This window comes from Bacillus sp. COPE52, assembly GCF_003355115.1.
GTDB classification, from domain to species: Bacteria; Bacillota; Bacilli; order Bacillales; family Bacillaceae_G; genus Bacillus_A; species Bacillus_A toyonensis.
Genome location: NZ_CP031292.1, coordinates 2,848,873 through 2,964,215, shown reverse-complemented (window position 1 = coordinate 2,964,215; position 115,343 = coordinate 2,848,873). Strand labels below are relative to the sequence as shown.

The window sequence follows — 115,343 nt, the reverse complement described above, 5'->3', positions numbered from 1 at the left end:
TAGAAGTAAGCTTATTGTTGGCGCATGCAGAAGATCAATTAATGAGTGCAGAAGGATTTAAAATCATTGCAGAAGAGCTTATAAGTGTTTATGAAACATTTTTAGTGAAACAAAACTAGTAGAAATAAACGATAACAATACTATTTTTGAAAAGGAAAGGTAAATATGCTCAATACTACATTTAAAAAAGACTTTTTATGGGGCGCTTCGACAAGCGCCTATCAAGTAGAAGGTGCCTATAATGAAGATGGAAAAGGCCTTTCTGTTCAAGATGTGAAAGTTATTCCTGAAGGTACATCAGATTTTAAAGTTTGTAGTGATCATTATCATCATTTTAAAGAAGATGTAAAGCTTTTTGCAGAATTAGGATTAAACGTTTATCGTTTTTCTATAGCTTGGACTCGTATTCTTCCAAATGGTACGGGAGAAGTGAACGAAAAAGGTATTACATTCTATAGCAATCTTATTGATGAATTGCTGAAGCATGATATCGTACCGTTAATAACGATGTATCATTTTGATTTACCGTATGAATTAGAGAAAAAGGGTGGCTGGAGTAATCGTGATACCATCGATGCTTTTGCTCAGTATTGTGAAATCCTTTTTGAACGTTTTGGAGATCGAGTAAAGAATTGGTTAACGATTAATGAACAGAACATGATGATCCTACATGGACAGGCGATTGGGACATCAATATTATCTCAAAAAGAGCTATATCAGCAAAATCATCATATGTTGTTAGCGGAGGCAAAGGTAACAAACTTATGTCATAAGATGATACCTGATGCGAAAATTGGTCCAGCACCAAATATTAGTTATGTGTATCCGAAAACATGTAAGCCGAATGATATAATTGCAGCTCAAAATTGTAACGCAATTCGTAATTGGTTATATCTAGATATGGCTGTATATGGACGATATAATAATATAGCGTGGAATTTCATGAAAAGCAAAAATATCGAACCAGTCATTCTAGAGGGAGATATGGAGATTCTAGCTAGTTCAAAACCAGATTATATAGCTTTTAACTATTATTCTTCTATTACTGTTAGTGAGTATGATGAAAACTTTGTAATCGATGATGCTGGTGATCAACAAATTGAAGTAGGTGAAGAAGGATTCTTTATGGGTGACGATAATGAATTTCTAGAATTAACCGATTTCGGTTGGGAGATTGATCCAATCGGCTTCCGAGTTACATTAAGAGAAGTGAATGATCGTTATCACTTACCAATTATCATTACAGAGAATGGGATAGGTGCTTACGACAAAGTAGATGAAGATGGATCCGTACAAGATCATTACCGAATTGATTATTTGAAAAAACATATTGAACAGATGGAATTGGCAATTGCGGATGGAGTAGATGTAATTGGTTATTGTCCTTGGGCTGCAATCGATTTAATTTCTACGCATCAAGGTTTCAGAAAAAGATATGGTTTTATTTATATAAATCGTGATGAAGACGATTTAAAAGATTTAAAAAGAATAAAGAAACAGAGCTTCTATTGGTATAAAGAAGTTATTTCATCAAATGGTAAAGAACGATAACATATAGTTTCGAAATTCACATCATAGAGTGCGTATTTCAAGAAAACATTATTTCTTTTGAAGTGCGCACTTTTTGTATGAAAAATAACTGTACTTCTCATTAAATGGAAAATGAAGCGGTTTGAACCGAAATGAATACCATTAAAATGTATGAAAGAAATATATGTATTTCCTACACTGTGTATATACAAAAACTTTTTGGATATAGATATAATTTATTTACAGAACATTTAAAAAGTTATTTGAGGAGGTAGCAAAATGGCAATTCAAACAATTGGCATTGTCGGTGCAGGATCTATGGGTTCTGGCATTGCAAATTTAGCTGCATTACATGGATTTACAGTTATTTTACATGATATTGAAGAGCGTTATTTAGATAATGCAATGCAACGTATGAATGGTTTTATGACTAAAAGTGTTACGAGAGGAAAGATGACGGAAGAAGATAAAGAAAAGGCGCTTGGCCGAATTCGGCTCACTACAACTATAGAAGATATGAAGGATGCAGATGTAGTTATTGAAGCCGTGTTAGAAAAATTAGATTTGAAGAGGGAAGTGTTTGCAGCTCTTGATCGAATCGTTCCTGAAGGGGTTATACTTGCAACAAATACTTCATCTATGTCGATAACAGAGATTGCTTCAGCAACGAATCGTCCAGAACGTGTGGCAGGTATGCATTTCTTTAACCCTGCACAACTTATGAAACTTGTAGAAGTTGTTCGCGGCTATAAAACGAGTGATGAAACAGTCGAAGAATTGAAAGCGTTATCTAAAAAACTTTCGAAAGAACCAGTTGAGGTAAAGAAAGATTCACCTGGATTTATTGTAAATCGAATTATGATTCCGCAATTTATTGAAGCAATTAAATTGCTTGAAGATGGGGTTGCATCTGCAGAAGATATTGATAAGGCTGTTACACTCGGCCTCAATTATCCGATGGGGCCATTTACACTACAAGATTTTGCAGGTGTAGATATTGGGTATCACGTGATGGAGTACTTCAAAGAAGAACTAAATAATGATCAATACGCTCCGCCGCTTCTTTTAAAACAGCTAGTTAGAGCAGGTAGACACGGCAAAAAATCAGGTGCAGGTTTTTATGATTATGAATAAAGAATGGGGGATTAAGTTATGAATTATGAGTTTTTAATTTGTGAAATTGAAAATAAAGTTTCGATCGTTACGATTAATCGACCACCTGTAAATCCACTAAATACACAAGTATTTCATGAACTTTCCAGTCTATTTGACGAATTAGAGGCGAATGAAGAAGTGCGAGTAATTGTTCTTACAGGAAGCGGAAGGAAAGCTTTTGTCGCTGGCGCTGATATTAATGAAATGGCAGCACTTGATCTTGTCGGTGTAAACAAAATGAATAAAACTTCACGAACAGTATTTAGCAAAATTGAAAATATGTCAAAACCAGTTATTGCTGCGATAAATGGATTAGCTCTTGGTGGTGGTTTTGAACTTGCACTCGCATGTGATTTACGCATTTGTACGGATCAAGCAAAATTTGCCTTTCCAGAAGTAGGGCTCGGAATTATTCCTGGAGGCGGGGGTACACAGCGTCTTCAAAAAATTGTCGGCCAAGGTATAGCGAAAGAATTACTTTACTTCGGAGATATGTTTGATGCAGAGCGTGCTTTCGATTTACATATTGTTAACAAAGTAGTACCTGCGGAAGAGTTGTTTGAGTTTGCAAAGGAATGGGCATATAAATTGGCAAAAAAACCACCAGTAGCACTTCAAATGTTAAAAACGGCAGTAAATGTAGGAAGTAATGCTGATCTTGAAACAGGCTTAATCATTGAAAGTACTTGTTTTGGAAATGCTTTCGCAACAGAGGATCGTAAAGAAGGATTACAAGCATTCGTTGAAAAAAGAAAACCAGTTTATTTAGGGAAATAATGAGGTGAAAAGGATATGAAAGAAATTGTTTTATTAGAGGGAGCGAGGACTCCGTTCACTGAAATTTCGGGATCATTCCGAGGCGTAAATGCAACAGAATTAGGGGCAATTGCCGCTAAGGAAGCCATACGAAAAGCTTCTATATCTGTTGAAGATATTGATCAAGTTGTATTTGGTAACGTTCAGCAATCTAGTAAAGACGCACATTTATTGGCGAGGCATGTTGGTTTAAAAGCCGGAGCGCCTATTCATGTCCCAGCTTTGACGATCAATCGACTTTGCGGAACGGGTGTTGAATCTATTTTAACGGCTGCTCGTTATATATTAAGCGGAGAAGCAGAAGTTGTACTTGCCGGTGGAACGGAGAATATGAGCCAAGTGCCACACGTAATACCCGGAATGAGATGGGGAAGCCCACTCGGTGGTCCAGCTATAGAAGATTGGTTATGGGATGGTCTTTATGATACGTACGGAAAATGTACGATGGGAGAAACAGCAGAAAACTTGGCTGCAAAATATAACTTAACGAGAGAAGAAGTAGATCAGCATGCACTTTCTAGTCATGAGCGCGCTCTTTTGGCAAGAGAGAAAGGGTATTTAAAAGAAGAAATTGTTCCTGTAACGGTGAAAGGAAGAAAAGGAGAACAGGTAATTGAAGAAGATGAGCATATCCGTCATACGAGTTTAGAAAAATTAGCAAAGTTAAAGCCACGCTTTGTGGAGAATGGTGTAGTGACTCCTGGAAGTGCAAGCGGCATGGTGGACGGTGCAGCAGCAGTTGTTTTAGCATCTAGTGACTTTGCAAAGGATAGAGGATTACAACCGATTGCTAAGCTCGTTTCTTGGGCTGTTGTTGGAGTGGAACCGAAGTATATGGGAATCGGACCGGTTCCTGCAATTCAAAGTGCATTAGAAAAAGCGAATTTAACTTTAAAAGACTTAGATTTGATTGAAATTAATGAAGCATTCTCTGCGCAGTACTTAGCTTGTCAAAAAGAATTAGGATTCGACCTTGATAAGGCAAATGTAAATGGTGGGGCAATTGCGATAGGCCATCCACTTGCTGCGAGTGGAACGAGAATTTCTCTATCCTTAATTTATGAATTAAGAAGAAGAAATAAAAAATATGGAGTATCGGCTGTTTGTATTGGCGGAGGTCAAGGAATTGCAGCGATTTGGGAAGCGTTGTACTAGAGAAAAAACCAGGAAGAGTCCTTCCTGTTTTTAACTACATCGTTTCTCATGTTATCAGTATGTGATGAGAGATTCGGGCTAGTTGGTAAGAAGATAGAAAGTGAGTGAGACAATGAAAAAGGATAAAAACTTATTATCGGTGTATGAGCTGTTAGAAACGGTTACTGCAACTTACGGTGAAAAAGAAGCAATATATGACGTAACGAGGCGAATTACATACAAACAATTGAAACAGGAAGTAGATTGTTTAGCTACGGCATTTAAGAGACTAGGAGTAGGTAAAGCAGACCGTATCGCCGTATCGCTACCAAATTGGTCCGAAACAGTAGTTATCTATTTTGCAGCTGCGAAATTAGGAGCGATAATCGTTCCATTTAATCCCAAATATAAATCATATGAAATTGAATATATATTGGAAAGTTCAGCTCCAAAGCTATTAATAGCTTCAGGGGAATTTGAAAAGAATTTTGGATTTGAAAAAGTTTTTAATAAGGCACGAAAGGTTATTACAGTACGGTTTTCGCAAGAAAATTACTGTTCATATGAGCAGTTAATGCGTACGGAAACAATGAATATTGAACCAGTTCATATAAATGTGAACGATGATTTGTTTTGTATTTTATATACGTCAGGGACGACGGGAACTCCAAAAGGTGTAATGGTTACACATCGTGCCGTTGTACAATCTGCACGAACGATAGGAACAGAGCTGTATTGTACACAAAAGGATGTATTCATTATTTCAGCACCACTATTTCATATTTTCGGTATGGCAATTAATATGCTTTGCGCAGTAGCGATGGGAGGAAGGATCATATTACAAGAAAAATTCCACCCGCGAGAAACTTTACAATTAATTGAACAAGAAAAGGTAACTATCCAAAAAGGTGTACCAACTATGTTTATAAAGGAACTAGAGTTAGAGGACTTTGATAAATATGATTTATCTTCATTACGTGCCGGGTTAGTTGGTGCAGCACCTATATCAGTAAAAACAGTGACGGAGATTCGAGAACGGATGGGCATTAACCTTTGCCAATCATTTGGGATAACTGAGACGGTTTCGATTACGATGACCTCGTATGATGATACAAAGCAGAATATAACAGAAACGCTTGGAAAGGCCATTCCAGGAGTAACATTGAAAATTGTAGATGAAAATAGAGTGGATCTTCCTCCTGGAGAAGTGGGAGAGATAGCAGTTAAAGGGTTTGGTGTAATGAAAGGATACTACAATATGCCCGAACAAACAAAACAAGTTTTAGATAATGAAGGTTGGTACTATTCAGGAGATTTAGGTACCCTCGATCCTCAAGGATATTTAAGGTTCGTAGGACGAAAGAAAGAGATGATTATAAGAGGAGGCTTAAACGTTTATCCTCAAGAAATTGAAGCAGTCATTATGAAACATCCAAAAGTAATAGAAGCAGCAGTTGTAGGTCTTCCAGATAAAGTACTGGGAGAAGTCGCATGTGCGGTCATACGGTTAAAAAATGGAGAAGTAAGCTCCGAAGAAGAAATAAAACTTTATCTTAAAGAGAAAATGGCAATTTATAAACTACCAGAGAAAGTGATCTTTACAGAGGAATTTCCTGTCACAGCAAGTGGGAAAATTCAAAAATTGAAATTGAAAGAACAAGTATCTTCAAATAGTAGTCCAACAGTTTAATAGATAGGAGGCGAAGGCATAATGGAAGAGTATGCTTTTCAAGTAAGGTGGGGAGATACTGATGCTGCGGGCATTGTGTACTATCCTAACTTTTATAAATGGATGGACGAAGCAACTCATGAATATTTTAAAAAAATTGGCTTTCCTTCAGTTGAACTTTACGAAGAACAACAAATTGGTTTGCCATTACTAGAAGCAAAATGTCAATTTAAGTCACCTCTTCGTTTTGAAGATCAAGTAGTTGTGAAAAGTACTGTAAAAGAATTGCATAATAAAGTTTTTACAATCCAGCATGTTTTTGTAAAAAGGGAACAGGTTGTGGCAGAAGGTTATGAAACTCGTGCATGGACTTCTTTTAAAGAAAAAGTGAAAGCGCAACCGATACCTGGATATATTCGGCAGAAGATGATGCCAGAGATAAAAACTGTAGAAAGTTAAGAAGTACGAGTAAGGATACCGTAACGAGTAATTGTTAATAAGGGGGAGATAGTGATGGGAAAAGAAAAAAAGTATGATGCCATAGTAGTTGGGGCGGGACCAGTCGGGCTTGTAGCAGGACTTTCATTACAAAAGAAGGGCATATCAACATTAGTAATAGAGGGAGATTCATTCGGAAGACCACGTCCGGGAAGTAGAGCAATTTATTTGCATAGTGCTTCGTTAAAATTACTGGAGGAGACTGCAGAAGGTCTTGGTTTTACACTTGCTCATAACGGAATTATTTGGCCAGCAAAACGAACGTTTTATAAAGGAAAAGAAGTATATGTACGAGATTATGGTAAGGATGAAAACCTTAAATCAAACCGCTTGCCTCATTTCACAGCTCTTCATCAAGATGAGATCGAAAAGCATATGTATGAGGCATGTATAAAAGCCGGCGTGGAATTCCTTTGGGATGCCCCGGTTAAGAAGTTGCACATTACAGACTCTGAAGTAGAAGTAACAATCACAAATGACGAAATCTTAAAGGCGCAGTATGTAATTGGATGTGATGGAGCACGTTCAATTGTAAGAGAGCAAGCGGGATTAACGTTTGAAGGTCCACGTACAGCAGATACTTTTATAGTCGTAGATGTAAAAGAAGATGAAACAAATCCACTTCCTTTAGAAAGAATATTCTATTATCAACATCCAGCTATGGAGGGAAGAAATGTAATGTTTGTTCCGTTTAAAGGTGGATGGCGTGTGGATTTACAATTGCTTGAGTCAGATAACCCAGATGATTATACAAATATTGAAAGTGTTAAGAAATGGTTGCCGAAAGTAATGGATGCGAAATATGCGGAGAGGATTACATGGGTGTCTTCTTATCGTTTCCATCAAGTAGTGGCAAATTCATTTACTGATGCAAAACGTCGTATCCTTCTCGCTGGAGAAGCTGCGCATTTATTTGCCCCATTTGGTGCACGTGGATTAAATTCTGGAATTCCAGATGCTGTTCTTGCTACGAGAGGTATCGAGAAAGCACTACAATCTAACTCTGAAGAAGAGCGGATAAACGCGATTGAAGCAGCTGCAAACGAACGCCGAATTGCAGCTAAATGGAACCGAGATGCTTCAACTACTGCACTTCATCACCTTCAGGGGAACTCTCCTGAAATGAACATGAAACGTGATATTGCAGCATCAATGGTATCTATTGTTCCAAGGCTTGGAAGGTGGCTCGATGAGGGACCGTACGGACCGAAATTTGGACCTCCTGAACTGACAACGAAATATTAAAAGTTAGATCGGTAATATGAAAGGAGCGATAAGAAATGGCTTTGTCTCAATTCATGAATGAAGAAAAGTATGGTTCACATGCACGTTCTACAAATGGAATGATTGAACGGTTAATGACGATGAACTGGTATTGCAACATTGGACAGCAAAATGTAGAGGCTGAGAAGAAAATTGATCAATTTATGAGTTCTCTAAACATTAGTGAATATGAAATCAAATGGATTTCAGGAAAACAATTAATTGAAACAATTGAGCGGATTTCATTTGAAGATAACGATTTATGGGGGGCACTAGCGGCAGTGCCTGATCAATTGAAAGAAAAAATTGAGCGCGCTGGTAACGAAAAACTTCTTGTAGATGTAGTAGATGAAGTACCAGAAGCAATCTTTCATGGTGTTTATAAAGAAGCGTTCGAAATTTTTGGAGAGGAAAAAACAGTGAAATTTCTCGTCGGGCATGCGATGTACGTAAGTGTTCTTGCATGTGCTGCTGAATTAGCTGAAGAAAAGAATGTGTGTCTCCCAATTATAGAGTTAATAGAAATGGGACATGTGCCACTTGGACCAGAAGGAAATACTTTTTATCTTTTATAACAAAGAGTAGGGCCGGAAAGTCATACATTATTATCATTTTCGATTATTTGAGAAGGTAGAATTTCACTTGTTTTATAGGAAAGGATGAGTAATATGAAACTTGTTACTTTTACACATAATGGAGATACAAGAATTGCTGCTTTAGAAAATGGGAAATTGATTGATTTGCATGCTGCTTTTAAAGCGAAATTAATAAGTGAAGGAAATCTTCGGGCTGCTCAAATTGCAGAGGCGTATATACCAAAGGATATGAATGGATTTTTACAAGGCGGAACAGAAAGTATGAATCTAGCAAAAGATGCGATCGCTTATGCACTTATGAAAAAACATGAAGATAAGTTGGTATTTGAGGAAGGCGAAGTAAAAATAGAAGCTCCAGTACCTGCGCCAGGAAAAATTATATGTGTAGGTCACAATTATCGTGAACATATTTTGGAAATGAAACGCGAATTACCTGCATTTCCGGTCATCTTTGCGAAGTTTGCGAATACGGTAGTCGGTCCAAAAGATGATATTCCGTATTATCCCATTTCAGAACAACTAGATTACGAAGCTGAATTTGCTTTCGTAATCGGAAAGCGTGCCCGGAATATTTCAGAAGAAGACGCCCTTCATTATGTAGCAGGTTACACAATTGTGAATGATATTACTTACCGTGATATTCAGCGTCGTACAATTCAATGGCTTCAAGGAAAAACAGTTGAAGGTAGCGCTCCAATGGGTCCTTGGTTACTTACTTCAGATGAATTAACGAATCCATCTGGACTGAACATTGTCTTAACAGTGAATGGAGAAAAACGTCAACAGTCTAATACTGCTAATCTAGTATTTTCGGTACAATATCTCGTTTCATTCTTATCCGGTTTAATGACATTAGAGCCAGGGGATGTCATATTAACTGGGACACCGGGTGGGGTAGGTGTTGCCCGTAATCCGCAAGTATTTCTTAAAGATGGAGACATCGTTCGAATTGAAATTGATCGAGTAGGCGTACTTGAAAATAGAGTAAGACAAACAGTAGAGGTGCCAGTACTATGACGAAAAACGTGCAAATCTATGCGGTCGAATCTATTTACGACTCAATCAATAAGATAAAAACGATTGTTAAGTCGTTACCAGAGGAAATAATTCGTTGGAAACCTTCAAAAGATGAATGGTCAGTAATGCAAATTATTACACATGTAGCAGAAGCAATTCCGTATTGGGCAAAGGAAATAAGCAATATTAAATTAAGTAATGAAAACTTATGGGGCCGCGGCTTAACAGATGAAGTGCGCCTGCAAGCAGTTTCAGAAGAGAATATAAATAGGAAAACAGTAGAAGAAGTCATAGAGCAGCTTTCTTCTATACCAATCACGATTGAAAATGTACTTCATACATTAACTGACGAAGAGTTACATATACAAGCTCCAAGTCGCAATCCTCGTTTCGAAAACAAACCGATTAACTTTATTGTGAATCACCTCATCGTAGAACATACAGAAAAGCATTGTAAACAAATCGAGCGGAATGTATCGAAGTATAACCAGGATAAAGGAGGAAAATAAAATGGCAGAAAAAAATACTTTTTATGAAAGTGATCTTGTACAAGATTTCAATCGTGATATCGAACAATACCATCTAGGCCCGCTATGGAACGCTATTCCAGATTTAATGAAGCATACACCAGAACCTCATGCACAAGCATACCTTTGGAAAGCGGAATTACTCCATAAAAAGTTAACAGAAGCGACGCAAATATTTACACCAGATCGTGGCGGAGAACGCCGGGCCATCTATTTACAAAATCCAGGACTTAATTATAGAAAACCTTGGGGATGGGCATCGACTACCCAAACGTTATATGCTGCGGTTCAATTAATACAACCTGGAGAAACTGCTCCGTCACATCGGCACGTTCAAAATGCGTTACGTTTCGTCATGGAAGGAGAAGGGGCTTACTCAATTGTGCAAGGAGAGCGTATTTTCATGGAACGAGGAGACTTCTTAACAACTCCAAATGGACTGTGGCATGGACATGGCCACACTGGTGACAAACCGATGATTTGGATGGATTGCCTTGATATTCCGACTATTTATTATCTCGGTGGTACGTTCTTTGAGCCGTATCCAGAGAAAATTGAACAGCCAAATGTGCCAGATAATTATACTGCTCAGCGTTATGAGGGTGGAATGGTTCGACCGGTTTCGGACCGATATACAAAGAAAGCTCCTCTTAGTTCCTACAAATGGGCAGGAACGGAAGCAGCGCTTAATGGATTAAGTCGTTTTGAGCCAGATGCTTACGATGGTTATGCTGTTGAATATATAAATCCATCAAACGGTGAGACAGCATGTCCAACGATTGCAGCTTGGATGCAAAAATTGCCGAAGGGATTCAGAGGAAAAGCACATCGCCATACACATGCATCAATCTACCATGTGCATGAAGGGGCAGGATATACAATTATTAATGGTGTTCGCTTCGATTGGTCTAAAGGAGACTTCTTTGTTGTACCAAACTGGGCATGGCACGAACACGTTGCGTTTGAAACTAGTTATGTATTTTCCACAAATGACCTCCCGATTTTAGAAAAATTCGGGTTAGAGCGGAAACAGGAATATGAGAGAAATAATGGATTTCAAACAATTACAGGAGAGTTTGAACCAGCTTTACCTTAAGTTTGTATATAAAAAGGCGCCCTTTAGTAAGGAAAAGTATCATACTAGAGGGCGCTTATTAGTTGTTTGGATTAATAAGCCTTCAACACATGAAGCAAATAATCCTTTCGATTCAGCGGATTAAAGTCAACGCGTTTTCGAGTAGGGAAGGGAGCCGTAAGCATTGTGAAACCAGCTGGCTTCGTTGTAAAGATTCCTTCTCCTTCTGTAAATGAATGGAGCATTCGTTTAAAATTTTCTGTTTTCGCAATAGGTAACGATCCAGTTAAGTGATAAGAATCATTATGCAATATAGGCTCTGCAAAAGTCGCTGGAATGGCAGCGAGCTTATACATCGCGGTACTAATTGCGTGCTCCGGTACAGTTAATTCAAATTCGTTTAATGGCTCAAATACACATGTTTCAGCTTGCTGTAAAGCATCCATTAAAACGAGCGGTGTTAAGTTTCTAAAGTCACTCGCTGTTGTAACAGGGCTTGCATAACCAGTATGTGTTAACGTGACGATAATGTCCGTAACTTCCCATCCGTATAAACCTTGTTTTAACGTTTGAAATACCGTATCTTCAATCGCTTTATGAAATGCTAAAGGTAGTGATCCAAGTTCAACACCTAAGTCGTACGTTATGCCAGAGTTATGCTTCCCACGTTCAACTTTGAAACCGATTGTTGCGTAAAATGGATTCTCTTTTTCACCCATTACTTCAACAGAATTGCCTACGCCAATTGGTTTCTCGATACATACAACTCGCGTATTTGAAAAAGTAACCTGCAAATTATATTTCTCATAAAGTGTTGTTTCAATTACTTCTTTTTGTACCTCACCGAAAAGGCGAATGTATAGTTCATTATGAACATCATCTTTCCACACTTTAATAAGTGGATCTTCTTCACATAGTTCCATAAGTGCAGCGTATAAATCATGAATTCGTTCTTTTGGTACTGCGTCAATGGAAGCTTCCATTTGTGGTTCGGCAAAGTGAATATCTTTTATATAATCCGTACGTTCACCGATAATATCACCAATTTTTATATCATTCAGTCCCCACACTTTGCAAAATTCTCCGCTAGGAACGATAGTAGATTGAACAGCATTTCCGCTATGAAACATACACATTTTTTTAATCTTTTCTTTATGTGGTAGAGACTCATCGCGCTGTATATCAACATATTTTCTAACGTGTAAGCTACCTGAAAAAACTCTTATATACGCAACCTTTTCTCCAGAAGGTTCACGTTCAATTTTAAAAACAACACCGGATAATGGTTCCTCTTGTGCGGATGTAAGAGCTGGCATTAGGGCAGGAAGTTTTTCAAGTATTTCAGTTACTCCTATACCTGTCATTGCTGAGCCGAAAAAGATTGGATACACATTTGCTTGCTGTATTTGCTGTTCTAGTTTTTCTCTTAATAGTGCGTCCGGTATTATTTCGTTATTTACATATGATTCAAGTAATGATTCATTAAATGGTGCTAACAGTTCCATACAATCGTCATATGATTTGTATTCAATGATCCGGGCTTCTTTCGTTCCTTCGTTTAGAACAGAATAGAAGGGGAATGCTTCATTTGAAAGAACCTCTTTTATTTGTTTCATAACTTTTTCAGTGTTTGCTCCACTACGATCAATTTTATTAACGAATAAAATTGTCGGTATGTTTAGTTTCTGTAATGTTCGCATTAAAATTTTTGTTTGTGCCTGCACACCTTCAACGGCAGAGATAACTAAAATCGCACCGTCTAGAACGCGGAATGATCGCTCCACTTCAGCGATAAAATCAGCGTGTCCAGGTGTATCAATGACATTTACTTTTACATCATCAATAAAGAAAGAAACGACAGATGCTTTAATCGTAATTCCGCGTTGTCTTTCTAATTCCATTGAGTCAGTTTGTGTATTACCACTATCTACTCGGCCAATTTCTTTAATCACATTCGTTTCATAAAGAATACGCTCAGTCAAACTCGTCTTGCCAGCGTCTACGTGCGCAACAATCCCTATATTTATTGTTGTCATTTATGAATATCCTCATTTCATTTTCCATTTTCATTTCCTCATTTCTATTTGTGTATTGCCGCATTACAATCACTCTCCAGTCATTTAAATTATTACTATTATAGTGCAATTAACATTATTTGTAACGCTACAAAGCGCCTTAATTTGGAAAAAATAAAATGAAAACAAAATGCTTGCATTCTAAATCGATATAGATTATATTAATTGACATATCAACTATTGATACATCAAATGTTTTTATTTTGATTGTAAAGGAGGGTTAATTTGACAAGTTCATGCTCAAAAGAAGCGATTATTTTATATAAATTACACTTTCTAAATAAAGAAGTAAGTTCGAAATTTGAAGGGTGTACGGGTATGAGCCAGTCTCGATTAGAGCTTATACTTCAATTATTTGAAGTAGGTGAAATTAGTCAAAAAGCACTTCAGCAAGAAGTGAATATTGATAATGCTGCGATAACAAGGCATTTAAAGCAGCTTGAGGCCAATGAAATGATTGTAAGACGTAAAAATCCAGATGATAACAGAATTACGTTAGTTTCTCTTACTGAAGAGGGGCGAAATAAAATTCAGGCGTTTCAAGAAGAAAAAGAACGTTTTGCAGCATCTGCATTTAAAGGATTAAGTGAGGAAGAACGCGATAATCTTTTAAATATGTTAAATCACATTCAAGAAAATATAAAAGAATTATAAAAAAGGGAGAATACAACTATGACTAACTCAGTAAAAACAAATGATTTTAACGAAATTTTAACAGGACGTCGTTCAATTCGTAAGTACGACCCTTCAGTGAAAATTAGCAAAGAAGAAATGACAGAAATTCTTACAGAAGCAACACTTGCACCATCTTCAGTAAACATGCAACCATGGAGATTCGTAGTGATTGAAAGTGACGAAGCGAAAGCAACACTTGCGCCACTTGCGAAATTCAATCAATCTCAAGTAGAAACATCTTCAGCAATGATTGCTTTATTTGGTGATTTAAACAATTTTGATAACGCAGAGGAAATTTACGGTACAGCAGTAGAGCGTGGCTTAATGCCAGCAGAAGTAAAAGAAGACCAAATGAAAAAACTTTCAGCTTACTTCTCAATGGTTACACCAGAAGTAATGAAAGATACGGTATTAATTGACGGTGGTCTTGTAGCAATGCAATTTATGCTAGCAGCTCGTGCGCACGGTTATGACACTTGTCCAATTGGTGGATTTGAAAAAGACCAAATCGCAGAAGCATTTGGACTAGATAAAGAACGCTACGTACCAGTTATGTTAATTTCAATCGGGAAAGCTGCAGACAGTGGTTACCAATCAGTACGTCTTCCAATTGAAAAAGTTGCAGAGTGGAAATAATTTTATAAAAGAACTTCAATAAGTGAAAGATGAGAGGGGAAGCACCATGATTATTATTCACGCAATATTTCAAGTAGACCCAGCAAAACAACAAGCATTTTTAGAAGAAATTCAGCCACTCATTCATGGTTCAAGAGAAGAAAGTGGAAATGTATCTTATGACTTATATAAAGATACAGAAAAAGAAAGTGTTTATACGATGGTAGAAGTATGGAAAGATGAAGCAGCAGTTGCGAGCCATAATACGAGTGAACACTTCACATCTTTCGTTAGTAAAGCAGCACAATTTTTAACTGCTCCTCTTGATATAAAAGCTTATAATGGAGAGTTAGTAAAATAATAAGGTAGAAAAAGATGACTTTAGCATATGGCTGAAGTCATCTTTTTTGTATAAGTAGAATCCATTTTGGACTCAGTTATGTTGATTGATAAGTGTTGCTCGTATCCTCAGTAACTGTGGTGAATTGTATGTTAAATTCGAACATTTGGTTTATTGGGATATTTTTCCGTGTTATAATTTTCTTGTAAATAAAAGGTAGAGGGGAGTAAGTAATGGGAGAATTTCAAAGTAATTTGCATACGGCAACGCAACTTGCAACGAAAATGAGAACTGCTTCAAATAGAATGCAAAGTGCTACTAGTCGCTCTATAAATAAGGCAACGCGTACTACACTATCTGTGAACTTCAAAGCACAAGAAGCAAATCAACAAAATTTGCAGATCACGAAACAATTTTGTGCTGCTTTTCAACAAACAATTGATAATATCCATTCCGTAGCAAATGAATTTGAGAAAATGGATACAGGACTTCAAAAGACTTTTCAATAATGTAACAGCCTACGTAAAGGGGAAAAGGTAGGGAGAAAAGATGAGTCAAGAAATTGAAACGAGAATGAGTCAATGTAATCAAAAATTACGAATTATGTTTGAAGAACAAAATGAAAACCGAATTGCGCTGCAAAATCAAGAACGAGCTGAGGCTAGTTTTCATGAATGGAAAAATAGAAGCAATCGTTTATTTAACCGAATACTAGAAACTTGGCACGGCGACAAAGAAGTGTTTCACCTTTTTACGAATATGCGGCAAGAAATCGGACAGTATGAAAGAAAACTTACATTCGAATTAGAAAATGAAAAAGAGACGTTGCTTAAAGAAAAACGGCATCTCAGTGAGAAAGAAAACGACCTTTCCTATGAACAGCAGCAACTACAAAGGGAGGCCAATACATGAGTTTAAACATGTATTTGGGAGAAGTACAAAGTCAAACTCAAAGTATGAACGCTATATGTAATGCTACGATTGAAAGTATGGAACAAGCCATTCAATCTATTGATGCATTTGCGGTAGATACAGTACTACAAGGACAAACATACAGTAGTGCAAAAGCCTACCTTGTCCAAACATTTCGGCCATTAGCGCAAGGAATCATATGCTTATGTGAAGAATTAATTCGCCAAAACGAAGCATTTCCAAACGAGTTCCAAGCGAAAGTTGCTTCGACAGATGTGATTGAACAAGAAATAAGAGAACAAATACGGGGAATTAATCAATCGATTACAAGTATAGAAGCAATAGAAGTACTTACACCAATGCCCGGAGTAAGTGCGATTGTAACGGTATTAGGTGCAATGAGAAAAAAACTGGAAGAAAAACTAGAGCGTTTACAAGAATTCGAACATTCATCCAGCAACAACTACAGCACTGCTCTCCAATTAGCGGCTAGCATCACAGCCGGACTCGCTGAAGTGCAAAGTGGGAAAGGATTTAGTCCTGTGAGTGGGACGTTTAGTACACAAGGGTTGAATATGGATTGGGTGAGTTCTATTCAGGGGATTATAGAAGAACAAGCTCGACAAACCGAGATGAAACAAATTACTTTGCAAAAACAACAATTTAACTTACAAGAGCAGGAAGACAATAGATCATGGCATGAAAAAACAGCCATTTATGCGCAATCATTTTTGCATGGAGTTATCGAATTTTTTCAAGGTGCTGGTGATGCAGCACTAGAAAACTTTTTTGGACTACAACCACATGAGAATGATAAATTAGAAAGTAAGACAACTTACCAAGTTGGAAGGTTGGCTGGAAATGTTATATCAATAGTCGGATCCATTGTAGAAATGTTTGAAGGTATCTCGCTCATAGGCGGATCTAATTTCTTAACTATTGTGGCAGAAGTAGGAACTGGCGGGTTAGCGTCACCAATTGTTATTCCATTAGATATAGCTGCAACAACTGCTGGGGCTAGTCTTTTTGCGCATGGTGGATTTGTTTGGAATAAATCGATTCAAAATGCTAAGGATACTATTCAAAAAATCCAGTCTTCTGGTGGAGGTAAGGGTGCGAGTAATCGAATACCTTCTTATGGAAAAGATTCTGTACCTAAAGGTCCATACCGTGAAGTAAATGGTTATCCAATAAAAGTGAAAGCAGGAGCTCAAGAAAAGCATATTCCCGATACACCGAACTATAAACAAGAATTAGCAAATGGAAAAAATAAGAGCATTTTCTATGGCGATAATAAAATAGCGCAAGAATTGCTTGATAAGTTTGCAGGAAAAGGAACCACTGTTACCAAAAATAAAGAAAGAGTGGACTTTGGTAAACCAATAGGTAAATACTATGACACTGTGACCGGACAATATATAGAGACTAGTAGAGGAATGATACATTATGGAAAAGATGGTGCCCATATAGTACCAGCAAAACCATCAGAATAAAATTAAGAAAGAGGATGTCTATGGAAGCAGATTCTTTATTTAAAACATTAACAGAGCATGAAGGTGTAGAAATCATATTAGAGTGGAACAGTGGGTTGAGAATTATAGGCAAAACAGACACATTTTATGAGACAGACAATGGATTAGATGATGATGACCCCGCATACGCAGAATATTATGCAACAGCATTTCAAGTAAATCATATTTTATCTCAACCTTCTACTAACGAAGGTATTGTATATAATTGGTTGATACAAGAAAAAAGTTCATTGGTTGAAATTTCTCTCTATGATGATCCGCCAAGTGCAGTGTTTTTAACTGACGGAAAAAGAGTATGGGAAAGTGGAATATCTAAATAATAGGTGGTATATAAACTGAGACCTTGATTGGCATATATGCTTTTCAAGGTTTTTCTATGTTTTTAACACCTGTAAAGGGTGTTCATCAGTGGCACGAAATTGGTTGCAAGAATAAGAGGTAGATGAGATTCCTAGTGAATTTATCGCAATTAATAAGAATTAATTGAACCTATTCTACTAGATTATGACGACAGGAAAAGAATTTGTAGAAGAAAAAGTTTTCTTTAGGATAGATATTTGAATGGACCATGTTATCTGTCTTAAAATAAACAAATAAATGGCGAGTTACTTATGGAAAATAATCAACAAGAGAGACTTCACATTTGAGGTCTCTTTTGTTGATTTCAATTGAAAATTATTATTTAAGCGAATTCTTTTTTGTACCTCGTATTTCACATACGCATAGGCTTCAATTGCAGTTATATAGTATGCTTTTCAATGCCAAAAAACTGGGGATAAAGAACAATGGGGAATTTTTTCGGTATTCTTGGTACGGGTCTGCCTACAGACTATGTAAAATTTATTGAAACTTATGGTACAGGTGGTATTGACAATTTCTTGTGGATATTAACTCCTTTTGTAAACGATGAAAATGTAAATTATCTTGGTAGGCAGAAGGAAATAATGGATTCATATATACAATCTAAGAAAAGTTTTCCACAATATTATAAACATGATGTTTACCCTTCAAGTGGGGGGATACTTCCATGGGCATACACTGATAATGGTGACGAATTGTACTGGTTAACAGATGGAAAACCCGATGAGTGGAAAATTGTGGTATATAAATCGGGATCACCAAAGAATTATACTTACTCACTTACGATGATAGAATTTTTATATCAAATAATAACGAAGAAATTAATATGCAATGCATTTCCTGATGATTTTCCAAGTGATGAAACTACATTTGTTTCAGTAAATGTTGAGTAGTTATTTAACCTTGATTGGCTATGTGCCTTTCAAGGTTTTTTAGTAAACTAAAAGGTTTTATTCTTTGAGAAATTTCATGTGTGAATCAAAAAAATATGATAGTAAATTAATATTCAAATATAGCGACAAACCTTACAGGAAAATAGTTATCTGTTAAAAGAAACCACAATTCATAAGTGCTGATTTCTTTTTATGGATTTGAATAACAAATATTATATCTCTCCTTGGATCAAGGCAAATAGCTACTTCATTAATGGATGATAAGGCACTAAATAAAATAGGCCAGTGCAAAAGTATCAAGTGGAGTAAGTACATTTGCTAATGCAGTAAAACTAGCAAATGAATTTAAGCCTACGCTTGAAATGTTACAATTATTTAAGAGAAATGCTTCCTATGCATTCTCTAGTGTTGGTGGAACTATCGTAACCAAAATACCTCAAGGCGAATTGATAGAAGCTTATTATAAGTTTGCGAAGTCTAAAGATGGTGGTACGGATACGGGTAATAGAGAGGCTGAAGTTCCACCTGTTTTTAGACAAACTGATTTTGCTAGTTCTTATGAAGTAAGGTATAATCAGACACCTTCACCAGTTAATTCGAAGGTTGAATTTGAAGGAATCAGAGGAGAATCTTTAAGTACACTTAAACCACCACCAGGCCTCAAATTGAAACGTATATTAGATGAGGCTGGCATTAAAGGTATTCAATATAAAAATGGAGTGCCTGATTTTTCGCCAGTATCAAAGGCTCAAATTGAAATTGACTATATACTTGGAGGAAAAGGTAATTATGGTACATAAGCTAGGACATACAATTTTGCTCAAGCAGATCAAAAGTTAGCAGATAAGCTAAATGACTCAGTTGAACTAGCTCGCCAATTTGGAATGGAACCTGGTGGGATTACCGCGAAAGACATAGACAAATATCGAACAAAAAATCAATTAACATGGCATGAAGTAAATGATGTGAAAATAATGCAACTTGTACCGACAGAGATAAATAAAAGATTTGGGCATCTTGGTGGAGTAGGTGAGATAAACGCAGGTGCGTTTGAGCCGGGAGAATTTGCTAATAAATAAAAAGGAGAAGTAAGATGAAAATAAATGATGCGATTTTTGGTGAGCTTGAATATGATTTTGTGTGGTCTAAGGATACTAGCATTAACTTTTTTGGACATGAAGTCGAGATAGCGCTAATAGTAAAAGGTGATGAGGATGGTAAGTTTGATGAAGAACAATATGTAGCATATACTTCACTTATGCAAAATTGGGAACAATTACAACAAAGCTTTTTGCAATCAGTATTAGACTATTACAAACAAGAGCGTCAGGAACTAGGTTATGATATTGAAGTAAATGAAAGTTATCCATTAGTTGAAACAACTAATGAAATATTAGAAATGATAAGTTTAGATGGGATTGTTGTTCCCTATGCAGGTATTTTTGACGGTCGGGATATTGGAATTACATTTAATTGTACATGGGATACAGAAAATGGGCTAGGGATTCGTTTGTTAAATGAAAAAGTAACTGAAGTAGGTTATCAAGACGTTGCGATTTAAAATAGGCTGTTAAAAAGTTAAGACTCATGATGGTAATACCATCATGGAGTACTATGTGCAATGATAGAATTGAAAAAGAAGTACGAGCTTAGGCAAGATGACATTTTATCAGGCGATGAATATAAACACATGGAATGTATATGGAACTAACGAAATCGTACAAACTCGTAAGTTTTAACATAGTAGTTGTCACTGTCACGATATATAAAAATTGTCAAATTTTCAAGTTTTAGGAGCAAACTCTGTATTAAAAATAGCCCCGGTTATGTTAGAAATTTTTGATGCTCCTTATGGAACAGACCTATGTTGGTTGTATAAAGAAGGTGTTCATGTAGGTTTATGATTTGATAAGTGAAGATGAGAAAGATATTGGTCAAATTGTGGAAGAGATGTTGCTGAATCCAGAAAATGTTCAAAGAATTGTTATTCAAGTTATGCCTGATGGAACGATTGTGAAGAAAATTCTTGAAGTATAAAAGGTGGAAAAGAAATTATGCTAAGGGATAAAATCAAAAATGATATATATTTTAACAAATTTATCAATTATGAGGAAAAGAGAATAGAAAAGTTTTTATTATTGGTTGAAAAGGTTATTGAGGAAAGAGGCAAAGATGATAAAGGTGTAAAGAATGGATATATAGCGTTACAAGGGTATCATTTTAATAAATTAAGGGCAATGTACTCTGCGGGTTGTTCTATTCAAACTATTCGTGATTTTTTACCTGAAGTAATAAATATAATGGAAAAAGTGTGGAATAAAGAAAGTGGATATATACGTATGTTATGGATGATATCTATAGCAGTAATGCTAAATGTTGAAGATAAAGAATTTAATAGACTAATAGCAATGGTAAGGAAAGAAGGATTAAATGATTATTTGATTAATTATTTTATTGCTTTTAGAAATAGTGAGCCATCAGATTTTTATGAGCAAAGTGAGTTTTATGTAAAATATCCATATTTCAAATTAAAAGAAGTAATTGAGAGTAATAAAATTTCACAAGAGAATTCTATAAAAAATTTAGAGAAATATATAAAGGAGTATTGGTATAAGGGACATTTAGAGGAAGCATGGTACGATGCACATGAAAATAAACATGACATTTATAGTGGTTACTGGAGTTTTGAAAGTGGAGCAATCGCTAAAATTTTAAAATTAGATGACTCAACCTTGAAAGATAGTTCATATTACCCTTATGATATGGTGCATTGCCAAGAAAAATAAATGTTGGAATCCACAGTGATAAATTTTTACACTGTGGATTTTTTAGTTTGTATTAAAGTAGGTATAAGGGTAATGTTGGTAATGGATCCAGTGAGCTAGAAGTAAGATTGATACAGAACTAATTAGGAAATATGTACGAGAGGTTGAAACGCAGACGAATTATGAATTATCACTGGATTTTTTTATCTAAATATCCATAATATCTAATTGATTGTTAGTAACTTCATCAACGTATTATTCGTTTATATACATATAGCAGAGTTTAGCTGAATCTTCAATAGGCCATATCGCAAAAGGAGCAAAAGCATCAAGTGGAGTAAGTACATTTGCTAATGCAGTAAAACTAGCAAAAGAATTGAAGCCAACGCTTGAAATGTTACAATCATTTAAGAGAGAGGCTTCCTATGCATTCTCTAGTGTTGGTGGAACTATTGTAACCAAAATACCCCAAGGCGAATTAATAGAAGCTTATTATAAGTTTGCGAAGTCTAAAGATGGTAAGACTTCAGAACCATACGATATAGTACCGTATAGGCCAAGCAATTCACCATTAGAAAATCATCATGGAGTTATGGATGTATGGGCTAAACATAATGTCCCTGATTATGTTAGTAGAGGGGCGAATACTCCAACTTTAGCTTTAACTAAAGAGCAACACAATGCTACTAAAGCTGTTTATAGACAATCACTCTTTGAAAAAACAGGGAAAAAGGTTGGAGGTAAAGTAGATTGGAAATCTGTTTCACCAAAAGAAATACAAGAATTGACGGAAAAAATGTTTGATGCTGCGAATGTACCACGTTTAGCTAGACAAGAGTATTATAGGGCCTTTAATCAATATAATTTTAGGGAGTAATTTAGATGGAAAATATTAATCAGTTGATTAAAAAAGTAAAATCATTACCTAATTGTCGAGTTCAGGAGCCTACAGAATTACCGATAATTGATAAGAATAAGCATATGCTACCAGGTGATTTAAAAGAATTTTATAGTCTTTGTGGTGGTCTAACTTTATTTGAAAATGAGGAATATCCTATTCATATTGTTACCCCAGAGGAGTTTATTTTGGCTAATCCCGTAATTGTAGGAGAGTTATGTGAAGAAGATATTTCATCAAATTGGTATATTATATGCAATGATGGTAAGGGTGAATATTTAACAATAGATCTTAGTGAAGAGAGATTAGGTAGATGTTATGATAGTTTCTTTGATCGACATGGAATAGTTGGGGAGACGCAAGTTATCGCAACTTCATTCACTGAATTACTTGAAAAACTTATTAAGAACAATGGACAATATTGGTATTGGCTAAAGAGTGAATTTGAATCACTTGGAGATGCTTATGATGATGAAGAGTGAAAAAGAGAGTCTTTAAGTGGAATAAAAAAGTGAAAGGGTGTTTGAAAGTCAGTACTCTATGATGGTTGAACCATTATAGAGTACTATGTACAATGATAGAAAAGAAAAAGAAGTACGAGCTTAGGCAAGATGATATTTTACTGGGGGATGAATATAAACAGATGGAATGTATATTAAACTAATGAACTCGTACAAATTCGTAAGTTTTAACGTAGTAGTTGGCACGACATAGAAAAGGTAGTTGGAATGGAGAAAATCCAATTGAAGGTCGAGAATATTATGTCGAGTTAGAAATAGGAAATACAGTAGTGTGGGGAGAAGAGTTTTAATATTAGAAATATTATTGTTGTTTATAACGAAAGTCTATATAAGGCAAGTTGAGGAATGTAGATTGAGTGAGCAAATTCAATAGAAGTGGAGAACATTTATTTGAAAACAATAATCAAAAATATAGGTAATAAAAATATAAAAGCTAAAGTAGAAGAACCTTTAATTTTTCATGTAGAAACACTATTTAATTTATTATCTAAAGTAGAAGATAAATTAATAGATGGATTTTCAATACAAATTGGATGGTCTGTTTATAGTTTATATAAGTATGAAGAGTATTATCAAATTATTACCCGGGATTATACTAAAAATCCTTTTAAAGATAAGACGGAAGACTTAACGATTGCATTATGGGTACAACTTGAGCAATCATATTGCTTACGCCGATTAAATATGGAGGGGGAATTAATAAAATTTAATGATAAGATTGTGATAGCGAAAGACGTGTTGCAACAAGAAGAGTTTTATTTACAAAGATCTAGTGGTTGTGATGAAGATGATTCGGGTTGGTATATAGGTCCTATCAATGAAGAAGTATCAGGAGAATTAGAGACCATATACGCCTACGAATTATTAAAAATGAAACCTGCAATTATTCAAGTACTAGCTTTACCTTATAATTATTTAGTAGTTTTTGAGAAAGACGAAATTAAATCGATTTTAAATGAAAGTGATATTTGGAGTGAAATAGAAAGATAGTGAATGTATATAAGGTGTTAAATACCCAATATGAAAATTACGTGAGTTAAGCACCTCATTGTCAATATACGACAATAGGTGCTTTTTTGCGTGCAATGAAGAAAAAATAAAAGATTCATTTTCACTCTATTTCATATTTGAATTACATGTTATAATTCGGAAAAAATATTCTTAATTTTTAGATAATTAAAAGGTGGTAGATACTATATGAGTACATTAAAGAAGATTACTAATAATATTTCGAAAGTTATTATAGGAAAAGATGAATCGATTGAACTGGTAGCTATAGCTCTTATAGCAAGAGGGCACATTTTATTAGAGGATGTACCTGGGACGGGGAAAACAACATTAGCGAAAAGTTTGGCTAAAAGTGTGGACGCTAAGTTCCAAAGAATTCAATTCACAGCGGATACTTTACCTGGAGATGTTATTGGTCTTGAATATTTTGATGTGAAGGAATCGGAATTTAAAACGAGGTTAGGTCCTATTTTTGCAAATATCGTATTAGTGGATGAAATTAATCGGGCTGTACCGAGAACACAATCTTCGTTACTTGAAGTTATGGAAGAGCGTACTGTTACAATTGCGAAGCAGACACATTCATTACCAGAACCTTTTTTAGTAATTGCAACGCAAAATCCTCTTGAATCGGCTGGTACATTTCCTTTACCTGATGCTCAGCTAGATCGTTTTTTACTTACGATTCGTCAAGGTTATCCTACGAGAGAAGCAGAAAAGGAAATGATGAATCGGTTTCAAATGAATGATCCGTTAGAAACGTTACATTCTATTATTTCAAGTGAAGAAATTATTACGATGCAAAAGCGTGCAAGAGAAGTGTTAGTAGGGAATGATGTGCAAGATTATCTCCTTGAAATTATTGAAGCAACTCGTAACCATGAGTTAATTGAAATTGGTGTAAGCCCTCGGGGAACGTTGGCATTTATGAGGGCGATTCAAGCACGGGCAATATTAAATGAAAGAGATTACTGTACGCCAGATGATATTAAGACGCTCGCTGCATCAGTTTGTGCTCATCGTTTAACGTTAACGATTGAGGGAGAGATGAAAACTACGAAAGAACAAATTATGAAAGAAATTCTTCATACGATTAGTGTGCCAGTGGAGAATGTACGATGAATCAACAGCTTGTGTATACACCTTTAGCGGAGCCTTTCGTAATGGGGGTTATGTCAGTTGTAGCCGTTATTTTAAGTGTATTTTCAAGTAATCTACTGTTTTTATCTCTCGTATTTTTATATGTAATTTTAATAGGTGCTATGCATGTATATATACGTAAAGTATCTCGTGTTGAATGGGAATACAGTCAAGGGAATTCGAACGTTTTTATAGGTGAAACGAATATGTGCAAAATGAAAATTTCAAACAAGTCGATATTTCCTATTCTTAATATCGTATTTCGATTTAAATGTGAAAATAAGCTAACTTGGAATCATGATGAAATAAACAAAAATCATAGTATAGGTTCAAATTATTATATGAATTTTAATTTAAAAGGAAAGGAGTCAGTTTCATTTGATTTGCAAGCTGTAGCGTTAAAAAGAGGCATCGCGAAATGGGAAGAAGTTGAAATTGTTATTACTGATCTCTTTGGATTTATAACGAACCATATAACATATAAACAAGTTGATACGCCGTCGTATTTAGTCTTACCAGCTGTTCCGAAAATACAAGTTCCTGAATTACAAGAATGGTCACGAGGATTTCGAAAAGCGATGTCTTCACCCTTATATGATGAAACGAAAGTAATGGGAGTAAAGTTTTATGAAAATGAAGATTTTCGTTCCATCCACTGGAGTGCAACCGCGAAAACAGGGACGATAACAGCCAAAAAATACGAACGAACACAGTCAGATAAATATGCAATTTATCTCAACTTACAAAATAAAAGTGGCGTTTCTTTGCGAAATGATACAGAGGAACTAATTGAATTAACGGCGGGCATATGTAAACAGCTTCTCATACAAAACTGTTCATTTGAAGTATGGATTAATAGTGTAAAAGATAATGGTTTGCTACATATAAAAAATGGGGATAATCGGAAACATTTGCAAAATATATTAAAGGTACTTGCCTCAATATCGGACCAAGATACGCCTGTATCGTCTTCTTATTTTTACACTGCTGGCTTTCGTCTTAAGGAATTGGATGCGGTTCCTTTAATTCTTGGTACTTCACCAAAGAAATATAGTAGAACGAATAAATGGATTGTAATTAAAGAATAAGAAAGGGCTTATGTCATGTTGAATAAAAAGCAGCATACGAAAGTGAAGTTTTGGAGTGTAAAAGTAATAATTATACTTTTCTTTTCGATTAGTGCGATAGCGTTATCGCAAGGTGTTGTGCATGTACAAGGCATAGTGAAAGAGCGTTTTTTTAGTGAGAAAAAATCTGAAAAAAATTATAAAGAAACAATAAACTATGAAAATATTGAAGAGTATGGGACACCTATTGAAGATAAAAAAGTAGGAGATAAAGGGATAAGAACAACAACGGGTAAAAAAATGAAAGAGTTCGAAAGGAAAAGTTCATGGGGAGCCATATTCTCAGTACTTTCAAATTCATGGATTACTGTAGCTTTTTATGTAGTTATTGCAGTAATAATTATATATTTTCTTTATAAATCAGTTAGGAAAAAGTTAACGAAATCAGAAATAGAACAAGAGAAACAAACGGTAACAAAAGAAAATACTGTAAGAACCGAAAAGAACGAGAAAGTGAGGCATCAGTTAGAACAGCCGTTACCGACAGATAAGATAAGAAAAACGTTAGTTGAATGGGAAAGAACATTACCATTTCATGAACAGAGAAGGTCCTATGAAACGATGCAACAATGGTTAAAAAGAATTTGTAGAACAAGGGATATTATCTCGTTATATGAGTCTGTTCGTTATGGTGAAAAGACTTATACGGATTTAGATGTGGAAGAAATAATGAAGTGGGTAGAGGGAGATGGGAAGGTGGATACATAAATATCCACCTTTTCTTTTTTATATGGAAATTTGATTAATATGAATTATTTTCTTATATGAAACCGTATTCAAATAGGTAAACAAAATTAACTTTATTTACTTATACTTCATTACATGTTAACCTATATTTAATTTTTATAAATTATAATTAATTTTTAAGTTTTTTAAGGGTGTGAAAATGTAATGAAATCGGTATTAAAAAGCATACTTATTTCCTTTGTTTTTTCTGCAGTAGGTATGTGTTGGTTACTGTACGTATTATTCAAAGGGGACGGAGACTGGTTATTGTCTTGGATAGGTGTATTAATGGCATATTTATCTTTATATACTTTAATAGATTTATATTGTAAAAATACATACGATAAAAAAATAAATAAATGGCTTATAAAAACAGCGGTGACTAGTTTTAGTTTTTCTGTATTAGGAATCTCGTTTTGTATCATACACGAGCTATTAACACCGTGGAGTCTCAGTTTAATGGTGTGGTATTGGTTGGTAATGTTAGTGTTATTTTTAACGACCATAATATCATTAGTTAGTCTCGTATTTGTTAATCGTAAAAATCATAATTTCACCGGTAGATATAGAATGCTCATACTTCTAAATGTATTTCTTACATTGGGACCAGTATTATGGCCGCTATTACTTTCTATTATTGGAAATGGTATGAATGCTAGTGCGGGCTGGTAAAAAGGAATATAAATTAGTTGTGTAAAGAATAGGATGAAAAGTTGATATAGAATTTTAAATGTTTAAGAGAACATGTTTACATAAAAAATGAAAACATGTTCTCTTTTTATTTGCATGCATAACTCTTCCTCAGTTTACCGTATTTAAATTTAAACGTAAGTATTTCGTAAGGAATGGATAAGAAAAAAGAGAGATTTATCATATAGGATGAAAGTATAGCTTGAATCAATCCGATATTAATGGAGGAGAGAAAGCCTTATGAAAAAATGTAATTCAATTAAGTTAGCAAGTTTTGCAGTTTTATTAGCGGGTACTGCTCTATTCACACCTGGTTTTACTGTGACTGCAGAGTCAACTCAAAATATTTCTAGTTCGTCACAAGTACATGATCAAAAGAATCGTAATGGCTGGAAACAAGTAATGCAGGAAACAGTACAGCTTGGTGCTGTAGGAATATTAGCTAAGGCGTCTAACAACGGAAAAACGAGTAGTTATACTGCTGGCGTAGCAGATCTAAGTACAAAGAAACCGGTGAAATCAGATTATCGCTTTCGGATTGGTAGTGTGACGAAAACTTTTACTGCCACGACTGTTCTGCAATTAGTTGGAGAAAATCGCGTACAACTTGACGATTCAATTGAAAAGTGGCTACCGGGCCTCATTCAAGGAAATGGGTATGATGGTAATCAAATTACGATACGCCAACTTTTGAATCATACAAGTGGTATAGCTGAATATTTGAAGTCAAAAGATGCTGACATAATGAATTCGAAAAAAACGTATACAGCAGAAGAAATAGTGAAAATAGGACTTGCGCTGCCTCCGGATTTTTCGCCAGGTAAAGGCTGGTCGTATTCAAACACAGGATACGTAATACTAGGAATGCTTATTGAAAAAATAACTGGTAATAGTTATGCGGAAGAAATCGAAAAGCGAATTATTGAACCTTTGGACTTGTCAAATACGTTTTTACCAGGTAATTCACCTGTCATCCCAGGAAAGAATCATGCTCGTGGGTATGTGAAAACCGAAGGAACGAGCGAGTTGAAAGACATTACGTATTATAATCCGAGTTTAGCTAATTCAGCTGGAGATATGATTTCTAATGCGGATGATTTAAATAAATTCTTTTCATCTTTACTCAGTGGTAAGTTATTGAAGGAACGAGAGCTAAAAGAAATGCTTACTACAGTTCCTGTAGAAGGAAAAGCGGTTGGTGATGGGTATGGTCTTGGAATCTATGAGACTAAACTTCCAAACAGTGTTTCAGTTTGGGGTCACGGAGGAGGAATTCCCGGATTTACAACTTTTGCTGGCGGAGTAATTGGTGGTAAACATACATTGGCTGTCAGTATTAACTCTTTAGATGAGGTCGATATTGTTTCGCAGTTTAATAAAATGATGCAAATTGAATTTAATAAATAAATGAAAAGAAAATGAATGGAATTTTGTTATAGTTGTATATAAAAGAGGTACTTTGTAAAATGCGCAACTATGGACAGTAGTAGCATTTATGATAGGGCATCAAGTGTATTTCAAAGTGAAAATCAATCGTATAGCTTACGATAAAAATAAAAAGGATGTCAGTTACATGACATTCTTTTTATTTTGGATAAAAGAGATATGTGTATGATTCTGAAAATTGTTATTTTTGGAATCATTCCATATAATGAAGGGTATAGGGGCATCAATAGGGGAGTTATGCATAGAAAATACTTTAGTTAGTTAAATATTTCTCGTTTTAATCAAAATAATTATGAGTTGATTTGGAGTTGAATACAATGGAACAAAATCATTTTAAATGGACTAACAAGCAATTACGAGAACATGTTGAAGTATTAGATAGTAAAAGAAGTCCACACATTTTATTAAGGAATGCAACATATTTAAATTCGTATATGCGTGAGTGGATGAAAGCGAATATTTGGATCTATGATGACCGCATTGTATATGTAGGAGAAAAATTGCCAGAGCAACTAAGTGAATGTGAAGTGATTGATTGCGATGGAAAGCATATAGTTCCTAGTTACATCGAACCGCATGTGCATCCATATCAATTGTATAATCCAGAGACGTTAGCGAATCATGCGATGCAATTTGGGACGACAACTTTTATTAATGATAATTTAACTTTATTTTTCACATTACAACGTGAAGAAGCATTTCGTTTATTAGATGAATTTAAAAAGGTTCCGGCAAGTATGTATTGGTGGTGTCGTTTTGATGGGCAAACTGAGCTGCAAAATGGGGAATCTTTATTTAATAGTGAAGAAATAATAGAGTGGCTAAAGCATGACGCAGTTCTTCAAGGTGGCGAGTTAACAGCATGGCCGAAACTATTACATGGCGATGATGAAATGTTAAATTGGGTGCAGGAAACGAAGCGGTTACAGAAAAAAGTAGAAGGACATTTTCCGGGGGCATCTGAAACGACTTTAGCGAAGTTAAAACTGTTAGGTACAGATTGTGATCATGAAGCGATGACAGGACAGGAAGCTTTCACGCGCCTTTTGCAAGGCTACACTGTTTCTCTTAGAAATTCTTCGATTCGTCCAGATTTAAAAGTTTTATTGAAAGAATTACTAGAATTAGGTGTTAAGCAATTTGATAGATTCATTTTTACAACAGATGGTTCACATCCGTCATTTTATGAAAACGGAATGACGAATAGATTGATAGAAATAGCGATTGAGCAAGGAATTCCGGCAATAGATGCTTACCATATGGCAAGTTATAACATTGCTCGTTATTATAATATGGAGCATTTACATGGCTCCATTGCGACAGGGAGAATCGCCAATATTAATATTTTGGAAAGTAAAGAAAATCCGGTGCCAATTAGTGTAATTGCAAAGGGAAAATGGGTGAAGCGTGACGGAGTAAACAAAAATAAATCATTACATATAAACTGGAGTGAATTTAAAGTAACCCCATTATCATTAGACTGGTCTATAGAAAAAGAACATATGATTTTTTCTAATAAAACGGGTATACACTTGTTAAACAATGTTATAACAAAACCATATGTTAGCGAAATCGACTTAGACTGTGATGAACTTTCCATGGAACATGATGAATGTTTCCTAATGATGATTGCCCGCGATGGTACTTGGCGAGTGAATACAGTTGTGAAAGGTTTTGTAAATGAATTAGGAGGTCTTGCAAGTTCTTATTCTGGTACAGGTGACATTATTCTTATCGGAAAAAGGAAAGAAGATATGCTTACAGCTTTTCATAGAGTAAAAGAGCTCGGTGGTGGAATGGTCATAGCAGAAAACAATGAAGTGTTACACGAAATTGCATTACCGTTGCTCGGGATTATGTCCGATTTAAAAATGAGTGAATTAATACAGGAAGAGAAAAAGATGGTGAAATTACTACAAGAGCGTGGCTACGTGTATGATGATCCAGCATTTACCATTTTGTTCTTTTCTGCGACGCACTTGCCGTTTATACGAGTAACACCTATAGGATTATATGATGTGAAAAGTAGTAAGGTAGTTGCCCAGCCCGTGAATTTGATAAAGCAATATTAAAAGGAAAGATCCTATAAAAATTTTATTTTATAGGATCTTTCTTATTATTAGCATAAGAATATTGTAAGCCTCAAATAATATAGTATCTAAATCATTTGAGGTGATATGTAAATATGAAAAAAATATTTTACATTTTAAGCATATTTATTCTGTGTATATCGATACAACACGTTGTACATTCCCAATCAGATACACCAAGGTTATCTTCGGATTGTCTCGAAGAAAGGAAAATTCGAGATGAAAAGTATGTGAAGAATATAATACAGGACATTAAATCCACATTTAATTTAAATATTGATGAACATAGTTTTTGGGAAGTAAGTAAAAGAGATTTGGAGGCTGCCCATTTGATGTATGGTGGAAAGGAAAATGATTCTTATTATAATTCGCTAACTAAAATTTATGATAGTGGTGGATTTAGCGAGCAGCCGAGCTTATTTGTAAGGGCGCAAGAGGCATTTTTACTTTATAAAGAAAACGATAATATCAATGTAATGAAACGCCTAAAACTAGACGTTGAAAAAGGGGAATGGCTCGTTATAAAAACGAAAAAGAAGAAAGGGAAAAAAGTGAAATTCAAACCGTTACAATGTGAAAAAGATTATATGAAAAAGAGAAATGAATAACAAAATACGTATTAATGCTGCTTTTATTCAACGATATCTTGCTGTTGATTTGAAATCGGAAAAGGTAAACAAACATATTAGCTTTATGGAATATGTTTGTTTACCTTTTTTGAGAGATTTAAAAATTTGCGATATTGTTAGTTGAAAATTATGTACTTGCTAATGAACTTATAACATTTAATGAACTTGTTCTTCATAAAAATTAGATTTTGTGTCAAATGATTTATACATTGTCGAACCACCTATGTATATTTTATTCTACAGTATTTATAAAAGAATGTTGGCTATTCATAAGAAATATGATTGGCACAGTTTTTGCATGTATTACATGTAAGGAAGGGAGATTGTATGTAAGGAATCTGTACTCGTAATAGTATAAAACAAGCTACTATTGCATTATTGATCATAGTTGTATTTATAGCGGAACTGTAAATACATACAAATAAGTGGTTTTTTTGATTTTAAAATTCAGAATTTTCTTTTAAATTATTAGGGGGCAATGGTATGGTTAAATATTCGAAAATTTCTAAGTGGATTCTTGGTGTTGGACTAGTGACAATAACATGTAATGGTTTGCAAATTCAAGCAGAGACAAAAGAGAAAAATGTGAAGAACGTATTACAAATGGAGCCGGTAGGAATACAGAAATCTGTTGATGAATTGGCGCATCCTTCAAAAGTACAAGAAAATGCATCTTTTACAAAACGGTTAAAATTAGCGGATTTATCGCAGCGTCCACTAGCACCAACCGATAATATTAAACCGTTAGCTGAAGAAAAAAAGTATTCGATGGCTGAGTTAAATCAATTAAATAACAAACAATTAACTGATCTTCTTGTGACAATTAAATGGTATCAAATTCCAGAATTATTTCAGTTTAATAGTGATAGTCTTAAATTCTATCAAGATGATAGTCGAATGCAAGCGATTATTAATAAACTAGCAGAACAAGGACAAGCTTATACGAAAGATGATTCAAAAGGGATTGAAACATTAGTAGAAGCTCTACGTGCAGCATTTTATTTAGGTTTTTACCATGATGAATTAAGCAAACTAAATGAGCGTAGCTACCATGATAAATGTTTACCGGCTTTAAAAACAATTGCAAAAAATCCAAATTTCAAACTTGGTACATCGGAACAAAATAAAGTTATTTCATCATATGGAAAATTAATTGGAAATGCATCGGCTGATGTTGAAACGGTTTTATATGCAGGTGAAATTTTTAAACAATATAACGATAATCTTGCAACTTTCATTGAAGACCGAACAAAAGGAGACGCAATATATGAGTTGATGAAGGGAATTGATTTTGATATTCAGACGGATATGTACACGACTGGAAAAGAGCCGAAAGATACGATGTGGTATCGAAATATCGATAACTTTATTAATGAAGTAAGTCGTTTCGCACTAATTGGTACTGTAACAGATAAAAATGGATGGTTAATTAATAACGGAATTTACTATGCTGGCCGATTGGGCAAGCTTCATAGTACGCCGACAAAAGGACAGCAAGTTGTTACAGACGCAATGCGAATTTATCCATATTTAGGAGAGCAATACTTTGTTGCGGCAGAACAAATTACTACAAATTACGGAGGAGTAGATGCGAACGGAAAAACAATAAATTTAGATCAAATTCGAGACGATGGTAAAAAGAAATATTTACCGAAAACATATACGTTTGATGATGGAGCAATTGTCTTTAAAGCTGGGGATAAGGTTAGTGAAGAGAAAATTAAGCGACTATACTGGGCAGCGAAAGAAGTACGTTCTCAATTTTATCGTACAGTTGGTAGCGATAAACCACTTGAAAATGGACATGCGGATGATGTGCTAACGATGGTTATTTATAATAGTCCAGATGAGTATCAATTTAATCGTCAACTGTACGGATATGAAACGAATAATGGTGGAATGTACATTGAAGGAACGGGAACTTTCTTTACATATGAACGTACACCAGAGCAAAGTATTTATAGTTTGGAAGAATTGTTCCGCCATGAATTTACACACTACTTACAAGGAAGGTACGAGGTTCAGGGATTATGGGGCCAAGGGGAAATGTATCAAAATGAACGTTTAACATGGTTTGAAGAAGGAAATGCAGAGTTCTTTGCAGGTTCAACGCGATTAAATAGTGTAGTACCGCGAAAAAGTATAATTGGTGGGTTATCTAATGATCCTGCAAAACGTTATACAGCATCACAAACATTAAATGCAAAATATGGAACGTGGGATTTTTATAACTATTCGTTTGCATTGCAATCATATATGTATAATAAACGTCCTGAAATGTTCGATAAAGTGCATGATTTAATTCGTGCAAATGATGTTTCAAGTTACGACGCATACCGTTCTGCATTAAGCAAAGATAATAACTTAAATGAAGAATATCAATCTTATATGCAAATGCTTATAGATAATCGCGATAAGTATACAATCCCACAAGTATCAGATGAGTACTTAGCGCAGCATGATCCAAAATCGCTTTCGGACATTACTTCAGATATTACGAATGAAGCGAAATTAAAAGATGTGAAAGTAACAAAGAATAAATCACAATTCTTTAATACATTTACACTACAGGGGACATATACTGGAAGTTCAGCAAAAGGAGAGATTGAGGATTGGAAAGTAATGAATGAAGCAACAAATGATATGTTGAAACGTATTTCAGGAAAAGAGTGGACTGGATATAAAACATTGACTGCTTATTTTATAAATTACCGTGTTAATCATGCTGGACAATTTGAATATGATGTTGTGTTTAGCGGAGTAAATACGGAAGAAGGTACGGCTGTAGAAAAAGAGCCGAATAATTCATTTGAAACAGCTAATCCACTATCTTTAAATACGTTATTAAGAGGAAACTTAAGTGATCAAGATCAGGGGGATAAATTTGTTATCGATGTAAAGGATCAAAAAGATTTACAGATTTCTGTTACGAACGAACAAAACATTGGACTAAACTGGGTATTATATTCTGAATCAGATCTAAACAATTACGTAACTTACGCAACAAAACGTGATGGAAACAAATTGCTTGGAAATTATAATGCGAAGCCAGGAAAATATTATTTAAGTGTATATAAATATGGCGGGGGAACAGGGAATTATACAGTGGAAGTAAAATAGTTTACTATAGCTAGTTTAAGAGACTGCTAGTTGTATTTTTTAGCGAAGTAAAGCATGTAATATTAAATATTAAACTACTTTACATATACCCCGTTTTAATTTGAGAACGGGGGTATATGTATTTTAGATTTTTTTAATTTTCATAACTTCACTTGGTTTTGAAAAGAAAACAATGCATATAAATTTGAATTTCTGCTCGTAAACCATGTATGAATTCATCTTCTTAATGCTCTTTCATTTTAGCCTCAATGCTTGCTTTCAAATTAGTTGATACCTTATCGAAATATCCCATAACCAACTTTTTAATATCATCAGATATACCTTTCAAATCATTAGCTAAGTTTTCAGCAAGATATTCTTTTTCTATCGGCTGTAACTTCGTATAAAATTCACCAGCCTGCGTAAAGTCATCCTGTTTCGTTATAGGAGCTCTTTCAAGTTTACCTTCAACATACCTTCCATCACCGCTTGTTATTTGATTAGCAGGTGTCCAATTTTGCTGTTGGTTAATCGCTAATTTTCGAAATTCGGGTCCAATTCTTCTTCTTTGAGAATCGCTATAAATGTTAGCACGCCCTTGCAACATTTTATCATCAGATAGTTCTGCACCATCTAGTAAATTAGAAGGGGAGAAGGCGACTTTTTCTACTTGTTCCATATAATTTTCAGGGTTTTTATTTAATACCATTTTACCGACTGGTATAAGAGGGTACATCTTTTCATCCCATACTTTTGTATCATCTAGCGGATCATAAGAAAGATGTACTTCATCTTTTGGATCCATGAGCTGGACATATAAACCATACTCCACTGATTTACCAGCCTCAATTGCATCATATAAATCTTTCCCACTATAATCTGGATTTTCAGCAGCTAGTTTAGTAGCTTCCTTACTAGTAATGAATTGTACACCTTCAAAAGGATACCAATGATACTTTACGTACTTTCGATTGCCTTCAGCATTTCTCCAAACGTATGTATTTACACTATGTCCTGGGATGTGACGAAGACTTTTTACCGTACCGACATTAGAGTATAAACGGACAACAAAATGAATGGATTCGGGTGCTTTAGCGACAAAATTCCAAAATCTATCCGGATCTATTAAGTTATTTTTAGGTGAAGGCAACAACGCTTTAATCGTTTCAGGGAAATGCATCGGATCACGAACGGAAAAGACAGGAATGTGATTACATAAAAGATCGAAAACGCCTTCTTTTGTATAAAATTTTGTGGAAAAGCCGCGTACATTTCTAGAAGTATCTGGTGTTCCTTTCGTACTAACAGCTAACGAAAACCGTACCATAACAGGAACTTTCTCATTAGAATGTTGTAAAAAACTTAGCTTTGTATGTTCAAACATCGGATAGATCGTTTGAAAATAACCGAATGCCCCAAAACCTTTTACATGAACAGGTCTTTCTACAATTTTTTCATGTATAAATTCTTGTAACGTTTCATGCAGTACACTATCTTGCTTGAGAACAGGTCCACGTGAACCGACTGTTTGAGAGTGAAGTGTAGCTTGTTCATTAAGTTCTCGATTTTGATTAAGGTCTTCTCCTAATAAGGGTTGCCTCTTTTTATTATATTTTTCATTCATCGATATAGCCTCCAAATTTTTTCTTCGATTGTTACTAAATATGATTCTATAGCCTTGATTATGTATTACATACAAAGTTCAAAGTAGTAACATACCGCTAGATGAAAAAAACGCATATAGAGTGGACCTGTTGAAATAGAAGAAATTATGGAAAAATGAATATCGGAAAGAGAAAACACACTATTAAAATTTTAATCTTAAAAATTAATTGATAAATAACTTTATAGATAATGGTCATTAAAAAAATGGTAAAAATAACTAGGAGGAAATGAACATGTCGGATTGGTTTCAATTAGATAAAGAATATATGATGCCTACGTATTGCCGTACGGAGGTTGCAATAGAAAGAGGAGAAGGTTGTCAACTGTATGATGTGAATGGAAAAGAGTATTTAGATATGTTTTCTGGCGTAGGAGTAAACGTATTAGGATACAATCATCCTAAAATTGTGCAAACGACAATGGAGCAAGTTACGAAATCGTTGCATCTTCCATTTCACTTTTTAAACCCAGTTGCGATTGAATATGCAAAGAAATTAGTTGAGTACTCTTTAAAAAACGGCAAAGTATTTTTTACAAACTCTGGTACGGAAGCGACAGAAACAACGTTGAAATTAATTGATAAATATAGATTTATTACGAATGAAGAGCGAGAAGGTGTCGTTGTGCTCAAAGGTAGTTTCCACGGGCGAACGTTAGGGGCACTTCATTTTACGAGACAAGAAAATGTATATCAAAGTTTCCCTAAAACATCTATTCCTGTATACGAAGTAGAGCGTGAGAATATAGAGCAATTAGAAGAAACAATTTTAAATAAAAAGCCTATTGCAATTATGTTAGAGCCTGTATTAGGAAGTGGCGGGATATATCCTTTATCAAGTGAATATTTATATGGTATTCAACATCTTTGTGATAAGTATAATGTGCTGCTTATCGTTGATGAAGTACAAAGTGGTATGGGTAGAACGGGGAAATTGTTCGCTTATCAAAATTCTAATATTACACCGGATATTATTCAAATTGGTAAAGGCGCAGGAGGAGGGATACCGCTAGGGGGAATTATTGTAGGTGAAAAGCTATGCGATGTATTTTCACCAGGAGATCATGGCACAACATTTGCTCATTCATCAATGGGAACAGCTTTAGGTTTAACGGTATTAAATACATTACTTGATGATGGGTTAATGCAAGAAGCTTATGAAACGTCACTATATTTGAATGATAAACTGCAAGACATTCAGAAAGAAAATTCTTATTATATTCAGGAAGTGCGTCATGCGGGGATGATGTTTGGGATAAGTGTGAATGACACGAATGAAAATGTGAAGAAATTACAGATTGAGTTAATGAATAAAGGAATGTTAGTCGATGTAACACAAGGGAATATTATTCGATTACTTCCGCCGTATATTATTACGAAAGAGGAAATTGACGCATTCACTTATGAGTTTATTTCCTGTGTTCATAGCATAGCAGCTACAGCAAGTATTTAAAAAAATATAAAAAAATATAAAAAGCTGAAGAAGGCGCTATTTTAGCGCCTTCTTCAGCTTTTTAAAATAGTAAATTACTTAACATAGAGAGCATCTCATTGGACAAATAATTAATTATGTGAAACAATAATAACAGATAAGGAGACATTAATTTTCCTTAAGTGCTTCGAATTAATTTTATTCAATAAGAGAAGGTGTGCTTAAAGAAGTTAAATTAAACAAGGAGCTGTTTTATTATATGCAACAAAATACTGATTTAAATTTTGAACCTCAAGACGTTAATATTGTCAATCCTAAACAAGCCAGGAAAGCAGTGGTTGCTACTGGTATAGGGAATGCAATGGAGTGGTTTGACTTCGGATTATACGCGTATTTAGCGGTAATTTTAAGTCAATTATTCTTCTCAGGTGTTAATAATAGTGGTTTGCAGCTTGTACTTACATTTGGTACATTTGCAGCGGCCTTTCTCGTTCGACCAATCGGAGGTGTATTCTTTGGTAGAATAGGAGATAAGTATGGCCGAAAAATCGTATTAAGTACTACTATTATTTTAATGGCACTTTCTACATTATTCATCGCATTACTACCAACCTATGAACAAATTGGTGTATGGGCACCAATACTACTTTTAGTTGCCCGAATGATTCAAGGCTTCTCTACAGGCGGCGAATATTCAGGAGCAATGGTTTATATCGCAGAATCTTCTCCAGATAAAAAGCGTGGTATACTCGGTAGTGGTCTTGAAATTGGAACACTCTCAGGTTACATTGCTGCTTCGGTAATTGTTACCATTTTAACGTTATTGTTAACAGATGAGCAAATGCTCAGCTGGGGCTGGCGTATTCCTTTCTTAATAGCTGCACCAATAGGCTTGGTCGGTTTATATTTACGCCGTCATTTAGATGAATCTCCCATCTTTGAAGAGATGGAAAAAGCACAAGAAGAATCTGAAGACAATGAACAATTTTCATTTATGGATATTATTAAATATCACAAAAAAGACTTCTTATTAAGCACAGTAATTGTCGCCTTCTTTAATATTACGAATTATATGATTCTTTCGTATATTCCTTCTTATTTAACTCAAGTACTTAAAGTCAAAGAAACAACTGGCTTATTAATTATTTCGATTACGATGGCAATTATGATTCCATTGGCACTTTATTTCGGTAAATTAAGTGATAAAATTGGTAATAAACGCGTCGTGCAAATTGGTTTACTTGGTTTAAGCGTATTTGCAATTCCAGCATTTTTACTAATAGGTAACGGACATATTGCAGCTATATTTGCAGGTATTTTCGTATTAGGTTTCTTCCTAAGTGTGTATGAAGGAACACTACCTTCGTTATTACCATCACTCTTTTTCACCGATGTACGTTATCGAGCACTCTCGATCTCCTTTAATATTTCTGTATCTATATTCGGTGGAACAACACCGCTCGTATGTTCATACTTAGTTCATGCAACCGGTAATCCGCTCGCACCAGCATTTTATTTAGCAGGTGTAAGTATAATTGGATTAGTCGTATTTAGTGTACTATTCGTTACAACATCAGGACGTGCGCTAAAAGGTTCATATCCTACAGTAGAATCGAAAAAAGAAGCACGCCAAATCGCTAAAGAGGATCCGGAAGAAACACTTTGGTGGCATGAAGAATCTTTAGAAATTGAAGCAGGAAAAAAAGCATAATTTGTGAAAAGCAACGTGGACTTTTACAAAAAGACTCCTAGTTTAATAGGAGTCTTTTTGTATACATCATTTTTTCTTTTTCTTCAAACTCTTCTCATACGCATAAAGCTTATGAACCTCTTCTTTAAATTCATTCAGAAGTACAATGTTTTCACCATTTGAATAACGTACTGCATTATACGCATCTATAATAATATGCCTCTGAATATGTATACCTTCATCATCATGAATTCTTTCTAACCATACTTCAACTGTTTCTCCTCGTTCCCGGTTTAAAGGAGGGGATAATTTACTTTCCAGCTTGAAAATTTCTTTTCGAATTTCATTATGTGGTGGTTTGTATCGCTTCATTCGTTTTTGGCCTATTCCTTCTTTATCAGTAATAATTGTAGATTCAAAGACAGGTATATTTGGTAAACTTAAATGTTTTCGATGTTTTATTATTTTCCAAACGATGTAAATGGCGATGGCGGTACAGACTATTATGGTAATGCTATTTATAAGAGTTGGATCAAAAGGAAGGGGCTCCAAGTCATCTTTAATAGTAGGATCTTTTAGATTCCCTTTATTCGACCAAAAATCATCTGTTTCTTTTAATGCAGCTGCCGAAAATAACGGATTGATAGCGTATCCGAATCCTAACGCAACAACTTGAACGATATAAGAAAAAACAAGACGAATATAAGGGAATACCGGAATAAGTAAAGCACTAATTGTTCCAATAGCAATAATAGAAGTAAAACGTAATAGCTGTTGATTACGATTTGAACCTGTTTGCCAAAATGTAATCATAATGTGTAAAACTAATAATAATAATTTCCATAACGGTGGAAAAGGGGCATGAAATATAGCTGTAAAGACAAACCATAAAATACCGCCTAACGACTTTTGCACCGGATACCCAGGTCCGATTGCATGTACGATAAAGAAGAAAAGTGGTAACATAATTGTGCCAAAAAGAGAAAAAGGTAGAGTGAAAGAGCAACCGATGATTTGAATAATTAATAGTATTACAAACCCTGTCGTTCGTTTCTTCATGAATTTATGAATAAGAAGTACTCCAATATAGCCTGTTGCTAAAAATAGAGCAATAGCAACAAATTCATCTCTTTCTGTTAATAACGAAAGGAGGAGAAGCAGAATAAAGTCATTAACGTGATAGAGCCAAGTTTTCAACTGTGTCCACCATCCCTTCATTATTTATGAGAAATGTAGGTTGCGTTAGAAGAGGGAGCTCATTCTTCTGTATACCGATGTAAATCATCGTAGACGAGCGTTCTCTTTTTCTCGTTACATAGTGAAGAAATCCTTGTTTCGGAAGAAGTGTACTATCATCTGAAATACGTGCCAATTCCTCTAATGCCTTCCCATAATGCATTTGTCCTTCGTTTAATGGTAAGTGCAGAGGGCCACCTTCTGCTAATACACTAATAAACAATTCAAACGGAATTTGCTGATTCGTTGCGTACTGGCAAATATATGTTGCATATGAAATAAGTTCTTCTACATCATCTCTCCAACCAAACCCGCGATTAGCAGCTAAAGAAAGACAAATCGTCCAGCTATAATTTTTTACTGGTTCATATTGTTTTGCTTGTAATTCCTGCATTTTAGCAGATGCTTTCCAATGAATAGAGCGGAATGATTCACGTTCATATCGTTTCACACCGATAATAGATGTTTCATCATTGTAAAAAGAAAAATTCGTTCGATATGAACCATTTAATAGTTGCTGAAGTTCTTGCAAACCTGCTACTTCTTTAGGAGAAGGATACACAATAATTTCGGTCTTTAATTTATCAAAAATAGGTAAATGTACATTCAATTGATGAAATGGATCTTTTAATACACATTCGAACTGTTCAATTTGAAACACACCACGCTTCGTCGCAGTTAATGTTAAATCCCATTTTTGCGCTGAATGTGCAGGTTGTGAAAATGGAAAGGAGAATAATGTCTTTGAAATTTGTTCAATTCCTTGATCTTTATGCGGTATAAGAGATGAATGTAAATGAAAATAACAAACCCCATTCACGAGTGGTATGCTTGCTCCATTTTTTAAATGAATAAAAAATTGTCCAGTTTCATCAGGAAATAGCCGAGTCGTCTGTTTCTCATTTATAACTTGAAACTTTTTCTCTATGAAAGCGACGTATTTATAAATGAAAATCGCAAATAAATAATAGAAGAAAAAGAGAAACATAAACATTCGTTGCGGGAAAAAGAATGTGAAAAGTAACGCGACTGGCACAGTTAATTGAATAATATGAAGCTGGAAAAATAAAGGTACAGTTACAACGCGTTGACCATTCATGCTTGTTCAATCTCCACAGGTACATCAACTTCTTTTAAAATCCTTTGCATAATTTCATTTTTTGTCGTGCGTAATGCACCTTCCATTGATAAGACGATACGGTGATTCCAAACAGAAGGAACTAAAAATTGAATATCTTCAGGCGTACAATATTCTCTGCCACGTAAAAAGGCTAATGCTTGAACTGCACGCACTAAAGCTAAAGTGGCACGTGGGCTTACACCGTTAGCGATGTAATCATGATTTCTTGTAGCGTGAGCAAGTTTAATTATGTAATGTTCTAACGGTTCTGATACGAAAATTTCTTTTACTTGTTTCTGCGCTTCTAAAATGTCTTCTAAAGAGATAACAGATGTAACACTTTCTAATGGTGTATCGTTACGAAAACGTCGCATCATTTGTAACTCATCTTCTGGGGCCGGATAACCAATTGCAATTGTCATTAAAAAGCGATCGAGCTGTGCATCAGGAAGAGGGAAAGTTCCTTGTGATTCAATTGGATTTTGCGTCGCAATAACAAAGAACGGTTTCGGAAGAGGAGTAGACTGTTTTTCAAGCGTTACTTGTCGTTCTTCCATTGATTCTAACAAACTAGACTGTGTTCTCGGCATTGCACGGTTAATTTCATCTGCTAGTAAAATGTTCGTCATAACTGGTCCGAGTCTTAATTCGAATTCGCTTGTTTTTGGATTGAAATATTCAATACCTGTTACATCACTCGGAAGTACATCAGGGGTAAATTGAACACGAGAGAAATTACCACCAATACTTTTTGAAAGTGTTTTCGCCAGCAACGTTTTCCCGGTACCAGGCACGTCTTCAAGTAGTACATGTCCATCAGCAAGTAGAGAAACGAGTAGTAGATCAATAACATTTTCCTTACCAACAAACACACACCCTATATTTTCTTTTAATGTATGAATCATATGTATCATTCCTTTCATTATAAAAGAGTTAATGTTTCTATATTTTAACAAATTATTCTGAAAATAGGTATGATTTTTCAATTTAAAGAAATGGATATTTAATTATTAAATTATACTTGTATATTTTGGAATATGATTATACAATATCGTTATACGATATATCGTCAGTCGATATATCATAAGACGATGTATCGGAGGTAGGTATAATGAATGCAAAAGCACAAAAATATATTCCGTTAACAGAGGCGACGTATTACATACTTTTGTCATTAGTGAAACCAATGCACGGATATGGAATTATGCAAATGGTGGAAGAGATGACAAAAGGGGGAGTAAGGCTCGGTCCTGGTACTTTATATGGGAATACGACGAAGTTACTAAAAGAGAAGTTAATTGTTGAAGTGGCCTCTACAGATAGAAAGAAGTGCTATGAGTTAACGTCGTTTGGGAGAGAAGTGTTAGAGCTAGAATATAACAGGTTACAGAGATCTGTAAGAAATGGAAACAGTATATTAGGGGAGTGAATGGAAGATGGGGACAAAGAGGATATTCAAACCTTTCGCGGTATGGAGTTTAGAAAAAGAAGAAGACTTTTTAAGAAAAATGCATCAAAAAGGTTGGGCTTTACAAAAGTATAATGTAATGTATACGTTTAAGAAAACTGAGCCGAAAGATGTAGTATATAAAGCGGATTTTAGATTGGATTATAAAGATTCAAAAGAAAAACAACAAGAATATATTGATATATATGAAATGTGTGGATGGAAACATGTAACGAGTTTTGCAAAATGGAATTATTTTTGTAAAGAAGTAGAAGAAGAAAATGAGTTGCCTGATATATATTCAGAAAAGGATACGAGGATACAAAAACTAAATGAGTTATTACTATTCTTTGTAATTGTGTTTGTAACGATAATGCCAACGTTTTACTTATGTTTTCTTGGACCATCAGAATCTAGAATTCCTTATATATTTAAAGGTATGGTAGGGTTTATAGGTTGTATGTATTTATATATATTTATTAATATAACTTGGAAGATTAAACAGTTGAAAAAGGAAATATTGTAACAAAGAGTGGAATTATTAAAGAAGGGGGATATGGGAATTATCTTCTTTAATTCTTATATATTTTTATTTTTGTTCGCTATTTTTTACACAATAAAAATATGTGTATTCAAGGTATAGAACGAACAATTGTAGATGGAGTATCCCGTAGCAATACCTAAAAAATCATAAATAAGGAACTACTGATTAACAATATTTTATCCCGCATTAACGGGCAGTAAGAACCCCACCTCAAAATTCAGCGAAAGCAAAAAAGTTAGGTGGGGGATCAACTACCCGTAAAAGCCCGATTGGTGAAGGCTAATAATCAGTGGGAGATGAACAAAACCTCCACTGATTAAAGTTTCACTTTATGAGAAAGACTGATTTTGAGCAGGTTTAATAAATTGTTCAGGGTTTTCAACAAGTCCGCATACAGCGCATTGGACTCGGTATGTAGGTCCTTGATAAGCCATATGAAAAGCATTCATCGTTTCATTAGTATACTCTTCTTCTACTTGACCAGTTTGAGGATTTAACTTTACTGGTTTTACTTGTTGCTCAAGAATGTTAAAGCGAGTACGATTTGTTTTACAGCTTGGACAAAGCATTGGTTCCATATGTATACACCTCCATTTGTAGCATTTCTTAAACAATATAATTTTATGCAAGTAAAAAACTTTCTCAATATAAATAGGTGTTTAAAGTATTTAAAATTCAGAAAAAATAAAATATAATAAAAGTACGAACTGGTTATGTCCAAACCAAATCTCCTGTTTTATGCCAATAAGCTGGGAGGCCGAGAAATCGGCCTCATTTTTTTATGTTCATTTGTAGGAAGAACAAGGTTTTTTTTAGTTTTTGTCGAATTTTTAGGGATGAATACAAAAGGGGGATGTAACATGAATTTAAAAATGAAATACATCATTTTATATGTAGAAAAGTTTGAAGAATGTTTAAGATTCTATAAAGATACTTTACAGTTACCTATAAAAGCTGAGCATGGTACATATATTGAATTTAATACTGGATCTACAATATTAGCGATGAATACACGAGAAGACGTGAAAGAATTAACAGGACTACCGCTTACAGAAGGTGAATTACAATCTTCTCACTTCGAATTAGGATTCTTAGTTGAGAATGTACAAGAAACAATTGAGCAATTCAGAGAGCAAGGCATTAAAGTTTTAGTAGAACCAATTGTGAAACCGTGGGGACAAACAATTGCCTACATTGCTGATCCAGATGGAAATTATATTGAAATTTGCAGTTCATTAGAATAGAGGGAGAAAAAGAGATGGGATTTCCGAAACTAGAAACAGAACGTTTACTTTTAAGAGAACTTACACTATTAGATGCAGAAATGATGTTCCAATATTTTTCGAAAGAATCTGTTATACGTTATTTCGGAATGGATTCTTTCGAAAATATTGAGCAAGCGAAAACAACGATTCAAACGTTTAAAAATCGTTATGAAGAAGGCAATGTGTTTCGCTGGGGAATAGAGAAAAAGGGGACGGACCAATTAATCGGAACGTGCGGATTTCATTTAATTAACAATCATCATAAACGAGCTGAAATTGGTTATGAATTAGATGATATATATTGGGGAAAGGGATATGCATCCGAAGCATTACAAGCCATCTTAACTTACGGATTTGAAACGTTACAGCTCATAAGAATCGCTGCTGTCGTATATGTGGAAAATGAAGCTTCTCAAAAATTGCTAAAAAAAGCAGGGTTTCAAGAAGAGGGATTACTTCGAAAACATATGATTCAAAATGGAGTTGCTCATGATACCATTTTATTTTCTTTATTAAAAGAAGAGTGGAAGAAGCAATGAGTACGAGTGAAATTATAAGTATAATGAAGAAACATAGAGAAAACCGATTCATTATCGGAATAGATGGTTTAAGTCGTTCAGGAAAAACAACATTCGCAACAAAATTAAAAGAAAATATGAAACAAGAAGGCATTCCGTTTCATATTTTCCATATTGATGATCATATAGTGGAGCGTAATAAACGCTATCATACAGGATATGAAGAATGGTATGAGTACTATTATTTACAGTGGGATATTGCATACTTGCGGCAGAAATTTTTTCAAAAGCTACAACATGAAACGAAATTGAAATTGCCTTTCTATTATGATGATACAGATTCATGTGAAATGAAAAAAGTCCAGATCCCTATTGTAGGTGTAATTGTAATTGAAGGAGTTTTTCTACAGCGAAAAGAATGGAGAGATTTCTTTCATTATATGGTGTATTTGGACTGTCCAAGGGAAACAAGGTTTCAGCGTGAAAGCGAAGAGACACAAAAGAAACTTTCAAAGTTTCAAAACAGGTATTGGAAAGCAGAGGAGTATTATTTAGAAATGGAATTGCCGAAGGATAGGGCGGATTTAGTCATACAATGATTCGAAAATAGAAGGGTGAATACAATGAATATTTTGTGGGATTTTGATGGGACGTTATTTGATACGTATCCTGCATATACGAAGATGCTTTCTGAAATATTAGGTGATACAGTAGATGAACAAGAAATATACAAAAACTTGAAAATATCATATTCTCACGCAATTCATTATTATAATATTTCATGTGAGCAGGAAGAAAAGATTAAAATTTTGAAGAAGAAATTTACTCCAAAAGATATGAAGCCTTTTGCTGGTGTCGAAAAGGTTTTGAAATTTGCAGATAAAAATGTAATCATGACCCATAAACATAAAGCAGGGGTTATGGAAATTTTAAAATATTACGGATGGGACAAATATTTCGTCGATATGGTTACAATTGACGATGGTTTCCCTCGAAAACCGAATTCTTTAGCGTATGATCATTTACATAGGAAGTACAATATTGATTTAGCTATTGGAGATAGAGAGTTAGATTTATTACCTGCAAAGGAATTAGGTATTTCAACATGCATGTTTCAAGGGATTTGTGATGTATCGGATTATTCTTTGGCACATTATTCGGAATTTTTTAAGATAGTGGTTGATAGAGAGGTTTCTTTATAAATGGTTTGAAAATAACCTCTACTTTTCATACAAAAAGTAGAGGTTATTTTCTATGTTTTGTATGTAGTAGGTTAATTATTTCAGAAGCTTTTTCAAGAGCTTTATTAGTTTCTTTAAAAAGATTGGCTGTATAGGTTATTCATGGTACACCTGCATATACATTAGTAGAAGAAAATTTACTTTCGTTAGTTTCAAATTAAAATAAGATTTTTAATAATGGAGAGGGGGTAAGATATGGACTTTCAAAAAATGTTTAAAAAATATCGAGACGACCATCAACATCCAATGAATAAATTTTTTCACTTTATTGGTATTCCTACGATTATCACTTCTATATTCATTTTATTCGTGAATTGGAAATTAGGGCTATCACTATTTATATTAGGATGGATTTTTCAATTTGTAGGTCATGCAATTGAAGGTAAGAAGCCGACTTTCTTATCAAATCCAGCATATCTGGTAGTAGGTCCAATATACTTTTTTAAAAAAGTATTAAAAAGAAATTAACTCAATAAAAGCACTATAGGCGGTAAAATAAAACCAAATTATGGTTATTCGTGCTAGTATGAAATCATAGCTATACAGAAGGGGTGGGTTATGATGAAAATCGAAATAGTCCCCAAAAAGAAGTACAGTATAATAAGCTATATATCTTTACTTATCGGAATTTTATGTCTTTTATTCGTTTTTATAACTCCAACGAGGATAGCGAATGCGGGTAATATAGTGGGAGATTATATTACTATTGCTCTTACAGGCGTAGGTATCATACTTTCCATAATTATAATGACGAAAAAAACAGAGAAGAAGGGGATAGGTATTCTTTCATTCATACTGTCCTCATCATTTTTTATATTTTGGATCATCACGATTATCTTATTGTTTACTGGTCAAATTAATTTCGCACCGTAATGTGCAATAAAAAGAGTCCTTCATACGAGAAGGACTCTTTTTATTCGGTATCTTCAGGTTGATATTCTAAAATATCTCCTGGTTGGCATTCTAATGCTTTACAAATTGCTTCTAAAGTTGAAAATCGAATCGCTTTTGCTTTTCCGTTTTTCAAAATAGAAAGGTTAGCCATTGTAATTCCAACCTTCTCCGAAAGCTCTGTTACACTCATTTTTCTTTTCGCTAACATTACATCAATATTAATTATTATTGCCATATTATTCACCTCAGACCGTTAAATCATTTTCTGATTTTATATTAATAGCATCTTTTAATAGTCTTTGGAGAACGGCAGCAAAGACAGCGATAACCAATGAAGCAAAAATCATAATCATTCCAATAATAATAATGCCCGGGGCGTCATCTCTCTCTGCCACGAGATAGAAAAGCGGCATGCCTAATACATATAATACACTAATTGTTAATGCACTTTTCTTAATATTTTTCAATGATTTTACAGACAATTTTGAGAATGCGTTGTTTTTGTCAATATAGTTTAACAGCTTAAACGTTTGGTACAGTGCGAAATAGTAAGGTATTGCTGTTGCGTATAAGTTGATAAATACAAGATATTTAATATATGCAATATCAGGATATAATTCTGCAGCGAAATTCCCTATTTTAGGAACTAAAAAAATGCACATAGCAAGAACAGGAATTCCCATAAGAATAACAGCCGTCTTTAAAAAGAGTGTTGATCCTTGTTTCATAAAAAGCACCTCATTTAATTATTATCTATATAATTTAACATGTAATTTATTGTTTAACAATAAATTTTTATTTCATTTAATCGTGTTTTTATTGATAAACAAATTTTTATATGATGAAGAGAATAATGACACTTTAATAGTAGAGAATATAGGGCTGTGACATATAACATTATTTAATTAATGAACGAAAGTGACGGTAATTGTTGTTAGCTTTATGACAATAGGGAACTAATAAAAAAGAACATATATAAGTTTTGTATAAACGTAATGGGAAATTGGATCTTGTATATAAATGAATGTAAAGTTTATGGAGGAACAAAAATGATGAAATTGAGTAAAAAAGTGAAGGGGATATTATTAGTATCAACTGTAACATTAAGTGTATTAAGTACTGAAAGCATGATGAATGATCAGGCGGCCGAAGCTAAGGTGGAACAAGTAGAGCATCAACCAAAAAATATAATTATGATGGTTATGGATGGAACGAGCTCTTCAGCAACAACGTTAGCTCGCTTGTATAAAGGGGCACCGCTTGCATTAGATGAAATCATAACAGGAGGTGTTCGCACATATTCAGCAGAATCCGCTATTACAGACTCAGCCCCAGCAGCTACAGCTTTAGCAACAGGGAATAAATCAAATTCAGGATATGTAGGTGTATTGCCATCTATTGTGAATTCACCAAGCTTAAAACCAATTAAAGAAGAGGAGAAGTTGCGGCCAGTTGCGAACGTTCTAGAAGGTGCAAAGCGCTCTGGTCGCGCAACTGGAATTGTTGCTACATCTGAAATTCAACATGCTACTCCTGCTGGGTTCTCTGCCCATCATGCTAACCGCAAGCATTTTGACATAATTGCGAAGCAGCAAGTGTATCAAAATATAGATGTCGTATTAGGCGGGGGAAAAGCAGCACTACAGCCTGTGAAAAGAAATGGAATCCGTAAAGATGGTGAAGATTTAGTTAAAGTGATTCAAGATAAAGGATACGACTTAGTTGAAACAAAAGATGCATTATTGAACTCTAAATCTGATAAAATTTGGGGCTCTTTCTCACATAATGCCCTTGCGTTCGATATGGATCGTGAAGTAACAAATCCAGAGCAACCAACACTTTCTCAAATGACGGAAAAAGCAATTCAAACATTATCAAAAGATAAAGATGGCTTCTTTTTATTTGTAGAAGGAAGTAAGCCAGATTGGGCAGCCCATGCGAATGATCCAATTGGGATTATTAGTGATGTATTGGCATTTGATAATGCGGTTGCAAAAGCATTAAAATTTGCGAAGAAAGACGGTAATACGATGCTCATTGCTGTAGCTGACCATGGCAACAGTGGTATCTCTATTGGCAATAGGAATACGACAAAGGGATATAATACTAAACCTGTATCTGCATACATTGACCCATTGAAAAAGGCGGAAATGACACTTGAAGGGACTACAAATAAACTGAAATCTGATTTATCAAATGTAGAAGGTGTAGCTAAACTATACGGTTTGGACAATCTAACTCATGATGAAAAAGAAAAATTAAAAGCGGCAAAAAAGAAAATGGATGTAGGTCGAATCCTTACTACGATATTGGCTAATCGTGCAAATATTGGCTTTACGACAGGAGGACATACAGGTGAGGATGTATTCTTATACTCTTATGGACCACAAAAACCAGAAGGCTTAATCCAAAATATAGACATTGCGAAGACGATGGCGAAAGCAATGGGCTTTAACTTAGAAGAAGTAACAAATAAAATATTTTTAGAGAGTGAACAAGCCTTTAAGAGAATTGGTGCCACTGTATCAATTGACAAAACCGATGTAGCAAACCCAGTGCTCGTAGTAAATCATAATAAAGTGGAAGCTCAATTAAGTGTTAATAAAAATATAATTCGTATTAATGATAAAGAGTATGAATTAGGAAGTATTATTGTAGAGAGTAATGGGAAGTTCTATGTACCGGAAGAAGCAATTCAATTATTTGTAAAGCATTCTCGTTAAAAAATTGCCAACTAGCTAACCTTGCTAAGCGAACTGGTTGGCAATTTTTTTGTGTTTTGTCCTGTAAATAGTGATGTTTGGATTCTGCCGCAAAGTTTTCCAGAAGAGACTTATAAAAACAAGAAAGGAAAAAAATGCTTCTCTTAAAATAAAGAAGTTCGTTTGTAGAATAGAGAATTGATACATATAGTAAAGTTTTAATAAGTAATGTATGATCACTCAATATTTACAGAAAATATATTAATACTTTAGAATTCCTTTAATTTTCATTATTATTTGTTTAAAATTATCCGTTATATTTATAATGTGTTTATTTCAATTTATCGTATTGCGACGCAGTTTCACACAATTATAAAGAAATCCAAAAAATAAAATTTTCACTAGAGTACATTTAATCTTTATTTATTGAAAAAAATGATTATGCAACTAAGAAAAGTGCAATTTATTGAAATAGAGGTATATTAGAATTTATTTGAAGAAAAAGAGAATGCACCAATTAGTATTTCAATGCTGTGCAGGTGAATATGGAAACCAATTGTCGGGGTAATAACGGAAATGGCAGCATATGAAAGAGAGAGGGAATAAAATGAATATAGTGAAATTACGTCCTAAGCAGCGGTCTAAGTATCGCATTATAGTAGGGACATGGTATTACTCTACAAAGAGGTACATTCAGTGGTTAGTAGACGGAAAAACATATGCAAAAAGGTTCCAACAAGAAAAGCTGCCATGTACAGCAATTCAGCACCGAACAATACTACTTCGGAAGCTCAAGGATATAGATATGTGGTATCAAAACAATAAGGTTGTTAATTTAAAAATTGCTATTAAAAAACTTAATGGTATCGTCATTAGACCGGGAGAAACATTTTCTTACTGGCGTTTAATAGGTAAGCCTACGAGGAAAAAAGGGTATGTAGAAGGTATGGTTTTACACTATGGATCTTTTCAAACAGGTATTGGAGGAGGCCTTTGTCAGCTTTCAAATTTAATATATTGGATGACTTTACATACACCGCTGACAGTAACGGAGCGATATCGTCATAGCTTTGATGTCTTTCCTGATTCCAGGCGAACGCAGCCGTTTGGAAGTGGAGCGACGTGCTCTTATAATTATTTGGATTTGCAAATTAAAAATGACACGGATCAACCATATCAACTTCACCTTTATATGACAGAGAAATATTTAGTTGGTGAATGGAGAACAATGTATCCGCAACTTTATCAATATGAAGTTTATGAAAAAGAACACGCCATTCAGCCTGCATACTGGGGTGGTTATATACGACATAATGTGATTCAACGCAGAGTATATAATCAACAGAAGCAGTTTATAGAAGATCAATATGTAACGGAGAATCACGCTATAATGATGTACGAACCACTTTTAGTTTGTAAAAATGAAAATAGTGAGTAATATGGTAAACCCATAGATTATATAGTATAGCATGTATGTAATTGTTATTTTTATCAAAAAAGTATAAATCCTAAATTTACTTGGTTTTCATTGGAATGAAAATAAGAAACACAGATGTGAAAAAGCACTGTGTTTTTTTTATGTATTTATTGGAAAAAAAACTCGAATTATCGGCACAAATGCTCCTTCTTTATTATTATAGAAGCTATTTTGGACGTAAGTAATTTGTAAGAAATGAGTAAGAAAAAAGAGATTTTCATTGTGTAAAATATTTATTATATCTACACATAACACCTGATACTAATAGTATGCTATAATATGAATTAGCAACATACAGGAAAGGAATTAGAAAAATGACCTTACAAAATACTAAAAATTTAAAAAAACAAGTTGCTCCTTTTGAAAAATCAACGATTAAAAAAAGTGTTTGGCAACTTATCAACACAATAGTTCCATTTATTATTTTATGGTACCTTGCTTATAAAAGTTTGTCAGTTTCTTATTGGTTAACATTAGTTCCATCTCTGTTAGCCGCTGGATTTATGACACGAATTTTCATTATTTTTCATGATTGCACCCATTATTCCTTTTTTAAAAGTCGACGTGCAAATAGAATAGTTGGAACATGTATGGGTGTTTTAACTTTATTCCCATTTGATCAATGGGGGCATGAGCATTCTATTCACCACGCTACGAGTGGTAATTTGGATAAGAGGGGTACAGGGGATATTTGGACGCTTACAGTTGATGAATATGTAGCTGCACCATTTAGACTTCGTTTAGCATATCGTTTATATCGCAATCCATTCGTTATGTTTGGATTAGGTCCGATTTATGTTTTCTTGCTTAAAAATAGATTTAATCGAAAAGGTGCAAGACAGAAAGAACGTATGAATACTTATTTGACGAATATATTAATCGTTGCTTTAATAGGGGTACTTTGCTGGGCAATCGGATGGCAATCGTTCCTTTTCGTACATGGTACTATATTCTTAATAGCAGGCTCAATAGGTATTTGGCTGTTTTACGTACAGCACACATTTGAGGATTCTTATTTTGAAGAGGATAAAGATTGGGAATATGTGAAAGCGGCAGTGGAAGGAAGTTCTTTTTATAAGCTTCCAAAAATTTTGCAATTCTTAACTGGTAATATTGGATTCCATCATGTTCACCATTTAAGCCCAAGAGTACCTAATTATAAACTAGAAGAGGCACACAATAATACGCTTCCGTTAAAAAATGTACCAACGATTACGCTTGCTACAAGCTTACAATCACTACGTTTCCGTCTTTGGGATGAGAAAAGTAACAATTTTGTTAGCTTTAAAGATGTCAAAAATATAATTAAAAATAATGTTTCTGTTCGAGTGAAATCTGAACTATAACTTCATCGCATATGAAAAACGCCCCTTAATCATTTTTGATTTAAGGGGCGTTTTTGTTTAAATAGTAGATGATTGATGAGGAGGGGATTTCAAATTGTAATTACGAAGGATTAGGAAATGTCGTTAAGGATAATTGATTCTCGTTTAAATGAAAATGATGAAGTGAAAATAGAGCCTGCTACAAATTTGCAACAGGAATCTATTATGGATAGCCGAAGACATCGGCTGAACGAAATTATCCGTTATCTTAATAGCGAATGATTACAATCGACTATTTCTCCCAAAGCTCGATGAGTCGTCCTTCAGGATCTTTAATCCAAATAAACTTTCCAAATTCACTAACCTCTTCTTTCTTTTCAAGAGGTATACCAATTTGTTCAAGATGCTGAATAGTCTCATGTAGATTATGTACTTGGAAATTTAACATTACTTGTTGTTCTGTTGGAAAATAATTGTCATCTTCATTGAAGAAAGAAAAGATAGTCTCAGTTCCTGATTCGGGTTTAATCACAGTCCCATTCCAATTTTCTATTTCAATCTTCAATACTTCGCTGTACCATTTTTTTATAACATCAATATTTTTAGTTCTCCAAAATATTCCTCCGAATCCTTTGATCATCTTATATAACTCCTGTCTATTTTAAAATTTTTAATGTGACGTAGTATAAATTTAATATATCAAAACAAAGTGGTAATAGTAAGGAAAAGCATCAACTTATGAACAATAAAAAAATAATAATTGCTAACAGCATTTCCTACATTAATTATACCGACATCATCTTTGAAACCAAAGTAAAGGAATGTAGCAATACTGACCCGTTTGAGGATAACACTTGAACGCAAAAACCTCCTGAACAATTCAAAACACGAAATGCTATAAATAATCATTTCAATAGTATAGAAGAAATAGGGGAATTGTTCCTGAGAAAATGAATGAAGGAATGATAAAAGACCGCACATGAGGTGAAATCCATGCGCGGTCTTCTCTGTATCGTACAGTACTACAAAGGTTCGCTAATTTTACCTTCTTTATGAGTGCTACTGGTGATTTTTTTCTTAATCTTAAAGTGATAGTAAGTGTAGCAAAAGATGATAAATGGTACAGTACAGTAGATTCCTAGTCTTTGATCGGGGATAAAGATAAGACTTACTAATATAATGCCATACAATCCAAAACCAAGAATGGGTACAAGTGGATAAAGTGGAGTTTTGAATTTTAAGTCTTCTAATTTTCCACCTTCAGCTAAATAGCGTTTACGGAAAAAGAATTGAGAAACACAAATTGACATCCAAACAATGATTGTAATGACTCCAGAAATTGAAATAAGCCATAAATAAACCGTTTCAGCAGCTACCACGCTTGTCAAAAGAGAAAAAGCAGAAATAGCTATCGTCAAGATTAAAGCGTTTAGTGGTATTCCTCGTGATGATAATTTCTTTAAAAAGGCTGGCGCCATTTCATTTTTTGATAATGACCAAAGCATGCGAGTTGCGGCGTACAGTCCTGAGTTTGCGACAGAAAGAACAGCGGTAAGAATAACAAAGTTCATAATATCAGCTGCATACGGAATACCGATATTATCAAAAACAGCAACGAATGGGCTCTTTGTTAATCCTGCTTCTTCCCAAGGAATTAAAGCTACGAGAACAAAAATTGCTAAAACGAAGAAAAACATCGTGCGCCATATAATATTTCTAATAGAACGAGGTAAAGTCTTTGCTGGATCTTCACTTTCACCAGCTGCGATTCCGACAAGTTCTGTACCTTGGAAGGAATAATTGACCGTAACCATTGTTAATAGAATAGCGGCAAGTCCATTCGGGAATAAACCACCGTGATTTACGAAATTTGAAAGAAGCGGAGCTGGTTCGTCTCCTTTTAAGTCAATAAAACCGAACATAGCGGCGCCACCAAGAATAATGAAAGCGATAATGGCAGATACTTTAATGCTTGAAAACCAAAATTCTGTTTCTGCATAACTACGAGCAGATAATGCGTTTATAGTGAATATGGTAACGCCAAATATTAAACACCAAACCCAAACGGGAATACCAGGAAACCAGCGCTGCATCGTAATACCGGCAGTTGTAAATTCAAGACCGGTCGTATTCGCCCAGCTTAACCAATACAACCAGCCGATTGTAAACCCAGTTGCAGGGTTAATAAACTTGGTTGCATATTCCTGGAAAGAACCTGAGACAGGCATGGCTACAGCAAGCTCACCAAGACATAGCATAACGAGATACATTAATAATCCACCGGCCATAAAGGCAAGTACGGATCCGCCAGGTCCAGCTTTACTTATAATAAAACCAGATCCGTTAAATAACCCCGTTCCAATCACACCACCGAGTGCAATCATAAATAAATGTCTACTTTTCATTGTGCGCTTTAATTCATTGTTTGTATTGTTTACTTGCGTCATTGTTTTCCTCACTTTCAAAATTGGTAGTATGAAAATTGATGTTTTTCCGTATTATGGAATGTATTCCGTGATGTGAAATCTTGTTCTAATTTTCAGATAATTAAAAAGAAAAGTCAATATTTTTTTGTTTGCGTTTTCAAAATGTTGATAGCGTATCTTTTGTTTATTTTGAAAATTAAATAAATTGATTGATTTCAGTTTGAATTTTTGATAAATTGATAGTTAATTAGGCTAAACATACTACAAGTAAAGTTGAGGCGAATTATGGTACAGTCCATTGATCGAGCGATAAGTATTATTAAGCTATTAAATTCTACAAATGAAAAAGAGTATTGGGCTATTTCTGATATAGCTGATGGAACACATCTTCCGGTTAGTACAGTACATAGATTACTTAATTCTCTAATGGAGCATGGGTTAGTTACACAAATTTCAGAAACAAAGCAGTACAAGATTGGGCCAATGTGGATGGAAATAGGATTACGTCAATTGGAGAAGGTAGACTATAGATCTGTTGCAAGGGAAGTGATGAAGCGATTGGCCGCTGAAGTGGAAGAAAGTGTCTATTTGAACATTCCAAATGGAACTCATTCTATTATTATTGAAAGAATTGATAGCCCTTTAAAAATTCGGGTTATCGATAACTTAGGGGAACAGATTCCACTTTCGATTGGCGCCGCAAATAAAACGATGCTTGCCAATATGAAAACGAATGAAATGGAATACATTGTAGAACAATTACTTTCTTCTTTACCAGAACAAAAGCAAATTCTTCTTAATCAAATAAAACAAATAGAAAATGAAGGATATGCTGTAAGTTATGGTGAAAAAACAGAAGGGACAGCTTCAGTAGCTGCACCTATTATCGGATTCAATCATAAAGTAGTAGGAGCATTAAGTGTTGGGTTAATTAGTCATCGTATTAATGATGATCGACTATCTTTTCTTATTAGTAGGGTAAAAGAAGCAGCTCATGAAATTTCAATAAAAATCGGCAGTACATCAGAATTATAATTTTGATAACTGTCGTCATTTTTTATTCATATATTGGAATTGATTTTCATAATGCGGAAAAATAGGGGGATTACTATGTCAAAGTGGCAATCAAAAGAACAATTGATTCAGTTATTAAGCAATCTTGTTGAAATTCCTAGTATTACAGGTTCAGAAGCTGAAGTTATATTACCAGACTTTGTTGTAGAACAATTATCTGACTTACAGTATTTCAAACAAAATCCGCATCATTTGCAAAAAAATCCGACAGGGGACGGACGATATTTTGTTACCGCTCTAGTAAAGAAAAGTGATAGTACGAAAAATACTGTAATTCTTGTTAGTCATTTTGATGTTGTAGATGTACAAGATTATGGAGTGTGGAAAGAAGAGGCATTTCATCCTAAAAAGTTAACATCTATGTTTTACTCCCATAAAGATGAACTACCAGATCATGTACGTGAAGATATAGAACAGGGAGATTGGCTATTTGGTAGAGGGACAATGGATATGAAATGTGGTCTAGCTTTACAAATGGCAATGGTTGAGCAAGCTTGTGAAGGAAGATTTGATGGGAATGTTCTTTTATTAGCTGTTCCAGATGAAGAAGTGAACTCCGTAGGGATGAGAGCAGCTGTTCCGAGATTATTAGATTTAGCAAGAGAACATGATTTAGAATTTAAAACGGTTCTAAATTCAGAGCCTATGTTTTCAAGGCATCCTGGGGACCAAAATAAGTATATTTATACTGGTTCTATTGGGAAGGTGTTACCTGGTTTCCTTTGCTATGGAAAAGAGACACATGTAGGCGAACCTTTTGCAGGCTTAAATGGGAGTTATATGGCTGCATTATTAACAGCAGAATTAGAGTTGAATACGGACCTTTGTGATATTGTAGATGGTGAAGCGAGTCCTCCACCAACTAACTTGCTTCAAAGAGACTTAAAAGAGGACTATTCTGTACAAATTCCGCATCGTGCAGTCACACTATTTAATTTGTTTTTACTAGAAAAATCGATGACAGATGTCGTTTCGTTGCTGCGTCAAAAAGTAACGAAAGTAGCAGAGAAAATCGAAGAGTCTTACGAGAAGCAAGCATATCGTTTTTCTAAATATAATCCGTTCATACCTCCTAATCTTAAAGTAAATGTATTAACGTATGAAGAGCTTATCGCGTATGCAATTGAACAACATGGAAAAGAGACAATAAATGATATTCAATCTAATATTATAAAAAATAGAGAAGATAAAGATGATCGTGCAGTAACAATCGATTTAGTTGATAAATTAGCTATATTATGTAAAGAAAAAGCGCCGATGATTGTACTTTTCTTCGCTCCGCCGTACTATCCAGCTGTGAGTTCACGCAACAATCCTTTCATTAAAGAGGTAGTTGTAGAAATGGAAAAGTATGCCCAATACAATCATAGCATTACATTTGAAAATCAAAATTATTTTGGAGGAATTTCAGATTTAAGCTATGTGGGCTTACAGAACCCATTGGATTCAATGAGTTCTCTTGTAGACAATATGCCATTATGGGATAAAGGCTATTCAATTCCACTTCAGGAATTAGAAGAGTTTGACGTTCCAGTATTAAATATGGGGCCGGTAGGAAAAGATGCACATCAATGGACAGAGCGTCTAGACGTAAATTACGCATTTGAAACGCTATTCGATATGTTACCGATATGTATTGAAAAATTACTTGTATCTAATAAAATTACACAGTCATAGTTAGGTGTGTATAAAAGTGAATGAATGGAAAACATAACATTCTTAGAGAAGGTATAGAAATAGAAACCAAAAAGAGGATTTGAATATAATTATTTTAATATAATAAAAACAAAACGGGCAAACTCAATCATTTATGAATTTGTCCGTTTATCTTTTGGCGAAAATAGGGGGATGTAAACTACATGTGTATATAGTCAAAAACAGTTTGTAATTAGTGTTTACTTTTTAGTTTGATTAGATAATTCAATAGACTTTTGCGTGCAACGTTGCATAGCTGAAATGATGGCTGTTCGCAAGCCTTTTTCTTCTAATGTTGCTACAGCCTCTATTGTCGTTCCGCCTGGGGAACAAACCATATCTTTCAATGCACCTGGATGTATTCCTGTTTCCAATACCATTTTTGCAGAACCTAACACAGCTTGAGCTGCGAATTTATATGCTTGATTTCTTGGCATACCATCTAGTACAGCAGCATCTGCCATCGCTTCTATAATCATATATACATATGCTGGCGAAGAACCACTTACAGATGTTACAACATCCATTAATTTTTCGCTTACGATCTCTGTTTGACCAAAACTATTGAAAATGTTTAGTACATCTTCTAAATCTTTTTCTGTAACCATTTCGTTAGGGCATAAAGCAGACATTCCTTCTCCAACAAGAGCAGGAGTATTAGGCATTACTCTCACAACCTTTAATTTTTTATCAAAGGCATCTTCAGTACTATTAATGCTTTTCCCTGCAGCGATTGTTACGACGATAACGTCGTTTTTGATCACTTCTTTTATTTCATTAATTACGGAGGAGGATAAGTCTGGTTTGATTGATAAAATTAAAATATCAGCATTTTTAGCTACTTCATTGTTGTCAGTAGTTGTAGTTATCCCGTATTTTTCACTAGCATTTTTTAAATTCATAGTGTTCAAATCTGAACACATGATTTTATTTGAAGATACTATATTATTGTTTATCATACCGCCAATTATAGCCATCCCCATATTTCCGCATCCGATGAATCCAATTTGTTTGTTCATAATAACTCGATCTTGCTCCTTTTATAATTAGTTATATCGGTTTGATATTATTATCTTAGAATAATAATAACATCCCTGTGCAATATAAAGAAACATTCTAAGAGAATATATTCCTTTTTGCAACACTAAAAGATAAAAATTAATTATATTCGACATTATGTAAATATATACACTATAATTTAAGGTTTTATGCTTATGAATATGAGTTAAACTTATATCAATTTTTATTTTCATTCAATAGGGCGATAATTTCATACAAGTAACTTGCGGCTCTATTTATTTTTAAAAATACCTCTTGACACTGAATCGAACTATATCGCATAATATAAAAAAATCAGATCGAAAATCGTTGAAGGGAATTAGTACATATGTCTTCTTACGAAAGAGAGTGGAATTCACCGGCTGAAAGATTCCTCGTATAGAATGTATCGAACCTATCCCTGAGTCTTAAATGAAAGTTTAGGCGTTCGCCTGCGTTATAGGCGTCAAGTGGATATCTATGTATATCAATCAAGGTGGTACCGCGGAACAATGACCGTTTCGTCCTTATTATTTTATTAAGGGCGAAGCGGTCATTTTTATTTTGCTCTTTCATACTACAGGGCAGCATGGATGAGAATAAATATAGCTGCAAACTGAATGAATAGAAGTGTAATGTATAAAAACTTTGATTTTAGACTTGGGGGTTACAAAAGTGAAAAAACAACGAATTGTTGTAAAGATAGGGAGTAGTTCCTTGGCAGATAGTCATGGAGGCATTTCTAAAGAACAACTTTCAGATCACGTTGCCGCATTGGTACGACTGAAACAGGAAGGGCATGAAGTTTTGTTAATTACATCTGGAGCCGTCGCAGCAGGTTTTTCTGCTCTTGGGTATCCTAGCAGACCAGTGACAACTAAAGGGAAACAGGCTGCAGCAGCTGTCGGACAAAGTTTATTAATGCAGGCGTACACAGAGGAGTTCCGTAAATATGATATTGTTACTGCACAACTTTTATTAACGAGAAGTGATTTTTCTAGAAAAGAACAATACAGTAATGCTTACGCTACTTTAGGAGAGCTACTAAACCGTTCCGCTCTTCCTATCATCAATGAAAATGATTCCATTTCTTTAGAGGAGCTGACGTTCGGTGATAATGATATGCTGTCAGCTTTAGTAAGCGGACTTGTGTCGGCAGATATACTTATGATTTTTACGGATGTGAACGGCTTATATGACAAAAATCCTCAAAAAAATACGGATGCGAAAAAATATTATTTTCTTCCTGAAGTTACGGAAGAAATCGCTTCTCTTGCTGGAGATGCTGGTTCAAAACTTGGAACTGGCGGTATGAAATCAAAAATCGATGCTGCAAAGACGGCGCTATCTCTTGGAGTGAGTGTATTTATCGGAACAGGACGTGGACAGGAAAAGTTTTTAGATGTTTTGAAGGGCAAAGGTGATGGAACGTATATCGGTAATGCTCCTCAAAAAGTAATTAAAATGAACAAGCAATGGATCGCCTTGCATTCGCTTGTTAGCGGTCAAATTGAAGTAGATGCCGGAGCAGCTACTGCTATCATTCAACATGGAAAGAGCCTTCTTCCTGCTGGTGTTACAAATGTGTCAGGATTTTTCCAAGTGGGTGAAGTCGTGGAAGTAATTACGCAACAAGGGCGCGTAATAGGAAAAGGACAATGCACATATAGCGCGGAGGAACTAAGGAATTTAAAAGGTATGCAAAGCCAAGATATTCAAGCAAGAGGCGAAAGGCATAATTATGAAGTCATCCATAGAGATCATTGGGTTTCATTTTAAGAAAAGAGAGCACGCAAATTTGAATGGGCAGGTAAGTTTTAGATACTCGTGTTAAATGGTTCTCAAATAATATACGGATTAACCTTTAAAAAGGAGGAAATAAAAATGAATGAAGTGTTGGCAAAGGGGAAAAAAGCGAAAGAGGTTGCTAGAGAACTTGTGCTTACATCTACAAATCAAAAAAATGAAGCACTTACCGCAATTGCTGATCAGTTGATAGTAGAAACAGCTTATATTGTAGAGGAAAACAAACGGGATATTGAAGAAGGTAAGGCAAAAGGATTTTCTGAGTCACTCCTTGATCGTCTTATGCTGAATGAACAACGTATCATTGATATGACTGAGGGAATTAAGCAGCTAATTGATTTACGTGATCCTGTTGGGGAATGTGTAAGTGCATGGGAAAGACCAAATGGACTATCTATTCAGGAGATGCGAGTACCACTTGGTGTTGTCGGGATGATTTACGAGGCAAGGCCGAATGTGACAGTAGATGCTGCTACAATTTGTTTGAAAACAGGAAATGCAGTCATATTGCGTGGTAGTTCTTCCGCTATCCATTCTAATAAAGCGATCGTTGCTGTAATTCACCGAGCGCTCAAACAAACGAGCTTGCCTCAAGAAAGTGTACAGCTCATAGAAGATACGACGCGAGATAGCGCGAAGCAGTTATTTACATTAAATGACTACTTGGATGTTCTTATCCCAAGAGGTGGCAAGCAATTAATCGATACTGTAGTAAGAGAAGCGTCTGTTCCAGTACTTGAAACAGGTGCGGGAAATTGTCATATTTTCATTGATGAAACAGCGGATAAACAAATGGCATTTAATATTATTATAAATGCAAAAACGCAGCGTCCATCTGTATGTAATGCAATTGAAACGATTATACTTCATGAAAAGTGGGCGCAGCAATTTGGTAGCGAACTGTTTTCTTTATTGAAGGAAAGAGGCGTGGAGCTACGTGGTGATAAGAAAGCATTGGCAATTGATTCTTCTATTGCATTCGCTTCAGAAGAGGATTGGGAAACTGAGTTTTTATCTCTCACGCTAGCAGTTAAAGTCGTTTCTACAGTAGAAGGAGCGATTCATCACATAAATACGTATGGATCCATGCATTCCGAAGCGATTATTACAGAGAACGAGGAAAACGTCAGCAAGTTTTTCACATCCGTTGATGCCGCAGCACTTTATCATAATGCATCGACTCGTTTTACGGATGGATCTGAATTCGGATTTGGTGCAGAAATTGGCATCAGTACGCAAAAGCTACACGTAAGGGGACCAATGGGACTTCCTGCATTAACTTCTACAAAATATGTGATTCGTGGGAATGGACAGATTCGGGGATAAAAATTATAAAAGAAAAAGTGAAATAATAACGAAAGACACCCAATTTCATTTAGGTGTCTTTCGTTATTATAAGTATTGATTTACCACACAAAAAGCCCCACGAGCATAGCGCTTAACAAGGAAACAGCCATTCCGCTAACAAGAAGCTTCCAAACATTTTTACCGATTATTGATGATTTTTCTCCGCCAAATAATGAATTGTAAGTTCCGTATATCATACCTACTGTACTAAAGTTAGCAAAAGAGGCTAGAAATGTAGTTGCAACAGCAATCGTATGCGGTTGTAAAGACTTTAAGTTTGATTTTAAATCCATCATGGCAACAAATTCATTCGTTGTGATTTTGATTCCCATTAATTCAGCTACATACATAGCATCTTTACCTGTTAAACCGAGTAAAAAAGCAAAGGGGCTAAAGATAATGGAGAAGATTTTTTGAATTGTTAAACCTGCTACAAAAAAGCTTAAAATGCCATTTAAACATGCTGTTAAAGCTACATATCCAATTACCATAGCTAAAATAACGATTACCATATTCATTCCGACTAACATACTGTTTGAAATAGTAGAAAAGAAATCTTTTTTTTCATTTTTTGAAGGTTTATAAACAACATCTTCTTCTTTCGTAACTTCAATAGGGTTTAAAACATTAGCTAAAATTAATGCGTTAATACAGTTTAAAGGAATAGCGCTGAAAATATATGTTGCTGGAACCATTGATAGATAAGCACCAAGAATGGATCCGCTGACACTACTCATACTCATAATTCCAAAAGTCAACAAACGATTTTCTTTTAAAACAGATAATTGATCACGAACAACCGCAAGTGCTTCCGTATTTCCTAAAAACATCATTTGAATGGAAAAGAAACTTTCTAACTTTGGTAAACGAGAAATCTTAGAAATAAGTGCACCAACTTTATCAATGATCCAAGTTAAGACTCCAAAGTAGGAAAGGATATCAAAAAAAGTGATAACAAAAATGATAGGAAGTAAGGCGCTAAAGAAGAAATCAACTGTTTGATTTTCCATAGCTGAAGGAAATGCAAAACGAATACCTTCATTCGCGCACGATAGTAGCCAACTGAAAAATGACGCAATTTTATTAATAATAATACTGCCCAATTTGGTGCCTAACATAAACCACGTAATAAAAAGCTCCAATATGATTAGAATAACGATTGGTCTCCATTTTATTTTTCTTTTATTAGGCGAACAAAGGAAGACGATTAATATTACAACAAAAATCCCTAACATATTTAATATGAAATGCATGTCAACAACTCCTTGAGGCTTATTATTTGTATATAAAAAAGCCTCTATTCTTCCAAATTTGGATTATGATCAGGAGTTATGATGAATGTGAATTATGTTTAGCATTCATCTATTTCAATTAATGTACTAACAATTAATGTTTTCGCTTTATAAAGTATATGTATTAGGAATGTAAAGCAACAAATTAAATCTATTGACGGAACGAAGGATAACTAATAACTGCATCCATTTTTAAATTGTTTAGGCGAAATACCAGTATGTTTTTTAAATACCTTTGTAAAATGACTTTGGTCGTGAAAATTTAGTAATGTAGAAATTTCGGATATAGAATGTCTCGTATATGTCATTAACTTTTTTGACTCATCGACTTTCGCACGCTGAATATATTCATTTAAAGAAATTCCAACTTCTTTTTTGAAAAGGGAAGATAAATAACTAGGGTTTAATGTGACTATTTCTGCAAGGATATTTAGTGTAATATCACCATAAAGATGAGTGAATATATAATTTTGACATACGTTTATATGTTTTGAATGTTGCTGCATTGTACTATTTTTGACACGTTCTGCAAACTCAAGTAAAGCATTCTCTAAAAAAGGGGGAATTGCTTCATTTTTATGTATTTCTTCGAGTTTTTGTATAAATAAATCACTAATAGTATATGCGATTTCAGGGAAAACTCCGCCTTCAATAGCAGATCTAGTTGCAAGTGTAATAGCTGCAATGGCAGAATTCTTTTGGCTTCGCAGGTGACTTGTCTTTGATAACACCCCAAGTTCTCCTGATTCAGGTAATCTCCTTAGATTTTTAATTAACTCCTCCTTTTTCCCTTGCTTAATACATTCAAATATTTTCCTCTCGGCTAGTGGATCGATATGAGTTAATGTACTTTGTCGTTGCTCTGATATATGTACATCAGGCTGTTCAATTTCGAATTCCACCTTTTTTATTAGCATGTTTTTTTGCAGTATATCAGCTATGTCCAACTGTTTCTGATATAGCATGTAATAAAGCACTAAACTTACATTTAAAAAACTCATATTATTTAATACGGGTAGAGAACGATAATATCGAATCATTTCTTCTTTGTTTATTTTTAGTTGAAGATCATTAACAATGCCGTTAATTGATGTTTCTGATAGCCTGGAATAAAGGACTGGTCCAACAATTATATTCCCACTAATTTGGTCGTTCAAACGCAGATGAATTGCGAAAAAGTTTTCGAGAAAGGCGGTCTCTACTAGTGACGGAAAAGTATAGGAAGGCTGTTCCTTATATAGTTCATTCAGTATTGCCTCTTTGGAAGAATACATAGGGTTATGCAGAATATTGGACGAGATTTCAAATACTAAATCTCCTTTGTTAGTAAGAAAATAGATAGGTGTTTTATGTAGATCAAAGACTAGCTTACAAATATAATATAGATCTTCTCGTTTGGAACAATTCATTATTTTAACCTCTATTCTTTAAAAAACAGCTAAAATTTTTACAAGCATTCTAAAAAATATACCATAATATCTAAAAGATAATAACTATAATATCATTAAGAAAGCGTTTACTTATATGTTTTTTAGGAGGGCTATCATGAAAAGAGATATTAAGAAAATCATTTCTGAAATGACGCTAGAAGAAAAGGCAAGTCTATGTTCTGGATTAGACTTTTGGAATACAAAAGGGATTGAACGATTAGGGATTCCATCAATTATGGTAACTGATGGACCACATGGTCTAAGAAAACAGGCAGAGGGAGCAGATCACTTAGGGATTTATAACAGTATTCCATCGACTTGTTTCCCTTCAGCAGTAGGGTTAGCAAGTACATGGAATAAAGACTTAATACATGAAGTAGGAGTTGCATTAGGAGAAGAATGTCAGGCTGAACATGTAGGTGTTCTCCTTGGACCAGGTGCAAATATTAAACGTTCACCGCTATGCGGAAGAAATTTTGAATATTTTTCAGAGGACCCGTATTTATCATCGCAAATGGCTATAAATCATGTTAAAGGCGTCCAAAGTCAAGGCATTGGAACGTCATTAAAGCATTTCGCAGTTAATAATCAAGAGCATCGCAGAATGTCTGTAGATGCAATTGTTGATGAAAGAACTTTACGTGAAATTTACCTTGCAAGCTTTGAAGATGTTATTAAGGAAGCACAGCCTTGGACAGTAATGAGTGCTTACAATAAAGTAAATGGTGAATACGCTTCGGAAAATAACTATTTGTTACATGATATTTTAAAAGATGAATGGGGATTTGAAGGCTTTGTCGTATCTGATTGGGGCGCAGTAAATGAACGTGTTGCAAGTTTAGCGAACGGTTTAGAGTTAGAAATGCCTTCAAGCTTTGGAATTGGTGAGAAGAAAATTATTGATGCAATTCATTGTGGTGAGCTAAGTGTAGAAAAGCTTGATCAAGCAGTTGAGCGTCTTCTTTACATTATTTTTAAAGCTTATGATAATCAATTAGAAAACGCTACGTATAGTAAGGACACGCATCATCAGCTTGCAAGGGAAGTTGCAAGTGAAAGTATGGTTATGTTACAAAATGAAGATTCCATTCTTCCGCTAAAAAAAGAGGGGACGGTAGCGGTAATTGGAGAATTTGCAAAGCAACCACGTTATCAAGGCGGCGGAAGCTCTCATATTAATCCAACAAAGCTTGAAAGTATTTTTGAAGAACTTGAAATGGTATCAGGTGAAAAAACGAACATTTTATTTGCACAAGGCTATGATCTTGCAAGCGATGACGTAGATGAAAACTTGATTAATGAAGCAAAAAAAATAGCTGAGAGCGCAGATACAGCTGTCCTTTTCGTTGGGCTTCCAGATCGTTATGAATCAGAAGGCTTTGATCGAAAACATTTACAAATGCCAGAAAATCACGTGCAATTAATTGAGGCTATTGCTGAAGTTCAAAGTAATATCGTTGTAGTTTTAAGTAATGGTGCGCCAATTGAAATGCCATGGATAGGTAAAGTAAAAGGAATACTTGAAGGCTATTTAGGTGGCCAAGCATTAGGCGGAGCAATTGCTGATTTATTATTTGGTGATGCGAATCCAAGTGGGAAGCTAGCAGAAACATTCCCGGAAGTTTTAAGCGATAATCCTTCTTACTTAAACTTCCCGGGTGAAGGTGATAAAGTAGAATATAAAGAAGGCGTGTTCGTTGGATACCGTTATTATGATGCAAAAAATATTGAACCATTGTTCCCATTTGGCTTTGGGTTAAGTTATACAAACTTTGAGTATAGTAAACTTTCAATAAGTAAAAACGAGATAAAGGATACGGATACTGTTTCTGTTCTTGTAAACGTGAAAAATGCTGGTAGTATAGCTGGGAAAGAAATTGTTCAGCTGTATATAAAAGATGTTGAAAGTAGTATGATTCGTCCTGAAAAAGAATTAAAAGGATTTGAAAAAGTAGAGTTGCAACCGGGAGAAGAAAAAACGGTTAGTTTTACTTTAAATAACAGGTCATTTGCTTATTATAATGTTGAATTGAAGGACTGGCATGTTGAAACAGGTGAATTCGAAATTTTAGTAGGAAAGTCTTCAAGAGAGATTGTTTTACAAGATAACATATTCGTTCAATCAACGACTATAATTAAAAAAACAGTGCATCGAAATACGTTACTAGGGGACATATTTGCGGACCGAATGTTAGCACCAATTGCAAAAGAGCTTATGGAAAAAGCATTAAAAGACAGCCCGTTTGCAAGTATGGCTGAAGGGGATAGTGATGCCTCTGAAATGATGGATGCTATGCTAAATTACATGCCGTTACGAGCGTTAGTAAACTTTAGTGCAGGCGCATTTACAGAAGAAATGTTAAGTGAAATAATTGAGCTATTGAACGATGCGCAAATGAATCAATAAGCGGCGCATGTGAAGAAGTTAGATGGGGGATTACGGTCTGGAAATACCCGATTGGTTTGGGCTAATATTTTATACTATTAATAAACATAGATTTACAAAAAAGCAAATGAGAGCTAGCATCTCATTTGCTTTTTTTGAATTTATTCAGCTAATGTAAAATCAAATAATTGTCCATTATCTACAGCAGGCCCATTTAGTTCTTTGTAATGTGGGACATTGATATAAAAAGGTCCTTCGGTAGATTCCCACTTATTATCTGTAGCAATAAAAGTAATTTTATAAAACCTAACGTTTTCACTTCTTTCGGTTCGTATCTAGACTATGTCTGTTACGATGCTCTTTTTCTTATTACTTTATCTTGGGTAATGGTAGTAATTACGGGAGAGAAATTGATGTAACAGTTAACTGCGTTCAATTGTTTTGTGGCATGTTAAACTTAAGCAATTTTAATCATTATTTATAAATAAGAACGATGAGTTGGCCATGAACCTTGGAGTTTCCGAAGTTGTATAATTTGTCCTGTATGATAAGCATCGTGCAAAAGGATATTCATATATTGTTGCCAAACAGGTAGAGAAGGAATCGGTTGATCCAGCTCTGCTTCTTGAAGAGATGTTAATGAAGATTGTAAGGCATCATGTACTTGAAGCGTTCGCTTTACTGTTTGTTGCCAAGTATACTTTTTTAATTCTTTTTTAATAAACATCTTTTGTATTCTTAACTTTAGTAATTGCAAAAATAAACATACGCTTTCTACATTATTTTTCTCCATGTAATACATTCTCCTTTCTCTTCAATATGCCTGCCTTATAGTAGAACAAGAATATGAACTGCAACGTATAAAAGAGCTAAAAAAGGAACCTCCATTATTAATAAGGTATTTAACAATCGGCGTTTTAATGGAGTATGGATTAAAAAGATTATCATAGTCTTTAGTTTTCAGTAATTGTAATATAATTCTAAAAATATAGAAGGTATTATTCGATAGTTATAGAATTCAATATATAGCAAATAAGGAGGGGATCAAATGGAAGTCTTTCATGTAACGAGTAGAAAGAGGGAAACGTACCATATTCAAATGAAGTATTCGATACTTTTCGAATGTGCACTTGGTATTGCGGCAATTACTCATAAAAGGTTAATAGACACACTTGAAAAATCCCAAAGCGAATGGGAAGAAATTAGACAATCATTAACAGAAGAAATGAGGGAGCACTTACAGTTTGTAGAAGAGCATAATACGTGGAAAGCGCTGCTTCAGTTGTTGTATGAAGGAGATTTTCAAAATCTATCACAGTTTATTGCGAATATCGATTCGCTTTCAGAAGAAGATTTAAAGTATATATGTTTACCCTTTGTAGGAGAGAAGTATGAAGAAAAAAGACGTTTAGCAGGAAATGGAGACGTAACTGCAATACAAAAATTAAAGGAACTGACACAGGATCATCAGTTTTTCTCTACGTATATTAGCTTTATATGTAATAGTGATATACAAGAACTAAAGGACCATTTAATCGCCGTTATGACAGGATGGTATGAGAGCGTTATTAAAAAAGAGGAAGAGCAATTACTTTCTATATTAGAGCGAGACTATGAAGCAAAGAATGAAATGAATAAAAAGATGAAACCGGAAGAGTTTGTCGAGTGGGCGACTGGCGGCGTTAACTATATGCCAGAGCCAAGTGTTCATTACGTACTTCTTATCCCACAACTGACGTACAGGCCGTGGAATATAGAAGCTGATATTGAAGATACGAAAGTGTTTCATTATCCTGTCGCAAATGAAAGTATACATCCAGAAGATCCGTATGAGCCGAATTATTTTTTAGTTCAAAAACATAAAGCACTTGGGGATGAAGCGAGATTACGAATTGTAAAAATGTTGTTTGAAAAAGAACGTACATTGCAGGAAATTACGGAAAGACTGCAACTTGGTAAATCGACAGTGCATCATCATTTAAAATTATTACGTTCGGCTAAGTTAGTTGATATACATGACGGAAAATATGTATTGAGAAAAAAAGCAGTGCAGTCGTTAGCGAAAGAATTAGATGTATTTTTAAATAGATAATATACAACGAGAATGTACATAAAGGGAGGAATTAAATAGAAAAGTTGGTGAGCTATAGTGAAGAGTGTATTGAAAAATCGTTCATTCTTTTTTATGTGGATTGGTAGCGCAATTTCGGAATTAGGCGGAGCTTTCGGGACGTTGTGTAATTCAATTCTTGTTTATGAGTTAACGGGATCAAAAACAGCATTAAGTAGTATGTGGTTATTATATTTTATCCCATCTCTCATACTGCAACTAATAAGCGGACCATTTATTGATAAATGGAGCCGAAAGTGGATTATGATTTTTTCGCAATGGATGCGGGCATCTGTTTTCTTACTACCTTTAGTCATGGTAGTTACTAGTAATATAGAAGTTTGGCACGTGTATGTCGTTCAAATTATAATTGGGCTCATTACACCGCTTTATACACCTGCAAGTCAAGCAATTACACCGAACATTGTAAGTAAAGAGAATCTTCAAGAGGCAAATGCGTATATTGATGGGATGACTCGTCTTATGATGTTTCTTGCGCCAGTATTAGGTGGCATCGTTATTAAATTCATTGGAATCAAATTAACTATATTGCTCGTATGTATGTGTCTATTTATAAGTGGGGGATTGTTACTTTTCATAAAGGAGGAAAGGGTAAAACAAGAACTGAGAAAAACGTGGCTAGAACAGTTTCTTCACGGTTTTACATACTTTTTCACAAAACCAATCATCGTTTGGCTCGGTATATTTCTTACTTTCGTACAATTTGGAGTAGGGGTAACGATGGTCACAAACCTTCCTTATATAAAAGACGAGCTGTCAGCGGGATATGCGGAGTACGGTTACTTTTTGGCAGGATTTCCGCTTGGCTATGTAGTTGGATCTATACTAGTCGGAAAAGTAACATATAAAAGCCGGCGTATACTTATGCTTGGTGGATTGTTTATAGGAGGGCTCACATACATTTCGCTAGGGTTCAATCATAGTATAATAATTGCGGTAATAACTGAAGTGATTGCAGGTGTTTGCATCGCATTTTTCAATGTTCATAACACGACAATATGCCAACAAACTGTCCCGAACAATATGATAGGAAAAGTATTTTCAGTTCGACTATTTTTCATACGATCCGCTATGCCGTTAGGTGTGTTAGTAGGAGGCATACTAAGTGAAATGTGGGGAGTTAGAGCACTATACTTTATCATCGGTGCGATTATATGTGTCACTTCTTTAATAGGAATATTACTCCCATATTTTAAATTTTTAGATGAGGCAGTTGAAGAGAAAACAGCATAATTCAAAAGATTTAAAACTTTATAATTGAAAATAATTATCATAATCAACTATAATAGAAGAATACTAGTATTCGAATTACAAAGAGGGAGTGGGATATATGTTTATCGAAACGAAAACATTTACTGTAAAAGAAGGTACATCAAATATAGTTGTAGAACGTTTCACTGGAGAAGGTATAATTGAAAAATTTGAAGGCTTCATTGACTTAAGTGTTCTTGTGAAAAAAGTAAGACGCGGCGATGAAGAAGTTGTCGTTATGATTCGCTGGGAATCTGAAGAGGCATGGAAAAACTGGGAAACGAGTGAAGAACATTTAGCTGGACATAGAGCGGGCCGTGGTAAACCAAAACCAGATCATATCATTAACGTTGAACACGGTGTTTATTATGTGAAATCATCGAAAGCGGCTTATCAGCAGTCGTAAAATATAAGCAGAGGATACATGTTGTAGAAATTAACTTGTATCCTCTTTTTTAGTACTGGAGGGATGTAAGTGATAGAAAACCTTTCATTTATTACATATGAAAAACATAAAGAAATAGTGGAAATAATTTTAAACGAATGTTTATCTATAGAAAAAGTAACCGGATTTATGCTCATCGGTTCTGTCGCAAGAGGTGATGCATATCCTGATTCGGATTTAGACTTATATATTCTTTTAGAAGACGGACAAAAGAAGCGATTTTATTCTGAAATGAGAGAAGATATTTTAGTTGAATATAAGTATGCTGATTTTAATCAAATACAAGTAAACTTTAAAAATAATCAGATGGAACTATATTCATTTTTAGAAGGGAAAATTTTGTTTGATAAAAGCGGTGAATTGAAAGAATTAAAGGCAATAGCAAAACAAAAATTTGAAAACTATCGAGTTGCTAGTGATAAAGTAAAGGGCATTTCTCATTGGTTACATAGTTCGCTAATTAAAATTAAGACTGCTCTGAAAGCAAAAGATGAGTTAAAAGCATCATATATAGTTCAAACATCAACTTGGACATTGTTAGAGGGAATATGGGCTATTAATAACAAGCCAGTACCTTCAGCTGGATCTGTTTTGAAGTATATTGAAACATTATCCAAAGTACCAACTCACTTTGAAGATTTTATAAATAAACTGTTTTTAGGTGACACGACAGAGCGAATCTCTTCAGCAGTTTTCTTAATTGAGTGGAGTTTAATTCATTTGGAGAATAAACAATAGAATACGATTGTTAAATTTTATTGGTAAATAGATATTCCGTTTCGAATCGTTCGTATAATTTCATTCACTGTATCTTAAAAGTTGCATTGAAAAAACGTTCTAGACGATAGAAAAAAGTATTAAACTATTAAAAAATGAACACTTGAATACAACCTTAAACATTCGGGTGTTATTAATATGGGTCAAAATACTTCTGTATAGCCCCTGTTTAAAAGGAGATGAGTGAATGAAGTTGAATCATTTGAATTTATGTGTTGATGATTTATTAGAAGCGAGACATTTCTTTGAAACTTTTTTTGATTTTCAATTTTTGGAGCAAAAAGGAAAGGCACTTGTAGTGATGAGCGATGAGAGTGGATTTATACTTGTATTAAGTGATCCAAAAGCATTCAAGGGGAATAAGGACGTTACGTATCCAGAAGCTTTTCATATTGGTTTTTTAGTGGAAACTACAAATGAAGTTGATAAATCATATAATCGTTTAGTAGCTGGGGGCATTGAAATAGACAAGGCACCTTATGTGATGAGAGGTAGTAGTTATGGTTTTTATTTTACAATGTTTAATGGATTGTTAATTGAAGTATCGTGCCTTGACTATAAAGATGGTAAGAAAGTTCGATAGCAATAAGAGAAATTGTTTTGAAGATGTGAATATAGCCCCTTATCCAGTTTGGAAAGGGGCTTGAGCATTTTATTTGTATGATAAGTGAACATCAAAATGTTTATAAACTAGAGGGTATTCCTCTTAAACTAAATATTATAGATTTGAAATAAAGTTTCATAACAAGGTCTATTTTGCAAAGGAATTGCTTATGCATAAAATACCAATAATGTATACTGATACTAGAAAATTTAGAGAATTAAGCAGGTTTCCCATATGGTGCAGTACGAAACCATTATAAGTAGTACAGTGAAATAAATAGGAGGTTTTCATTATGACAGCTTCATTTAAAGCTATGGCGTTCCAGTTGAAAACGGAACGACTTGACCTGAATATGTGGGAGGAATCCGATGCAGTCTGGCTTAGAGAACTAATTGGTGAACGTGGAGTGGAAATGCCAACCGTTGAATCTGTTCGTAACGATCTTATTGAGAAGCGCAAGAAAGCAACCGAAAATGGCATATCCCTTCTCACGATTCGTAGACGAGACGAAGGCGATTTCATCGGATACTGTGGCTTAATTATCGGTCGTTCCACGCTTGAAGAGCCGGAGATTGCATATGAGTTGTTCCGCAGTGCTCATCGCATGGGTTATGCGACAGAGGCGGCATCAGCAGTACTGGAGGCTGCGATTGCTACGGGTCGCAAAAGACTTTGGTCAACTGTAGGTGCTTGGAATACGGCGTCCTTCCGGGTATTAGAAAAGATAGGATTTAAGCGGCATCACAGTACGTTTGGTGAACGAGGTGAGATTGTTTGGAACGTACGCGATCTGTAGAAATCGGATTAGATTCGGAACAATTAAAAATGTAAAAGAAAGCCCATATGTTAGATATGGGCTTTTCCTAATAGTAAATATTGATTTTGTATATATTTAAGTGTAATAGTCTATCTTTTATCTTAGTTTTTTACATCATCATATAATTCCAGCGCCTCTTTCACATTCAATCCGTTCTTCACAATACCATGAATCGCTTGAATCATCGCAGCGGGGTGTTCGGATTGCCATATGTTTCGGCCCATGTCTACTCCAATTGCACCTTCTTGCAGTGCATTGTACGTAATGTTTAATGCGTCTTCGATTGAATCTAGTTTCGGTCCACCGGCGATGACGACTGGGGCAGGGCATGTGCTCGTTATTTTTTCGAATCCTTCACAGTAGTACGTTTTAATAATGTCAGCACCCATTTCAACACATACGCGGGAAGCGAGTGCGAGGAAGCGTGCCTCTCGTTTTTGTAGTTCTTTTGCGACCGCGGTAATGCCGAGAACTGGTAATCCGTAATCATGAGCTTCTGAAACTACGTTTGCGAGATTTGAAACCGTTTGTGTTTCATAGTCTGATCCAACAAAGACAGAAACGCCGACGCCAATTGCGTTTTGTTTTACTGCTTCTTTCACAGGTGTAACAATAGTTTCGTTCGCTAAATCTTTACCGACGACAGTAGCTCCGCCAGATACACGCATAACCATCGGTGTGCTGCAGTTTTCAGGAATACAAGAGCTAAGTACACCTCGCGTTAAAAAAAGGGAATCTGTATAAGGAAGTAAGTTTTTAACTGTTTCTAATGGTTGTTCTAGTCCGTGAATCGGTCCTAAAAAATAGCCATGGTCGATCGCTAACATAACCGCTCTTCCATCAGGTAAAATTGTATTTAATCGATTTTTAAATCCCCAAGTCATTCGAAATCACTCCTTCGTTAATGTTGGATTTTCCGTTTGTACAGTATCTTTATTTGGTAAATGTGGTGACTTTATAAAAACAGCTTTAAAAGGTTTGTCAGAATGGTTAATAAGATAATGAGATTCATGAGGACGAACTTGTAAGACATCACCTTGTTTAATTGGAACTCTTTCATTATTTACATAGAAGTCTATTTCTCCTTCTAATGCATAAAAGACTTCCTCGCATGTTGTATGGTAATGATTTTGAAACTCTTGCCCAGGCTGAATGACAACAAGGCCAAGATCAATATTTGGACCTTGTATTAAATATTTCGGCCCGTTATCACCGAAGCGATAGGAGAAATCATTTTCATTCGCTTTTCGCATACATTTCACTCCTTTATGTAATGTGTTACAGTGCACCTGGTGCTATCCACATATGTGATGTAAGTCCTATATCAGCTAAAGTGAGCTGACTGTCATACACAGTTTTCCAAGTTTCATAGAACGCCTTATATAGTTCGTGATTTTCAGTAACTGGTTCGAATGTGTTTTCCCACTGTACAAACTGTTCGGCAGTCTCTCCTATAGATGAATATATGCCAACACCAACACCAGCAGCAATCGCAGTTCCTAAAGCAGCTGCTTCTTTCACAACAGGTACTTTAACAGGAATTCCGAGTACGTCTGAAAGAATTTGTGGCCAAAGTTTTCCTTTAGCGGCGCCGCCAGCAAAAATAACTTCAGAAGGGAACGTACCAGTTAGATTTTCTATTAATTTTAAGTTACCAAGTGTAACGAAGGCGGCATTTTCTTCGATAGCGCGGAACATTTCTTTTTTTCCACATTTGTCAGCATCTAAGCTTAAATTTAAAAAAGAAGGTGCGGCATGACGCCAAGAAATGTAGTTCATGACGTTTGAAAAAGTAGGGATAATGCCATGTGAACCGACCGGTACGTCTTTCGCTTGTTCTTCTAACAATTCATAAGCATCTACACCGAGTTTTTCTGCAAGTTTCTTTTCTTCTTGGCAAAAGGCATCTCGAAACCAGCGCATAACGAGACCTGGGAAAAAGGCAATCGTTTCATATTGCCATAGGTTTGGAACGACGTGGCAATTTACGCGAATCGCAGCATGCGGATCTGTTATTGGTTTAGTAATATTCACTTCTTGTTGCCAAAAGCTGCCCCCGCATATTAATGTTTGATTAGGCTTCACGACTCCAGTTCCGAGTGATGCCATTTGAGCATCTCCGCCCCCGGCGACTACAGGAATTCCTTCGCGTAAACCAGTTAATGCTGCACACTCTTTTGTAACATTACCAATCACGGTGCCAGCTTCATTTACTTTTGGTGAAAACGGTAAAGTTATCCCGCACTCTTTAGCGACATCGTTATCCCAAGTTCTATTGTGTAAATCAAAAATTCCGGATGTACAACCGTTTGAAGGGTCGATTTGCAGTACGCCGCTTAATTTATATAAAATCCAATCATTTAACATCGTAAAAGTATGAATATTGCTATAGACTTCAGGTTCATGTTTTTTAATCCAAAGTAGGCGAGGTAAAGCACCTAATGAAAAAGTTTGACCAGACTTTGTATATAAATCTTTTTCAAGATGTGACCGAATTTCTTTTAGTTCACTAACTTCAGCGGATGCGCGCCCATCAACATTTGCACAAGCCCATATTTCTTGCCCATCTTTATCATATAAAACAAAACCTTCTCGCATACTAGTAGCGCTAATAGCTTGAATAGAAGAAGGAGAGGTATTACTTTTTTGTAGAACTTCTTTCGTGCACTGTTGTACTAGCTCCCAGTTTTCAATTACATCAAAATTCATAGAGCCTGGGTAAAGAGGGTCGGTTTTATGAACCCATTCTTTTTGACTGACCGCAATTTGATTACCGAGTAAATCAAAAAGTACAGCTCGAATACTTCCCGTACCAGCATCAAAAGCTAATAAAGTAGACATTAACAATCACCATCCTTTCGTAATAAGGAGAGGGCTGTTTCCTCATCTGTAATTAATGTATGAATGAACTTTCCTTTTAAGGCACCATAAATTGCATCTATCTTTTCTGTACCTCCAGCAACACCAATGACATGTTTCATATTGCGAAGAATAGAGAGCGGCGTACCAATAAGACGATTGTGATGTGGAAGCTCCAATAAATCGCCATTCGTATTATAAAACTGTCCTAAAATATCGCCAGTACCGTTTTGGCTACGAATATATGTCATTTCACGTAGTGTTAATTTTTCTTCTCTCACAATGGTAGCATCTTGAGATAACCCTCCAATACCGACAACTGCCGTTTGTGCAAGTGAAGCGACATGAAGCATATCTTTCACACTCGGTTCTGATAAAATACTTTTTGCCATTTCAGTAGTAGATGCAAGAAAAGGAGTGGGGATAATATGAAGATCACCTTGCATGTAATGTAAATAATTTTGTTTTCTTGGGAGGTAGTGGTTGACTCCGCCTGTTAGCGTTACGATTGAAAGATTAATAGAACTTTCAAAATGAATGTTTTCTAGCATTTTGCTAATCGTTTCTCCCCAGCCAATACCGAGTAAATCGCCTTGCTGGAGCTGAGTCTCTAAATATTGTGCAGCAGCTTTTCCGAGAGAAGTGGCATAATTGTCTATTGGAGTAGGGATAATGAAAGCATCTTTTAGGTTGAATTTTTTCATTAGGTCACGCTCAATGCTCAAACAGTGTAAACCAGTCCCTTTTACGTGAAAAGTAACGATTCCTTCACTGCGCGCCTTATCTAATAACCGAACCACTTTATTTCTTGAAATGTGAAGAAGTGAAGCGATTTCTTGTTGTGTTAATTGATCTTTATAATAGTACCAAGCGACTTTTGTTAACAAATTTTCTTCAAAGTTCAGCTGTGGCATACTCTTCATCCCTTTCAACAAGTGACCAATGCTTAAACATATGTGCCACATATTTTGTTTATTCCAGTTGAAACGATGAAACGTCTGGTGAAAAAAGTGTTCTAGATATGAAAAAAGGAATATACAATGCTACAAAACAAGTAGAACAAATAATCATTTTCTCAAAAAATGTTCTGCATAAAGTGAAACTGTAATTAGTGGGGGTTTTATTCATTCCACTGATTTTCAGCCCGCACCAATCGGGCATGAACGGGTAGTAAATAGCGGGATAAAGGCAGGTGACATCATGTGGAGAACATACCCTTATTACAAGTAAAGAAAATGAGTAAGGCGTTTTCAAATCAACTTGTGCTAAAAGAAGTGAACTTACAAGTAGAGCGTGGAGATATATACGCTTTAGTTGGGGGAAATGGTGCTGGAAAATCAACATTAATGAAAATATTAACGGGGTTATATTCGTATGATAGTGGAGAAATGTATGTAAAAGGAAAGAGGCAACAATTTTCAAATCCGTCAGAAGCACATCGAGAACGTATGTATTTAATACCACAAGAACCACTCATTTTTCCGCATATGACTATTGAAGAAAATATATGTATTGGGCTAAACAGAAAGAAAAAGGAACTGAAAGTAAAGATTCAGCAATTAATGGACAGTTTAGGTTGGGATATTGCCCTTTATGAGCTAGGAGCATCGTTATCCATTGCGCAGCAACAATTAGTAGAAATCGTTAGGGGATTAATACGAGAAGCCGAGATTCTTATTTTAGATGAGCCAACATCGACATTAACAACTCACGAAATGAAGAGTCTTTTTGTGTTGATGAAAAGTTTACAAGAAAAAGGAATTGGGATGATATACATTACGCATCGTTTTCCAGAAATCTTTGAAATTGCTAATAAAGTAGCGATATTACGTGATGGAATGATTATAAGCCAAGGGGATGTATGTGACTATACTTATGACATGCTGATGGAGGGACTATTGCCAAAAGGATATAAACAGGAAGAAAAAAGAGAAGTAGTTCAAGAGATAGAAAGGACGAAAAAAATATTAGAAGTAACGAATGTAACTGGCCACGCATTTTCAAATACATCATTCGCTGTACACGCTGGAGAAATTGTAGGTATTGCTGGCATCGTTGGATCAGGTAGAACTGAATTAGCAGAAGCGATATTTGGATTGAAATCTATAAAAACAGGGACTATTTTATTAGAAGGAAAATCTATTGATACATTTTCTTTGCATAAAAGGCTAGGCGAAGGACTCGTTTATGTGCCAGAGGATAGAGCGAGGAATGGGATTTTCTCAATCGCATCTGTTACAGAAAATATTACAGCAGCATGTTTACAGCAAAATAATCGTTTTTTTATTAGCCGAGAAAAAGAAAGCGCTTTAGCGAAGTCGTATATAGACCAGTTTCGAATTGTTGTGCCAAACATGAATGAAGAACTGGCATCTTTATCAGGAGGTAATCAGCAAAAAGTCGTGCTTGCGAAATATTTAGCATGTAACCCAAAAATTATTATTCTCGATGAACCGACGCGCGGAATTGATGCAAAAGCAAGACTTGAAGTGTATGAGGCGATAGAAAAAATGAAAGGGGAAGGACTCGCCATATTAATGATTTCTTCAGATATTGAGGAAATTGTCCAATTTTCTAACCGTGTATATGTAATGCGAAATGGTCAATTTGTTTCTCATTTAGAGAAAGAACAAATGAGTGTAGGTGAAGTTACACGTCTTGCATATGGGGGTGTAACGGAATGAAACGCATGTATAAAATGCACGAAACGTCTATCATACTGTTACTACTTATGTATATAGCCATTGTCGGAATGATAAATCCTAGTTTTGTTCAGTTTAACTCGTTATCTTTAATGATGAAATCAAGCGTTATTTTAGTCGTTCTAGCAATTGGCCAATCTTTCGTCTTATTTACGAAAAATATAGACGTATCAGTTGGCTCGATTATGGGATTAAGCGCAGCGGTTTGCGGAATGTTGTTAACGAACGGGTATAGTGCATTCTTTTCAATTATTGCTACTATGATACTTGGCACTATTATCGGTTTCTTAAACGGGATTGGCGTTGCGAAGTTTCGGGTACCAGCCATTATTATGACATTAGGCATGCTAGGAATTATTAGAGGTGCAATGTTAATCTTCACAGGCGGGAAGTGGATTGAAGATATTCCAAACGATTTTAAGCAGCTGTCATCTATTGTCATACTTGGTCTACCGATAACTGTATGGATTGTTCTTATTATTTTACTACTACTCTATTTCTTTTTAATGAAAGTGCCGTACGGAAGATACTTTTATGCGGTAGGTGATAATGAAAATGGTGCAAGACTCATTGGGATACCTGTTAATAAAGTGAAGATAAATGCGTTTATTATATCGAGCTTAAGTGCGGCACTTGCTGGTTGCATTTTTGTTATGAATATCGGGTTCGTTCCAAATCAAACAGGTACAGGAATAGAACTACAGGTTATCGCAGCTGCTGTGCTAGGAGGAATTCATTTAAAAGGGGGAACAGGTTCTATATTTGGGGCCGCATTAGGTGCATTATTTTTAGAAGCAATAAGCAGTTCACTCGTCTTTTTAAAAATACCAGCATTTTGGAATAATGCTATTTCAGGATTTTTACTATTACTTATTATTATATTAGATAGTGTAATGAAAAAGTGGAGAGCAGAAAGGAGGATGAATATATGAAGCATGTTTACAGATGGGAAGGTGTTCTAATCGTATTCCTTCTTATAGAATTCATTCTCTTTAGTTTTCTAAATAGTGATTTCTTCAACGTTAGTAATCTCCTTTTTAGTACAAATGATTTCCTATTTATCGCAATCGCGGCGATACCAATGACTTTCGTTATTGTAACAGGTGGAATTGATGTATCGGTCGGCTCAATAATGGGGCTCACTTCGATTTTGATTGGTGTACTTTGGATGAGCGGAATACCTATTTTGTTTGCTGTCATAATCGCCCTAATAATAAGTTGCTTAGCGGGCGCTTTAAACGGAATCATTATAAAAATGACAGGTGTAGAACCACTTGTCGTTACACTCGGAACGATGTTTTTATACGGAGGAATTGCACTCGTCATTTCAGGAGGTGCGGGCGCTTCTGGATACGAAGGAATAAGTGGTTTACCTGATGCGTATGTGCAACTGGCAAATGGTAGTTTAGTAGGAATACCTAATCTATTATGGATCCTAATCGTATTAACTGTTTTATGCACTGTATTGTTTCATCGTACCATATATGGGCGCCACGTAAAATTAACAGGCGCAAACGAAAATGCAGCGAAATACACCGGAATCAAAACGGAGAAAGTAGTCATCATCGCTTATATAATTTCTGGGTTAGGAGGTGGATTAGGGGGAGCTTTCTTAACTGCATATTTTGGTTCCGCACGTGCTGATATGGGAAGTGAAACGATTTTACCGATCATTACAGCAGTCGTATTAGGCGGGACACTTATTACAGGGGGAAAAGGAAGTATTATCGGTACTGTACTAGCGAGTGTATTTATAGGACTAATGCAGTATGGCTTGCAAATGACAGGCTTAACTAATGAACAATCCAATGTAGTGATTGGTATTATCCTTATTCTTTCAGTTATTATGAGACATTTCAAAGTACATCCATTCTTAGCGGGAAAAAGAAGGAATTTGCATAAGGGGGAAATGTCATGAAGAGAAAACTGGGGATTGTTATTATTGTATGTATTTGTTTAATCGGTTTAATTGCTTGCTCTAGTCAAACAGCAGATAAGAAAAAGGCTGATGATGTAAAATTTGCATTCATCCCGAAATTAACTGGAGTTGGTTTCTTCACATCAGGTGGTGAAGGCGCGAAAGAGATGGGGGATAAGCTAGGTGTACAAGTAAAATATGATGGACCGTCTGAAGCGAGTGTATCAGGACAAGTGAAATATATAAATAATTTTATTAACCAAAACTATGATGCATTAATGGTTTCTTCTACGTCGGTGGACGGCCTATCACAATCACTGCAACGTGCTAAGAAAAAAGGGATGACAGTGTTAACGTGGGATTCTGATGTGAATCCGAAAGATCGTTCTTTTTATATAAGTCAAGGAACACCAGATCAACTTGCTAATGTATTGATTGAAATGACTTCAAAGCAAATTGGAGATAAAGGAAAAGTAGCATTCTTTTATTCAAGTCCAACTGTAACGGATCAAAACCAATGGGTAACGAAGGCGAAAGAAATAATTAAAAAGAAATATCCGAACTGGGAAATTGTAACGACTCAGTATGGTGAAAATAATGCGCAAAAGTCTTTGTCAGTAGGGGAGAACATATTAAAAACGTATCCTGATATAAACGCAGTCATTTGTCCAGATGCAACAGCACTTCCAGCAATGGCACAAGCAGCAGAAAATTTAAAAATGGATAAAAAAGTAGTTGTAACTGGATTTTCTACGCCGAACGTTATGCGTGATTATGTAAAACGAGGAACAGTACAACAATTTGGATTATGGGATGTAAAACAGCAAGGGGCTCTCGCAACATATGTAGCAAATGAAATTGTTGTAAAAGGGAAGAAGTTAAAAGTAGGGGATAGCTTCGAAGTAAAAGGTATCGGAAAAGTGAAAGTAGAGCCTAACTCCATACAAGGATATGACTATGAGGCAGAAGGAAACGGAATTATCGTATTACCAGAGCGAGTTGTCTTTACGAAAGATAATATTGATAAGTATAATTTTTAAAGAAGAAAAAACGTCCGAATATATCGGACGTTTTTATTATGTCATTTTGTGAATGTATTCATTAATTATGAACAGTTTCTTTTTCGTTTAATCCAAGTGTACGTCCAGTTGAAGTGTGTAAATCTTGGAATAGTCTTGGATTTTCAGTAAGAGAAATGCCATAAGAAGGAATCATTTCTTTTATTTTTTCTTCCCATCCTAATATACGATCAGGGAAACATTTTTCTAATACTTCAAGCATGACGTGAACGGCAGTAGAAGCACCTGGTGAAGCACCTAGTAATGCAGCGATTGATCCGTCAGCTGCACTTACAACTTCTGTACCGAATTGAAGTGTGCCTTTACCGCCAGCATCAGTATCTTTAATTACTTGTACACGTTGCCCAGCAACTACAATATCCCAATCTTCACTTTTTGCGTTCGGAATGAATTCGCGTAATTCTTCCATACGTTTTTCATGTGATAACATAACTTGTTGAATTAAGTATTTTGTTAGTCCCATTTCTTTTACACCAGCAGCTAACATCGTTAAGACGTTATTCGGTTTTACAGAACCGATTAAGTCAAGATTTGAACCAGTTTTTAAGAATTTAGGTGAGAACCCTGCGAACGGTCCGAACAGTAAAGCTTTTTTATTATCTATATATCTCGTATCTAGATGAGGTACAGACATTGGTGGAGCACCAACTTTAGCTTTACCGTATACTTTTGCATGATGTTGCTCAATTACTTTTTGATTTTTACATACCATAAATAGTCCACTTACTGGGAATCCACCGATATGTTTTGATTCAGGAATACCTGTCTTTTGTAGTAGAGGTAGGCTACCGCCACCGCCACCGATAAAGACAAATTTTGCAGTATGATGCTCAATTTTACCACTATTCATATCGTGTACTTTTACTTCCCACAAACCATTTTTCGTGCGTTTAATATTTTCGACACTATGTTTGTAGTTTAGCTCGACATTTTTCGTTTGTAAGTAATCAAACAACATACGTGTTAATGCACCGAAGTTAACATCTGTTCCAGAGTCAATCTTCGTTGCAGCCATCGGTTCATTAGATGTACGACCTTCCATAATGAGAGGAAGCCATTTTTTTAATGTTTCAGGAGCATCAGAAAACTCCATTCCTTGAAACAGTGGATTTTTTGAAAGCGCTTCAAAACGATTTTTTAGAAACTCTACATTTTTTTCCCCTTCTACTAAACTCATATGAGGAAGTGGCATAATAAAATCTTGTGGATTACGAATTAATTTGCTTTTTACAAGATATGCCCAAAATTGTCTTGAAAGCTGGAATTGCTCATTCACTTTTACAGCCTTACTAATATCTATAGATCCGTCAGATTTTTCGGAAGTATAGTTCAGTTCGCATAGCGCAGAATGCCCTGTACCTGCATTATTCCATTCGTTAGAGCTTTCTTCCCCGGCACTTGCGAGTTTTTCAAAAACTTTAATTTCCCATTCAGGTGCTAATTCTTTTAGTAATGAGCCTAACGTTGCACTCATAATTCCTGCACCAATTAAGATAACGTCTGTTTTTTGCTGCATGTTGCTCATGATAATCTCTCCATCCCCTATATTGGCAAAAAAGAGTAGGTGTTTTCTATGTCTAAGCCGTAAAAGAGAAACACCGCCTAGGCCCCACCTAGGTGTATACCTTTTTTGTCTCAATTATATAACCATCTCATACTCTATTATAATAATTAATAGACTAAAATATCTAGTGTTATCTGATAATTTTAAACTATTTAACGTTTTATTTGCCAAAATTCTTATTTAACAAGCACTTTTCAGTTAATGAATAGAAAAAAATTACAGTTTGAAATTATCTCGAAAAAGCTTACGTATCCTTAAGTGACTAAATCGAGTACCTTTTTATGGGATTTTTCTCTCAGTAATGGTAAGATTATTCTGAAAAATTAAAAGGAGGGACTTTAATGCGTACAAAAGAGCAAATTTCAAACTTATTTCGAAACTTTTCAATAAAGGAATGTAAAGGGTCAAGTGATTTATATGAATATTTATCAATGAAAATTGCTGAAGATGAGGAAGTACTTACACTATCGTCCTATGCTCAGGTAGATCAACCAGTCCCAAACTTATTATTAGGTGCAGTACATTATTTATTGTTAGCAGGGAAAGAACATCATTTAAACACGTATTATAGTAGTTTAGTTGAAAATGCCGATACAAATTTAGATAAAGCTTTTAATCATTTTAAAGATTTCTGTAAAGAGTACCGAGAAGAAATCATTACTTTGTTACAAACAAAACTTGTTCAAACGAATGAAGTAAGACGGTGCGCATACTTATACCCAAGTTTCTGCTACATATTTAACAAAGTGAAGAAGCCGTTAGCGTTAATTGAAATTGGGACAAGTTCTGGGTTGCAACTGTTCTGGGACCAATACCGTTATTCGTACGGGACGGATGAAATGTACGGAAATATAAATTCAAATGTGCATGTAACTTCTGAAATAAGAGGGGCGAATGTGCCGCATTTTCTAAAAGAAAGCCCATCTGTCGTAGAAAGAATCGGACTGGACTTACATGTGAATGATTTACATAATGGGGAAGATTATTTATGGTTACGTGCACTCATTTGGCCAGAACATAAAGAAAGGCTTGAAATGTTTGACCAAGCAGCGACGCTTGTAAAAGAAAAATCAGTGCAATTAATTGAAGGGGACGGTGTAGCGCTTCTTCCGGCCATTGTAAATCAAATAAGGGAAGATGCTGTTATTTGTATTTTCCATACACATGTGGCAAACCAAATACCTGAAAATGTAAAACATACGCTAGAAAAACAAATGAAAGAAATTGGTGCAAAACGTGATGTATTCCACCTATATAACAACATGTGGGATCGTGATCTTCATATTGATTATTATATTAACGGAAACGAATATCGTGAAACTGTTGGGGAAACGGAAGGGCATGGGAGATGGTTTAGTTGGAAGCTTGGGGATGAGTCGCTTTGTTAATGTAATTCTATAGGAAGGGGACCTTTTGTTTTAGAATTTAAATCATCTGATTAATATGATAATAATTTATGATAAGTTGTATATAAAGATAAGATAAAAAGGATGATAAGCATGCAAAAGAGACCAGACGCAAATGAATATAATCCGTATTATTCAACGTACATAAATTTAATACCAAATGGAGATATCATACGTATTCTAGAGCAACAAATGAAGGAAACAAATCTTTTATTGAAAGATATTTCTGATAGTGAGGGACATTTTCGATATGCTCCTAATAAATGGAGTATAAAAGAAGTAATCGGTCATATTGTGGATACTGAACGTATTATGGCATATCGATTGCTTTCCATAGCAAGAGGCGAGACAGCAGAACTTCCTGGATATAACGATGATATGTATGTTCTTAGAGCAGCTTTTGATAAGCAATCTATGCAAGATCTTCTTGAGAATTTAACAGTTGTTCGCCAATCTACTGTGCATTTGCTTAAAAGTTTAGATAAAGAAGCCTGGTTACAAAGGGGAATCGCGAACAATTCTGAAGTCACGGTTCTTGCATTAGCAAACATTATCGCTGGTCATGAGCTTCATCATCGTCAAATTATAAAAGAACGTTATTTGGGTTCTAATGCATATCCAACATGTTAAAATAAAAAAATAGTAGTACCTGCAAAAGAAGGAAGAAATGCATACCAAGTGTATATAAACGATAGTATGTTGTCTAAAAAAGAGCTTGAGAAAGTTTTACTTTCGGTGGTGGAATAGTGCGTGGTATGTAGAGACTAAATGAAAAACGGTGAAAGTAATAACTGATTCGTTTTTTATACTCATAATATTATTATGTAAACAAATTTAACGGATGTACATTTGTTAAATGATTCAATATTTTTGATTTTTCTATGGCTGTATCAGTATGATGTTCTTAGGAGGGATCATATGTGTAAACACAAAAGGGTCATAGCGATTTCAGGAAGTATTAGGGAAGGGTCATCCAACACAAACGTATTAAAAACTTTAGCAGCATTTATTCCAGAAGGTATAGATTACACTATTTATAATGGGATAGGGGAACTACCTCATTTTAATCCGGATGTAGATCGAGTTGGAGCACCGATTGTTGTTGAAAAATTTCGAAAGACATTAAGTGAGGCACATGCACTTATTATTTGTACACCAGAGTACGCAAAAAGTATTCCAGGAGTTTTGAAGAATGCATTAGAATGGCTTGTTTCATCAGCGGAACTTTATAAAAAGCCAGTTGCTATTATAACAGCTTCACCGTCGATTGCTGGAGGGGATAAAGCTCATGAATCATTATTACTTACGCTAGGTATGCTAGATACAATTGTCGTTCAAAATGGTTCGCTATTAATCCCATCAGTGCGCACTAAATTTAGTGATGATGCAAAGGTAACAGATGAGGATACAAAGGAAGCTCTTATCTCTTTAGTTCAAAGTGTAGTAGACGAGATAAAGAAATAATGATTTAGTTCGTATTAAAGTGAAAATGGATTTTTATAATAATAAAAGATAAAAGCAATGCTACGGTTAGTTCAAATGTAGCACTGCTTTTTTATATAGTTAAATATATGTACTCAAAATCTCCCCAGGCAATCCATCAATCTCGCAAACTTTTTCAGATGTAAAACCGAAGTTTAATAATATTTTACGAGAGGGGATATTATTCGGATCAATAATTGCTTTTAATACGTTTACTTCTGTTTGCTTCGCTATATGCATTAATTCCTTTGCAATCGCACTACCATATCTCTTTCCCCAGTATCCTGGCAAAATCATATAACCAATTTCAGCCTCTTTTTCATTTTCCTCACTGAGTGTAACGTGTCCAAGGCCGATATATTCATTTGTAATAGAGTCATACACTTTATAGGAGCCAAATAGCCGATGCTTTTCGTTGCGCTTTAACAATTTTTCAAAGTCATTTTGTGCCTCATCTAACGGAATGGCACGCTCGGTAATTTGCGCCATCACTTCTTCATTTGATACGAGTTGGAAATATTGATTGAAATCTGTTGCTCCATATTTAGTAAAATATAGCTTTTGCATAATATTCCTCCAAACCAATTTTTATTTGTTCTTCAGAAAAGAAAAAGTAAGCTAAATCGTAATTTCAATTTGATTACCTTCCGGATCGCCTATCACACTTTCGTAATATCCATCTCCAGTGAAACGAGGTCCACTTAATAAAGGGTAACCATCATCTTGTAATGTTGTAGTAAATGTATTTACACGTTCTTCACTACCGACAGAAAAAGCCATATGTGCATAGCCAGTTATATGAAGGTTAGGCTGGTTTTCTATACCTTTTTTACGCATTAGTTCGATCCTTGCTCCAGATTCGAACGTAATAAAATAAGATTCAAATTGTTTCGCTTCATTATGATATAAAGAGTTTGATTTACCGTTAAAGTATTTTATATAAAAATCACGCATTAATTCTAAATCATTTACCCAAATTGCGATATGTTCAATTTTCATAGGTTCCACCAATCCTATCTGTACTAATTAGGCTTTCACTGTATAAAAACTGTATTTATATTACAAGGAATTTGATTTGGCAAAAAAGATAATTTTTAATTTTTAGTTGTGTCCGTACATACAATGTGTAATTAAGTGAATGACTTACATAGGAATTACAGAAAAGGGTGAATGAGGCTTATGAGTCAATTTGAGCAAATGATGTATGTTGGTGTCATTATGTCTATTGTACTTTCCGTAATGATATTGGGGTCTGTATATTATAATCCTCGTCTATCATTAAATGATTATCCGAAAGATATTCAAAAGGTAGTTTTTCCGAAATCAATTCATGAAAAAAAGCAAACGATTTACTTTAATATTGCATACAATATAATTCTTTTCGGTACTCCTTTCGTTTCTACATATATAATACATCAACAAGAAAAATTATTGTATATTGAAGCTTATTTACATACTTTAGGCATTTTAATGATCTTCAATTTAGTAGATTTAATTATAATTGATTGGCTTATTTTTTGCTGGATTACTCCGAGGTTTGTTGTTATTCCTTGTACGGATGGGATGAAGGGATATAAAGATTACATGTTCCATTTAAGAGGGGCTATAGTCGGTACTTCATTTTTAGCAATTGTAAGTTTATTTCTGGCAGGAATTGCAACGACTATTTAGTAAAAAGAAAAAGGATTAGAAACATTTATATAAGATAAAGAGATTGATAATTTATAGAATTAAAAATGAGAATTTGATACTATTGGAGTAAAGGGTTTTAATAACGGTATATTAGGCGGTATAAATATATCGTTGCAAATGTTTTGATATTCCGTGAAATTACCTAATTTTATGGGAGCATTTCATAAAACCCAAAAAAAGCAATGGAGGCTAATATGAAAAAAATAATTGGCGCAGCAACAGCAACAGTTTTTGGATTGGGGGCTTTTACTACATCTGCTATCGCAGAAACGATCGTAACAGCGGATGTACTCAACGTACGTGAAAAGCCAACTACGGAATCAAAAGTTATCGAAAAAGTAAAAGAAGGACAAAAGTTAAAAGTAATAAATACCGAAGAAGGATGGTCAAAAATTGATTTAAATGGTAAAGAATTGTTTGTAAGTTCGGAGTTTACAAAAGATATTTATCATGTAACAGCAAACTTGTTAAATGTACGCTCTGAAGCAAACACAGAATCAGAAATTCTTGGTAGACTGAAAAAAGATGATGTAATTGAATCAACGCATCAAGCAAAAGATGGATGGCTACAATTTGAGTATAAAGGAAAAACAGCTTATGCAAATGTTTCTTTCCTATCAAGTACAGCACCAAGTGAAAAGAAAACTGGAGAGAAAACGAAGCAAGTAGCGAAAGTACAAAAAGCGGTAAAAGCTAAGGAAGAAGCCAAAACGCAGAAAGTAGCAAAAATACAGGAAATAGCAAAAACGAAAGAAACAACAAAAGTGCTGGAAGAAGTAAAAGTACAAGAAGTAGCAAAAGGTAAGGAAGAAAAGAAAGCGCAAGAAATAGCGAAGCCTAAAGAAGAAACAAAAGTACAAGAAATAGCGAAGCCTAAGGAAGAAGCAAAAGTAAAAGAGGTAGAAAAAGTTAAAGAAGAAGCGAAAGCACAAGAAATAGCAAAGGCTAAGGAAGAAGCGAAAGTACAAGAAATAGCAAAGGTTAAGGAAGAAGCGAAAGTACAAGAAATAGCAAAGGCTAAGGAAGAAGCGAAAGCGCAAGAAATAGCAAAGGCTAAAGAAGAAGCGAAAGCACAAGAAATAGCAAAGGCTAAGGAAGAAGCGAAAGCTCGAGAAATAGCAAAGGCTAAGGAAGAAGCAAAAGCACAAGAAATAGCAAGGGCTAAGGAAGAAGCGAAAGCTCGAGAAATAGAAAAGGCTAAAGAAGAAGCGAAAGCAAAAGAAGAATCTAAAAATAACACACAGTCTGCTAAACGTGAATTAACGGTAGTAGCGACAGCATATACTGCTGATCCAAGTGAAAATGGTACATATGGTGGACGCGTTTTAACTGCGATGGGGCATGATTTAACGGCTAATCCGAATATGAGAATTATCGCAGTTGATCCGAAAGTAATTCCTTTAGGATCTAAAGTATGGGTAGAAGGTTATGGAGAAGCCATCGCTGGAGATACCGGAAGTGCAATTAAAGGTAATCGCATTGATGTTTTAATGGGGTCAAAAAGTAAAGCTATGAATTGGGGAAGACAAACCGTTAAAGTGAAAATTCTATAATATATATAGTTATCTAGATAGAAGTCAGTTCTCTTTATTGAGGCTGGCTTTTATTTTTTGAGTTAGTGTGATTCATTGAGAAATTGACAAGAACAGTATGATGGCAACGAAGGGTTAATATATAATGAAATATATAAATTAAATTATTTGCTAAGCACTTTCACTCATATTCGTGTAATTAAGTTCAAAGGATAGGTGTATTGTATGAAAGAAGTAAGAGAAATTATTGAAACAAAGAAACAAGGTGTATTTGAATTGTATATAAAAGAAACCGAAGAAAAGTTAGGTGTTGTTTTCCCGGCACAATATAGAGATCTTTTTAAATTAGTAAATAACGCTGAAATAGGGGAATGGATATTATATCCTATTAAAGATAATAAAAATGTAGCAAAAACTTGGGACGATGTAGTTAGACAAAATATTGAGTTGAGAGATGAATATATATCTGAAGACCTTATAATAATTGGTGACGATGGTTCAGGGGATAAATTGTGCTTTAAAATACATAACGGAATAGTTTGTGATGAAATATATATTTGGTATCACGAAGATGCGGAAATGGAAGAAATAGCCCGAAATTTAAAAGGATTTATTATAGAAACTATGCAGGAAGACGATGCTTTTTAGTGTTAATTAATATTATATGGTGGATCACATTTATATAAAACGAGGATGGAATATGACAACGGAATTATATGGCGCATATTGCAATGAAAAGAAAGGGTATAGAGTAATCGAAGGGAAAGATTTGTATAATCATTATTTCGGCGATCAAGATTGTCATTTACCAGTATGTAAGTTATGTGGTGAGAAGATGCACCAAATCATTTGTTTTGATTTGAATGATGAGCGGCTTGCTGAACTTAAAAGTGGAGAACTAAATATTTTACCATTAGTTTCATGCTTGAATTGTGCAATGGTGTGGGAGCCACAATATTTCCAATTAAGTAATGGAGGTAAAACAGTTCAAATTATACGGCAAGAAAATACAGAAGAATGGGTAATGGAAGAGGAAGATAAGCTTCCAGTTTCATTACCAAAAACAACTGTAAAGCTTATAAATATGAAAAATGAAGATATACCTACTGATGAGGATAGTTACTGGGAAGCTTTTGACTTGTTCGGTTCAGAATATGTTTGTAGATTATTAGGGGCACCATTATATGAAGATCTTCCAGAGGATTCTGCATGTCCAACTTGCTCTAAAGAAATGAAGTATGTTGCTACAATTACACAAGATATTAAGGAACGGAAACTTATTTCAGTAGTTGATTTCCAGTTCGGGGAAATGAATATATATTTTTATTTATGTAAAGATTGTTCAATTATAAAAACCGAAATATAAAGTACATAACGAAAATAAGACTGACATATTCTGTCGGTCTTATTTTCGTATCGCAACATCATTAAGAATCGCATGAAATATATCTTTTTGCGTAAAAGCATCTGTAAAAACAGTCTCCCTATTCACTACAATTGTATCGTGAGGATTGTACCATTTTCGTAATGAATCCTCTCCAAACTCAATTCGTTTTTCTCTTGTATTATGGCGTCTGATCGTTTCCTCTAATGATAAATCGAAGTAGTATGTATACGCTTTTCCATCAAAGTGGTGTATTAATTCTTTCAGCATATTACCGTATCTACGACTGTTTAAAATACCTTCTAAAATAACAAATTCACATTTTCCTTTTCCATACTTTGTAATTTCAAATAGTAAATCATGAGATAAGTTACCCATTGTGTCGTGAACTTTTAGCATATCTCTACGCACGACATCTTGTGAGACTAATAGTGTACCTTGCCCGAAATGTTCTTGCAGTTCCTTTGCGATTGTTGTTTTGCCACTTGCGGAGTTTCCCCGAAGTATAATTAAAGTTGATTTTTGTATAGGATTAGACATCATATATTTCCCCCAACATCTTTGATTGTATAGAAAATTTTAACAAATAAAGTGAGGAAAGTGTATAATCAATATGATAGAAATAAAAAAGGTGAGAGCTAGATGGAAGATACATTAAATAAAGTGCAGCCGATTTGGAATTGAATTTGGTTTCGGTGTTTAGGGGCATTTTTAATTGTACAATTCATTTTTATTATTTGTGATGTTACTGAATGGAAACCAAACTTTAGACTGGGCGGAGAGTTTTTTAATAGAATTTTACATTCTCAATTTTTCACGGAATGGTTCACACCATATAAAATCTCGCAATTGAATGTATTTACAATATTTTTTGCGATAACATTACTACCATATGCACTAGTAGGTGCAAGTAAAGATGTAATAGTAAAGAAAAATATACAAGAACAATAGAGGTGTCACATGCTTTTTCAAAAAGGAGATTTATTGGTTAGGTACGTAATAGAAGATGACGCACCTATCATGTCTAAATGGTTAACAGACCCAGAAGTTTTGCAGTATTACGAAGGACGCGATAATCCGCAATCTGTAGAAATGGTGCTTACTCATTTTATACATAATCCAAACAGCCATGAAAAAAGATGTTTAATAGAATTTGATGAAGTGCCGATCGGATACATTCAAATGTACCAAGTTGATTCTGAATGGAAAGCGTTATATGGATATGAAGAATCGCAAAATGTATGGGGGATGGATCAATTTATCGGAGAACCGACCTTTTGGGGAAAGGGAATCGGAACAAAACTCGTTCAAGCAGCGATTGCATATATTGTAGAGAACGTGGGGGCGGAAGCAATCGCAATGGATCCAAAAGTAAATAATGAACGTGCGATAAAGTGTTATGAAAAATGCGGATTTAAAAAAGTGAAGATTTTAAAGGAACATGAACTGCATGAGGGGAAATTAGAAGATTGTTGGATGATGGAATATAAACAACTATAGTGAATATCCAATGGCCTATACAAACAAAGGGGATGAGCGAAATGAAAAAAGCATTAATAGTAATTGATGTACAAGCAGGTATGTATACAGCAGGAATACCAGTACATAATGGGGAAAAGTTTTTAGAAACATTACAAGAACTCATTGAAGAATGTCGTTCAAATGATATTCCGGTTATGTATGTCCAACATAACGGGCCAAAAGATCACCCGTTAGAAAAAGGGACAGATGGCTGGGAGGTGCATGCGGCAATTGCACCAAAAGAGGGTGATAGTATCGTTGAAAAGACGACGCCAGATTCATTCCATAAAACAAACTTAAACGAAGTGTTACAAGAAAAAGGAATTGAACATGTTATTATTTCAGGCATGCAAACAGAGTACTGTGTGGATACGACAACGCGCAGAGCATGTAGTGAAGGGTATAAAGTAACGTTAGTAAGTGATGCACATAGTACATTTGATACAGATGTGTTACGTGCTGAAGATATTGTGAAGCATCATAACGTAGTGTTTGGAGCGTTTGCTGATGTTGTGACGTTAAAAGATTTGAAAGTGGCTGCCTCTAAATAAGAGGTAGTTTTTTATTTGAAGATAACATATCAAATATTGTTGGTAAGTCTATATCATTTCATGTACCGAAATGATAGTACAGAAAAAGGAGCCCACATGATTAAAAAGGGAGCTCCTTCATCAAAATGTTACTTCTTCTTATCTTTATCCAATACATTCTGTTCTTCAGCAAACTCCGTACCATATGCAAATCGGCGATTAATACGAATATTATCGTTGTGATGTCTTGTGTGTGAGTTAGAGAAGCGATGTACAATTACTTCTGATAATGTGAAGACAATCGCTGAAAGGATACTCCCCCATGCAATTTGCATGTAATTGTCTAATAAAATATTTCCGAAAATCCAAACGCTTAAATACGCTAATAAGAAATCTGTCATAATGGCACCAGTATTGCCAATGCGATTTAAAATAATTTTATCAACGAACATATAAGATACGATTGTCACAAAAAGACTGAATGAAATAATTTGGACGAACGTTGCAGGGAAAAATAAAGCTAGTCCGATACTAAATGCGATAATGCACGATATGAATTTGATAAGTACTACAGTAAAACCATTCAATAGTTACACCTCCGATTTATACATAGTTTTGCAATAAATTCAGGAGTTCATACATTGTAACTAATATATTTAAATAAAACTTTTTCATGTTCGAATTTATGTCTAAATATTAAAAAAACAACAAAAAAATGTTATAGTAAAATGAGAGTATATGACATTTTTAGGTAAGGGGTGAATCCAAATGTGGATTACTTCAGAAGTAGAAATTCCAGATGAGTTAATCGATCATCTTGAACAAGGAAAGTTAGTATTGTTTGTTGGAGCGGGAGTTTCTATGAAAGGGAAATCAAACTTACCGAATTTTGATGATTTAGTTGATGAAATTGCAAAAACTTTATATGTCGAAAAGCGTGAAATAACAGAACCTCATGATTATTATCTTGGTAAAATTGCGAAAACAAAAGATGTACATCAAGTTGCAAAAGATCTAGTTCATATAGAAACATCAAAACCAAATCCGCTTCATTTTGCAATTCCGAGGTTGTTTCCTTTAGATACAGAAGTTCGCATTGTAACGACGAATTTTGATCGACATTTTACAACTGCGATGAACGAAATGAATAGAGAATTAAACGTTTATTATGCACCTGCTTTACCTACAGGTAGAGCGTTTAAAGGGCTCGCTTACATACATGGAAATATAGAACAAGAAAAGGAAGCTTTAATTTTAACAGATGGTGATTTTGGAAGGGCTTACTTAACGGAAGGATGGGCGAGAAGATTTTTAGTTGATTTATTCTCCAATTACACCGTTTTATTCGTTGGGTATAGCCATAATGACCCAGTAATGAAATATTTAGCAACTGGTTTACCACCAAGTACAAGGCGCTATGCATTTGTCGCACAAGGAGAAAATACGTATCACTGGGAACATTTAGGGATAAGGCCGATTGTGTATCCGAATAAATCAAATAATCATCAGTCCCTCGTCAAAGCGGTAAAACGCTGGGCAGAATTAATGGGGGATAATTATATTACAAAAAGAATGCGTATTCGTGACATTGTAACAGTGCCACCATCAGTAGAGCAGGAACAATTATCCTACATAAAACAGTCCGTTAAAAAAATTGAAACTGTTCGATATTTTGTTGAATTTGCCCGAGATTATGAATGGGTGGAATGGCTTGAAGCAGAGGGGAAATTACGAAATTTATTTTTGCTTACGTCAACCTATGATGAAGTAGATGAATTGCTTGCAGAATGGTTGGTGGAACAATTTCTTTTTAGTCATCAGAAAGAATTATTTCAATTGATTTTTAAAAATCATTCTAAAATATCCCCGTTATTATGGAGAACAATTTGTAGCTATTTAAACGAAACGAAGATCAAGATGGACCCGTTGTTGTTTGCAAGATGGACACTCCTTTTATTAGAAACAGCTGAAAAAGATAGTAAAACTATAGAAAAAATCTCTTACTTACTGCAAAAATGTTCTTTTCCTGAGCATAAAGAAATCGCTTTATTGTTACTAACGTTTATTTTGGACGGAAAACTTAAGTTGAAGCGTGAAAGAAAGTTAGGAAATGATACGCAAGAATCCATTGAACTCGAGGAATCGAGTCGGTTACCAGTGTCTACATTTTCTCATGTGGAGCAAATTTGGAATGCGAAGATGAGACCGCATATTTCTTATTACGCAGTTCCCATTTTGATGATGGGATTAGAGAAGATGCGAATGTTGTCATTAAGACAAACGGCACTGAAAAAAAGAAATAAGGAAAATGTAGAGAAAGAGTTTCATCAAAATGACCTTGCATTTTTAATTCAAATTGTAAAAGAGTGTCTAATCTATTTATGTGAAAACAATGAGAAAAAAGCGAATTATTATATTACAGAAATGATAGAAGCAAATAGTTTGCTTCAAAAGCGAATTGCAATTGATGGGATGAATAAAAATTTATTTGTTAGCGTAGATGACAAAATGAAATGGTTGTTACAGGAAGGGCTTCTTTTAGATGTCACATATAAACATGAGGTGTTTCAACTTTTAAAAAATCATTACGTACATTCTTTAGAAAAAACAAAGGAAGAAGTCATTCAAACTGCAATGAAGCACCTTGCAGAGGAGAGGGCATTTGATGTTTGTTTAGTCTTAGATTTATTATTCACTTGTGATTCAAATAGTCCATCAACAGCACAAGGATACGAGCTAATGAAACAGAAACATCCGCATTTTCATTCTGATCGATACAGTGTACCTAAAAAAAAGGCTATCGAACAAAGTATTACTTGTAATGTAACTGCCGATGGATTACTGCAGCTGAAAGACGATGAAATCATGAACCAAATTCAGCAATTTTCGAATGACGGTGTTTTTGAACAACGTCATTTTTTAGAGATGTTATCAAAGGCATGTAAATTGAATACAGAGTGGAGTATTTCATTTGCGTACCAATTAGTAGGCATGCATGAAATAAGTAACGAAGTGTGGTTTGTTTGTATTAGAGAGTGGCGAAATAACCGGAGACTGACAAATGGGCAAATCCAAAAAATTATTCCGCTGTTACAGAAATTTGTTAGAAACACTGCGTTTCATTGGTTAATTAGTAGTTTTCTATATGAGATTAGTAATCGATTAGAAGAGTTAGAGGAGAATAGTATACGGTTTGTAAAACGTTTTGCTTTTTCGGTATTTCCTCAAGTTATGAAAAGCGATACAGATTTTAAGATTGGAAAACAAGACTTTTATAATGAGTCGATTCAGCATCCTGTTGGAAAAATGACAGCTGTATTATTAAAACTGTTATCATATGATCATTTATACGATCGCAATGTGTATGAATATTTATTTTTATTTGAAGAACAAGTAAGAGTAAGTTCTGAACGGACAAACTTTATGTTTGCGCGTTTAATAGCAGATATTACATTTTTATATCATATTGAGAAACAATGGTGCCGAAAATATTTGTTACCTTACTTAGAATTAAAGAAAGAAAATGAGATTACGAAATATGCTTGGGCAGGTCTATGTTATACGCAAATAAATTTACCTTTATTTACTGAAATGAAGAGGTTTATTAAGTATGCAGTAGAGCATTTAGAAGTTTTACACCCGCATACGAGGGAAGCTTTCTTGAAGTGGCTTAGTTTTGTATTTATAAAATGTGTGCTGTATTGGGAACAAAAAACAGATTGGCTATATCCGTTGCTTATACGAGAAAATGAAGAGAATAAAATTAAATTTATGCAACATTTATGCTATTACGTTAAAACATTAAGTGTAAAAGAACAACAAAAATTTTGGACAGCTTGGCTCAGTATATTTTTACGAGAACGACCAAAAATGGGTGAGATAACAACGAGAGAATATGTAATGATTTTACGTATTATTTTATACATGGATGAGATTTTAGAAAAAGGATTACGTATTATGTCGCGTACATTTATAGATGTAAATGGAGAATGTGCAGGAGAGGAAATGAAACAGTTATTTATTGAAATGCTTGAAAAGAAAGAGAGTATGAAAGCGTATAAAGAAATGTATGCAAATGTGTTTTTTACATTACTGCAAACACGTCAGGAAGCTGATTTTCTTGAAAATGAAATCATACAAATAAAAAAACGATTAGCCCAGTTTGAAATAGAAAAACACGTATTAAACTTAATAGAAAATGAGATGATTCGCATCGGAATTGTAATGGGGAATTTACAAGAAGAAATATAGGACGAAAGTGGAATTTTAAAAAATATATAAAAAACATATTGACAGTGTTTTGAAAAGCGTTCTATAATACGAATCATACTTATTCAATTTCAAAAACATTTGAATAAACAAAGTGCAATGAAGAGATCACAGTAGTGGTTAGTCTTACTGTAACAGAGAGCTGGTGGTTGGTGTGAACCAGTACAGGGATAATCATGAATTACAGTCTTGGAGCATCTTTTTCGTAGTAAAGATAGGATTGTCTTTATGAAGAAAGAGCGGTCAATTGATCGTTAACAGTGAAGAGAGGTAGACGGAAAGTTAGTCTACAACTAGGGTGGTACCGCGATAAATATCGTCCCTACTGATTTATTCAGTAGGGACTTTTTGTATTTTAGTGGTCCAACTTGAAAATAAAATAGTCATGCATTGAAAGGAAAAGCAGTAGTTGTTGTTTCCCTGTAACAGAGAGCTGGTGGTTGGTGCGAACCAGTACAAAAACAAGAGCGAATTACAGTCCTGGAGCATCTTTTTCGTAGTAAAGATAGTATTGTCTTTATGAAGGGAAAGACGGTCACATTGATCGTTAACAAGGAAGAGAGGTAGACGAAAGAAGTCTACAACTAGGGTGGTACCGCGATAAATATCGTCCCTACTGATTGGATCAGTAGGGCTTTTTTGTACAAAAAAAGTGGTTTTCAGCTAGTAGATAGTGTCTTTGTGGTAATTATTAGTTTAAGATAAGAAGAGGTATCGATTCCACTTAAAATTTGTATAATTAACCAGTTCAGAAAATAGAGAATTTTTCATTCTCTTACTATATTTAAAACATTAGAGGAGGATTTTCAAATGGCAAATCATGAATTAGATCAATTACGTAAACAGGTAGATGAAATTAACCTACAACTATTACACCTTTTAAACAAACGTGGTGAAATCGTTCAAAAAATCGGGGAGCAAAAGCAAGTACAAGGTACGAAACGCTTTGATCCAGTACGTGAGCGTGAAGTACTTGATATGATCGCAGAGCATAACGAAGGACCATTCGAAACGTCAACAGTTCAACATATTTTCAAAACAATCTTCAAAGCTAGCTTGGAATTACAAGAAGATGATAACCGTAAGGCGTTATTAGTATCACGTAAAAAGAAACAAGAAAATACAATCGTTAATGTAAAAGGTGAATTGATTGGGGACGGAACACAAACGTTCATCATGGGGCCTTGTGCAGTAGAAAGCTTAGAGCAAGTTCGCCAAGTAGGGCAAGCTATGAAAGACCAAGGCTTAAAATTAATGCGCGGTGGTGCTTTCAAACCGAGAACATCTCCATATGATTTCCAAGGTTTAGGAGTAGAAGGGTTACAAATTTTACGCCAAGTAGCAGATGAGTTCGACTTAGCGATTATTAGTGAAATTTTAAATCCGAACGATGTTGAAATGGCATTAGAATACGTTGATGTAATTCAAGTTGGTGCACGTAACATGCAAAACTTCGATTTACTACGAGCTGTAGGTAAAGTTAATAAGCCAGTATTACTAAAACGTGGATTAGCAGCAACAATTGATGAGTTCATTAATGCAGCAGAATACATTATTGCGCAAGGTAATGACCAAATTATTCTTTGTGAGCGCGGTATCCGCACATACGAAAGAGCAACACGTAACACATTAGACATTTCTGCAGTACCGATTTTAAAGAAAGAAACACATTTACCAGTTATCGTTGACGTAACACATTCAACTGGACGTAGAGATTTATTATTACCAACAGCGAAAGCGGCACTTGCTATTGGAGCTGATGCAGTAATGGCTGAAGTTCATCCAGATCCAGCAGTTGCATTATCAGATTCTGCACAACAAATGGACATTCCAGAATTCCATAGATTCATGGATGAGTTAAAAGGTTTCAAAAATAAATTATCTTAATTCCATATCATATATGCGCTGAAGAGGAAACAGTAGTGCTTATCTCACTGTTAAAGAGAGCTGATGGTCGGTGTGAATCAGTACAAAGATAAGCATGAATTACAGCCTTGGAGCATCTTTCCCGATAACTTTTGGAGGGTAAGACGGTCAAACGATCGTTAAAGAAGAAGAGAGGTAGACGATAGTTGTCTACAACTAGGGTGGTACCGCGATAAATATCGTCCCTACTGAGCGCTCAGTAGGGACTTTTTTGTACAAAAAAATAGTAAAGGGGCAAGAGAAATGAGATACATTACAGCTGGAGAATCACATGGTCCGCAGTTAACAGTTATTTTAGAAGGTGTACCGGCAGGTTTAACATTAACAGCGGAACATATTAATAAGGAATTATTAAGAAGACAAAAAGGACATGGGCGCGGAAGACGCATGCAAATTGAAACAGATACAGTTGAAATTGTAAGTGGTGTTCGTCACGGGATGACACTTGGCTCACCGATTACGTTAATCGTAAAAAATGATGATTTCAAACATTGGACGAAAGTAATGGGTGCAGACCCAATTTCAGAGCAAGAAAGTAAAGAAATGAAACGCACAATTACAAAACCACGTCCAGGACATGCAGATTTAAACGGAGCTATTAAATACGGTCATCGTGATATAAGAAACGTATTAGAGCGCTCATCTGCAAGAGAAACGACAGTTCGTGTAGCTGCTGGAGCAGTTGCGAAACAAATTTTGAAAGAGTTAGGTGTGGAAATTGCAGGGCATGTGCTTGAAATTGGTGGGGTGCAAGCGAAGCATATTTCCAACTTATCAATTGAAGAGATTCAAACGATAACTGAAAATTCACCTGTTCGATGTTTAGATAAAGAAGTAGAACAAGAGATGATGGATGCGATCGATAATGCAAAAAGTAGTGGAGATTCAATCGGTGGTATTGTCGAAGTCATTGCAGAAGGTATGCCAATTGGTGTTGGTAGTTACGTTCATTACGATCGTAAATTAGATGCAAAACTCGCTGGTGCTATTATGAGTATTAATGCATTTAAAGGTGCTGAAATTGGTGTTGGTTTTGAAGCGGCAAGACAGCCAGGAAGTAAAGTGCACGATGAAATCCTTTGGGATGAAGAAAAAGGGTACACGAGAAAAACGAATAATGCCGGCGGTTTAGAAGGTGGTATGACAACGGGAATGCCGATTGTTGTAAGAGGTGTTATGAAGCCGATTCCTACATTATACAAACCGTTAGCAAGCGTCGATATTGATACGAAAGAAGCATTCCAAGCGAGTATTGAAAGATCTGATAGTTGCGCAGTACCAGCAGCAGGTGTAGTAGCTGAATCTGTTGTGGCATGGGAACTTGCAGATGCACTAGTCGAACAATTCGGAAAAGATCGTATAGAATTATTAAAGCAAAACATTACACAACATAACAAATACGCAAAAGAATTTTAAAAAAGGTGGGTTTAACATGCAAGTAAAAGATCAACTATCATCCTTACAACCATATAAACCAGGTAAATCACCAGAACAAATGAAAGAAGTGTACGGAGATCATTCGTTTGTGAAATTAGCATCGAATGAAAATCCATTCGGTTGTTCGCCACGAGTGTTAGAAGAGTTACAAAAATCGTGGTTGGAACATGCTTTATATCCTGACGGAGGTGCTACAACGCTCCGTCAAACAATTGCAGAGAAATTACAAGTTCAAATGGAACAAATACTTTGCGGTAGTGGTTTAGATGAGGTCATTCAAATAATAAGTCGCGCCGTACTTCGAGCTGGAGATAACATCGTAACGGCAGGTGCAACATTCCCACAGTACCGTCATCATGCAATTATTGAAGGTTGTGAAGTGAAAGAAGTTGCTTTAAATAACGGTGTATACGACTTAGATGAAATTTCGTCAGCAGTTGATAACAATACGAAAATCATTTGGCTTTGTAATCCGAACAACCCTACAGGCACATATGTGAATGAGCAAAAATTGACTCAGTTCATTGAAAGCATTAGTGAAAATACGTTAATTGTCATTGATGAAGCGTACTATGAATACGTAACAGCAAAAGATTTCCCTGAGACATTACCGCTTCTAGAAAAACATAACAACATTCTTGTACTTAGAACGTTTTCTAAAGCGTACGGATTAGCATCTTTCCGCGTTGGTTATGCGATTGGACAGGAAGAGTTAATCGAGAAATTAAATGTCGTACGTTTGCCATTTAACGTATCTTCATTAGCGCAAAAAGCAGCAACGATTGCTTTTAACGATGAAGCGTTTATTGAAGAAATTGTACGTGTTAATACAGAGGGAATACAACAATACGAAAGTTTTTGTAAGGAAAACGAATTTCCATTTTATCCGTCACAAACAAACTTCATCTTCTTACCGGTAGAGAATGGTGGAGAGATTTATGAAGCTTGTGCACACGCAGGGTTTATTATTCGTCCGTTCCCGAATGGTGTCCGTATTACAGTCGGCACAAGGGAGCAAAATGAAGGAGTGATTTCAGTGTTAAAACAACACTTTGAAAATAAGAAAAATAAGTCTCGAGATGAGGCAAATGTGTAAAAAGGTAGTATTAATTGGAACAGGCTTAATAGGAGGTTCTCTCGCATTAGCAATTAAGAAAGAGCACGATGTAACGATAACAGGTTATGACATATTTCAAGAGCAAGTAGAGCGTGCGAAAGAATTACACGTAGTAGATGAAGTAGCAGTAGATTTACAGCGTGCATGTGAAGAGGCACATTTAATTGTTTTTGCTTCTCCAGTTGAAGAAACGAAGAAGTTATTACACAAATTAGCGTCATTTCGTTTACGAGAAGATGTGATAGTGACCGATGTTGGTAGTACAAAAGGAACAATTATGAACGAAGCGGAAGCTTTATTTTCAAAGGAAATTTCTTTCATTGGTGGACATCCGATGGCAGGTTCTCATAAAACTGGGGTTGAAAGTGCAAAAGCACATTTATTTGAAAATGCATTTTACATTTTAACACCGATGAACCATGTGCCAAATGAACAAGTGGAAGAACTAAAAGGTTGGTTAAAGGGAACGGGGTCTCATTTTCTCGTTTTAAATACAGAAGAGCATGATTATGTAACAGGGATCGTTAGTCATTTTCCGCATCTTATCGCAGCAGGGTTAGTCAAGCAAGTGGAGAAACATGCAGGAGATAATCCGCTCATTCATCAGCTAGCTGCTGGCGGATTTAAAGACATTACACGCATTGCATCTAGTAGCCCGAAAATGTGGAGTGATATTGTAAAGCAAAATCGTGAGCATTTAATGGTATTATTAAAAGAGTGGATCTCTGAAATGGAAGAATTATATGATACTGTTTCTACTGGAGATGCAGGCGAGATTCAAAACTATTTTGCAGATGCGAAAGAATACCGTGATTCTTTACCAGTACGAAAAAGAGGGGCAATTCCTGCCTATCACGACTTATACGTCGATGTTTTAGATAAAGTAGGGGCATTGGCTCATATTACGAGTATTTTGGCGCGTGAAGAAATTAGTATTACGAACTTGCAAATATTAGAAGCGCGAGAAGGATTGCTTGGCGTATTACGCATTAGCTTCCAAAGAGAAGAAGATCGTATGAAAGCGAAACTAGCGCTTGGAGAAGAAGAATACCCAACTTATGAAACAATTTAAATGAGAAGGTGAAAACATGAAAGAAAGAACGATACAACCTATAAATAGCGGATTGAACGGCAACATTACAATTCCAGGTGATAAGTCCATTTCACATCGTGCTGTTATGTTCGGCGCAATTGCAGAAGGAAAAACGACAATTAAAGGTTTCTTGCCCGGTGCAGACTGTTTAAGTACGATTTCGTGCTTTAAGGAAATGGGAGTAGAAATCACGCAAAATGGTGATGAAGTAACTGTAGTCGGAAAAGGAATTGAAGGCTTACAAGAACCGAAAGCTGTATTAGATGTTGGTAATTCTGGTACAACGATACGATTAATGTCAGGAATATTAGCAAATACACCATTTTTCTCTTGCGTACAAGGTGATGCGTCTATCGCAAAAAGACCGATGAAACGTGTTACAAATCCATTAAAACAAATGGGCGCAAAAATTGATGGCCGAGAAGAAGGAACGTTTACGCCGCTCACAATACGTGGCGGAGATTTAAAAGCAATTGAGTATATTTCTCCTGTTGCAAGTGCACAAGTAAAGTCAGCTATTTTACTTGCAGGTCTTCGGGCAGAAGGTGTAACAGCTGTTACAGAACCACATGTTTCGCGTGATCACACGGAAAGAATGCTTGAAGCATTCGGTGTTAACGTAACTCGTGAGGGAAAAACAGTGAAACTTGCAGGTGGACAGAAGTTAACAGCGACAGACGTTCAAGTACCAGGTGACGTATCATCAGCAGCATTTTTCTTAGTAGCGGGAGCAATTATTCCAAATAGTAAACTAGTATTACAAAATGTAGGAATGAATCCAACTCGTACAGGTATTATTGATGTTTTAGAGACAATGGGTGCTACATTTACTGTAGAGCCGATTAACGAAGGGGCATCAGAACCAGCTGCAAACATTACGATTGAAACATCTTCATTAAAAGGAATTGAAATTGGTGGGGATATTATTCCAAGACTAATCGATGAAATTCCAGTTATCGCTTTAGCGGCAACACAAGCAGAAGGTATTACAGTTATTAAAGATGCACACGAGTTAAAAGTAAAAGAAACGAACCGTATTGATACAGTCGTTGCGGAGTTAACGAAACTAGGAGCTCGCATAGAAGCAACTGATGATGGCATGATTATATACGGAAAATCAGCTCTAAAAGGCAGTACAGTAAATAGTTACGGTGATCACCGCATCGGAATGATGCTTGCGATTGCTGGCTGTCTAGCAGAGGGAAAAACAACAATTGAAGATGCAGAAGCAGTAGGCGTATCATATCCTACATTCTTTGAAGAACTTCAAAAGTTAGCAAAATAAGGTGATGAGAAGCAGATACATTATGTATCTGCTTTTTTATGTTAGGTTGTTGTAAATTCGATATTTTTTGTTGAAACGTCTGTGTAATTTCACTTACCGAACTACAATAGTAAGAATTATGATACAATTCAATCAGGGAATGGAGGAGAATTATATGAATGTCATACAATTACAAGAAGATAAATTTAGAGAAGCATTACGTTTATCAGAATACGCTTTTCAATATAAAGTAAATGAGGAACGATTGCAGCGGCAAATCACTCGAATGAAAGAAAGTCATGAAATATACGGCATTATGGAAGGGGAAGACTTAGCAGCAAAACTACATCTTATTCCATTTCATATATACATAGGAAAAGAAACATTTAAAATGGGCGGCGTTGCAGGGGTAGCGACGTATCCTGAGTATAGAAGAAGTGGGTATGTAAAAGAGCTACTTCAGCATTCTCTTCAAACGATGAAAAAAGATGGATATACAGTATCGATGTTACATCCATTTTCTGTTTCATTTTACCGTAAATACGGCTGGGAACTTTGTGCGAATCTTCTCGTATGTCATATGACTAAGAGCGATTTAGTTATGAAAAAACAAGTAAATGGCACCGTGAAACGTTTCAATAAAGAAAATCATCCAGAAGAAGTCGAGAAGCTATATGAAATCTTTGCAGAACGTTTTTCAGGTATGTTAGTTCGAGAGAAAAACTGGTGGTTACAAGTGGTTTATGATGATTTAGCATTAGCGATTTACTATGATGAAAATAAAACGGCAGCTGGTTACATGTTATATAAAATAGAAAACTATAAAATGACAGTAGAAGAATTTGTACCACTGCATAATGAAGCACGAAATGGTCTGTGGAACTTTATTTGCCAGCATGATTCTATGATTAAAGAACTTGAAATGACAGTAAGTGAAAACGAACCGTTGTTATATACATTGCAAGAGCCACGCGTGAAGACAGAAGTGAAACCATATTTTATGGGCAGAATTGTAGATGTAGAGCAGTTCTTAAGTAAATATGAATTTAACTGGAACGATGTACAGCAAGAAGTGATCTTACATATTACAGATTCATTTGCTCCGTGGAATAACGTAGTAGTGAGACTTGCAAATCATGAAATAACAATTATGAAAGAAGAAACAATTGATAAAGGAATAAAGCTGGACATTAATGCGCTATCTACAATAATGCTTGGCTACAAACGTCCGTTAGAGCTAAGTAAGCTGGAATTAATTAGTGGAAGCGAAAAGGAGATACGAACATTTGAAAATGTAGTCCCGGTGCGTGAAGCGTTTATTTATGATTTCTTTTAATTGTATATTTGAAAGTGAACTGTACCAAATAAAGTTTTGGTACAGTTCACTCTTATTTTGTTGTTTTTTGTCGTTAAGTCGATATATCTTGAAAATCGCTGATAAAATGTGAGTTGCGCTGATATATTCTGGAAATTGCTGATATAATGTCACTGACAGATATGGAATTAAAAAACATAACGGAACTGTGTAGCGCACTTGACTTTTAATCCATGTAATTTATAATTAAAAACGGAATGAATTTTCATTCCTGAAAATTGAGGTGAGAAAAATGGCTAAAAACAAACAAGAAGACATTTTTGATGCTGCAATACAACTTTTTGCAGAGCGAGGTTATGATGGTACAACAATTCCGATGATTGCTGAAAAAGCAAAAGTAGGTGCAGGTACCATTTATCGTTATTTTGAAAATAAAGAGTCGTTAGTTAATTCTTTATTTACGAAAAGCGTTTTACAACTATCAGAATTAATAAAAACCGATTTTCCAGTCAATGCAAATATTCGTGAACAGTTTAGCCATACGTACAACCGTTTATTTGAATTTGCGAGACAAAATGCAGATGCTTTTCTTTTTACAAATTCTCACTGTGATAGTTATTTTCTCGATAAGCATAGTAATGAAATATTCGAGGACTTTATGGGTTTCTTTATGAACTTAATTGAAGATGGAATCGAAAAAGGTTTTCTTCGTCCATTACCACCAATTGCTTTAATTATCATTGTATATCAACCAATTGAAAAATTAATTAAAGTAATGGAAACAGGGCAATTAGAATATACAGAAGAATTGGTAAAAGAACTGGAAGAAAGTTGTTGGAATGCTATTAGAATCATTTGATTCTATAGCTTTATAAGGACAGGAATGAATATTCATTCCGTGAAAGGTAATTTAAAAGGGTTTTAAAAATAATTTAATAGAGTGATAGGAATGAACGTTCATTCCGTAATGATAGTTTTAAAAGGATAGGAATGAATGTTCATTCCGAATTTAACATGAAACGCTAAAAACGGGAGATGATTCAAATGAGCAAGTTAAAAAGTTGGAGAAGTTTATCTTTTCTATTATGGATAGTTATTACTATTACAATGGTCGTAACGATGCCTAATATGGATAAATTAGTGAAGGAAAAAGGGAAAATTACAATTCCTAATACAGAACAAAGCAGTATTGCTGACAAAATGATCAAAGAAATGGATAAAGAAGGGGTTGAAAAATACGAAGTTATCGCCGTATTTAATAGTGGCAATAAAGCAGCTTTAACTACTGAGCAAAAAGAGGAAATAACAAAAACAATCAACGCTTTGCAAAATGAAAAAGAGCAATTAGGAATTAAGGAAGTTGTTTCACATTTAGATAATAAAGAATTGGAGAAACAATTAGTTTCTAAAGATAATACGACTATTTTAACGCAAATATCAATAGATAAAAAGCATGGTGAAATATCAAAAGTTGCAAATAATCTTCATAAAAAAGTGCAAACGAAAGGAGTAAAAACGTACTTAACAGGAAGTGACTTAATAGCGGGTGATTTTCTTACATCCTCTCAAGAGGGAGTGAAAAAGACTGAAGTTATTTCAATCATTTTCATTCTTATAGTATTAATCATTGTATTCCGTTCACCAATTGTTCCAATTGTTTCTCTTCTTACAGTTGGTATATCGTATTTAGTTTCAATGGGTATTATTGCTCATCTTGTAGATCAATTTAATTTTCCGTTTTCTAACTTTACGCAAGTGTTTGTAGTTGTCGTACTGTTTGGAGTAGGAACAGATTACAACATTTTATTATATACGAGGTTTAAAGAAGAATTAAGTAAACAAGAAAATGCATTTTTGGCCACGAAAGAAACATTTAAATCGGCAGGTAAAACCGTTTTATATAGCGGGATAGCGGTGCTAATTGGTTTTGCATCACTTGCTTTAGCGAGTTTTAAATTATATCAATCTACTTCAGCGGTAGCAATTGGTGTTTTAGTATTACTACTCGTAATAACCACTTTAAATCCATTTTTTATGGTGCTTTTAGGAAAAGGAATGTTTTATCCAGTTAAAACATTTAAAGGTCATGAGGATAGCCGTTTATGGGGATTCTTTGCTAAAAATTCAGTAGCAAGACCATTTGTTGCTTTAATCATCGTATTCGTGATATCGATTCCTTTCGTATTAAAATACTCTAATACACTGAATTACAATGATTTGTTTGAAGTGGATAATAAGTATGAATCAAAAATGGGTATTAATGTGATAGAAGAACATTTTCCACCAGGATTTTCTTCACCAAGTACGTTAGTGATTCAATCTAACAAAAAATTAGATGAAGGAACGTCTCTACAAACTTTAGATGAATTAACTGATAAAATTTCGAAAGTTAAAGGTGTTTCAGAAGTATATGCACCGACGCGTCCAACTGGTGATAAGATAAAAGAATTATATTTAAATAAACAAGCGGGAGAACTAAATACTGGTTTAGGCGATGCCAATGGTGGCATAAAGGAAATTAATGATGGCTTAACGGATGCGAAAGATAAAATGGGTAGTAATGACTCAAATAGTCTTGCAAATGTTCAAAAGTTAATTGATGGAACGAACGAAGCGAAAAATGGAGTATCAGCATTAGGAACAGCTTTAAATCAATTATCCACTGGCATAAACGAAGGTGCACAAGGAGCGCAGCAAATTGAGAGTGGGTTAACTTCAGTAAATGAAAATATAAATGTCCTATCGGGTGCAACGTCACAGCTTCATGCTGGTTATGCACAGTTAGAAAAGGGTTTAAGTTCTTATGAGAAATACTTCGGAAGTATTTCTCAAGCGATTGACGGTGCGAAAAAAGGATATGAACAAATTGAAGTGTTAATGACTAATTTCATTCAAACGAAACCAGAAGTAGCAAATGATCCTAATGTACAGCAAACGATAGGAATTGCGAAGGAAGCTCAAAAGCAATTAAGTGGACTTTCAAAAGAATTAAATCAATTAGCAGTGCAACATAAAGCTGCGGTGAATTCATTTAAAGAAGCGAATCAATCATTACTGAAAGTAGATAACGGCTTAAAGGAAATGAATAATGGCGTTACCGAGTTACAAAAAGGAGCTGCCGGACTAAAAACTGGATTAAACGAAGGAGCTACAGGTTCAAAACAAATTGCAAACAAATCATCTGAGCTACAATCCGGCTTAACAAAAATAAATGATGGGCAAGGGCAGCTTTTAACTGGATTGAAAGACCTGCAAGAAAAGATGGGGCAATTACAATCCGGCTTATCTAAAAGTACAGAAGGGCTTGGAAAAGTAAGTAACGGCCTAGGGGATGCTCAGAAATATTTAGGCGAGCTTAATGAGTCAAAAAGCTCTGAGAAATTTTATATTCCTAAAGAAGTGTTAGCGGGAGAAGATTTCCAAAAAGCATTGAATACGTACATGTCACATGATAGAAAGACTGCTAAAATGACAATCATTTTAGACGTAAATCCGTATTCAAAAGAAGCGATGCCAATCATTCAAGAAATTAATGAAACGATAGATGGTACGCTAAATGGTACTGAATTAAAAACGGCGAAAAAAGCGATCGGCGGGACAACAGCTAGAAATGTTGATTTAAAAGAAGTAACCGGGCAAGATTTCTTACGTACAGCTACAATTATGTTGATTGGAATTGCGATTGTATTAATCGTAATTACACGCTCATTACTAAACACAATATTTATTATTGGCTCATTACTATTAGCGTACTTTGCATCACTTGGTATAAGCGAACAAATTAGTGCACATGTATTACATGTAGATTCATTAAGCTGGAATGTTCCATTCTTTAGCTTCATTATGATTGTCGCTTTAGGAGTGGATTATAGTATTTTCGTAATGATGCGCTATAACGAGATAGAAGGGGATTCGGTAACGAAAATTGTAACTGCATCTCGTCATATAGGAGGAGTTGTATTATCAGCGGCGCTAATTTTAGGCGGGACATTTGCTGCATTAATTCCGTCAGGTGTATTGACACTTATACAAGTAGCATCAGTTGTTGGCGTTGCACTATTACTATTAGCTTTAACCGTGATGCCGATATTGTTACCTGCTTTAATAGGGTTAACGAGTAAATTGAAGAGTTATAAAGAGAAAATAATAAATACGAAATAAGAAAAAACTGTAGGGAATGTTTTCTCTACAGTTTTTTCTGTATATAAAAATTAAAAATAGGAAATTAATCCAATGTATTACAGAGTGAGAATCGATAAAAACTATCCGATTTCATTGTAGAAAGGTAATCAACCGTTGCTATTCATCCAGCTTCTACTATATAATAGCTATAGTCTACAATAATTGAGTCGTAATATGCGATTTTTTAAGACAATCGGTGAGAAAACGCTGAAATAAGCGGTATTAGTAGGAGGACACAAATGATTACAGTAAGTAACGTTAGTTTGCGTTTCGCGGATCGCAAATTGTTTGAAGATGTTAACATAAAATTCACGCCAGGTAATTGCTACGGTTTAATTGGAGCAAACGGTGCTGGTAAATCAACATTTCTAAAGATTTTATCTGGAGAAATCGAACCATCAACAGGTGACATACATATTACGCCAGGTGAGCGTCTAGCAGTATTAAAACAGAACCACTTCGAATATGAAGAGTTCCCAGTATTAGAAACAGTAATTATGGGTCACACGCAACTTTATAAAGTAATGCAAGAGAAAAATGCTATTTACATGAAAGAAGACTTTAGTGATGAAGATGGTATGCGTGCTGCTGAACTTGAAGGTGAGTTCGCTGAGCTTAACGGTTGGGAAGCTGAGTCAGAAGCTGCAATCTTACTAAAAGGACTTGGTATTGGTGAAGATCTTCATGATAAGAAATTGTCAGAATTAACTGGGGCAGAGAAAGTAAAAGTATTACTTGCTCAAGCTTTATTCGGTAAACCTGACATTCTATTACTAGATGAGCCTACCAACCACTTGGACTTAAAAGCGATTCAATGGTTAGAGAACTTCTTAATGAACTTTGAAAATACAGTAATCGTTGTATCCCATGACCGTCACTTCTTAAATAAAGTTTGTACGCACATGGCTGATCTTGATTTCGGTAAAATTCAACTTTATGTTGGTAACTATGACTTCTGGTATGAGTCAAGCCAATTAGCTTTAAAATTAACACAAGATGCTAATAAGAAAAAAGAAGAGAAAGTAAAAGAGTTACAAAACTTCATTGCACGCTTTAGCTCAAACGCATCTAAAGCGAAACAAGCAACTTCTCGTAAAAAATTATTAGATAAAATTACATTAGATGATATTAGACCATCATCACGTCGTTATCCATTCGTTGGTTTCACACCTGAGCGTGAAATAGGAAATGACTTATTAACTGTTGAAGGACTTTCTAAAACAATTGATGGCGAAAAAGTGTTAGATAATGTGTACTTCACTTTAAATAAAGGTGATAAAGTTGCATTTATCGGTCGTAACGATATTGCGATGACAACATTATTTAAAATCCTTATGGGTGAAATGGAGCCAGATAGCGGTTCATTCAAATGGGGTGTTACAACATCTCAATCGTATTTCCCAAGAGATAACTCTAAATACTTTGAGAACAGTGACTTCAACTTAGTTGATTGGTTACGCCAATTCTCTCCACAAGATGAGTCAGAGAGCTTCTTACGTGGTTTCTTAGGCCGTATGTTATTCTCAGGTGAAGAAGTTAAGAAGAACGTTTCTGTATTATCTGGAGGCGAAAAAGTTCGTTGTATGCTATCTAAAATGATGTTAAGTGGTGCGAACGTAATCACACTTGACGATCCGACGAACCATTTAGATCTTGAGTCTATCACTGCATTAAACAACGGTTTAATTGCATTCAAAGGTACAATGTTATTCACATCTCATGACCATCAGTTCGTACAAACAATTGCAAACCGCATTATCGAAGTAACACCAAACGGTGTAATCGATAAAGAGGCAACTTACGATGAGTACTTAGAAAATGAAGAACTTCAAAAACAAGTAGATGCAATGTATAAAGGTCAATAATATATGATGAAAACCCCCGCTCTTTGTTAGAGCGGGGGTTTTGTTGAAAAGAGATGAAGACCAAGGTACGAAATGAATAATTATTTAAATATAACATTTATGGTGGTAAGAAGTTGTAATGTTATGATTGCATAGATTTTTGACATATAGATGACATGTAATGTGTATAGAATTGAAGGAGTTAATTGTAACAGGAGAAGTGTATTTTGAGTAATAAGATTAAAATACACTATTTTTTTATGTGAAAAATGTACCAAAAATGGAGATAGATTAGTTTGCGAAGTAGTGAATAAAGGTTTATAGTATGTGGTGTCATAATTAGTGGATGAAACTTGGGAGAAAACAGGAAATGTTACAAATGTATTTTGTTAAATAGAAACCAAGGTCAAAATGTCTAGAAAGAAATAGTTGAATAAATACTAGCTTCAAATTATAATTACTAATATTCTTCATATAGTTAAATAAAAATAATCTATTTGAAGAAGAAAAAATGAATAGAGAGACAGACTTATAAAAAATAAGCCTTGGATGATCAAAAGAGGTGGAGAAATGAAACAATTCTTATTAAAGAGCAAAAGTGTGTTAAGTAATCATTTTGGATTCTTTCTGTTTGCCGTTATTTTATTATGGCTCAAAACATATGCAGCCTATGTAACGGAATTTAATTTAGGAATTTCAAACACAATCCAAAAATTCTTGCTGTTTTTTAACCCGCTTAGTTCAGCAGTTCTATTTTTAGGACTTGCATTATTTGCAAAAGGGAAACGATCTTATATTTGGGTAATTATTATTAATTTGTTATTGTCGATACTTTTATACGCAAACGTAGTATATTATCGCTTTTTCAGTGATTTTATTACGTTCCCGACATTAACACAAACGAATAACTTTGGAGATTTAGGTGGTAGTATTTTCGCTTTACTACACTTATATGATCCACTATATTTCTTAGATACAATTATTTTAATTGTTTTAGTCGCAACAAAATTTGCAAATCCAAAACCTATTCGTGTTGCGAAACATAAACTATCACTAGTATTTGTAGCGGGTATTTTATTATTCAGTGTGAACCTAGGGCTTGCAGAATCTGACCGTCCTGAATTGTTAACAAGAACGTTTGACCGTAATTATATCGTGAAATATTTAGGGGCATACAATTATACGATTTATGATGGTATTCAAAGTGCGAAAGCATCAACAGAACGAGCATTAGCTGATGGAGATAATATGACAGAAGTTAGAAATTATCTTGCATCAACATATGCAAGTCCAAATCCTGAGTACTTCGGTAAAGGAAAAGGAATGAACGTAATTTATATTCATTTGGAGTCATTCCAAAACTTTTTAATCGATTATCAATTAAATGGTCAAGAAGTTACACCATTTCTAAATTCATTTACAAAAGATGCGAATACGTTATACTTTGATAACTTCTTCCATCAAACAGGACAAGGTAAAACATCTGATGCGGAGTTCATGTTAGAAAACTCAATGTACGGATTACCGCAAGGATCTGTATTTACAAATAAAGCTCATAACACATATCAATCGGCACCAGCTATTTTAGGGCAACAAGGATACACTTCAGCAGTGTTCCACGGTAACTACAAAACGTTCTGGAACCGTGATGATATTTATAAATCATTTGGTTTTAATAAATTCTTTGATGCGTCATACTATGATATGAACGAAAAAGACGTTGTAAACTATGGCTTAAAAGATAAACCGTTCTTTAATGAATCAATTCCATTATTACAAACGTTAAAACAACCGTTCTATACGAAGTTCATTACGTTATCAAACCATTTCCCTTATCCTATTGATAAAGCGGAAGCAACGATTGAACCGGCGAAAACAGGTGACTCATCAGTAGACACGTATTTCCAAACAGCAAGATATTTAGATGAATCTGTAAAAGGGTTCATCGATTATTTGAAACAATCTGGCTTATACGATAACTCAATTATCGTTATGTACGGTGACCATTACGGTATTTCAGATAATCATAATGCAGCAATGTCACAAGTAATGGGTAAAGAAATGAACTCATTTGAAAATGCACAGTTACAACGTGTACCATTAATCGTTCGTGTACCAGGAGTGAAAGGTGGCGTACAACATCAATATGGCGGTGAAATTGACGTTCTTCCAACTTTATTACACTTACTAGGTACAGATACGAAAAATTATGTTCAATTCGGTTCAGATTTATTATCACCAGATCATAAACAAGTCGTTCCATTCCGTAACGGTAATTATGTAAGCCCAACAGTTACGGCATTGAACGGAAAATATTATGATACAACAACTGGAAAACCTGTAGAATTAACAGATGAAATAAAACAAAATGAACAAATGGTTCAAAACTCATTAAAATACTCTGACCAAGTCGTAAATGGTGACTTATTACGATTCTACACACCAGAAGGCTTCACTCCAGTAGATCGTTCAAAGTATAACTATAACCATCGTGATAAAAATAAAACGAAGGTAAAAACGACTGAAGACGGGGAAGCTAAATAAATATTAAAAAGCGCTACTCATATGAGTAGCGCTTTTGTTTGTAACTATAATTACATTGACATTATATAGTATCATCTTTAGTTTTTTGTTTCATCTTTCCGAAGAATACCACACCGATGATGATAATAATGATGAATGCCCATTTCATGAAAGGGTTACTTTCGAAAAATCCAGCGAACCATTTTTCATCTACAATCATTTTTGCGGCAGTATAAGCTAAAACAGCTGCTCCAATCGTAATGATGACAGGGAAACGGTCAACCCATTTTAAAATTAATGTACTGCCCCATACAACTACTGGAATAGACACTAATAATCCGATGATTACTAAAGAAAAGTTACCATGGGCAGCTCCCGCAACAGCGAGTACGTTATCAATTCCCATTAACGCATCAGCTATAATAATGGTTTTAATAGCAGACCAAAATCCTTCTTCAGCTTTAATATCATGATTTTTGCCCTCAGCAATTAATTTGTAAGCAATCCATATGAGGAGTACACCACCAATTAGAAGTAATCCTGGTATTTTTAATAACCAAACGACAATTAAGGTAGCGAGGGCTCTAATAGCGATAGCCCCGACAGTTCCCCATATAATAACTTTCTTTTGTTGATCTTTTGGTAATCGCCTTGCTGCTAATCCAATTACGATGGCATTATCTCCAGCTAACACTAAATCAATTACAATAATGGCAAGCAAGGCAGACAAATATTCAGATGAAAGAAAATCCATATACATATCACTCCTTATGATTAATATGTACTTATAAGCTATTCAGTATTAAGAAT

At 35.0% G+C, this 115,343-nt stretch carries 106 protein-coding genes, 3 pseudogenes and 4 other annotated features (1 of these 113 running past the window's edge); of the genes and pseudogenes, 85 read left to right on the top strand and 24 right to left on the bottom strand.

Annotation, left to right across the window (positions count from 1 at the left end):
- From DPQ31_RS14845 to DPQ31_RS14790, 12 genes are all read left to right on the top strand, one after another.
- Positions 1–119: the 3' end of a PTS sugar transporter subunit IIA gene (locus DPQ31_RS14845; protein ID WP_199631323.1), read on the top strand. 202 nt of this gene lie to the left of the window's left edge; the window shows 119 of its 321 coding nt (coding positions 203–321); the start codon falls outside the window, past its left edge; the stop codon is at positions 117–119.
- Positions 120–165: 46 nt separating this feature from the next.
- Positions 166–1,551 (top strand): glycoside hydrolase family 1 protein, encoded by a 1,386-nt coding sequence (locus DPQ31_RS14840; RefSeq protein ID WP_098911281.1) that lies wholly within the window; start codon positions 166–168, stop codon positions 1,549–1,551.
- 258 nt (positions 1,552–1,809) lie between these two features.
- Positions 1,810–2,664: a 3-hydroxyacyl-CoA dehydrogenase family protein gene (locus DPQ31_RS14835; RefSeq protein ID WP_098711485.1), complete on the top strand. Its 855-nt coding sequence runs from the start codon at positions 1,810–1,812 to the stop codon at positions 2,662–2,664.
- An 18-nt stretch (positions 2,665–2,682) separates the two neighbouring features.
- The gene (locus DPQ31_RS14830; protein ID WP_208730576.1) at positions 2,683–3,462 is read left to right on the top strand and encodes an enoyl-CoA hydratase/isomerase family protein; all 780 of its coding nucleotides are present in this window, start codon (positions 2,683–2,685) and stop codon (positions 3,460–3,462) included.
- A 15-nt stretch (positions 3,463–3,477) separates the two neighbouring features.
- The gene (locus DPQ31_RS14825; RefSeq protein WP_098911282.1) at positions 3,478–4,656 is read left to right on the top strand and encodes an acetyl-CoA C-acetyltransferase; all 1,179 of its coding nucleotides are present in this window, start codon (positions 3,478–3,480) and stop codon (positions 4,654–4,656) included.
- Between the two features lie 112 nt (positions 4,657–4,768).
- On the top strand, positions 4,769–6,325 hold the full coding sequence (locus DPQ31_RS14820; protein ID WP_098711488.1) for a class I adenylate-forming enzyme family protein: 1,557 nt from the start codon (positions 4,769–4,771) through the stop codon (positions 6,323–6,325).
- Positions 6,326–6,346: 21 nt separating this feature from the next.
- The gene (locus DPQ31_RS14815; protein ID WP_098711489.1) at positions 6,347–6,763 is read left to right on the top strand and encodes an acyl-CoA thioesterase; all 417 of its coding nucleotides are present in this window, start codon (positions 6,347–6,349) and stop codon (positions 6,761–6,763) included.
- Positions 6,764–6,817: 54 nt separating this feature from the next.
- The gene (locus tag DPQ31_RS14810; protein ID WP_208730575.1) at positions 6,818–8,047 is read left to right on the top strand and encodes an FAD-dependent oxidoreductase; all 1,230 of its coding nucleotides are present in this window, start codon (positions 6,818–6,820) and stop codon (positions 8,045–8,047) included.
- A gap of 35 nt (positions 8,048–8,082) precedes the next feature.
- Positions 8,083–8,640: a hypothetical protein gene (locus tag DPQ31_RS14805; RefSeq protein ID WP_208730574.1), complete on the top strand. Its 558-nt coding sequence runs from the start codon at positions 8,083–8,085 to the stop codon at positions 8,638–8,640.
- Between the two features lie 93 nt (positions 8,641–8,733).
- Positions 8,734–9,678: a fumarylacetoacetate hydrolase family protein gene (locus tag DPQ31_RS14800; RefSeq protein ID WP_208730573.1), complete on the top strand. Its 945-nt coding sequence runs from the start codon at positions 8,734–8,736 to the stop codon at positions 9,676–9,678.
- Positions 9,675–10,187: a DinB family protein gene (locus DPQ31_RS14795; RefSeq protein WP_098711492.1), complete on the top strand. Its 513-nt coding sequence runs from the start codon at positions 9,675–9,677 to the stop codon at positions 10,185–10,187. The genes DPQ31_RS14800 and DPQ31_RS14795 overlap by 4 nt, the downstream gene beginning before the upstream one ends.
- Before the next feature lies 1 nt (position 10,188).
- Positions 10,189–11,301 (top strand): cupin domain-containing protein, encoded by a 1,113-nt coding sequence (locus tag DPQ31_RS14790; RefSeq protein WP_199631319.1) that lies wholly within the window; start codon positions 10,189–10,191, stop codon positions 11,299–11,301.
- Between the two features lie 71 nt (positions 11,302–11,372).
- Here DPQ31_RS14790 and DPQ31_RS14785 read toward each other — a convergent pair whose 3' ends face one another.
- Positions 11,373–13,316, bottom strand: a complete 1,944-nt coding sequence (locus tag DPQ31_RS14785; protein ID WP_208730572.1) for an elongation factor G — start codon at positions 13,314–13,316, stop codon at positions 11,373–11,375.
- A 264-nt stretch (positions 13,317–13,580) separates the two neighbouring features.
- Between DPQ31_RS14785 and DPQ31_RS14780 the strand changes: the two genes are divergently transcribed.
- The 23 genes and pseudogenes from DPQ31_RS14780 to colA all read left to right on the top strand — a co-directional run bounded on the left by DPQ31_RS14780 (position 13,581) and on the right by colA (position 34,842).
- Positions 13,581–14,009: a MarR family winged helix-turn-helix transcriptional regulator gene (locus DPQ31_RS14780; protein WP_000204162.1), complete on the top strand. Its 429-nt coding sequence runs from the start codon at positions 13,581–13,583 to the stop codon at positions 14,007–14,009.
- Between the two features lie 18 nt (positions 14,010–14,027).
- Positions 14,028–14,666 (top strand): nitroreductase family protein, encoded by a 639-nt coding sequence (locus DPQ31_RS14775; RefSeq protein WP_000185391.1) that lies wholly within the window; start codon positions 14,028–14,030, stop codon positions 14,664–14,666.
- Between the two features lie 46 nt (positions 14,667–14,712).
- Positions 14,713–15,006 (top strand): putative quinol monooxygenase, encoded by a 294-nt coding sequence (locus DPQ31_RS14770; RefSeq protein WP_000583804.1) that lies wholly within the window; start codon positions 14,713–14,715, stop codon positions 15,004–15,006.
- Between the two features lie 212 nt (positions 15,007–15,218).
- Positions 15,219–15,494 (top strand): TIGR04197 family type VII secretion effector, encoded by a 276-nt coding sequence (locus DPQ31_RS14765; RefSeq protein WP_000503645.1) that lies wholly within the window; start codon positions 15,219–15,221, stop codon positions 15,492–15,494.
- A 40-nt stretch (positions 15,495–15,534) separates the two neighbouring features.
- Positions 15,535–15,897: a DUF3958 family protein gene (locus DPQ31_RS14760; protein ID WP_070173391.1), complete on the top strand. Its 363-nt coding sequence runs from the start codon at positions 15,535–15,537 to the stop codon at positions 15,895–15,897.
- Positions 15,894–17,390 carry a polymorphic toxin type 50 domain-containing protein gene (locus tag DPQ31_RS14755; protein WP_199631316.1) on the top strand — a complete coding sequence of 499 codons (1,497 nt, stop codon included), beginning with the start codon at positions 15,894–15,896 and terminating at the stop codon, positions 17,388–17,390. The genes DPQ31_RS14760 and DPQ31_RS14755 overlap by 4 nt, the downstream gene beginning before the upstream one ends.
- A gap of 20 nt (positions 17,391–17,410) precedes the next feature.
- Positions 17,411–17,749 carry a hypothetical protein gene (locus DPQ31_RS14750; protein WP_142345838.1) on the top strand — a complete coding sequence of 113 codons (339 nt, stop codon included), beginning with the start codon at positions 17,411–17,413 and terminating at the stop codon, positions 17,747–17,749.
- A gap of 465 nt (positions 17,750–18,214) precedes the next feature.
- Positions 18,215–18,682 (top strand): SMI1/KNR4 family protein, encoded by a 468-nt coding sequence (locus tag DPQ31_RS14745; RefSeq protein WP_242475974.1) that lies wholly within the window; start codon positions 18,215–18,217, stop codon positions 18,680–18,682.
- A 226-nt stretch (positions 18,683–18,908) separates the two neighbouring features.
- Positions 18,909–19,761, top strand: a pseudogene (locus DPQ31_RS29360) (HNH endonuclease); the annotation flags it as partial.
- A gap of 14 nt (positions 19,762–19,775) precedes the next feature.
- Positions 19,776–20,243 (top strand): DUF6985 domain-containing protein, encoded by a 468-nt coding sequence (locus tag DPQ31_RS14730; RefSeq protein WP_098911287.1) that lies wholly within the window; start codon positions 19,776–19,778, stop codon positions 20,241–20,243.
- A gap of 214 nt (positions 20,244–20,457) precedes the next feature.
- Positions 20,458–20,629 (top strand): annotated as a pseudogene (locus tag DPQ31_RS29700) (DUF2185 domain-containing protein); the annotation flags it as partial.
- 107 nt (positions 20,630–20,736) lie between these two features.
- Positions 20,737–21,468 (top strand): PoNe immunity protein domain-containing protein, encoded by a 732-nt coding sequence (locus DPQ31_RS14720; protein ID WP_079245693.1) that lies wholly within the window; start codon positions 20,737–20,739, stop codon positions 21,466–21,468.
- A gap of 475 nt (positions 21,469–21,943) precedes the next feature.
- A pseudogene (locus DPQ31_RS14715) lies at positions 21,944–22,324 on the top strand (sugar-binding protein); the annotation flags it as partial.
- Between the two features lie 5 nt (positions 22,325–22,329).
- Entirely contained in the window at positions 22,330–22,827 is a 498-nt protein-coding gene (locus tag DPQ31_RS14710) for an SMI1/KNR4 family protein (protein ID WP_208730571.1), read from the top strand.
- A 429-nt stretch (positions 22,828–23,256) separates the two neighbouring features.
- A complete protein-coding gene (locus DPQ31_RS14705; RefSeq protein ID WP_208730570.1) occupies positions 23,257–23,856 on the top strand; it encodes an immunity protein Imm33 domain-containing protein in 600 nt (199 codons plus the stop codon).
- Positions 23,857–24,063: 207 nt separating this feature from the next.
- A complete protein-coding gene (locus DPQ31_RS14700) occupies positions 24,064–24,996 on the top strand; it encodes an AAA family ATPase (RefSeq protein WP_098911291.1) in 933 nt (310 codons plus the stop codon).
- Complete coding sequence (locus DPQ31_RS14695; protein WP_098911292.1) at positions 24,993–26,102, top strand: DUF58 domain-containing protein; 1,110 nt, start codon at positions 24,993–24,995, stop codon at positions 26,100–26,102. Before DPQ31_RS14700 ends, DPQ31_RS14695 begins: the two co-directional genes overlap by 4 nt.
- Before the next feature lie 15 nt (positions 26,103–26,117).
- A complete protein-coding gene (locus tag DPQ31_RS14690; protein WP_199631313.1) occupies positions 26,118–26,849 on the top strand; it encodes a signal peptidase II in 732 nt (243 codons plus the stop codon).
- Positions 26,850–27,032: 183 nt separating this feature from the next.
- On the top strand, positions 27,033–27,539 hold the full coding sequence (locus DPQ31_RS14685; RefSeq protein WP_208730569.1) for a DUF3902 family protein: 507 nt from the start codon (positions 27,033–27,035) through the stop codon (positions 27,537–27,539).
- Positions 27,540–27,797: 258 nt separating this feature from the next.
- Positions 27,798–28,964, top strand: coding sequence for a serine hydrolase domain-containing protein (locus DPQ31_RS14680; RefSeq protein WP_199631312.1), 1,167 nt, complete (start codon positions 27,798–27,800; stop codon positions 28,962–28,964).
- A gap of 356 nt (positions 28,965–29,320) precedes the next feature.
- On the top strand, positions 29,321–31,075 hold the full coding sequence (locus DPQ31_RS14675; protein WP_208730568.1) for an adenine deaminase C-terminal domain-containing protein: 1,755 nt from the start codon (positions 29,321–29,323) through the stop codon (positions 31,073–31,075).
- Positions 31,076–31,188: 113 nt separating this feature from the next.
- The gene (locus DPQ31_RS14670; protein WP_208730567.1) at positions 31,189–31,701 is read left to right on the top strand and encodes a hypothetical protein; all 513 of its coding nucleotides are present in this window, start codon (positions 31,189–31,191) and stop codon (positions 31,699–31,701) included.
- 504 nt (positions 31,702–32,205) lie between these two features.
- Positions 32,206–34,842, top strand: a complete 2,637-nt coding sequence (colA, locus tag DPQ31_RS14665) for a collagenase (RefSeq protein WP_208730566.1) — start codon at positions 32,206–32,208, stop codon at positions 34,840–34,842.
- Between the two features lie 223 nt (positions 34,843–35,065).
- Here the strand turns inward: colA and DPQ31_RS14660 are convergent, their stop codons facing one another.
- A complete protein-coding gene (locus DPQ31_RS14660; protein WP_097959904.1) occupies positions 35,066–36,445 on the bottom strand; it encodes a catalase in 1,380 nt (459 codons plus the stop codon).
- 274 nt (positions 36,446–36,719) lie between these two features.
- On the opposite strand from DPQ31_RS14660, the gene DPQ31_RS14655 reads away from it, so the two are divergent.
- Both DPQ31_RS14655 and DPQ31_RS14650 read left to right on the top strand, forming a co-directional pair.
- Complete coding sequence (locus DPQ31_RS14655) at positions 36,720–37,937, top strand: aspartate aminotransferase family protein (RefSeq protein ID WP_098711501.1); 1,218 nt, start codon at positions 36,720–36,722, stop codon at positions 37,935–37,937.
- Between the two features lie 238 nt (positions 37,938–38,175).
- Positions 38,176–39,627 (top strand): MFS transporter, encoded by a 1,452-nt coding sequence (locus tag DPQ31_RS14650; protein WP_208730565.1) that lies wholly within the window; start codon positions 38,176–38,178, stop codon positions 39,625–39,627.
- Positions 39,628–39,693: 66 nt separating this feature from the next.
- Here the strand turns inward: DPQ31_RS14650 and DPQ31_RS14645 are convergent, their stop codons facing one another.
- Genes DPQ31_RS14645 through DPQ31_RS14635 form a run of 3 tightly spaced genes read right to left on the bottom strand, consistent with a single transcriptional unit; the run spans position 39,694 to position 42,885 of the window.
- Positions 39,694–40,803: a DUF4018 domain-containing protein gene (locus DPQ31_RS14645; protein WP_098711502.1), complete on the bottom strand. Its 1,110-nt coding sequence runs from the start codon at positions 40,801–40,803 to the stop codon at positions 39,694–39,696.
- A complete protein-coding gene (locus DPQ31_RS14640; RefSeq protein ID WP_097959396.1) occupies positions 40,778–41,941 on the bottom strand; it encodes a DUF58 domain-containing protein in 1,164 nt (387 codons plus the stop codon). Before DPQ31_RS14640 ends, DPQ31_RS14645 begins: the two co-directional genes overlap by 26 nt.
- Positions 41,938–42,885, bottom strand: coding sequence for an AAA family ATPase (locus DPQ31_RS14635; protein WP_176549973.1), 948 nt, complete (start codon positions 42,883–42,885; stop codon positions 41,938–41,940). The genes DPQ31_RS14640 and DPQ31_RS14635 overlap by 4 nt, the downstream gene beginning before the upstream one ends.
- 188 nt (positions 42,886–43,073) lie before the next feature.
- Between DPQ31_RS14635 and DPQ31_RS14630 the strand changes: the two genes are divergently transcribed.
- Both DPQ31_RS14630 and DPQ31_RS14625 read left to right on the top strand, forming a co-directional pair.
- Positions 43,074–43,391, top strand: a complete 318-nt coding sequence (locus DPQ31_RS14630) for a PadR family transcriptional regulator (RefSeq protein WP_208730564.1) — start codon at positions 43,074–43,076, stop codon at positions 43,389–43,391.
- A 7-nt stretch (positions 43,392–43,398) separates the two neighbouring features.
- A complete protein-coding gene (locus DPQ31_RS14625; RefSeq protein WP_098711506.1) occupies positions 43,399–43,935 on the top strand; it encodes a DUF2812 domain-containing protein in 537 nt (178 codons plus the stop codon).
- Positions 43,936–44,282: 347 nt separating this feature from the next.
- Here the strand turns inward: DPQ31_RS14625 and DPQ31_RS14620 are convergent, their stop codons facing one another.
- Entirely contained in the window at positions 44,283–44,531 is a 249-nt protein-coding gene (locus DPQ31_RS14620) for a hypothetical protein (RefSeq protein ID WP_000433610.1), read from the bottom strand.
- Positions 44,532–44,813: 282 nt separating this feature from the next.
- Here DPQ31_RS14620 and DPQ31_RS14615 point away from each other — a divergent pair, with 282 nt between their 5' ends.
- From DPQ31_RS14615 to DPQ31_RS14590, 6 genes are all read left to right on the top strand, one after another.
- Complete coding sequence (locus tag DPQ31_RS14615; protein WP_087969437.1) at positions 44,814–45,197, top strand: VOC family protein; 384 nt, start codon at positions 44,814–44,816, stop codon at positions 45,195–45,197.
- Positions 45,198–45,211: 14 nt separating this feature from the next.
- The gene (locus tag DPQ31_RS14610) at positions 45,212–45,757 is read left to right on the top strand and encodes a GNAT family N-acetyltransferase (RefSeq protein ID WP_098711507.1); all 546 of its coding nucleotides are present in this window, start codon (positions 45,212–45,214) and stop codon (positions 45,755–45,757) included.
- Positions 45,754–46,335: a kinase gene (locus DPQ31_RS14605; protein WP_098912593.1), complete on the top strand. Its 582-nt coding sequence runs from the start codon at positions 45,754–45,756 to the stop codon at positions 46,333–46,335. Before DPQ31_RS14610 ends, DPQ31_RS14605 begins: the two co-directional genes overlap by 4 nt.
- 24 nt (positions 46,336–46,359) lie before the next feature.
- Entirely contained in the window at positions 46,360–46,938 is a 579-nt protein-coding gene (locus tag DPQ31_RS14600) for an HAD-IA family hydrolase (protein WP_098711509.1), read from the top strand.
- Between the two features lie 234 nt (positions 46,939–47,172).
- Positions 47,173–47,445, top strand: a complete 273-nt coding sequence (locus DPQ31_RS14595; RefSeq protein ID WP_098137448.1) for an Mpo1-like protein — start codon at positions 47,173–47,175, stop codon at positions 47,443–47,445.
- Between the two features lie 93 nt (positions 47,446–47,538).
- Positions 47,539–47,850 carry a hypothetical protein gene (locus tag DPQ31_RS14590; protein WP_098711510.1) on the top strand — a complete coding sequence of 104 codons (312 nt, stop codon included), beginning with the start codon at positions 47,539–47,541 and terminating at the stop codon, positions 47,848–47,850.
- Positions 47,851–47,890: 40 nt separating this feature from the next.
- Here the strand turns inward: DPQ31_RS14590 and DPQ31_RS14585 are convergent, their stop codons facing one another.
- Together DPQ31_RS14585 and DPQ31_RS14580 are read right to left on the bottom strand one after the other, a co-directional pair.
- Positions 47,891–48,106, bottom strand: coding sequence for a helix-turn-helix domain-containing protein (locus tag DPQ31_RS14585; RefSeq protein ID WP_000974611.1), 216 nt, complete (start codon positions 48,104–48,106; stop codon positions 47,891–47,893).
- A 10-nt stretch (positions 48,107–48,116) separates the two neighbouring features.
- Positions 48,117–48,599: a DUF2975 domain-containing protein gene (locus DPQ31_RS14580; protein ID WP_098711511.1), complete on the bottom strand. Its 483-nt coding sequence runs from the start codon at positions 48,597–48,599 to the stop codon at positions 48,117–48,119.
- 321 nt (positions 48,600–48,920) lie between these two features.
- Between DPQ31_RS14580 and DPQ31_RS14575 the strand changes: the two genes are divergently transcribed.
- The 4 genes from DPQ31_RS14575 (at position 48,921) to DPQ31_RS14560 (ending at position 53,657) form a co-directional block, all read left to right on the top strand.
- Complete coding sequence (locus DPQ31_RS14575) at positions 48,921–50,594, top strand: alkaline phosphatase (RefSeq protein ID WP_208730563.1); 1,674 nt, start codon at positions 48,921–48,923, stop codon at positions 50,592–50,594.
- A 586-nt stretch (positions 50,595–51,180) separates the two neighbouring features.
- Positions 51,181–52,011, top strand: a complete 831-nt coding sequence (locus DPQ31_RS14570; RefSeq protein WP_208730562.1) for a VanW family protein — start codon at positions 51,181–51,183, stop codon at positions 52,009–52,011.
- Between the two features lie 353 nt (positions 52,012–52,364).
- Positions 52,365–53,396 carry a Delta(5) desaturase DesA gene (locus tag DPQ31_RS14565; protein WP_000174972.1) on the top strand — a complete coding sequence of 344 codons (1,032 nt, stop codon included), beginning with the start codon at positions 52,365–52,367 and terminating at the stop codon, positions 53,394–53,396.
- Positions 53,397–53,513: 117 nt separating this feature from the next.
- On the top strand, positions 53,514–53,657 hold the full coding sequence (locus DPQ31_RS14560; RefSeq protein WP_000058621.1) for a hypothetical protein: 144 nt from the start codon (positions 53,514–53,516) through the stop codon (positions 53,655–53,657).
- Positions 53,658–53,667: 10 nt separating this feature from the next.
- Here DPQ31_RS14560 and DPQ31_RS14555 read toward each other — a convergent pair whose 3' ends face one another.
- Both DPQ31_RS14555 and DPQ31_RS14550 read right to left on the bottom strand, forming a co-directional pair.
- Complete coding sequence (locus DPQ31_RS14555; RefSeq protein WP_016108653.1) at positions 53,668–54,015, bottom strand: VOC family protein; 348 nt, start codon at positions 54,013–54,015, stop codon at positions 53,668–53,670.
- Positions 54,016–54,397: 382 nt separating this feature from the next.
- Positions 54,398–55,822, bottom strand: coding sequence for an amino acid permease (locus tag DPQ31_RS14550; protein ID WP_098821292.1), 1,425 nt, complete (start codon positions 55,820–55,822; stop codon positions 54,398–54,400).
- Positions 55,823–56,086: 264 nt separating this feature from the next.
- Between DPQ31_RS14550 and DPQ31_RS14545 the strand changes: the two genes are divergently transcribed.
- Positions 56,087–56,836: an IclR family transcriptional regulator gene (locus DPQ31_RS14545; protein ID WP_098912599.1), complete on the top strand. Its 750-nt coding sequence runs from the start codon at positions 56,087–56,089 to the stop codon at positions 56,834–56,836.
- Between the two features lie 75 nt (positions 56,837–56,911).
- Positions 56,912–58,552 (top strand): M20/M25/M40 family metallo-hydrolase, encoded by a 1,641-nt coding sequence (locus DPQ31_RS14540; RefSeq protein ID WP_097959406.1) that lies wholly within the window; start codon positions 56,912–56,914, stop codon positions 58,550–58,552.
- Between the two features lie 218 nt (positions 58,553–58,770).
- Here DPQ31_RS14540 and proC read toward each other — a convergent pair whose 3' ends face one another.
- On the bottom strand, positions 58,771–59,589 hold the full coding sequence (gene proC / locus DPQ31_RS14535; protein ID WP_208730561.1) for a pyrroline-5-carboxylate reductase: 819 nt from the start codon (positions 59,587–59,589) through the stop codon (positions 58,771–58,773).
- A gap of 340 nt (positions 59,590–59,929) precedes the next feature.
- Positions 59,930–60,140, top strand: a binding site (T-box leader).
- Positions 60,141–60,283: 143 nt separating this feature from the next.
- Here proC and proB point away from each other — a divergent pair.
- The gene (proB, locus tag DPQ31_RS14530) at positions 60,284–61,387 is read left to right on the top strand and encodes a glutamate 5-kinase (RefSeq protein ID WP_208732073.1); all 1,104 of its coding nucleotides are present in this window, start codon (positions 60,284–60,286) and stop codon (positions 61,385–61,387) included.
- Positions 61,388–61,492: 105 nt separating this feature from the next.
- Positions 61,493–62,740, top strand: coding sequence for a glutamate-5-semialdehyde dehydrogenase (locus DPQ31_RS14525; protein WP_208732072.1), 1,248 nt, complete (start codon positions 61,493–61,495; stop codon positions 62,738–62,740).
- A gap of 80 nt (positions 62,741–62,820) precedes the next feature.
- Here the strand turns inward: DPQ31_RS14525 and DPQ31_RS14520 are convergent, their stop codons facing one another.
- Together DPQ31_RS14520 and DPQ31_RS14515 are read right to left on the bottom strand one after the other, a co-directional pair.
- Positions 62,821–64,014: a nucleoside transporter C-terminal domain-containing protein gene (locus DPQ31_RS14520; RefSeq protein WP_000545491.1), complete on the bottom strand. Its 1,194-nt coding sequence runs from the start codon at positions 64,012–64,014 to the stop codon at positions 62,821–62,823.
- Positions 64,015–64,226: 212 nt separating this feature from the next.
- On the bottom strand, positions 64,227–65,462 hold the full coding sequence (locus DPQ31_RS14515; protein ID WP_087969418.1) for a helix-turn-helix domain-containing protein: 1,236 nt from the start codon (positions 65,460–65,462) through the stop codon (positions 64,227–64,229).
- A 136-nt stretch (positions 65,463–65,598) separates the two neighbouring features.
- On the opposite strand from DPQ31_RS14515, the gene DPQ31_RS14510 reads away from it, so the two are divergent.
- Positions 65,599–67,890, top strand: coding sequence for a glycoside hydrolase family 3 C-terminal domain-containing protein (locus tag DPQ31_RS14510; protein ID WP_208732071.1), 2,292 nt, complete (start codon positions 65,599–65,601; stop codon positions 67,888–67,890).
- Positions 67,891–68,347: 457 nt separating this feature from the next.
- Here the strand turns inward: DPQ31_RS14510 and DPQ31_RS14505 are convergent, their stop codons facing one another.
- On the bottom strand, positions 68,348–68,662 hold the full coding sequence (locus DPQ31_RS14505) for a serine/threonine protein phosphatase (RefSeq protein ID WP_199631912.1): 315 nt from the start codon (positions 68,660–68,662) through the stop codon (positions 68,348–68,350).
- A 255-nt stretch (positions 68,663–68,917) separates the two neighbouring features.
- On the opposite strand from DPQ31_RS14505, the gene DPQ31_RS14500 reads away from it, so the two are divergent.
- The 6 genes from DPQ31_RS14500 (at position 68,918) to DPQ31_RS14475 (ending at position 73,873) form a co-directional block, all read left to right on the top strand.
- A complete protein-coding gene (locus DPQ31_RS14500; RefSeq protein ID WP_097959410.1) occupies positions 68,918–69,961 on the top strand; it encodes an ArsR/SmtB family transcription factor in 1,044 nt (347 codons plus the stop codon).
- A 57-nt stretch (positions 69,962–70,018) separates the two neighbouring features.
- Positions 70,019–71,233, top strand: a complete 1,215-nt coding sequence (locus DPQ31_RS14495) for an MFS transporter (RefSeq protein ID WP_097959411.1) — start codon at positions 70,019–70,021, stop codon at positions 71,231–71,233.
- 97 nt (positions 71,234–71,330) lie between these two features.
- Positions 71,331–71,657, top strand: a complete 327-nt coding sequence (gene hmoA, locus DPQ31_RS14490) for a heme-degrading monooxygenase HmoA (RefSeq protein WP_000469501.1) — start codon at positions 71,331–71,333, stop codon at positions 71,655–71,657.
- A 69-nt stretch (positions 71,658–71,726) separates the two neighbouring features.
- Entirely contained in the window at positions 71,727–72,434 is a 708-nt protein-coding gene (locus tag DPQ31_RS14485) for a nucleotidyltransferase family protein (protein ID WP_097959412.1), read from the top strand.
- A 226-nt stretch (positions 72,435–72,660) separates the two neighbouring features.
- Positions 72,661–73,056 carry a VOC family protein gene (locus tag DPQ31_RS14480; protein WP_000773071.1) on the top strand — a complete coding sequence of 132 codons (396 nt, stop codon included), beginning with the start codon at positions 72,661–72,663 and terminating at the stop codon, positions 73,054–73,056.
- 313 nt (positions 73,057–73,369) lie between these two features.
- On the top strand, positions 73,370–73,873 hold the full coding sequence (locus tag DPQ31_RS14475) for a GNAT family N-acetyltransferase (protein ID WP_087969414.1): 504 nt from the start codon (positions 73,370–73,372) through the stop codon (positions 73,871–73,873).
- Positions 73,874–73,995: 122 nt separating this feature from the next.
- Here DPQ31_RS14475 and lsrF read toward each other — a convergent pair whose 3' ends face one another.
- The 4 genes from lsrF to DPQ31_RS14455 are packed head-to-tail and all read right to left on the bottom strand — an operon-like array spanning position 73,996 to position 77,685.
- Positions 73,996–74,778: a 3-hydroxy-5-phosphonooxypentane-2,4-dione thiolase gene (lsrF, locus tag DPQ31_RS14470; RefSeq protein ID WP_000219772.1), complete on the bottom strand. Its 783-nt coding sequence runs from the start codon at positions 74,776–74,778 to the stop codon at positions 73,996–73,998.
- 6 nt (positions 74,779–74,784) lie between these two features.
- Positions 74,785–75,147, bottom strand: a complete 363-nt coding sequence (locus tag DPQ31_RS14465) for a cupin domain-containing protein (protein WP_001224016.1) — start codon at positions 75,145–75,147, stop codon at positions 74,785–74,787.
- Between the two features lie 25 nt (positions 75,148–75,172).
- On the bottom strand, positions 75,173–76,735 hold the full coding sequence (lsrK, locus tag DPQ31_RS14460) for an autoinducer-2 kinase (protein ID WP_208732070.1): 1,563 nt from the start codon (positions 76,733–76,735) through the stop codon (positions 75,173–75,175).
- A complete protein-coding gene (locus tag DPQ31_RS14455) occupies positions 76,735–77,685 on the bottom strand; it encodes a sugar-binding transcriptional regulator (RefSeq protein ID WP_002048403.1) in 951 nt (316 codons plus the stop codon). The genes lsrK and DPQ31_RS14455 overlap by 1 nt, the downstream gene beginning before the upstream one ends.
- 270 nt (positions 77,686–77,955) lie before the next feature.
- On the opposite strand from DPQ31_RS14455, the gene DPQ31_RS14450 reads away from it, so the two are divergent.
- From DPQ31_RS14450 to lsrB, 4 genes are read left to right on the top strand one after another with little or no spacing between them, the layout of a single operon-like run.
- Positions 77,956–79,437, top strand: a complete 1,482-nt coding sequence (locus tag DPQ31_RS14450) for a sugar ABC transporter ATP-binding protein (RefSeq protein WP_106080559.1) — start codon at positions 77,956–77,958, stop codon at positions 79,435–79,437.
- Positions 79,434–80,387, top strand: coding sequence for an ABC transporter permease subunit (locus tag DPQ31_RS14445; protein ID WP_087969411.1), 954 nt, complete (start codon positions 79,434–79,436; stop codon positions 80,385–80,387). Before DPQ31_RS14450 ends, DPQ31_RS14445 begins: the two co-directional genes overlap by 4 nt.
- Positions 80,384–81,373, top strand: coding sequence for an ABC transporter permease (locus tag DPQ31_RS14440; protein ID WP_000683486.1), 990 nt, complete (start codon positions 80,384–80,386; stop codon positions 81,371–81,373). Before DPQ31_RS14445 ends, DPQ31_RS14440 begins: the two co-directional genes overlap by 4 nt.
- Positions 81,370–82,413, top strand: coding sequence for an autoinducer 2 ABC transporter substrate-binding protein LsrB (gene lsrB, locus DPQ31_RS14435; RefSeq protein WP_000823645.1), 1,044 nt, complete (start codon positions 81,370–81,372; stop codon positions 82,411–82,413). Before DPQ31_RS14440 ends, lsrB begins: the two co-directional genes overlap by 4 nt.
- Before the next feature lie 61 nt (positions 82,414–82,474).
- Here the strand turns inward: lsrB and DPQ31_RS14430 are convergent, their stop codons facing one another.
- Positions 82,475–83,977: a malate:quinone oxidoreductase gene (locus tag DPQ31_RS14430; protein ID WP_000069153.1), complete on the bottom strand. Its 1,503-nt coding sequence runs from the start codon at positions 83,975–83,977 to the stop codon at positions 82,475–82,477.
- Positions 83,978–84,357: 380 nt separating this feature from the next.
- On the opposite strand from DPQ31_RS14430, the gene DPQ31_RS14425 reads away from it, so the two are divergent.
- The 3 genes from DPQ31_RS14425 to DPQ31_RS14415 all read left to right on the top strand — a co-directional run bounded on the left by DPQ31_RS14425 (position 84,358) and on the right by DPQ31_RS14415 (position 86,886).
- Positions 84,358–85,404: a DUF2332 domain-containing protein gene (locus DPQ31_RS14425; protein ID WP_208732069.1), complete on the top strand. Its 1,047-nt coding sequence runs from the start codon at positions 84,358–84,360 to the stop codon at positions 85,402–85,404.
- Positions 85,405–85,515: 111 nt separating this feature from the next.
- Positions 85,516–86,052: a DinB family protein gene (locus DPQ31_RS14420; protein WP_097959415.1), complete on the top strand. Its 537-nt coding sequence runs from the start codon at positions 85,516–85,518 to the stop codon at positions 86,050–86,052.
- A gap of 288 nt (positions 86,053–86,340) precedes the next feature.
- Entirely contained in the window at positions 86,341–86,886 is a 546-nt protein-coding gene (locus DPQ31_RS14415; protein WP_087969407.1) for an NADPH-dependent FMN reductase, read from the top strand.
- Positions 86,887–86,985: 99 nt separating this feature from the next.
- Here the strand turns inward: DPQ31_RS14415 and DPQ31_RS14410 are convergent, their stop codons facing one another.
- Both DPQ31_RS14410 and DPQ31_RS14405 read right to left on the bottom strand, forming a co-directional pair.
- Positions 86,986–87,471 carry a GNAT family N-acetyltransferase gene (locus DPQ31_RS14410; protein ID WP_001171007.1) on the bottom strand — a complete coding sequence of 162 codons (486 nt, stop codon included), beginning with the start codon at positions 87,469–87,471 and terminating at the stop codon, positions 86,986–86,988.
- Between the two features lie 51 nt (positions 87,472–87,522).
- Positions 87,523–87,903, bottom strand: a complete 381-nt coding sequence (locus DPQ31_RS14405; protein ID WP_000687538.1) for a VOC family protein — start codon at positions 87,901–87,903, stop codon at positions 87,523–87,525.
- A 180-nt stretch (positions 87,904–88,083) separates the two neighbouring features.
- Here DPQ31_RS14405 and DPQ31_RS14400 point away from each other — a divergent pair, with 180 nt between their 5' ends.
- From DPQ31_RS14400 to DPQ31_RS14385, 4 genes are all read left to right on the top strand, one after another.
- Complete coding sequence (locus tag DPQ31_RS14400; protein WP_208732068.1) at positions 88,084–88,575, top strand: nitroreductase; 492 nt, start codon at positions 88,084–88,086, stop codon at positions 88,573–88,575.
- A 215-nt stretch (positions 88,576–88,790) separates the two neighbouring features.
- Complete coding sequence (gene entB / locus DPQ31_RS14395; protein ID WP_208732067.1) at positions 88,791–90,149, top strand: cell wall-binding protein EntB; 1,359 nt, start codon at positions 88,791–88,793, stop codon at positions 90,147–90,149.
- A 204-nt stretch (positions 90,150–90,353) separates the two neighbouring features.
- The gene (locus DPQ31_RS14390) at positions 90,354–90,776 is read left to right on the top strand and encodes an SMI1/KNR4 family protein (protein WP_016108632.1); all 423 of its coding nucleotides are present in this window, start codon (positions 90,354–90,356) and stop codon (positions 90,774–90,776) included.
- A 52-nt stretch (positions 90,777–90,828) separates the two neighbouring features.
- Positions 90,829–91,494, top strand: coding sequence for a hypothetical protein (locus DPQ31_RS14385; protein ID WP_106080556.1), 666 nt, complete (start codon positions 90,829–90,831; stop codon positions 91,492–91,494).
- 39 nt (positions 91,495–91,533) lie between these two features.
- On the opposite strand, the gene DPQ31_RS14380 is transcribed toward DPQ31_RS14385, so the two are convergent.
- Positions 91,534–92,055, bottom strand: a complete 522-nt coding sequence (locus tag DPQ31_RS14380; RefSeq protein ID WP_208732066.1) for a kinase — start codon at positions 92,053–92,055, stop codon at positions 91,534–91,536.
- A gap of 141 nt (positions 92,056–92,196) precedes the next feature.
- Here DPQ31_RS14380 and DPQ31_RS14375 point away from each other — a divergent pair, with 141 nt between their 5' ends.
- Genes DPQ31_RS14375 through DPQ31_RS14365 form a run of 3 tightly spaced genes read left to right on the top strand, consistent with a single transcriptional unit; the run spans position 92,197 to position 93,584 of the window.
- Positions 92,197–92,463: a YfzA family protein gene (locus DPQ31_RS14375; RefSeq protein ID WP_257131986.1), complete on the top strand. Its 267-nt coding sequence runs from the start codon at positions 92,197–92,199 to the stop codon at positions 92,461–92,463.
- Between the two features lie 9 nt (positions 92,464–92,472).
- Positions 92,473–93,012, top strand: coding sequence for a GNAT family N-acetyltransferase (locus DPQ31_RS14370; protein WP_208732065.1), 540 nt, complete (start codon positions 92,473–92,475; stop codon positions 93,010–93,012).
- A gap of 41 nt (positions 93,013–93,053) precedes the next feature.
- Positions 93,054–93,584, top strand: coding sequence for a cysteine hydrolase family protein (locus DPQ31_RS14365; protein WP_000709518.1), 531 nt, complete (start codon positions 93,054–93,056; stop codon positions 93,582–93,584).
- 128 nt (positions 93,585–93,712) lie between these two features.
- Here DPQ31_RS14365 and DPQ31_RS14360 read toward each other — a convergent pair whose 3' ends face one another.
- On the bottom strand, positions 93,713–94,150 hold the full coding sequence (locus DPQ31_RS14360) for a YndM family protein (RefSeq protein ID WP_208732064.1): 438 nt from the start codon (positions 94,148–94,150) through the stop codon (positions 93,713–93,715).
- 181 nt (positions 94,151–94,331) lie between these two features.
- Between DPQ31_RS14360 and DPQ31_RS14355 the strand changes: the two genes are divergently transcribed.
- From DPQ31_RS14355 to DPQ31_RS14305, 11 genes are all read left to right on the top strand, one after another.
- Positions 94,332–97,814 carry a DUF4020 domain-containing protein gene (locus tag DPQ31_RS14355; RefSeq protein ID WP_208732063.1) on the top strand — a complete coding sequence of 1,161 codons (3,483 nt, stop codon included), beginning with the start codon at positions 94,332–94,334 and terminating at the stop codon, positions 97,812–97,814.
- A 108-nt stretch (positions 97,815–97,922) separates the two neighbouring features.
- Positions 97,923–98,159: a binding site (T-box leader), on the top strand.
- A gap of 54 nt (positions 98,160–98,213) precedes the next feature.
- Positions 98,214–98,450 (top strand) — a binding site (T-box leader).
- Positions 98,451–98,642: 192 nt separating this feature from the next.
- Positions 98,643–99,719, top strand: coding sequence for a bifunctional 3-deoxy-7-phosphoheptulonate synthase/chorismate mutase (locus tag DPQ31_RS14350; RefSeq protein ID WP_001273577.1), 1,077 nt, complete (start codon positions 98,643–98,645; stop codon positions 99,717–99,719).
- 9 nt (positions 99,720–99,728) lie between these two features.
- Positions 99,729–99,948: a binding site (T-box leader), on the top strand.
- Positions 99,949–100,001: 53 nt separating this feature from the next.
- A complete protein-coding gene (aroC, locus tag DPQ31_RS14345; RefSeq protein WP_097959418.1) occupies positions 100,002–101,174 on the top strand; it encodes a chorismate synthase in 1,173 nt (390 codons plus the stop codon).
- Positions 101,175–101,190: 16 nt separating this feature from the next.
- Positions 101,191–102,291: a histidinol-phosphate transaminase gene (hisC, locus tag DPQ31_RS14340; protein WP_001197267.1), complete on the top strand. Its 1,101-nt coding sequence runs from the start codon at positions 101,191–101,193 to the stop codon at positions 102,289–102,291.
- Positions 102,284–103,384 carry a prephenate dehydrogenase gene (gene tyrA, locus DPQ31_RS14335; protein ID WP_208732062.1) on the top strand — a complete coding sequence of 367 codons (1,101 nt, stop codon included), beginning with the start codon at positions 102,284–102,286 and terminating at the stop codon, positions 103,382–103,384. Before hisC ends, tyrA begins: the two co-directional genes overlap by 8 nt.
- A gap of 16 nt (positions 103,385–103,400) precedes the next feature.
- Positions 103,401–104,690 carry a 3-phosphoshikimate 1-carboxyvinyltransferase gene (gene aroA / locus DPQ31_RS14330; protein WP_097959420.1) on the top strand — a complete coding sequence of 430 codons (1,290 nt, stop codon included), beginning with the start codon at positions 103,401–103,403 and terminating at the stop codon, positions 104,688–104,690.
- A 154-nt stretch (positions 104,691–104,844) separates the two neighbouring features.
- Positions 104,845–106,005, top strand: a complete 1,161-nt coding sequence (eis, locus tag DPQ31_RS14325; protein ID WP_208732061.1) for a GNAT family N-acetyltransferase — start codon at positions 104,845–104,847, stop codon at positions 106,003–106,005.
- Between the two features lie 271 nt (positions 106,006–106,276).
- Positions 106,277–106,843, top strand: a complete 567-nt coding sequence (locus DPQ31_RS14320; RefSeq protein ID WP_001107297.1) for a TetR/AcrR family transcriptional regulator — start codon at positions 106,277–106,279, stop codon at positions 106,841–106,843.
- A gap of 185 nt (positions 106,844–107,028) precedes the next feature.
- Complete coding sequence (locus tag DPQ31_RS14315) at positions 107,029–110,145, top strand: MMPL family transporter (RefSeq protein ID WP_222615864.1); 3,117 nt, start codon at positions 107,029–107,031, stop codon at positions 110,143–110,145.
- Between the two features lie 260 nt (positions 110,146–110,405).
- On the top strand, positions 110,406–112,031 hold the full coding sequence (locus DPQ31_RS14310) for an ABC-F family ATP-binding cassette domain-containing protein (RefSeq protein WP_000633859.1): 1,626 nt from the start codon (positions 110,406–110,408) through the stop codon (positions 112,029–112,031).
- 549 nt (positions 112,032–112,580) lie between these two features.
- On the top strand, positions 112,581–114,554 hold the full coding sequence (locus DPQ31_RS14305) for a lipoteichoic acid synthase (protein WP_016108621.1): 1,974 nt from the start codon (positions 112,581–112,583) through the stop codon (positions 114,552–114,554).
- Positions 114,555–114,615: 61 nt separating this feature from the next.
- Here DPQ31_RS14305 and DPQ31_RS14300 read toward each other — a convergent pair whose 3' ends face one another.
- Positions 114,616–115,287, bottom strand: coding sequence for a TerC family protein (locus tag DPQ31_RS14300; protein WP_000346961.1), 672 nt, complete (start codon positions 115,285–115,287; stop codon positions 114,616–114,618).
- Positions 115,288–115,343 lie beyond the last annotated feature (56 nt).

Excerpts from the sequence above, each read along its gene's own strand:
- DPQ31_RS14570 (WP_208730562.1), top strand. The coding sequence starts at position 51,181 with ATGAATATAGTGAAATTACGTCCTAAGCAGCGGTCTAAGTATCGCATT.
- DPQ31_RS14505 (WP_199631912.1), bottom strand. The coding sequence starts at position 68,662 with ATGGAGAAAAATAATGTAGAAAGCGTATGTTTATTTTTGCAATTACTA.
- DPQ31_RS14605 (WP_098912593.1), top strand. The coding sequence starts at position 45,754 with ATGAGTACGAGTGAAATTATAAGTATAATGAAGAAACATAGAGAAAAC.
- DPQ31_RS14545 (WP_098912599.1), top strand. The coding sequence starts at position 56,087 with ATGGTACAGTCCATTGATCGAGCGATAAGTATTATTAAGCTATTAAAT.
- DPQ31_RS14625 (WP_098711506.1), top strand. The coding sequence starts at position 43,399 with ATGGGGACAAAGAGGATATTCAAACCTTTCGCGGTATGGAGTTTAGAA.
- DPQ31_RS14675 (WP_208730568.1), top strand. The coding sequence starts at position 29,321 with ATGGAACAAAATCATTTTAAATGGACTAACAAGCAATTACGAGAACAT.
- DPQ31_RS14355 (WP_208732063.1), top strand. The coding sequence starts at position 94,332 with ATGTGGATTACTTCAGAAGTAGAAATTCCAGATGAGTTAATCGATCAT.
- DPQ31_RS14840 (WP_098911281.1), top strand. The coding sequence starts at position 166 with ATGCTCAATACTACATTTAAAAAAGACTTTTTATGGGGCGCTTCGACA.
- DPQ31_RS14350 (WP_001273577.1), top strand. The coding sequence starts at position 98,643 with ATGGCAAATCATGAATTAGATCAATTACGTAAACAGGTAGATGAAATT.
- lsrF (WP_000219772.1), bottom strand. The coding sequence starts at position 74,778 with ATGACTTGGGGATTTAAAAATCGATTAAATACAATTTTACCTGATGGA.
- DPQ31_RS14820 (WP_098711488.1), top strand. The coding sequence starts at position 4,769 with ATGAAAAAGGATAAAAACTTATTATCGGTGTATGAGCTGTTAGAAACG.
- DPQ31_RS14755 (WP_199631316.1), top strand. The coding sequence starts at position 15,894 with ATGAGTTTAAACATGTATTTGGGAGAAGTACAAAGTCAAACTCAAAGT.
- DPQ31_RS14825 (WP_098911282.1), top strand. The coding sequence starts at position 3,478 with ATGAAAGAAATTGTTTTATTAGAGGGAGCGAGGACTCCGTTCACTGAA.
- DPQ31_RS14810 (WP_208730575.1), top strand. The coding sequence starts at position 6,818 with ATGGGAAAAGAAAAAAAGTATGATGCCATAGTAGTTGGGGCGGGACCA.
- DPQ31_RS14585 (WP_000974611.1), bottom strand. The coding sequence starts at position 48,106 with ATGGCAATAATAATTAATATTGATGTAATGTTAGCGAAAAGAAAAATG.
- DPQ31_RS14630 (WP_208730564.1), top strand. The coding sequence starts at position 43,074 with ATGAATGCAAAAGCACAAAAATATATTCCGTTAACAGAGGCGACGTAT.
- DPQ31_RS14720 (WP_079245693.1), top strand. The coding sequence starts at position 20,737 with ATGCTAAGGGATAAAATCAAAAATGATATATATTTTAACAAATTTATC.
- colA (WP_208730566.1), top strand. The coding sequence starts at position 32,206 with ATGGTTAAATATTCGAAAATTTCTAAGTGGATTCTTGGTGTTGGACTA.
- DPQ31_RS14660 (WP_097959904.1), bottom strand. The coding sequence starts at position 36,445 with ATGAATGAAAAATATAATAAAAAGAGGCAACCCTTATTAGGAGAAGAC.
- DPQ31_RS14320 (WP_001107297.1), top strand. The coding sequence starts at position 106,277 with ATGGCTAAAAACAAACAAGAAGACATTTTTGATGCTGCAATACAACTT.
- DPQ31_RS14795 (WP_098711492.1), top strand. The coding sequence starts at position 9,675 with ATGACGAAAAACGTGCAAATCTATGCGGTCGAATCTATTTACGACTCA.
- DPQ31_RS14670 (WP_208730567.1), top strand. The coding sequence starts at position 31,189 with ATGAAAAAAATATTTTACATTTTAAGCATATTTATTCTGTGTATATCG.
- DPQ31_RS14635 (WP_176549973.1), bottom strand. The coding sequence starts at position 42,885 with ATGAAAGGAATGATACATATGATTCATACATTAAAAGAAAATATAGGG.
- DPQ31_RS14775 (WP_000185391.1), top strand. The coding sequence starts at position 14,028 with ATGACTAACTCAGTAAAAACAAATGATTTTAACGAAATTTTAACAGGA.
- DPQ31_RS14405 (WP_000687538.1), bottom strand. The coding sequence starts at position 87,903 with ATGAAAATTGAACATATCGCAATTTGGGTAAATGATTTAGAATTAATG.
- DPQ31_RS14555 (WP_016108653.1), bottom strand. The coding sequence starts at position 54,015 with ATGATCAAAGGATTCGGAGGAATATTTTGGAGAACTAAAAATATTGAT.
- DPQ31_RS14540 (WP_097959406.1), top strand. The coding sequence starts at position 56,912 with ATGTCAAAGTGGCAATCAAAAGAACAATTGATTCAGTTATTAAGCAAT.
- DPQ31_RS14580 (WP_098711511.1), bottom strand. The coding sequence starts at position 48,599 with ATGAAACAAGGATCAACACTCTTTTTAAAGACGGCTGTTATTCTTATG.
- aroC (WP_097959418.1), top strand. The coding sequence starts at position 100,002 with ATGAGATACATTACAGCTGGAGAATCACATGGTCCGCAGTTAACAGTT.
- DPQ31_RS14315 (WP_222615864.1), top strand. The coding sequence starts at position 107,029 with ATGAGCAAGTTAAAAAGTTGGAGAAGTTTATCTTTTCTATTATGGATA.
- DPQ31_RS14685 (WP_208730569.1), top strand. The coding sequence starts at position 27,033 with ATGAAATCGGTATTAAAAAGCATACTTATTTCCTTTGTTTTTTCTGCA.
- tyrA (WP_208732062.1), top strand. The coding sequence starts at position 102,284 with ATGTGTAAAAAGGTAGTATTAATTGGAACAGGCTTAATAGGAGGTTCT.
- DPQ31_RS14610 (WP_098711507.1), top strand. The coding sequence starts at position 45,212 with ATGGGATTTCCGAAACTAGAAACAGAACGTTTACTTTTAAGAGAACTT.
- DPQ31_RS14655 (WP_098711501.1), top strand. The coding sequence starts at position 36,720 with ATGTCGGATTGGTTTCAATTAGATAAAGAATATATGATGCCTACGTAT.
- DPQ31_RS14420 (WP_097959415.1), top strand. The coding sequence starts at position 85,516 with ATGCAAAAGAGACCAGACGCAAATGAATATAATCCGTATTATTCAACG.
- DPQ31_RS14385 (WP_106080556.1), top strand. The coding sequence starts at position 90,829 with ATGACAACGGAATTATATGGCGCATATTGCAATGAAAAGAAAGGGTAT.
- DPQ31_RS14370 (WP_208732065.1), top strand. The coding sequence starts at position 92,473 with ATGCTTTTTCAAAAAGGAGATTTATTGGTTAGGTACGTAATAGAAGAT.
- DPQ31_RS14365 (WP_000709518.1), top strand. The coding sequence starts at position 93,054 with ATGAAAAAAGCATTAATAGTAATTGATGTACAAGCAGGTATGTATACA.
- DPQ31_RS14695 (WP_098911292.1), top strand. The coding sequence starts at position 24,993 with ATGAATCAACAGCTTGTGTATACACCTTTAGCGGAGCCTTTCGTAATG.
- DPQ31_RS14475 (WP_087969414.1), top strand. The coding sequence starts at position 73,370 with ATGACAGCTTCATTTAAAGCTATGGCGTTCCAGTTGAAAACGGAACGA.
- DPQ31_RS14520 (WP_000545491.1), bottom strand. The coding sequence starts at position 64,014 with ATGCATTTCATATTAAATATGTTAGGGATTTTTGTTGTAATATTAATC.
- DPQ31_RS14770 (WP_000583804.1), top strand. The coding sequence starts at position 14,713 with ATGATTATTATTCACGCAATATTTCAAGTAGACCCAGCAAAACAACAA.
- DPQ31_RS14525 (WP_208732072.1), top strand. The coding sequence starts at position 61,493 with ATGAATGAAGTGTTGGCAAAGGGGAAAAAAGCGAAAGAGGTTGCTAGA.
- DPQ31_RS14400 (WP_208732068.1), top strand. The coding sequence starts at position 88,084 with ATGAGTCAATTTGAGCAAATGATGTATGTTGGTGTCATTATGTCTATT.
- DPQ31_RS14615 (WP_087969437.1), top strand. The coding sequence starts at position 44,814 with ATGAATTTAAAAATGAAATACATCATTTTATATGTAGAAAAGTTTGAA.
- DPQ31_RS14785 (WP_208730572.1), bottom strand. The coding sequence starts at position 13,316 with ATGACAACAATAAATATAGGGATTGTTGCGCACGTAGACGCTGGCAAG.
- DPQ31_RS14760 (WP_070173391.1), top strand. The coding sequence starts at position 15,535 with ATGAGTCAAGAAATTGAAACGAGAATGAGTCAATGTAATCAAAAATTA.
- DPQ31_RS14410 (WP_001171007.1), bottom strand. The coding sequence starts at position 87,471 with ATGCAAAAGCTATATTTTACTAAATATGGAGCAACAGATTTCAATCAA.
- DPQ31_RS14805 (WP_208730574.1), top strand. The coding sequence starts at position 8,083 with ATGGCTTTGTCTCAATTCATGAATGAAGAAAAGTATGGTTCACATGCA.
- DPQ31_RS14565 (WP_000174972.1), top strand. The coding sequence starts at position 52,365 with ATGACCTTACAAAATACTAAAAATTTAAAAAAACAAGTTGCTCCTTTT.
- DPQ31_RS14680 (WP_199631312.1), top strand. The coding sequence starts at position 27,798 with ATGAAAAAATGTAATTCAATTAAGTTAGCAAGTTTTGCAGTTTTATTA.
- hisC (WP_001197267.1), top strand. The coding sequence starts at position 101,191 with ATGCAAGTAAAAGATCAACTATCATCCTTACAACCATATAAACCAGGT.
- DPQ31_RS14765 (WP_000503645.1), top strand. The coding sequence starts at position 15,219 with ATGGGAGAATTTCAAAGTAATTTGCATACGGCAACGCAACTTGCAACG.
- hmoA (WP_000469501.1), top strand. The coding sequence starts at position 71,331 with ATGTTTATCGAAACGAAAACATTTACTGTAAAAGAAGGTACATCAAAT.
- DPQ31_RS14430 (WP_000069153.1), bottom strand. The coding sequence starts at position 83,977 with ATGAGCAACATGCAGCAAAAAACAGACGTTATCTTAATTGGTGCAGGA.
- entB (WP_208732067.1), top strand. The coding sequence starts at position 88,791 with ATGAAAAAAATAATTGGCGCAGCAACAGCAACAGTTTTTGGATTGGGG.
- DPQ31_RS14300 (WP_000346961.1), bottom strand. The coding sequence starts at position 115,287 with ATGGATTTTCTTTCATCTGAATATTTGTCTGCCTTGCTTGCCATTATT.
- DPQ31_RS14590 (WP_098711510.1), top strand. The coding sequence starts at position 47,539 with ATGAAAATCGAAATAGTCCCCAAAAAGAAGTACAGTATAATAAGCTAT.
- DPQ31_RS14480 (WP_000773071.1), top strand. The coding sequence starts at position 72,661 with ATGAAGTTGAATCATTTGAATTTATGTGTTGATGATTTATTAGAAGCG.
- lsrK (WP_208732070.1), bottom strand. The coding sequence starts at position 76,735 with ATGTCTACTTTATTAGCTTTTGATGCTGGTACGGGAAGTATTCGAGCT.
- aroA (WP_097959420.1), top strand. The coding sequence starts at position 103,401 with ATGAAAGAAAGAACGATACAACCTATAAATAGCGGATTGAACGGCAAC.
- proC (WP_208730561.1), bottom strand. The coding sequence starts at position 59,589 with ATGAACAAACAAATTGGATTCATCGGATGCGGAAATATGGGGATGGCT.
- DPQ31_RS14380 (WP_208732066.1), bottom strand. The coding sequence starts at position 92,055 with ATGATGTCTAATCCTATACAAAAATCAACTTTAATTATACTTCGGGGA.
- DPQ31_RS14650 (WP_208730565.1), top strand. The coding sequence starts at position 38,176 with ATGCAACAAAATACTGATTTAAATTTTGAACCTCAAGACGTTAATATT.
- DPQ31_RS14515 (WP_087969418.1), bottom strand. The coding sequence starts at position 65,462 with ATGAATTGTTCCAAACGAGAAGATCTATATTATATTTGTAAGCTAGTC.
- DPQ31_RS14425 (WP_208732069.1), top strand. The coding sequence starts at position 84,358 with ATGCGTACAAAAGAGCAAATTTCAAACTTATTTCGAAACTTTTCAATA.
- DPQ31_RS14750 (WP_142345838.1), top strand. The coding sequence starts at position 17,411 with ATGGAAGCAGATTCTTTATTTAAAACATTAACAGAGCATGAAGGTGTA.
- DPQ31_RS14815 (WP_098711489.1), top strand. The coding sequence starts at position 6,347 with ATGGAAGAGTATGCTTTTCAAGTAAGGTGGGGAGATACTGATGCTGCG.
- DPQ31_RS14500 (WP_097959410.1), top strand. The coding sequence starts at position 68,918 with ATGGAAGTCTTTCATGTAACGAGTAGAAAGAGGGAAACGTACCATATT.
- DPQ31_RS14600 (WP_098711509.1), top strand. The coding sequence starts at position 46,360 with ATGAATATTTTGTGGGATTTTGATGGGACGTTATTTGATACGTATCCT.
- DPQ31_RS14730 (WP_098911287.1), top strand. The coding sequence starts at position 19,776 with ATGAAAATAAATGATGCGATTTTTGGTGAGCTTGAATATGATTTTGTG.
- DPQ31_RS14440 (WP_000683486.1), top strand. The coding sequence starts at position 80,384 with ATGAAGCATGTTTACAGATGGGAAGGTGTTCTAATCGTATTCCTTCTT.
- DPQ31_RS14465 (WP_001224016.1), bottom strand. The coding sequence starts at position 75,147 with ATGCGAAAAGCGAATGAAAATGATTTCTCCTATCGCTTCGGTGATAAC.
- eis (WP_208732061.1), top strand. The coding sequence starts at position 104,845 with ATGAATGTCATACAATTACAAGAAGATAAATTTAGAGAAGCATTACGT.
- lsrB (WP_000823645.1), top strand. The coding sequence starts at position 81,370 with ATGAAGAGAAAACTGGGGATTGTTATTATTGTATGTATTTGTTTAATC.
- DPQ31_RS14595 (WP_098137448.1), top strand. The coding sequence starts at position 47,173 with ATGGACTTTCAAAAAATGTTTAAAAAATATCGAGACGACCATCAACAT.
- DPQ31_RS14800 (WP_208730573.1), top strand. The coding sequence starts at position 8,734 with ATGAAACTTGTTACTTTTACACATAATGGAGATACAAGAATTGCTGCT.
- DPQ31_RS14305 (WP_016108621.1), top strand. The coding sequence starts at position 112,581 with ATGAAACAATTCTTATTAAAGAGCAAAAGTGTGTTAAGTAATCATTTT.
- DPQ31_RS14690 (WP_199631313.1), top strand. The coding sequence starts at position 26,118 with ATGTTGAATAAAAAGCAGCATACGAAAGTGAAGTTTTGGAGTGTAAAA.
- DPQ31_RS14830 (WP_208730576.1), top strand. The coding sequence starts at position 2,683 with ATGAATTATGAGTTTTTAATTTGTGAAATTGAAAATAAAGTTTCGATC.
- DPQ31_RS14710 (WP_208730571.1), top strand. The coding sequence starts at position 22,330 with ATGGAAAATATTAATCAGTTGATTAAAAAAGTAAAATCATTACCTAAT.
- DPQ31_RS14790 (WP_199631319.1), top strand. The coding sequence starts at position 10,189 with ATGGCAGAAAAAAATACTTTTTATGAAAGTGATCTTGTACAAGATTTC.
- DPQ31_RS14390 (WP_016108632.1), top strand. The coding sequence starts at position 90,354 with ATGAAAGAAGTAAGAGAAATTATTGAAACAAAGAAACAAGGTGTATTT.
- DPQ31_RS14445 (WP_087969411.1), top strand. The coding sequence starts at position 79,434 with ATGAAACGCATGTATAAAATGCACGAAACGTCTATCATACTGTTACTA.
- DPQ31_RS14745 (WP_242475974.1), top strand. The coding sequence starts at position 18,215 with ATGGGGAATTTTTTCGGTATTCTTGGTACGGGTCTGCCTACAGACTAT.
- DPQ31_RS14560 (WP_000058621.1), top strand. The coding sequence starts at position 53,514 with ATGTCGTTAAGGATAATTGATTCTCGTTTAAATGAAAATGATGAAGTG.
- DPQ31_RS14575 (WP_208730563.1), top strand. The coding sequence starts at position 48,921 with ATGATGAAATTGAGTAAAAAAGTGAAGGGGATATTATTAGTATCAACT.
- DPQ31_RS14640 (WP_097959396.1), bottom strand. The coding sequence starts at position 41,941 with ATGAATGGTCAACGCGTTGTAACTGTACCTTTATTTTTCCAGCTTCAT.
- DPQ31_RS14310 (WP_000633859.1), top strand. The coding sequence starts at position 110,406 with ATGATTACAGTAAGTAACGTTAGTTTGCGTTTCGCGGATCGCAAATTG.
- DPQ31_RS14835 (WP_098711485.1), top strand. The coding sequence starts at position 1,810 with ATGGCAATTCAAACAATTGGCATTGTCGGTGCAGGATCTATGGGTTCT.
- DPQ31_RS14620 (WP_000433610.1), bottom strand. The coding sequence starts at position 44,531 with ATGGAACCAATGCTTTGTCCAAGCTGTAAAACAAATCGTACTCGCTTT.
- DPQ31_RS14510 (WP_208732071.1), top strand. The coding sequence starts at position 65,599 with ATGAAAAGAGATATTAAGAAAATCATTTCTGAAATGACGCTAGAAGAA.
- DPQ31_RS14415 (WP_087969407.1), top strand. The coding sequence starts at position 86,341 with ATGTGTAAACACAAAAGGGTCATAGCGATTTCAGGAAGTATTAGGGAA.
- DPQ31_RS14700 (WP_098911291.1), top strand. The coding sequence starts at position 24,064 with ATGAGTACATTAAAGAAGATTACTAATAATATTTCGAAAGTTATTATA.
- DPQ31_RS14550 (WP_098821292.1), bottom strand. The coding sequence starts at position 55,822 with ATGACGCAAGTAAACAATACAAACAATGAATTAAAGCGCACAATGAAA.